Below are 97,163 nucleotides of genomic sequence, written 5' to 3' on the forward strand. Positions count from 1 at the left end.
CCTGATGGGCCATTTCGCGACCCTTGAAGCGCAGCGAAACCTTGACCTTGTCGCCTTCAGCCAGGAAGGAATTCATGGCGCGCAGCTTCACCTGGTAGTCATTTTCATTGGTGCTGGGGCGCACCTTGACTTCCTTGATCTCGATGACCTTCTGCTTTTTGCGCGCTTCGTTCTTCTTCTTCTGCTGTTCGTATTTGAACTTGCCGTAGTCGAGAATCTTGACGACCGGCGGTTCAGCCGTCGGGCTGATTTCCAGAAGGTCGAGTCCGACCGAATAGGCGCGTGCAAGAGCATCGCGCGTTGTCATGACGCCAGCCATTTCGCCGTCGGCGTCAATCAAGCGCACCTGAGGAACACGGATTTCCTCGTTAACTCGGGGCCCTTCACGGGTGGGTGCGGCCTGCATCGGTGGTCTAGCTATGGTCGTCTCCTGTCGACGTTTTCAGATCTTGTGCGTGTCGGCACTTCAATACGCGCAACCCGGCCAAAAATTTCATCACCTTAGCGTGACGAAATTAACGGCTTGTTTGCGGGAAGGCCGGTGCCCCGACATAGTCACGAAGCACCGGGATTGCAAGGTTTTCGCGCCTGTCTGCTGCGTTTCAGCCCTGCAGACGTTGCATATCGGGTGCCTTGGCTTCCTCGCCCAGGAGTGTGACCACTTCCTCAAGGCCCAGAATTTCCTGTGCTGCGCCACCCAGACGACGCATGGCCACCTTGCCTTCTTCCGCCTCGCGGCGTCCCACGACGAGGATGACAGGAACACGGGCAAGCGAATGCTCACGGATCTTCGCGTTGATCTTCTCGTTGCGCCCGTCCACCTCAACCTGAAGCCCGGCGCGGCGCAGCTTTGCAGCCACTTCCTGCGCGTAAGGCTCGGCATCCGTCACGATGCTTGCCACCACAACCTGCGTCGGGGCCAGCCAGAGCGGGAACTTGCCCGCAAACTGCTCGATCAGGATGCCGATGAAGCGCTCGAAGCTACCGAGAATGGCACGATGCAGCATCACCGGGCGATGGCGCGCGCTGTCCTCACCGATATAGGAAGCATCCAGACGCTCGGGCAGGATGAAATCGACCTGCAATGTGCCGCACTGCCAGTCGCGACCGATCGCATCCGTCAGCACGAATTCGAGCTTCGGGCCATAGAAGGCGCCTTCGCCCGGGTTGGTCTCGAATGTCACACCCGCCAATGCACAGGCTTCCTTGAGCGCCTTTTCCGACTTGTCCCAGGTCGCATCGTCACCCGCACGCGCGTCGGGACGGTCGGAGAACTTCACGCGGAAATTCTCGAAGCCCAGATCGCGATAGACCTCATCGAGCATGGCAACGAACGTCGCCGTCTCGGCTGCAATCTGTTCCTCGGTGCAGAAGATATGTGCATCGTCCTGCGTGAAGCCACGGACACGCATGATGCCATGCAGCGCCCCCGAGGGCTCGTAACGATGACACGCGCCGAACTCCGCCATACGCAGCGGCAGCTCGCGATAGGAGCGCAGCCCATGGCGGAAGATCTGCACATGGCAGGGGCAGTTCATGGGCTTGAGGGCGAGGGTCTTTTCCTCGTCCTCAACCGTCGCGATGAACATGTGCTCGCGATATTTGTCCCAATGGCCCGAGGCTTCCCACAGGGCACGGTCCACCAGCTGGGGCGTACGCACTTCCTCATAGCCATAGCGCGTCTGGATACGGCGCATATAGTCCTGAAGCACGGTGTACAGACGCCAGCCCTTGGCGTGCCAGAAAATCTGGCCTACCGCCTCTTCCTGGATATGGAACAGATCCATCTCGCGGCCGATACGGCGATGGTCGCGCTTTTCTGCCTCTTCCAGCTGGTGCAGATAGGCGTCGAGTTCCTTCTGATCGCGCCAGGCCGTGCCATAGATACGCGTCAGCATGGGGTTACGATGGTCGCCGCGCCAATACGCGCCTGCCACCTTCATGAGCTTGAACGCCGTGCCGATATCGCCGGTGCCGCGCATATGCGGCCCACGGCACAGATCGAGCCAGGCCCCCTGACGATAGATCGAGATGGTCTCGCTCTCGGGCAGATCGCGGATCAGTTCCGCCTTGAAGCGCTCACCCTTCTCCTCGAAGAAGGCAATGGCCGCGTCACGATCCCATTCTTCACGCTCGAACGGCGCATTGGCCGCGATAATCTCACGCATCTTCGCCTCGATCGCCTCGAAATCCTCGGGCGTGAAAGGCTGATTGCGGAAGAAATCGTAATAGAACCCGTCCTTGATGGAGGGGCCAATCGTTACCTGCGTGCCGGGCCAGAGCGCCTGCACGGCTTCGGCCAGCACATGGGCGGTATCATGGCGGATCATCTCCAGAACGATATCGTCCTTGCGCGTGATGAAGCGCAGCTCTGAATCCTCGGCAATGGCCGTCGAGAGATCGACCAGCTTGCCATTCAGGCTCATCGCAACGGCAGCACGCGCCAGACCGGGACCGATCGAAGCCGCAACTGCCGTGCCAGTCGTGGCACCGTCGAACGTGCGAACGGAACCATCGGGCAGGGTAATGGCAGGCATGGAGATGCGCTCCTGGCGTAAGAGATAAGTTGAGCTGTTCTAATGGCCCCAGTTAAGGCAGGCCGCAACCCTGGAAACGTCAAGCCTGCGCAGATCATCGACGGCCAGAATACGCACCTGACCTGGCGCGCGCCCGACCGGCGCCGTCAGACGCGGGTTACTTTCACCGGAAAACAGAACGAGAGACCGGCAACCCATCGCAGCCGCCAGATGCATCGGGCCTGTATCATTGCCAACCGCCAGAGCGGCGCGCGCAAAGATCCCCCCCAGCGACAGCAGATCCGTCTGTCCTGTCAGGTCGAGCATGGCGGGCACCTGAGCCTTGATCGTTTTGGCCAGACCGGATTCGCTGGCCGCGCCGATCATGACGACATGCAGGCACGATGCGAGCAGCTCATGCGCCAGAGCCGCATAATGGCTGGCCGGCCAGCGTTTGGCGGGTCGATGAGGGGCCGCCCCCGGTACGATGACCGCATAGGGGGCAGGCAGATCGGGCCCACCACGCCCCAGCCACTCCAGATCCGTGCCGGACAATTCAGGCACACCCAGCCGCGCCAGCTGATCACGCTGTCGCGCCACGCTGTGCATGGCATCACGATAGGGGTTGTCGTGAAAGAATGTCCCATCCGGCGCAATCCCGCACCAGCGTTTCTGCCCGGCCAGACGCTGATACCGGGTGCTTCGCCCTGATGTCTGCAGATCAATCACCAGATCATGTCCGCGCAGGGTGCGACGCAGGGCCATCACGCCACGCAGGTCCGACCAGCGCGGTCGCGCATCGACGGTCACGTGATCGAACCACGGGCTGGCCTTGGCCAGCGGTGCAAACGGCGTGGTGGTCAGCAGGGTGATCTCTGCCTCGGGCCAATGCGCCCTGATGGCGGCAAAAGGGGCGAAGGCCTGCACGAAATCACCCAGCGCGCCGAGCTTGATCACGAGTATACGAAACATCCGGCCATCCTAGCCGAGGGCGCGTTGCGATGATACGCCATCTGTCTGCTCTCCCGGCGTCAGGCCATGTCCGGACCCGTGTCGCCCCGCAAGCAGGACCAGAATCCGGTGCAGGAACCCCCCATGTCCGACAATCCTTCCCACATCCTTTCCTTCGGCAGCGTCAATATCGACATCACCGCCCGCGCCGAGCGCATCCCCCATCCGGGCGAAACGGTCCATGCCGCAAGCTATGCCATTGGGCTTGGTGGCAAGGGGGCCAATCAGGCCGCTGCCGCAGCACGTCTCGGACAGGGCTGTGGGCTGAACGTTTTCATGGCGGGCCGCACCGGCACCGATAATTTCGGTGCCATGGCGCGCAAGCTTCTCACCCCTTTTGGCGTCGATCTCAAAGCCCTGCGAGAGGACCCCGCTCACCCGACAGGCGTTGCGCTGATCACGGTTGATGAAAAGGCCGAGAACATCATTACCGTCGCAGGCGGTGCCAATATGGCGCTCGACAGCAGTGATGTCGCCGCCCATCGATCCCTGATCGAACAGGCATCGGTGCTGCTTCTACAGCTCGAAATTCCTCTCGCCCTCACGATCGAAATCGCCGAGACCGCCAAAAACGCAGGAACGCTCGTGATTGTCGACCCGGCCCCCGCCCCGGTCGATGGCCTGCCTGAGGCCCTGTGGCGCGCCCTCGATATCGTCACCCCCAACGAAACCGAAACGCGCCTTCTGACTGGCATCTACCCTGAAACGCAGGAAGACGCAGCGCGGGCTGCGCGCAAATTGCAGTCCCTCGGTGCCACCCATGCACTGGTCAAGATGGGGGCAAGAGGGGTGTATTATCTCAGCGGTGATCGGGAGGGCTTTGTCCCCCCTTATCCGGTCAAGGCTATCGACACCGTTGCAGCGGGCGATTGCTTCAACGCCGGTCTCGCCGCGGCCCTGACGCTGGGCAAGCCGTTCGACGAAGCGGTGCATTTTGCTGCAGCCTGCGGTGCGCTCGCGACCACGCGGCTTGGCGCTGCCGAATCAGCGCCCCACTGGCACGATGTTACAGCGATGGTTGAGAACAGACCGGCTACCTGACCAAAAGACAGGTCGAAGATCCGGGGCGACGGACCACGCGGTCCGTCTCCTGGTTTATGGGCCTTGAACCCGGGCTGACGCCAGGTCAGTCCTGATCGGGGTCGGCGTCGAGAACGGCCTCGTCCTGTCTTGCCAGATAGGCTTCGTGGCCGTCCGGGGCGAGGGTAATCACGCGGTCCCAGTCCTGACGCGCCTGCCCGTATTGCCGCAGGCGCACATTCAGGATCCCGCGCTCCAGCAGGGCCTCGACATCATCGGGCGACAGGGCCAGCGCCCTATTGGCATCTGCCATCGCTTTGGCGCTCTGCCCAAGATAGCGATAAGCGGTAGCGCGGACCACGAAAGCACCGACCAGATAGGGGTCTGGCACAGCGTCAGGTTTTACCAACGCCGGTGCCGCGGGTGATACAGCCGGATCGTCACCCGGCAGGGCGCCGAGAGCGGCGATCGTTTCTGCAAAATGCCCCTGCATCGACAGGCTGCGGGCCAGAAGCACCCTGCGCCCAAGCGACGCGGAGTCATGCGACAATGCCTGCCGCGCCGCACGTTCCGCTGCTTTTCCGTCCCCTGCCAGCAACCAGGCTGCGGCCGCCTGCTCGGCAAAAACGGCACGCTCACCAGCGTTTCCATCATGCCCGTCCTGCGCGGTAGCGGCATGGGAAGGCAATGCAGGCCCTTCCGGCCCCGACGCGCCATGCCCTTGCTGGCCTCTTCCACCCTGAATGGCGGTGGGGGCCTCCGGCGCTGCCAGACCCTCGAACTCCGTCGCAGCATCCCTATAGGCGCCAAGTGCCAGATCAGCCTGCGCCAGACACTCATGGGCGCTGCGCCCCCCGCCATGATGCAGCCAGTCCTGCGCCGTTTCCTGCACCAGATCGGGGGTATCGGGTAACGGTGCCAGGCAATGCGCAAGGGTTTGCGGCGGGGAATAGGCCAGCGCGCCCCCTGCCCAAAGGCTACTCCCTATCGCCAAGGCACCAAAAGCATGTTTCATACCTTGTGAATTGGCGCGGCATCGCGCCAGCGGTCAAGCGCGAATGGGAGCTTTCATGCCACCTCACCTCGTTATTCTGGGTCAGGGCTATTCTGCCAGTGCCGTTGTCGCGCCCGCCGAAGCCAAAGGCTGGCAGGTGACCGGTACGAAACGCGCGCCCGAGCCGGACTCGACTCTGCTCGCTTTCGATGCCGCCGGAGAGGCTTTGCATCAGGCCACTCATGTGCTGATCAGCGCGCCACCCTCCGAGGCGAGCGACCCAGCGCTTCTTCGCTATGGGGACGTGCTGCGCGAGGCACCCCATCTGCGCTGGATCGGCTATTACTCGACCACCGGCGTTTATGGTGACCGTCAGGGTGGCAGCGTTGATGAAACCACGCCTGTCGCTCCCGGTCAGTCGCGCAGCCGTGCCCGCGTGCAGGCCGAGCACGACTGGCAGGCGCTTGCACGCGACCGCCAGATTGCCTGCGATATCATGCGGCTTGGCGGCATATATGGCCCCGGGCGCTCGGCTTTCGACACGCTTCGCTCAGGCAAGGCCAGGCTGGTCGATGCACCCGGTCACCTGTTCAGCCGTATCCACCGCGATGATATCGCTGGTGCCACACTTGCAGCGATAGCCACCGCCTCTCCTGCCTCATCCCGCATCCTGAATTTCGTCGATGACTGTCCCAGCCCTCAGGCCGATGTATTCGAGGAAGCCGCACGACTCAGCCATCATCCCCTCCCCCCCAGAGTAAGCCTTGAGGCCGCATGGGCAGAACTGAGCCCGATGGCCCGCAGCTTCTGGTCAGAAAGGCGCGTGGTTCAGAGCAGACTGACACAGCGTCATCTTGGGCGGTCCTGGCTCTACCCCAGCTATCGCGAGGGACTGGCTGCCATTTACGCCTCTGAAACACCCTGAGTGGCAAAAAGCTCTGCAGGTGATACGCCCTGCAGGCCCCGTGATACACACTCCCTCCAGAGATGAGAGGCTTGAAGCGTCGATGAGACTGCCGCTTTGAAACACATGTTTTCAGCGAGAAAAACATTCCGGACTGGCAACCCTGTTCACGGATACGCTAAGCCGGAAGCGCCCATGATCATGCTCCGTTTTCTCCGCCCGCTTCTGCCTGCGCTTTGCGCCATCATGCTGCCTTGCCTGCTGACGGGCTGCATCACCATTGGGCCTACACGTCTGTCGCATGACCAGCTTGATTACTCGCGCGCCTTGGGCGAGGCCGAGAAGCATGCGATGCTTCTTAACATCATACGCATACGCTATGCCGACCCGCCGACCTTTCTCGACACCACACAGGTCATTGCAGGCTATCAGCTCAACCGCTCGGTCAATGGAGGGTTCAACGCCTTCCCCTCCGGCGTGGGAAGCTATCTGTTCGGCAGTGGCACCGCCACGCTGCAGGAAAGCCCGACCTTTACCTACCAGCCCGAAACCGGGCAGCAATATGCGGAAAATGTTATCCGGCCCATCTCGCCGGTGGTCATTATGCCGCTCAGCCTTGGCGGCCTGCCCATAGACACGCTTTTGCGCCTGACGGCCCAGTCGATCGATGGATTGTCCAATGTTCGCGCCCTTGGCGCAGGCCCGACGGGCGGTGGTTCCGTGCGGTTCTACCTGCTGCTGCATGATCTGCGCCAGCTGCAGATCCAGGGTGCCATGACCATACGCATCTCGACCGATGCCCCCAAACCCTCAGGCGACCAGCCCCCCTCGGGCTCCGCCAACAAACCAGCGGGGACACAGCCTGAACACGCCTATCTGGTCCTGACGGCCACCTCGGACCCGGCCCTGACCACCATTCAGGCCGAAGTACGCCGCCTGCTGCATCTCGACCCCCACGCTGAAGAGGCCGAAATCGTTTACGGCCCCTATCCCAAGGTGCCAGGACAGATCGCTATCCTCACACGCTCCATGTTCGCCATGCTGTCGCAGATCGCCTATGAGATGGAGGTGCCCGAGGAGGATGTGAAAGCCACGCGCACGCTGCCCACCATCAGCCCGGTCGGTATCGAGACACGACCCGATGTAGTGATCCATTCCGGCAAATCCGCGCCTGAGCATAACTATGACGAGGTGCGTTACCGGGGCCGCTGGTACTGGATCAGCGATGACGATTTCCGCAGCAAGCTGAGCTTCACCATGATGCAGATTCTCGCAGCCCTCGCCGCCACCAGTCATTCGCCCGGTGCCGTCATCACGATCCCGGCCGGATAAAACCCTGCTTGTCTGGTCTGATGCCAGACAGATCCCGGCCCCGGCGTTGCCAGCGCGCCACACTGACATTGGCAAAGCCACGGGCGGGCAGATCGCTCACGTTTCGGCTTGCGGTCTCCTCCCTTTGCCTTGCCCGGGCGTTCGGGGACCGAAAGAGCACAGTAGGCGCAGGAAAGCGCACGACATGACGCCATCCTAAAACCGTATTGCACAACCGGCGTATCATAATTTTCACCGATATGTGTTGCCCTGTTCTGTTTGCCTTCAGGATAGTCTCCGCAGTTCGTCTCAAGGAGGTTTCATGACGTCTCGTACCAGACCCAGACGCATTAGCGACTGGGGGACATTGGCGCTTTCCATACTCATTGTCCTGTTCGGACTGATCTTTGTCGGCGGTGGCGGCTATCTGCTCAGCCTCGGCGGCTCAGCCTATTATCTGATCTGCGGCATCGTGCTGCTGGCCTCAGGCCTTTTCATGGCCATGGGCCGCCTTCTGGGTGGCTATCTGTTCCTTCTCGCCTGGGCTGGTACGCTGGTCTGGACCATTGCCGAATGTGGCTTTGACTGGTGGGGCTGGCTGCCGCGCCTGTTCGGCCCGACGCTGATTGCCATTCTCGTCGTGCTCAGCCTGCCTGTCCTGCGTCGTCAGGATACGGTTCGTCCAGTTTCCCGCGGAGCCGTCTGATGCGTAAACCAGCCCTTATGACCGCCACCATCCTTGGTGGCCTCATTTCCGCAACCGTGGCTTTCGCACAGATCCCGCCGTCGAACTCGACACCCGGTGAAGATCACACGGCGCCTGAAGAAGCCCACAAGCAGGGTCCTGGCCGCTTTGGTGGTCCCGCTCCCTCCGCGCCGCAGGCTCCTGGCGTAAACGCCGCCAATCTGCCCGATATTTCCGAGATCGGCATTGCCGATGTTCCGGCTGCCGTACCGCAGATCGACAGCACCCCCGCCCGTGAGGACTGGCCCGCTTATGGCCGTGACTCCAACCAGTCGCGCTTTTCGCCGCTGGATCAGCTGACGCCGGAAAATGTCGGCAAGCTCAAGCGCGCCTTCGTCTATCACACCGGCAGCAAGCCCGGTCCAGGACAAGCCAATAAATGGGCGGCCGAAACCACCCCCATCAAGGTTGGCAACTCGCTCTACATGTGTTCAGCCATGAACGACATGATGCGTATCGATGCCGCCACCGGCAAGGAAATCTGGCGCCATGATGCCGGGGTGAAGTACCAGTCCATTCCCTACACCGCTGCGTGCAAGGGCGTGACCTACTACACCTCCTCGACCATCCCTGAAGGCCAGCCCTGCCACAACCGCATCATGGAAGCCACGCTCGACATGCGCCTGATTCAGGTCGATGCCGAGACGGGCAAGCTGTGCGAGGGCTTCGGCTTTGGCGGTCAGGTCAACCTAATGCAGGGCATGGGTGAATCAGTGCCCGGTTTTGTGTCCATGACCACCCCGCCCCCGGTCATCAACGGGATCGCTGTCGTGAACCACGAGGTTCTCGATGGTCAGCGCCGCTGGGCCCCTTCGGGCGTGATCCGTGGCTACGACGCTGAAAGCGGCAAGTTTGTCTGGGCCTGGGACGTCAACAACCCCGACAACCATCACCAGCCCGAGCCCGGCAAGTTCTACAGCCGCGGCACGCCCAATTCATGGGCTGCCATGACGGGCGATAACGAACTTGGCCTGGTCTATGTCCCGACCGGCAACTCGGCCGCCGATTATTACAGCGCCATGCGTACCGACAAGGAGAACGCTGTCTCGTCCTCCATCGTCGCACTCGACGTCAAGACAGGCGAACCGCGCTGGGTCTTCCAGACGGCGCACAAGGATGTCTGGGACTACGACATCGGCTCACAGGCGACCAAGTTCGACTATCATCATGCCGATGGCTCGGTCACGCCCGCCCTGCTGGTACCCACCAAGCGTGGCCAGACCTTCGTGCTCGACCGTGCGACAGGCAAGCCGCTGCCGGAATTCCCGGTGGTTGAAAAGCCTGCGCCCGCCAGCACGATGTCGGATGATCCGCGCAGCCCGACGCAGCCCTGGTCGACCGCCTTCCCGCGCCTTGCTTTCCCTGACCTGAAGGAAAGCGACATGTGGGGCATGTCGCCCATCGACCAGCTTTATTGCCGCATCATGTTCCGCAAGGCACGTTATGTCGGTGAGTTCACCCCGCCTGCACTCGACAAGCCGAATATCGAATATCCCGGCTATAACGGTGGCAGCGACTGGGGCAGCATGGCCTATGATCCGCAATCGGGCATCGTCATTGCCAACTGGAACTCCACCCCGATGTACGATCAGCTCATCACCCGCAAGAAGGCTGATGCGCTGGGCTTGAAGCCGATCGACAACCCCACCTACAATCCTGCTGGCGGTGGTGCCGAAGGTAATGGCGCCCAGGCCGACACGCCTTACGGCATTGTCGTGACCCCGTTCTGGAACCACTACACGGGCATGATGTGCAACAAGCCGCCTTACGGCATGATCGAGGCCATCGACATCAAGACCAAGAAGGTCCTGTGGTCGCGCCCCCTCGGCACGGCTCGCGCCAATGGTCCGTGGAACATGCCGACCGGCCTGCCTCTGAATATCGGCACGCCGAATAACGGTGGCTCGGTCATCACCAAGGGCGGTCTCGTCTTTGTGGCAGCGGCAACCGACAACCAGATCCGCGCCATCGACATCAAGACCGGCAAGGATGTGTGGTCCGACGTGCTCCCCGGCGGCGGCCAGGCCAACCCGATGACCTATGAAGTCAACGGCAAGCAGTATGTCGCCATCATGGCCGGTGGTCATCACTTCATGATGACACCTGTCACTGACCAGCTCGTTGTCTATGCCCTGCCGGATGAGGCCGAGGCGAAGCACTGAGTTCTGCTTTTCAGACAGGGCTCAGGCGCGCCATCGCCTGATTCCTGACAGACTGAGAGAAAGGCCGGAGGTATTCCTCCGGCCTTTTCTTTTACCCGCGTTTGAGGTCGCGCATGTCGACCCGCGGCGTCTGAATCACCTGATCAAGGGCGCATCTCCCGCAACATATGGGTTTTTTGGTTGGTGCCGTGTCTTTCCCCTCCCTGCGACGCACGCTTCATGCTACCGGCAACCCATGTCACGCCTTCGTCCCCATATCCTTCAGGTTCTCCCGGCCCTCGGCACGGGGGGGATCGAGCAGGGGACTGTGGAAATGGCAGAGGCCATCATCGCCGCTGGTGGTCGTGCCGTTGTGGCGAGTGCGCGCGGAGCCCTCGTGCCACGCCTTCTCTCGATCGGCGCCCGCCATATCGAGCTGCCGCTTGGTCAGAAATCCCCTCTCGCCATTTTGCGTAATGCCCGCACCCTGTCACAGTTGATCCGTGATGAGGGGATCGACCTGGTTCATGCGCGTTCCAGAGCGCCCGCCTGGGCGGCGTGGCGCGCCACACGCCGCACCAACACGCCCTTCGTCACGACGTGGCATGGTGTGCACAAGGCCAGTTTTCCGGGCAAGAAACGCTATAATGCGGTGCTGGCGCGCGGGGCGCGCGTCATTGCCATCAGCACCTATATCGCCACCCGCCTGCGCGATGATTATCAGGTAGGCGAGGACCGGCTTCGCCTGATCCCACGCGGGGCCGACATGGCCCGCTTTGATCCCGACCTCGTCAACGGCGCCCGTATCCAGGCCCTTGCCGAAAGATGGCAGGTCCCTCCCGGTACGCCCGTCATCATGTTGCCGGGCCGTCTCACACGCTGGAAGGGACAGTTGTTTCTCCTGCGGGCGATGGCACGACTGCAACATCTGCTACCCGGTCCCTGGCTTGCCATGCTTGTCGGCCCTGCCGATCCGAAAGACAGTTATGTCCGGGAGATCGAGGCAACCGCCGCGCAGCTCGGTCTGCGCGAGCGCCTGCGTTTCGCCGGGCTCTGTCAGGACATGCCCGCAGCCTATGCGCTGGCCGATGTCGTGACCGTTCCCTCTCTTCGCCCCGAGCCTTTTGGCCGCGTGGTTATCGAGGCACAGGCAATGGGACGGCCCGTGGTCGTGACAGCGCAGGGTGGTGCCATGGAAACTGTCCTGCCTTATCAGACCGGGCTGCTCATCCCGCCCGACGATGCCCAGGCGCTGGCCGATGCGCTGTTTCAGATCCTCACCCTGTCCGAGGGCGCCCGCTCTCTGCTATCGGAAACGGCACGTCATCACATTGCGGAAAACTACACGACGCGGCAGATGCAATCGGCCACGCTCGCCGTCTATGATGAACTGCTCGGTAGCTGCCTGTCGGACAATTTTCGGGAATACTACCCATGACCACACCATCCCGCCCGACCCTGACCGAAAAGGCGCAGGCTGATCTCGACAAGCGTCTGGCGCGTGAGGCCGCAGCCCTGCGCGCCAACCTGCTGCGCCGCAAGGCACAGGTGCGCAACCGCGCTGTCAAGGCGCCTGAGGACCAGGACATGCCGGCACCCTCTACCGAGACTTCTTCTTCCTGAAAGGAACCATTCATGTCCAAGGCTCTCTACGCCACCATGCGCGCCCTGCCCGGCAAGCGCGAGGAAGTCGCCCGTCTGCTCACGGCCCTGGCCGATGACGTACGCGGCGAACCCGGCAATGAACGCTTCGTGGTCTACACCCTCGAATCCGACCCCGATTTCTTCCATGTCGAAGAAACCTATCGTGACGACGATGCCTTCAAGGCCCATATGGGCATGGAACATGGCAAGGTGTTCAACAACGCCATCAAGACCCTTGTCGAGGGTGGTGCGTCGCAGGTCGTATTCCTGACCCATATCGCCTGATTTCGGGCGTCCGGGTTCCTCGCCCGTCCTCCCCGGTTTGCAGGACCACCGCTGCGCGGCTAGACCTGCAAACCCGTTCATTTCCCACAGATCGAGAGATTCACGATGCCCATCATGCCAGATAGCTGGATCCGCCAGATGGCCCAGGAAAAGGGCATGATCGAGCCCTTCGTCGAAGCCCAGAAGCGCGAGGGCGTCATTTCTTACGGCCTCTCCTCCTATGGATACGACGCCCGCGTTGGCGAGGATTTCAAGATCTTCACCGATGTCGACAACGCTGTGGTGGACCCCAAGAAGTTCGCGGCAAACAGCTTCGTCACGCGCACGGGCGATATCACCATCCCGCCTAACAGCTTCGCCCTCGCCCACACGGTCGAATATTTCCGCATCCCGCGCGATGTGCTCGTCGTCTGCCTCGGCAAATCCACCTATGCCCGCTGCGGCATCATCGTGAACGTGACCCCGCTCGAACCCGAATGGGAAGGTCAGGTTACTATCGAGATCAGCAACACGACCAAGCTGCCCGCACGTATCTATGCCAATGAGGGTATCTGCCAGTTCCTATTCTTCCAGGGCGCCTCGCCCTGCGAAACGAGCTATGCTGATCGCGCTGGCAAGTACATGAAGCAGCTTGGCGTCACGACCCCACGTCTCTGATACCCTGCCCCTCATAAGGGGCCCTGCCTCAGGCCTTGCCCGCACCGGACCGTTCCTGCGTGTCCTGTCCGGCCAAGGCATCAAGAGAGCACACGTCCCTCCTGCGGGGCGCCAGACATCGCCCCCTCGATACGCCTGCCGATCACCCTTCACTCCGCTCAACTGCGACTCGGGCTAGAGCTATAAAAACCTTTTTGCGAAGCGTTCTCAATAACTTGGCACAGCCATTGCTTGGCAACTTTCGACACTGCGGGCATGTTAGAGGCGTCATCACGGTTTTGGGAACGCACCATGAGCCAGACATCTCTCCCCCCCGCTATCGACCCAGATTATCTGGCTCTGCTGGATTCCGATCGCATCTCGGGCCGTACGCGTCAGATCATGGAGGAGCGGGCCCAGACCAGCGATGCCAATTACGTACCGCGTCATTTGTCGGCCGGTGCGTATGAGACGCTCGTTGCACTAACGGCCCGCGTACTTCCCCAGCAATCCGTCCTGAGTGATGCCAGCATCAATCTGGCGGCCCGGATCGACGCACGCCTTGGAACACCGGGCGATGGCTGGCGCTTTGCGACCTTGCCGCCCGATCAGGAGGCCTATGAACAGGCCCTGAGCGGGCTGGACGTCCATGCACGCTCCAGCAAGGGCAAGGCCTTTGCAGCACTCAGTGCAGCCGAGCAGGATCAGATCATTCACGTCATGGCCGAGGGCGCGCTCGAAACAGCGCAACTGGATGCCACACAGATGCGCGCCTGGTTTGCAGATCTGCGCGCCGATTGCGTGCAGATCTTCATTTCGCACCCGGCGGTCCAGGCTCAGCTTGGCATCGACGCGATCTTCAACGGCGGCGACGGTTTTTTCCAGGGTTTCTCTGAAATGGGAGAAGGTGTGGAAGAAGCGTGGGAGCCAGCTCAGAAAGGCGCAGGATCATGAAGTCACGCCGTTTTGCAGATAACGACATTGTCGATGTGGTCGTCGTTGGCACGGGGGCCGGTGGTGCTCCTCTGCTGGCCGAACTGGCACGCGCAGGCATGAAGGTGGTGGCACTCGAAGCCGGACCGCGCTTCGACCCCAAGCAACATACGCCGGACGAAGCAACGGCTTCCGAGATCTACTGGCTTGAGGAGCGCCTCTCGGGTGGTGCCAACCCGATGGCCTTCGGCGGCAACAACAGTGGCACGGGCGTAGGCGGCTCCATGCTGCATTTCGGCGCTTTCATGCCGCGCATCGATCCGCGCGACATGAAACTGCACAGCGAAACCGGCAAGGGCGTCGACTGGCCGTTCGATTTCGGGACCATGCTGCCCTATATCGAGCGGGTCGAACGCGAGATCGGCGTTTCAGGGCCAGAGAATTATCCCTGGGAGCCGGGTCGGCGTTATGCCTACCCACCGCCGCAGCGCAATGGGGCCGCACAGGCCATGGCGCGTGGATGCGATGCTCTGGGCATACGCAATGCCGATGGCCCTACGGCGCTGATCACGCGTGACTGGGGTGACAGAAAAGCCTGTACTGGCTGTGGCGCCTGCCATCAGGGATGCCGTAACGGCGCCAAATCAGGCACCGATGTCACGTATCTTCCTCTTGCCGTTTCGGCGGGCGCCGAAATCAGGCCGAATTGCTTCGTGCACGGCATCGAACGCGATACGGCAGGGCGCGTCACTGGCGTCGTGTATCGCGAGGAGGGGAAGGACCGGGTGCAGAAATGCGCCAATCTCGTGCTCGCGGCAGGGGCCGTGGAAACCGCCAGATTGCTGCTTCACACCGGGCTCGCCAATCGCAGTGGTCAGGTCGGGCGCAACTACATGGCTCACATATCCACACAGGTGTGGGGCACGTTCGACGAGATCATACGTCCTAACAAGGGCTATCCGTCTCTCACCATCACTGAAGACATGATGCGCCCCAAGGACGCCGATTTCGCCGGCGGATACCTGATCCAGTCGCTTGGCATGATGCCCCTTACCTGGGCAACAGGCGTGGCCCGTGGGCGCGGCCTGTGGGGCGATGACCTTACGCGTTATCTGCGCGGCTATAACCACATGGCCGGGCTGGGCGCGCATGGCGACTGCCTGCCCAGCGACGATAACCGCGTGACCTTGTCCGATGAGACCGGGCGGGCCGGTGTGCCCAAGCCGAAGATCACCTTCAGCTATGGCCCGAACGAGCAGGCCATGCATGAGCACATGGCGCGCACCATGACATCGATCTGGGAAGCCGCGGGGGCTCGGGATATCTGGTCGATGGACCGCGCTGCGCACATGATAGGCACATGTCGTATGGGGACCGATCCGGATGATTCCGTCGTGGATCCGTTCGGTCGCAGCCATGACATCGACAATCTCTGGATCAGCGATCACTCGATTTTCCCGAGCGCCACGGCAGCCAATCCGGCTCTTGCCATCATGGCTCTGAGCCTGCGGACTGCGGCAGCGATCAAGGAAGGGCGCTAAGAAGCGCTCTGACGGAAAGATCACCCCTGCCAGAAGGGTGAACCATCTGGCGGGGCACGGGGCAGCGCCCCCCAATCGCGCGTTCGCCCCCCTGAAAGACAGGGGGCGTAGCTTCAGTTATTCACGGATACGTTCAATATCGGCACCAACTGCAGAGAGCTTGCGATCGACTGCCTCGTACCCGCGATCCAGATGATAGATGCGGCTGAGTGAGGTCTCACCACGTGCGCCCAGACCCGCAAGAATCAGGGAGAACGAAGCACGCAGGTCGGTCGCCATAACGGGCGCGCCCGAGAGGTGATCGACCCCGCGGATAATCGCAGAAGAACCGTGAACGTTGATACGAGCGCCCATGCGGTTAAGCTCGGGCACGTGCATGAAACGGTTCTCGAAGATCGTTTCCGTCACCATTGACGCGCCTTCAGCAACCGCCAGCATGGCCATGAACTGGGCCTGCATGTCGGTCGGGAAACCCGGATAGGGCTCGGTCATGATGTCGACGCCCTTGAGTGCCCCGGTACGACGCACACGGATGGCGTTTTCCTCTTCCAGCACCTCAACGCCCGCCTCTTCCAGCGTACGCACGACCGCCCCGAGATCGCGAACGCGACCACCGATCAGACGCAGATCACCCCCGGTAATGCCAGCCGCACAGGCATAGGTGCCACATTCGATACGATCGGCCATGATCGCGTGCTCTGCCCCGGTCAGCGCCTCGACACCATCGATGACGAGGGTGCCGGTGCCGGCCCCGCTGATCCGCGCGCCCATGCGGTTGAGGCACTCGACCAGATCGCTGATTTCCGGCTCGCGCGCCGCATTGACGATCTCGGTGCGGCCCTTGGCAAGGGTCGCCGCCATCAGCAGGTTTTCGGTCGCACCCACAGAAGCGAAAGGCAGCAGGATGCGATCGCCGACCAGACCGCCGGGTGCACTGGCGTTGATATAGCCGTTTTCAAGGCGGATGGTCGCACCGAGCGTTTCCAGACCCTTGAGATGCAGATCGACAGGGCGCGTACCTATGGCGCAACCACCCGGCAACGAGACACGGGCCTCATGAGCGCGGGCCAGCAATGGCCCCAGCACCAGAATGGAGGCGCGCATTTTGGAGACGATATCGTACGGTGCCTCGACGGATGTGATCGGGCCACCAATCGACAGTGTACGCCCTTCCGCGTCGACCGGCTCGACGGCAATGCCATGCTGGCGCAGCAACACCTGCATGGTCTCGATATCGGCGATTTTCGGTACGTTTGAGAGGATGAGTCGCTCAGACGTCAGAAGTCCCGCGACCATGAGCTTGAGACCGGCATTCTTGGCGCCGCCAATCACGATCTCGCCTTCAAGACGTCTACCGCCACGTATGATGAAACGGTCCATGATCTGTCGCTCCTGAAGGATGAGGCTCACGCGGGAAAGGGTTCTCTCTCCCGCGTCATCATGGCTTCGTCAAGGCATCAATTGGGCAATCCTGCCCCCTGCCTGCAATGAGGCGCCTATCCCCCTCTGGCAAGGTGTTCCAGCGCGGGAAGATTGAGCAGGGTGATCTGCGTGACCTGGGCGATGGTGATCATCATTTCACGTTGCAGGGCATTGAGGGTGCGGCTGACTGTCTCGATGGTAAGACCAAGATAATCGGCAATCCCGGTACGGCTCATTGGCAGGTGAATGACGATCTCTCTCGTAGGGGAGCGATGATGCTGCTCCAGAAGGAAGCTGGCCAGACGCTCGCGCGCCGTCTTGCGGCCCAGCAGCAGCATACGGCGCTGCGCCTGAACCAGCTCGCGCGAGGCTTCTTCCATCAGGCGCAATTCAAGCTCCGGGAATTCACGGCGCAACAGGCCGAGCCCGGTGCGGGAGAAGCGGCAGAGTGACAACGGGCCGAGGGCTTCAGCACTGAAGGCATAGGTGGCACCGCTGGCGAGCCCAAGAAAATCACCTGATTGCCCGAAGCCCGTGATCTGACGCCTTCCATCAGGCATGAGGGTAAAGAGCTTAACATGGCCCGCGGTCACGATGTAGAAATCGGTTGCTGCCTCACCCTCCTGGATGAATGTCTTGCCAGGCGGGACCGACAGGCGATGAGAATACTGCGCAAGTCGCGCCATGTTATCCGGATCGATAACGGAACAAATACTCCGCGTGCGAGCCTCGCAGTGAAGGCATTGCCCGCAACTGCCGCAAGGTCCGAGCGCACTGATACTGTCCCTCGTCTGCGCATCCATGGCGTCAACGACCCTCATCTTTTTTGTTTTTGTTCTTGTTCGGTTAACATTACGTCATATACTGTTGCCAATTCCCCACGGTCGTTAACAACGTTGTTGTCTCTTTGATATGGATCAAGGCACGGCATCATAGCGCATGGTGAGAGAACGTCACTGTTTAATCACGGATGACGTCGATGAAGACCTCTTTCAAAGTTTCTACTGCGCTTCTGACCGGTTTCGTCGCTGCAGCTGTCGCAGCACCCGCCGCTCAGGCCCAGACGACCCCTGTCGTCAACACGCCGGTCACCACCAACATGGTGCTCGCGCCGCAGGCTCAGGCTATGGCTGCACCACCCCATTCGTCCCTCAGCGACAAATGTGGCCTGTTCAAGACCTGCGCCAGCACCAAGATCGGTCTCGGCAAGGGTGACTTCATCATCCGCCTGTCGGCTCTGGGCATCATTCCGGAAGACCGTGACAGCAAGGTGTGGCTCAATGGGGCCGCCATCCCGGGCCGCGTCAAGACGACCAGCCAGGTCATGCCGGAGCTGACGTTCGAGTACTTCTTCACGGATAACGTCTCGATCGACCTGATTGCCGCCAGCACCCGTCATGAAGTGGCCGCCAATGGCACGCCGCTGGGCAACATCGATGTCGGTAGCGCCTGGGTTCTGCCCCCCACCATCACGCTGGCCTGGCATTTCCGCCCCCACAAGCGCTTCAACCCCTATGTGGGCGTCGGTGCAACACTGGCATGGTTCCACAACGTATCCCCCGCCGGTGGCCTGGTGCAGAAGCTCAATGTCGGCGTGACGGGTGGCCCGTCGGTCAATGTCGGCTTTGACTATCAGCTGGTCGGTAACTGGTTCTTCAACGTCGATGCCAAGCAGATGTTCATGCGTATGCATGCCTGGGCCAATGACCGTGGGTCGGGCGCCTTCATCAAGGCTCATGACTCGCTTGACCCGACAGTTGTCGGCGCCGGTATCGAATACCGCTTCTGATATTCCCCTCCCCGGGAACATCCGAATGAAAGAGGCCACCCTGCACAGGGGTGGCCTTTTTTCGTTCCGGGCCTGGCCCTTACCGTGTCACGGCCCTGTCATATCCAAATCACCGAAGCTTCACACACCGTAACGAACTCTCCGAATAGGGTGCGCCGCGTTCGAGCCCGTCTTAAAGGAAAGTTTACTGATGAAGCTTCGCAAGCAGCGCCATGCCCTTACGCTGTCTCTCTTCTGCTCTCCCCTCGCCCTGCTAAGCGCCACCGCTCACGCCGCAGATGCGAAGCTTCCCGTCCACCAGAATACGGCACCTGTCTCGCAGCTGCATGCCCAGAACGCTTCGCGCAAGGCGAAGGCCCTGACCTCCACCGCGCCAGCGGAAGAAGTCATTGCAACCGCGCGTCGTACGCGGTCAGAGCAGAGTGTGGGCCATACGCAGCTGCAACGCATCCTGCCCGGTCTGAGCCCGCTCAAGGCGTTGCAGATCCTGCCGGGCGTGGTGTTCAACAATGCCGACCCCTGGGGCAATAATGAACAGAATTCGTCGCTGTTTATTCACGGCTTCAACCAGAACCAGCTTGGCTATACGCTCGATGGTATTCCGCTGGGTGATCAGGCCTATGGCAACTATAACGGCCTGTCGCCACAGCGCGCCGTGATCAGCGAGAACGTGGGCAACGCCACGGTCGCAACCGGCTCTGGCGCCCTTGGCACGGCCTCGACCTCCAATCTGGGCGGGACGCTGCTGTTCTCCTCGCTCGACCCCAAGCAGAAAATGGGTGGGCAGCTCGATCAGACCTTCGGCAGCTTCTCGACCTTCCGCACCTTTGCCCGGTTCGATACCGGCAATTTCGGTAACGGTAATTCGGCCTATATCTCATGGGCGCGGCAGGATGCCCGCGCCTGGGACTTTGCCGGCCATCAGGGCGGCAATCAGGTCAATGCGAAGTTCGTGCACAAGGGCAGCAAGGACAAGATCACCTATTTCTTCGACTGGTCTGACAAGGTCGAACCCAATGAAGACGGCATCGTGCTGCCCAACGGCTATGGCACCTATGTGCGCCCCTTCACCTATCCGGATTTCAACTACGCCAAATCCTATCTGAACTCTGCGGCCTACAAGAATGCCGGACTGAACTACCGCAACTATTATTCCGCCGCCCAGCGCGAGGATTTTCTGACCTATCTGGGCTGGCAGCACGACTTCAATGCCAACCTGCATTGGGACAACAAGCTCTATTACCATCACAATCTGGGTGAGGGCGTTGTGGCAGGGCCGATCACGGCGGCAGGTCTGCCCACGCTGTTCAGCGCCTATTTCCCGAACCAGAGCGCCAGCCAGCTCAGCAACGTGTTCGGCGGCTCAGGCTATGCCACACGCACGACCGAATACTGGGATAATCGCGGCGGCCTGATCACCACGCTGCGCTACAAGCTGGGCCATCACGACCTTGAGGTCGGGGGCTGGTACGAGCGCAACAACAACACGCAGGCCCGTCGCTGGTATCCGCTGGACGCAAACAACCCGACCACACCTTATGACCGCCAGCAGGATGCCCTGATCAAGCAGTATACCAACTATTTCTATACCAACACCTTCACCACCCACCTGCAGGACAGCTGGAAGGTGACGAAAAACTTTACCCTCTCGGCAGGCTTCAAATCCGAGCTGGTCTACACAAACGGCACCCTGCCCGTAGCTGGCAAGCCAGGATCGCTCTCACCGGCAACAGCCGTGACCGTACCGGGCGGCACGATCGCCGCGGTCAAGCCGTTCCTGCCGTCTTTCGGTGCGCTGTGGAACATCACGCCCAACGAGCAGTGGTTCGCCAATATTCAGGAAAATATGCGTTCCTATCAGAGCGCCGGTTACGGCAATGCCACCCCCTGGGGTGCCACAAGCCAGGCCGCTTTCGAGGATTTCAAGAAGAACGGCAAGGTCGAGACCTCATGGACCTATGAGACCGGCCTGCGTACCCATCACCATGTCAATCTCGGCCCGCTGACCGATATCTCGGCACAGGCTGAATATTATCATGTGCATTTCTCGAACCGTCTGGTCGCCATTGCCACCACGCAATCGCTGTCCTCCATCATCGGTTCGGCCACCACGCTCGCCAATGTGGGTTCGGTCACAACAGACGGTATGGATTTCTCCTTCACCGCGCAGTTCGGCCCGCATTTCTCGATCTATAACGGGCTGAGCTATAACAAGTCGGTCTATAACGACAATTACAACTCCGGCACGTCCACCATCCGCATTGCCGGGCGCAATGTGGCCGGTCAGCCGGACTGGACCGAGAAATTTGTCGCCACCACAAACTGGGGGAATTTCTACGGCCAGTTCATCGGTGACGTCATGGGTAAGCGCTACACCACCTATACCAATGACCTCTGGGCCTCGCCCACCGCACAGTTCAGCATGAATGCGGGCTACACCATTCACGGTATCCCCCATATTCCTGCCTTGCGCGTTCAGGGAAACATCACCAACCTGACCAATACGCGTGGCTGGTCCACGGTCAGCACAACGCAGACTTCAGGTCAGTTCACGGCCTATCCCATCGCACCGCGCATGTATTTCCTGACGCTGAGCGCCAACTGGTAACATAGCCCGACACAGGAACGACGCTGCCCGATCAAGAGGGCCGCGTCGTCCTTCTTTCACAATGCCTCCTCCCGCGCCTGTCTTTTGCGGGAGCGGGCCTGAGGAGGTTCGATTTGCTGTCACGTCGTCACGCTCTCACTCTTGGCGCTGCCGGATTCTGTGCGCCGGCCTTTGCCTCGCGCTCCTTCGCGGCCCCGTCTCTGGCGCCAAAACCACTCGTCTTTTCCCATCGCGGGGCTTCTGCCTTGCGGCCCGAGCACACGCTGGCCTCTTACGCGAAAGCAATGGAAGACGGTGCCGACTATATCGAACCCGATCTGGTCATGACGAAAGACGGCGTGCTGATCGTGCGCCATGAGAGCAATATTGCCGATACCACCGATGTTGGCTCGCGCCCCGAATTTGCTGCCCGCAAGCGCAGCCTGACCATTGACGGACAGAAAGAGACCGGTTGGTTCACCACCGATTTCACCCTCGCCGAACTCAAGACCCTGCGGGCAAAGGAGCGCCTGCCGCAGCTTCGCCCGCATAACACGCGCTATGACGGGCATTTCGATGTGCCGACCTTTGAAGAGGTGATCGATTTTGTCGCCGGTGAGTCCGCAGCGCGTGGCAAGGTGTTCGGGCTCATTCCCGAAATCAAGAACTCCACCCATTTCCACAGCCTCGGTCTGGACCCGGAAACCACATTCCTGCGCACCATCGCAGCGCATGAATATACCCGCCAGGCCCCTCTGGAACTCCAGTCTTTCGAGACCACCAATCTGCGAGCGATCGGTGACAAGACGCGCGCCATCAACCCCCAGGCACGGGTCATGTTCCTGATGGGTGGCCCTGACCAGACACCGCCCGATCTGCTGGGCAAAAGCGATGCAAGGCGCTTCGGCGATTTCATGAAGCCGGAAGGCCTGCGCGAGATACGCCGCTTTGCCGATGTGATCGGCCCGTCCAATACCGATCTGATCCCGCGCAAACCGGACGGCTCGTGGGGTACGCCCACCTCGTTGATCACCGACGCTCATGAAGCCGGGCTGCTGGTTCATTCCTACACGGCGCGCCCTGAGAACTATTTCCTGCCGAAGGAACTGCGCGATGGGGGCGCGCTGAACGCCCGCAACCCGCAAGGCATGATTGCCGAGGTGAAGCGCTATCTCGATATGGGACTGGACGGCTTCTTCACCGATGACCCGGCCCTTGGCCGACTGGCCGCCGATACGGCGGGATGAGCCCATAAGTTGATCCAGCGCAAACTTGCCTGCGTTGGACAGGTCATGCAGGGTTTGCGCCCTGTATATCCTGCCCTCATGATGGAGAACTCCCTTGGCCGCGCACGATCTTTTTCCCGGTAAAGCCTTCGACGCCTTCCTGTTCGACATGGATGGCACAATCCTGACCTCCATCATCGCAGCAGAGCGCGTATGGACCCTCTGGGCCCAGAAGCACGGTCTGGATGTCGAGAAATTCCTCCCCACCATTCATGGCGTTCAGACCGTCGAAACCATACGCCGTCAGAAACTGCCGGGCGTTGATCCGGTCGCCGAAGCGCACTGGATTACCAGCCGTGAACTGGAAGATACGCATGGCATCGACCCCATTCCGGGTGCCACGGCATTTCTGAACAGCCTGCCTGCCGATCGCTGGGCCATCGTCACCTCAGCCTCGCGTGAGCTTGCGCTCAAACGCATCGAGATTGCCGGACTGCCCTTGCCGAAAATCCTGATCACGGCGGAAGACGCCCCCAATGGCAAACCGGCCCCTGACTGCTTCCTGCTCGGCGCGCAACGTCTTGGTTTCGATGCCAAAGACTGCGCTGTATTCGAGGATGCCCCTGCCGGGATCAAGGCGGGCGAGGCCGCAGGCGCCAGTGTGGTGGTGATCACAGCCACCCATACCCATGAGGTGGATGTGCCCCATCCCACTGTGCCGGGCTACGAGGCGCTCAAGGCCCATCGTCTGCCCGATGGCCGCCTGTCCATTTTGGGCGCCAACGCCGGCTGAGGCAGTCGGGAAACAACTATGTCTGTCATCACCATCGCCGCCGCCCTGTTGCATGACGGGGCGGGCCGTCTTCTGCTGGTACGTAAACGGGGTACGCAGGCCTTCATGCAGCCAGGCGGCAAGATCGAGCCTGGCGAAACCCCGTTGGCGGCGCTTTTGCGCGAAATCGACGAGGAGTTGGGCATCCAGCCAGAGGCGCGTTCGTGCCACTTCATCAGGCAGATCGAAGCCCCGGCGGCCAACGAGCCAGGCCATGTCGTACGCGCCGATCTGTTCGCCCTGCCCTGGTCCGGCCCCATCATCATCGCCGCCGAGATCGAGGAGGCGTGCTGGGTCACCCCCGAGGACGCACAAGGCCTGATTCTGGCGCCCCTCACGCGTGAATACGTCCTGCCTCTCCATGCCAGCCTCTCTTGAAAAAAGACGGCAGCATTTCTACTTCTCCCTGCAAATCGGTGCCCTTGCGGCACCATCACAGTCTTGAGGGATCTCCATGACCGAAAACACCGAAAAAGATCAGGTCCAGGGCGCCGAAAAGCATGAATTCAGCGCAGAAGTCGGGCGTCTGCTCGATCTCGTGGTTCATGCCCTTTACTCCGAGCGCGAGATCTTTTTGCGTGAGCTGGTGGCCAACGCCGCCGATGCTTCCGACAAGCGTCGTTTCGAGGCGCTGACTGATGCCGCCAAGGCCCTTCCGGCCGACGCTGCCATTCGCATCCACCCCGACAAGGATGCCCGCCTGCTGACCATCAGCGATAATGGCGCAGGTATGAGCCGCGAGGATCTGGCGAGCAATCTCGGCACGATCGCACGCTCCGGCACACGCGCTTTCGGCGAGAAGCTGAACAGCGCAAAGCCGGAAGACCGCCCCAGCCTGATCGGCCAGTTCGGCGTCGGCTTCTATGCCGCCTTCATGGTGGCCGACAAGGTGGACGTGATTTCGCGCCAGCCCGGTTCCGATCAGGCGTGGCAGTGGTCGTCTGATGGCAAGGGTGCCTACACCATTGCGCCTGCCACGCGCGAGCAGCCCGGCACAGACATCATCCTGCACGTCAAAACCGATGCCGATGAATTCCTCGACGCCTGGCGCCTGCGCTCGATCATCCGCAAATGGGCCGACCATATTTCATGGCCGATCACGCTGCGTGAGGGTGAGGAAGACAAATCGGCCAATGAAGGCACGGCCCTGTGGCGCAAGTCGAAATCCGACATCACACCCGAGCAGTATACCGAGTTCTACCGCCACGTTGCCCACCAGTTCGACGAGCCCTACGCAACCCTGCACTGGAGCGCGGAAGGCACGACCGAATTTACGGCGCTGCTGTTCATTCCCGGTGCGCGCCCGTTCGACTTCATGGAGCAGTCGCGTGAGAGCAAGGTGCATCTCCATGTGCGCCGCATGTTCATCACCGACGAGGCCGAGCTCCTGCCGGCATGGCTGCGTTTCGTGAAGGGCGTTGTCGACACCGAAGACCTGCCGCTGAACGTCTCGCGTGAAATGCTGCAATCGACCCCCGTGTTGCAGCGCATCCGCAAGGCCGTGACCAAGCGCGTGATGACCGAAATCAAGAACCGCGCCAAGGATACGGAAAATGCCGAAGCGTTCGGCACGTTCTGGGAAAATTTCGGCCCGATCATCAAGGAAGGCATCTGGGAGGATTCCGAGCATCGTCAGGAACTCGCTGCCCTGTCGCGCTTCCGTTCCACGGCGTCTGACGATCCGACCACGCTCGATGCCTATCTGACGCGCATGAAGCCGGGTCAGGAATCGATCTATTACCTGACGGGTGAAAACGCCGAGGCGCTGGCTGCCTCGCCGCAGCTCGAAGGGTTCCGTGCCCGTGGCATCGAGGTGCTGCTGCTCTCCGATCAGGTGGATGGTTTCTGGCCCGATCGTCTGTCTTCCTATGAAGACAAGACCCTGAAATCCATCAATCAGGCTCACGGCGATCTTGAGAAGTTCGAAGCCCCGACGCCGGAAGGCGAGGCTGCGGATCTCGAGAAGCTGATCCCGGCGCTCAAGGAAGCCCTCGGCGAGGACGTGAAGGACGTGCGCGGCACGGTGCGTCTGGTAGGCAGCGCCGTGGTGATCACGAGCGAAGGTGGTCCCGATCTGATGATGCAGCGTCTGATGCGTCGCTCGGGTCAGGGCATGCCCCCCGCAGCGCCCATCATGGAGATCAACCCGCATCACCCGCTCATCCGTGATCTCGCAGCACGGGTGGAGAAAGGTGAGAGCGTGGCCGATTTCGCCCGCGTTCTGCTGGATGTCGCCCGTATTCAGGATGGCGAGACCCTGCCCGATGCCGCCGGTTTTGCGCAGCGCCTGACCGCCATGCTGACGAGCGCTGCCACAGCCTGAATCGTCACCGCCGATCACGAGGCGCCGAACCCTTGATACCGGCGGTCGGCGCCAGTCATCAGTGCAGGCATGACATCACGTTGAAAAAGGCCCGGACCCAAAATCCGGGCCTTTTTTCGTAGTCGCTCGTAAAAAAACCATTCGAAACGGCAAAAGCGCCGAGGCTGAGCCCTGCACGTTCCGCATCGGGCCGGACCACGCAAGGGCGCAACTTCCTCCCTGCCGGACGAGTTCTCTCTTGCCAGCGGGCAGGCGTTTCGCCCGTCCGGCAGGAGGGATCTTGATCATGACGCAGAACAGTTTTCATCCGACCAAGGAAATGGCCTCGGCGGCACGCCACGGTCTCAAATTGCGCGAGAAATTCAATCGCGGCGGGACTGAAGCCGGTGTCAAACGCGCCGAGCAACTGGCTGAACAGAAGGATCTGGATGAGAGCGACCTCAAATCCATGCACAGCTTCTTCGCTCGCCATAAATCGGACCAGAAAACCAAGACCCATGAATGGGGATCGGATAGCGACCCCTCTGCCGGCTATATCGCGTGGCTCCTCTGGGGCGGGGATCCTGCGCGTGACTGGGTTGAACGCAAGATCGCCTCACTCGACAAATAAACCCTGTAACAGGACGCCGCGAGCCCAAGGGGCGCTACCCCTGTCAGGCAGGGCGCACCGCGCTCCCCTGGCGGGCCAGCCGCATCAACACGATTGTCAGGCCGAGCGCTACAAGAGCAACGCCCCAGTTGAGGGCATCGGTCTGTCCGCCCCTGAACAGAACGATGGCTATGAGCGCAGCATGAGCGAGCGTTGCCAGCCAGAGCATGAGGGCCTCCCCCCATGCGAAGGGCAACGCACCCAGCATCATCACCCAGAACACACCGTGATAAAGCCGGAATGCTCCGCCCTCACTCAAGGGGTGGGGAAGCACCAGCGAGACACAAAGCAGAAGGGCAATGGCTGTCATGCAGCCTGTGCAGCAACCGGTCGTTAGACGGGACAGAAAGCGGGTTCCGCGCGTGTCTGTCAGGCACCCCGTCGCCTTCTCCTTGCGTCGGCGAACCGCAATCCAGAGCTTGCTGCCCGTATAGAACAGAAACGCCCCGGCAAAACCGAGAACGAGATAGGTCCAGCGTATCGGGGCACCCCCGTAGCTGCCAAAATGCAGGGCAAAGAAACTGGTCAGCGCTGCAAACCCTGCCGACTGGTACCCCGGCAGATAAGCGCTCCACAGGATTTGGCCCGTATAGGGGTCGAGTGTTGCAAACCCGCTGGTGGGACCCCGCATGACATGGGCGGGATCATGCCCCGAAACGCGCAAGACCGGGCCTGAACCGGGCGGCCCACCAGGGCGCGTGGAATAATCGAGCGTGTCAGGCACAAAACCCGGTGCGGTCTGGGCCAGACGCGCCAATATCTCCGCCGGAGCCAGCAACACGGCCCCCTCTCCCGCATGAGGCGGTGCAACCATGCCCCCCATGCCTCGACCACCGCCATGCCCCGCACCATGACGACCATGCGCGCTCGAACTCTGGGCATGGGAGAGAAACTCACCCTGCACCGTAAAAATCACGTCGTGGAAAGCAAAGACAACCGACGTCAGGGCCATGACGATATGGAACGGCAAGGAGCAGAACCCGAGCAGATTATGCAGGTCCAGCCATTTGCGTCTGACGCTCCCCACCAGCCGCACGGCAAAAAGCGCCCGTGCCAGGGCCGGGATGAAAACGATGGTGCCCGACACCAGAGCCAGCGCATAGGCCAGCGCAATGAACCCCATCACGATCATGGCGGCCTCATGCGGCAAGGGTAGCCCCATGCGCTGATGCACCGTGTCAATCAGCTGGGCAACGGGCGAGGGTTTATGCGTTGTGGTTACAAGACCGCCCTGCGCATCGAGCGCCGCCAGCATCATGGCCGATGACCCGTGGCCATGACGCCCTTGGCCCAGTGGCCATACCAGACGCGCCGGATGGGTGGCATCGGGGCTGACGACAATGCTGTATTGGCGCTGTGCCTCGGGATAGACGGCAAAAGCCCTGTCGAGCAGATCCGGCACGTGGTCGATGGAAACGGCGGCGGGCAGGTCGGGCCGGGGTGTCAGCCAGGATTCGAGCGCTGGCTCGAACATGCTGATGGCGCCCGCGTAAAAGGCGATGAACAGGAAGAGTCCTGCCACCACACCGACCCAGCTATGAACCTCACGATAAACCGCCACGATATCAGTGCGCAGTTTCATGGCTGCTCACCCCCGAAAAACCCGGCAAGCAGCGTATTGGCCAGCCATAGCAGACAGGCAATCCAGCCAAGGCCAAACCATGCCCCCAGGCCTGAGCGAAACAGGAAGCACAGGCTGAGACAGATCACCCAGAGCAGCGCCGCCCCCCACATGAGAAACTGCGATGAGAGCATCATCGGATTGCCTGTGGCACCACAGAGATGCCCGGCCAGAACCATTGCCCCCAGTGCCAGTGCAGCACCGGGAATCAAACCGGCCAGCGTCTTGGCGAGCCAGCGGCGATTATCGAGTTTCGCCCCTTTCATAGGCGCACGCCCTTTCGCGCATGAAGCGCAACCGCAAGAGGGAGCAGGCTGAGCACAAGCATCAGCAGCGCCACTGTCATGAAAACCCCGACAAGCCAGTCAGTCGCTGCCACAAACCCGACCAGCGAGAGTAGCGAGAACAATGCGCCCGCCCCAAGGCAGGGCCGCGCTGGGGGGCGCACCCGACACCATTGCTGTTGCCCGCTCGCGAGGTAGAAAGCAGCGCCAGCGGCCACGGCCAGACAAAACCCGGCCAGGACCAGGCAGGCCGGGTAAAATCCTGCAAGGCCCGACAGGCTTGCCCCGCTCACCAGCGATATTCCAGACGCATGGTCAGGCTTCTGCCCTGACCATAATAGCAGGCAGAGACCGCCGTGCAGGTCGCCACGAAGCGCTTATTGGCGATATTGCGCATGTTGAGCGAGAAAGAGAGGCCATTATAGCGTGGCCGCGCCACGCCGAAATCATAGCGCAGGAACATGTCATAGAGCGTGTAGCCGGGTATGGAGAGCGTATTGGCCGTATCGCCATAGGAATGGCCCGTATAGCGCACGCCGCCGCCAAAACCGGCACCGCGCATCGGTCCATGCAGCAGGCGCTGATCGACAAAAAGCGAGGCCATCCATTTCGGGGCCTGAGGCATATAATTGCCGATCTGCGAAGCCGTGTTCGATTCCGTAATTTTGGCAGCGCTGCGCGTGCCGGTGAAAATAACCGCCATATCCCAGGGCAGGGTCGCACGGCCTTCAAGTTCAAGACCACGCACACGCATCTCACCCGTCTGCACAAGGCATGTGGCCGTGCCGCAAAGCTGGCCGTTCGGCGCAGGGGTCGTCACATTCTGCTGCGTGATCTGATACCCGCCGAAAGTAACGTAAATGCTCTTTCCATACTGGTAACGCAGCCCGGCCTCATACTGGTCGCCTGTCGTCGGCTTGAAAGGCTTGTTGTCGAGCGCTGTCGAAGGATCTGACACCTGCGGCTGGAAGGACGTGGCATAGCTGAAATAGGGCGCCAGACCGATTTTGGTGCGGTAAACAGCCCCTGCACGCCATGTAAAGCGGTCATTATCGTTCAGATAGCGCTTTTTGGTCAGAATATTGAGGGTATTGTCACGCGCCCAGTCCTGACGACCGCCGACCGTAATGTAGAGATTTTCGATCTTCATCTGGTCCTGGAAATACAGACCGTTCTGCTGCGATTCCGTGGCGCCATAGACCTGTGGCGCCAGACCGGCCGAGTAACCGGTCGTGCCACGCGCCACAGGGTCGAAGATATTCAGCAGGGGCAGCACAAGCGCCGAGTTAACCAGATCGCGCGAGCTTTCCCAGTTTGTATAGAAATAATCCGTGCCGAACAGCAGCGTATGACGCACCATGCCTGTTCTGGCCCTGACCTCAAGCTGGGTATCTGTCGCCACGCCCTGCGAGCGCCCGCGTCCTTCGACAGCCCGTCGATTGACGGTCTGATAGGGCACGCATCCCTTGATGCTGGCGGTGCATTTCGTCAGCGTATCGCCCGAAAGTACCGTCGAGCGGTAAAGGTTATCCAGATAGGTGTAGCGCGTGTTGTTGCGCAGCGTGACGATATTGTTGAAGCGATGCTCGAGGAATGACCCCGTCAGCACCTGTGTGCGATCGAAGGTATTCCAGTCGGGCTCGCCTATGTTTTCGTCATTGCGGATATAGCGCCCCTTGGATGGCACAAGCGTGCCGGTCATGGGTAGGAATTGGAAGGTCGAGCCGCCGGTGTCGCGCTGATACTGCGCCAGCAGCGTCCAGCTCGACCCCGGCGCATAGGCCCATGTCAGGCTGGGTGAGACATAATACCGCCCGCTATTCACATCATTGACCTGTGTGCCGCCATAACGGGCCACTGCAACGATCCGTCCTCGCACCGTACCGGATTTGTTGAGTTTGCCGGAAACGTCACCCGAGGCCTGACCCTGCCAGTTGCCGAGCTTGGTGTAACCGATGGTCTGAAGGAAAAACTCACCATGCGATTTTTCGGTCGGACGCTTGGTGGTGAGATTGACGATACCACCGGGCGCGGTCTGGCCATAAAGCGCCCCAGACGGCCCTTTCAGCACCTCGATCTGCTGAAGGGCAAACGGATCGAACGATGTACGCGTCCATTGCCCGCCGGAAGGCAGACGCAGCCCATCGACAAAATTGTTGTTGGACGAAAAGCCGCCTGCCCCGAAGCCGCGCACTGAAACCTCATCCACACGATTATCCACGCCCGAGGGCTCAGCCTGCACACCCGCCATATAGGACAGCGCATCGGCAATGGTGGGGGAAGCGCGCAGCTCGATTTCCTCACGCGTGACGATCGAGATGGTCTGCGGTGACTCGATAATGGGGGTGCGTGTCTTGGTGGTTGCCCCTGCCTGAGACAGGCCCGTGGCCGAGACGACAATGATCTCGTCAGGTTTTTTCTTTTGAGCAGCTGTCGGTTTTTTCCGCAGGATCGATTGCGGCTGTGTGTCTGCTGCCTGTGCGGTGGTGAGAGAGGTCGCGCCTGCGAGAGCCAGGGCGACAAGACCGGTGATCCTGCGCATCGTTTCAAATTCAACATCATAATGGTGGGCCGAAAACGTGCGCTGAATTTGTGCAATTGCGAATCATTGTCAATTGATTAATGTCTCGTGAGTCAGGTTTCGCGGGTCAGGTGACACCAACAAGCCACACTGCTCTGTATCAGCCAAACGACACGCGCGGTGGAGGCTGCGCCTCATGGGCGCAGGATGGCTCACGCGATACTGACGCCATCCGGCATAGCCTTTGCTGATATTGGCCTCCCGGATGGTGGCCTGTACGGATAGGATCATCGGCAAGGCTGTGCGGACCGGGAAATCGTAAGGGGCGCAGGCGAGGTTCAGGTTACTTTGGTTTCAGGCAGACATCATGGATCACGCAATCGAGGCCGTCCGGCGTTTCAACCGCTTTTATGTCCAGCATGTCGGTGCGCTGGATGCGCATTTTGCAGGGTCGGACATCTCCCTCACCGAAGCCCGTCTGATTTTCGAGATTGCCTGTCTGGAACACATACAGGGCACGCCCGTAACCGCCGCCGCATTGCAGCACTCCCTGCAGATCGACCGGGGGCAACTCAGCCGCATGATCGGCCGCCTGACCCGCCGTAACCTGATCCATCGCGATTGCCCTGAGCATGACAGGCGTCTACGCCCGATCACACTTACCCCAGGCGGGCGTGAGATGCTCTCTGGTCTTGAGAAGCGCGTTCAGGGAGCTATTCGGACCACGCTGGCGGCCCTAGACCCCCTTTCGCGCGACGACCTCGTGACATCGCTCACCCATGCACGTTTTCTGCTGGCACCATCAGCCGACGCATCTTTGACCCTGCGTGCCCCCCGCCCCGGGGAAGTCAGCCTTATCGCTTCTCGTCAATCAGCGCTGTATGCACAAAGCCACGGCTGGGGACACAAGCTTGAATGTCTGATTGCCGAGACGGCATCACGCTTTCTGAGCGGGTTCGACCCGGCACGTGAAGCCTGCTGGGTTGCCGATCTCGATCAGGTCATGGCCGGTGCCGTTTTCCTGACCGATGAAGGTGATGGTGTTGCCCGGTTGCGATTGCTGCATGTCGAGCCGTTTGCCCGCAGGCGAGGCATTGGCGATGCACTTGTGCAGCAATGTCTCGCTTTCGCTCGTGAAAAGCACTACCGGCGCGTTATCCTGTGGACCCATACTGTGCTTGAAAATGCCCGTCGTCTTTACGCAAGAAACGGTTTTTCCTGCGTTGCGACCGCACCGCATGATCTGTTTGGCGTCCCCCTGCAAGGCGAGGACTGGATTTGCGAACTGATCACGCCTGACGCGCAGACAAACCAGAAGCCCTGACGGTCTTGCAAGACAAGATATCAGGCTTCCTGGCCCTAGCCCTTGTGGGCGATATGACGCCCGTTATTCTGCTTCGGGCATACGCAGAACGAGAAAACCCGGCTTGCCCTTCAGATAGGTTTGCAGCGGCGTATCCACGACTTTCATATTGGCCTTGAGCGATGAGGCATTACGGAACCAGAGCGTCCCGTCTTTCCAGATAGCAAGGCCGGTATGGGTTACGTCCAGACCAGGCAGGGCGGTATAAATACCGATCACATCGCCTGTATGGATTTTTCTGGTAATTTGCGGGGTCAGGGCCTCAGGCGGCAGCCATGCAATATCGCGCGGGTGAATGGCGAGGCCCTTGATATAGACCCCGCCATCAGCACGCTGATTCAGGTTTTTACGCGTGACCTGCGCCTGCGATGACAAATCGCGCGTCATGTCACGGGCATTATGCGGTGCAAGCGCCACCCAGTCCGTCAGGAAATGCCGCCGGTTCAGATAGGCAACCTTGCCATCGCGATAACGGGTCTTTTCAAGCGCTGCGACAAACCCGGCCTCGTTGCTGGAAAGCGAAAGTGCGCGCACAAGATCGATGAACGTATAGCAATCGACCCCGTCAAAACGAATGACCAAACGCTCCGGTGTGTCGGCACCACCGATCAGCGTATTGGCGATATAGGGCGTCCCGAGAAACAGCGCCGAAACCGTCGAGATACGATGCGTGAAACCTGCCGGGTCGACAGGCCGCGCCGGAACCTCAGCGCCTATCTGCGCTTCAATCTGACCCAGTCTGGCCTGATCGGCAGGCGCGAAAGCTGTGTCGGCCGCCTGTGCGCTCAAGGGCAGAGAGGCCGCCATGCAGAGTCCCGCACATATCCTGACAGCCCGTCCTGTTTGCGCCGATAAACTCATTACAGCCCCCAACTCTCTGCACGATAATCCAGTGCGACAAGCTACCAGACAAATTTCACCTTTATGAAATCGGACCGGTTCTCAAGCCCTGCCGCTTGCAATCGTTGATCCCTGCGGGCCAGAGGCAGCAATAGCCTTGTCGATCCTGCGGATCCTGCCCGGGCTGAAACTGCCCGCCCGCAGATTGCCCTCGATATCCTCCAGCGACAAACCAGCCGTTTCCGGCACAAGGCGATAGACGAAAACAAAGGACAGGAAATTGATTCCGGCATAGATCCACATCGTTGCGCCAATGCCAACTTCTTGCACCAGAGTGAGTGCCGTTCCGGTCACGAGCAGATTACTGCCCCAGAGCATCGCCGCATGCAGCGCCGTCGCCGGGCCGCGCATACCAAGCGGAAACAGCTCTGCCCCCAGCAGCCAGCCACAGATCTGGATACCGCCCGAATTAAACATCATGAAAAGCAGGAGGAAAGCCACAGTGGCGAGCGCGCCAAAACCCTGATGACTGCCCGACATGAAAGAAATGCCAAGCCCGATCAGACTGATGACCGAGCCCGGAATCATGATCAGCATCAGACGACGACGCCCGACGCGATCGACCAGAAAACACCCAGCCAGGGTGACAATGGCATAAACGAAAGCCACCCCGACGCTGGCCAGAAGGGCCGCATTTTTTCCAAATCCGGCATCCGACAGGAAGGTAGGAGAATAGTAGATCATCATCTCCAGCCCGCCACATTGCGTGAAGAAAGCCACCCCAAGAGCAGCGATCAGCGCGGGGCGTGCCCAAGGCTGCGCCAACCCGGCCCAGCCGGAATTCTCGGGGTTGATCGACTGGCGGATACGCTCGATCTGGGTAAGCTCCTGATGGATATCGAGCTTCGTATGTCGCACCCGTTCAAGAATGCGCGCTGCCGCCGTCAGGCCCCGCTTTTCGGCAATCCAGCGCGGGCTGGCCGGCATGAACAGCATGACCATGAAAACCAGACCTGCCGGGATGGAAGCGACCGACACCATGCGACGCCATGACCAGACATCGTGGTAATAATATCCAACGATATTCGCCAGAACGATCCCGACCCCGATCGCCACATTGAAGGTGGTGACCAGCGTGCCACGGTACCGGCTTGGCGATAGCTCGGAGATATACATGGGCACAACCTGCGTAGAGCCACCTACCGCGATGCCCAGCAGGAAACGTGCAGCGACAAGGGTACCGATGCTCGGGGCCATCGAGCACAAAATCGCCCCCAAGGCGAACAGGAACAACACGACAAGGACGGTTTTCTTGCGGCCCAGATGCTCCGATGACCAGCTCGTGACAAGCGCCCCCACGACTGCGCCGGCCAGTATGGAGGCCGTCACGATTTCCTGCTGCGTGTGCGACAGCCCGAACTCACGTGTCATGAGCAAAAGCGCGCCGGAAATCACGCCGGTATCATAGCCGTAAAGCCCACCGCATACTGCGGCGGCAAAAGAGGCCACCGCGAGAATGAGCCATGCGGACCGCCCCGGTGAGGTCTGCTCGACAATCGCCTCGATGCCAGCACGATCGGTATCACCCATGCCGGGTTGCCTCTGCTTTTTCATTCTTGTTTCCCCTTCTTCAGGGCGCGCGCCATCCTTCACACCCAAGCCTGGCAACGATCGGGGTCGTTACCGGCTCGACAGCATGGGCGCAGCCCGCCGCATGGCGCAGGCCTTGTCGGCCCGCACACACGAAGCATGTCGTTTCAGTGTTCCGGAAAAATCAGACCGGGCTGAACGCTGACAGGGGGGCACACAAGGCCCCCCATGCGCTCAGGAAAGCGCGATGAACGATCGCGCCTCAGCTCATCCAGTTGCCGCCATCAATATTATAGGTTTGCGAGACGATATAATCGGCATCCTTCGAGGCCAGAAAAACCGCAAGCCCCCCGATCTCGTCAGGACGCGCCATACGTCCGAACGGTACCGATGCGCCGACGATCCGCTTCTTTTCACCAAGAGGCAGGTTCTCGTACTGGGCAAAGCGGCGGTCCACGTCATCCCAGTGCTCGTTATCGACCACGCCCGGTGCAATGGCATTGACGTTGATGCCGTATTTGATGAGATCGAGCCCGGTGCTCTGGGTAAGAGAAATCACGGCTGCCTTCGAGGCGCAGTAGATGGCCACCAATGGCTCGCCACGGCGACCGGCCTGCGAGGCAAAATTGATGATCTTGCCGCCATGACCCTGCGCGATCATCTGGCGTGCGACCGCCTGAAGCGTGAAAAGCAGCCCTTCGACATTAACGGCAAACACGCGATGGTAGCTTTCGCGCGTGATCTCGACCGTCGGAGCGAGATCGAACAGACCGGCATTATTGACCAGAATATCGATACGGCCATAACGCGCGATAATGGCCGCCAGCGCGGCATCGATGGACTCCTGTCGGGTTACATCGAGTGCAACGCCAAGATGATCGGCACCGAGTTCGGCAGCGGCGCTGATCGCACCTGCCTCGTTCAGGTCACCGATAACAACGTGCGCACCTTCGCGTGCATAGCGCTCGGCAAGAGCGCGGCCGATACCGCGTGCGGCACCTGTAATGAGCGCAACACGATCCTGCAATGGCTTGCCCTGAGGGGCGGTGGTGTCATTCATGTCGTGATTCCTATGGTCATCAGATAATGACGGATGGGTCAGTTGATTCAGGTAAAGTCAGACAGGCCGAACGGGTCTTGCGGGATCCTTGTCTCTCCAGGCCCCCGCACCAGGCACACGATTCAAAGCGTCTCGTAACGTTCGAGCACGTCGCGAACCGACTGGATCAGAAGAGCCCGAGGCTCGGCGGCAAGCGCACCCGATTTCACGCGCTCGAAAAGCCGGGGCAGATACTGGCTGATCATGGTTTCAGGAATGGACACCTGTTCCAGCGACTGGATCAGCGCTGTCACGGCCTGTTCGGCGGCCGGTTCGGGCCAGTAATAGCGAATACGGTCGCTATAGCTGAAATGGCGCAGGATACGCTGCTCCATCGCATCGCCATGATAATGGCTCTGCCAGTTGGCGGGCGCATCGAGCATGGTCTTTTCCATCGTCCCGACCAGCGACACTGCCTGAGGGTCGATGAAGCCGCGTATGGCATCCAGCCCGTAAAGCGTTTCACGCAGGGCAAAGCTCAGCTCCGGCCCGACCTTCAGGATACAGAACCCGTCCTGCTTCAGTCGTGCCAGCGCCGTGCCCGGCTGATAATCGGTCGAATGTGCCTCGAAAACCAGACCCGGCAGACGGGCCAATGTGGCAACGAGCGCGCTGGCCTGCTCGGGCTGGTAAATGACCACATCCTCATGGCCAAACTCCACACCGGGCTGCACCACGATGCCAATCACGCGCGACCAGGCCTCGGGCACCGCCTCGCGGAAGGCGTTTTCATGTACCTGATAGGTCGCACGAACTGCGTCCGGTGTGGTGGGCGTAACGTGATCGAGGGCTTCGGTCGCCCCGCCCGGTGTGGGAATTTCCGTACCGATCACATAGACGGGCCGCCCCAGTGCGACGGATTCGGCTCGCTTGGCCAGCATCACGGCCCGCTCTGCCACAATGGCATCATGCAGATGCTCGGCCTCACCCTCGCAACCCATGCTGGCGTCGAGATGCAGCTTGGTAAATCCCGCCTCGGCAAAAGCGGCAATCATGTCGGAGGCTTTTTGCAGGGCCTGTGCTGCCGGAAGCGACTTCCACGGATTCGGACCGAGATGATCCCCGCCCAGAATGATCTGCTCACGCGCAAAGCCCAGCCGATCGGCGATACCGTATACGTAATCGCGAAAATCGGCAGGCGTCATGCCGGTATAACCGCCCTCCTGATTGACCTGATTGCAGGTCGCCTCAATCAGTACAGCCTTGCCATGCGATGCCGCATGGAGGAGGGCGGCCTCAATGACAAGGGGATGGGCCGAGCATACCGAGGTGACAGCTGTCTTGTCGCCCTGGTCGAAACGCGCCCGCAATGTCGAGATGAGCGAACCGGTCATGCTTTTTCTCCCGTGTTCTGGCCTGCAATAAGCTGATCGAGCGCCGCGAAATCGGACGTACCTTCCATCGGGCCGAAAAACGAAACAGCCCTTGCCCCGGAGGCACAGGCATAGCGCAGCGAGTCTTCGCGCGTCTTGCCGAGCAGGCGGCATGTGACATAGGTCGCGCCAAAGCAGTCGCCCGCGCCTGTCGGGTCGATTTCCTGCGCCGGGAACGGCGCACCGTGGACGGTCTTGTCGGCACAAAAGCAGGTCGCGCCCTCACTGCCCTGTTTGAGCACGATTTCAGAAACGCCCATGTCGAGGATCTCGGCAATGGCGGCCTCTTGCGTCGTGCCACTGCTGAACAGGAGCAGTTCGGGACCGCTTGGCAGGAAGATGTCGCATTCCTGAAGCATCAATTGCAGGGCTGCCCGCATATCGGGGATGTCGAGCATCTCCTTGCGGATATTCGGGTCGAATGAAACGGTTCCACCCTGCGCCTTGACCTGATGCACAGCGGTCGTCACGGCATCGATGATCGGAAAGGAAAACAGTGAGGACCCCATGACATGGACATGGGTCGCGCGCTTGAGCAGTCCACGCGCCGCCTCGTGAAGGCCCGTTTGCGAGCAGGCAGACTGGCGGATGTTATAGACGAAATCGCGACTGCCATCGGGCCGGTAGCGCACGAACGCACTGCCTGTTGCAAAACTGTCCACGCTGAGTATGGCAGAAACATCGACACCATCACGCCTCAGCCGCTCGATATTGAGCGTGCCGAAATCATCACGCCCGACCGCCGAGACGATACCGCACTCCACACCCAGACGAGCGACCTGATCAATGAAGATCGCCGGTGCGCCCGAAGGGTAAGGCCCCTTGAGGGCCATCGGTTCGAGAAAACCCGTCCCCTGGGTCTCGGCCATGATCTCGACCACAATCTCACCGATTGTGATGATGCAACGCGGCGCGTCCGGGGACTGGTCCATCAGAAAACTGGATGCCATGATCGGTTATCCATCGAAGGGGAAAACAGAAGAAAAGGAAAAGGCTCCGGCAGGGCGCTCAGCCGGAGGGTGCGGTGTCATCTGCAAAAACAGACCAGTCCTCGCACAGCACCGCGCCATCGGGCGGTGTGCCCCCATGCAGAACCGACATGGTTTTGCGCCAGACCAGAACATGACCATCCTCATCATCCCGATCGAGGCGGTCAGTCAGCAGAAAGACCTGCCGCGCCCGGATGATGGCACTCTCCAGACAGCTGCCTGTCTGATCGAGACAGGTGAAACCCCGCTTGCTGATCTGGGCTGCCGAAATGACTGCGAGATCCAGATCATAGAAAGACAGGGCATGATCGGCAGCGGGGCTGATCAGCGGGTATCCCAGCCGGTCATACTCGCCACCAAGCAACGAGACCGCCGCATCGCTGGTCCGGCTCGCCATATGGTAGGTTTCGAAGCTGTTGACGACGAAACGCAGGTTTTCGGCTGTCGCATAGACCGGCACGAAAGAAGCGGCCTGCGTGTTGTCCAGAAAAACGCACTGCCCTGGCTTGAGCCTGAAGGCGACAGCACGCGCCAGGGCCCGGGCCTCATACAGGGTGGGCCCCTCATCCAGAGGCGCATCGACAGCATAATCGTGAGCCGGCTGGGCACCGCCATTTGTTCTGATGACGAGATTCTGACTTTGCAGATAGGCAAGGTCTGACCTTATCGTCACCATGGAGACGTCGAACTGACTCGCCAGCGCCTCGGTCCGTATGAATCCGGCGCGCCTTACGGCATCGACAATCCCCAGACGGCGTTTGAGAGTCGCGCTGTTCACGCCCATCGACATGGTCAAGAATCTTTCAAAACGAAAACCTATCTTTCGTTTTGTAAGTCATCGTCTTTTGCTTGTCAGCAGTTAAGACAGGCCATCACAGGGTTGTGTCAGGATATGCACATTGGTCCGTTATCATCGGGTCAGCCGCCGAGCCGGAAACCACCCTATCGCCCTGCGCCTCGAACCCTCAGAAGACCCTTGATTGCCGCATGCTGTAAAAGCAGGATCGTCTTGGCATCCAGAATACGTCCGTCATCGATCATGCGCAGGGCTTCAGGGAACGCGACTTCCATCACGTCGATTTCCTCGCCCTCCCCCTCCAGGCCGCCGCCCGGCCCGATCCGCATCGCGGGCCTGTAAGCCCCGGTGAAGAAATGGATGCGCTCGGTCACCGATCCGGGGCTCATATAATAGCACCCTATGGGGGTTATCTCACCAATCTCGACCCCCATTTCCTCACCAACCTCACGGCGCATGGCGGTGGCCGGGTCATCGTGATCGAGCAGGCCGCCGCAAACCTCAATCAGATCCTCACAATGCCCTGTGACATACGCTGGAAATCGGAACTGTCGGGTAAGCAGGACCACCTGCCTCTCCTCATCGTAAAGCAGGATCGCGGCCCCATCGCCACGATCATACGTCTCTCGCGTAAAGACCTGAGTCGTGCCGCTCCTGCGCCGATAGCTCAGCGTGTAACGTGTCAAAACGCCCCAGTCATTGGCCAGAAGCCGGGTCGAGAGGATCGTGATACGGTCATCGGGAGATTTGCCGGGCGCAGCCTCCTCACCAGAGCGATCAGGCTTGTCAGAAGGCGTTCCTGTCATGGCGATCAATCCCTCTGCCCGACTCTGCGTGTCACGGCCTGCGCCCGCAAGCTCACATCCCCTACCCTGCCCGGATCGGACATCCGGGTGAGAACAACCTTCGCACACCCTGCCTCGCATAGGGAACTCGGGGCTGCATGGCATGGATGGGAAGCAGGTCTGACGCGGCATATCAAGGGCCGGATGGCCGCATCGCGGCGATGGAAAGGCTCAGACTGTCTCGTGCGTCGAGCCGGGATGACCGGCCCCCGGTGGCATAACGGTCGCGACAGCACCGGGAAGCATGACGCCGGGTGCCGCACTATCGGCAACAGGTTTGCGGCTGCGTACCAGCCAGTAGCAGATACCGAGAGACAAAACCGAGGCCGACAGCGCCAGAACCCCCATGACATCCACTGCGCTCAGGTCGAGAACAATGAATTTGCGCACTGTCGCCATCATGCCGATCAGCAGTACGGAACGCATCCTGACCAGGCTGTGAGACGGTGTATCCGGTGCAACGAGAATGGAATGTTTGAACTCCAGCGCAATCAGCACTGTAAAGCAAAGGCCGAACAGCGATTGCAGGACAGCGGGGTTGGATGGAACCAGAGTTGCCGAGCGCACCATTTCGAAAACAGCATAGACGACATGCACAAGCCCAAGCGTCGCCACGGCCATGACGCAGAGCGTGAGAATTAGCATGGCGCATTCCTCGAACAGATCGAAGAGCGTTGAGACCTTGAAGAAACCGGGGATACTTTTGATCATGGGCTGTCGATAATATCTTAGTGAGGAGTAAGCCCTCACTCTTACCAGAGCCGCAAAGACACATCACCCGCAGAATGGTTGTCTTTTCGTAATATCGCCCACGCGATACGCAAATGATATTCAAAATATAAACATGATAAATTTTATGTTTTACTATCATAATATAGATAATATGTATTTATACATCAAAATCATAATAATGTCCCTTTCCCGTCTTTGAACAAACCTTACAGAGCCGTCATTCTCGAGGCCTCCAGCCTTACGCGTTGCACGGTTCCGGCTTGGGACAATCGCTTCGGAGGAGGGCATCCGGTGCCACTCTGAAGCATAACAGGCACAACCTGCATTTCCCTTCAGATGTCCGGGGCGTTTTCTCCCTCTTGCCAAAGACAGGTGTTGCGGTGGAAATCGCTCACCATGCGCAAACTCGACCCCTTTCTGCTCAGTCTGATCGCCGCCATCGTGCTGGCCACCTTCCTCCCCTGCTCGGGGCCTGTGGCGGTCATCCTGTCGAAACTGACCACATTGCTTATCGCCCTGATGTTCTTTCTGCAGGGCGCAAGGCTCAAGCCCGAGGCCGTGCTGGAAAGCGTACGTGACTGGCGGCTTCAGGGCAGCGTGCTGTCCTGCACGTTTCTGCTCTTTCCCGTGCTGGGTCTTGTGCTTCATGCCCTCATGCCGGGTCTGCTCAAGCCCGATATGTGGCATGGGGTGCTTTTTCTGTGCTGCCTGCCCTCAACCGTGCAAAGCTCGATTGCGCTGACCTCTATCGCGAGAGGCAATGTGCCTGCCTCGATCTGTGCAGCCACGCTGTCGAACCTGCTCGGTATCGTAGCCACGCCTGTTCTGGTTGGGCTTATCGTGCAGAAAGGCAATATCTGGTCGGCCCATGCCATCGTGGATATCGCAACCCAGCTTCTGCTGCCCTTCGGCATCGGGCAGTTGCTGCACAAGCGCCTCGGGGCCTGGGCGCACCGCAACAAGAAACTGCTCTCGCTCAGCGATCGCGGCTCCATCGTGCTGGTGGTCTATACGGCGTTCAGCCATGCCGTGGTGGAAGGGATCTGGCATCGCGTATCGCTTCCTGACCTTGCCCTGACCGCCGGGCTCGATATCGTGCTTCTGGGGCTGGTTCTGCTCCTGTCGCGCCTGATGGGTCGCGCACTTGGCTTTTCGGAAGAAAGCAGCATCTCGCTCATGCTCTGCGGCTCGAAGAAGTCGCTCGCCACCGGTGTGCCGATGGCCAATATCCTGTTTCCGATGTCCGTGGTCGGCACGGTCGTGCTGCCACTCATGATGTATCACCAGATCCAGCTTTTCGTGTGCACGTTGCTGGCTCGACGCCTCGCCTCACGTCCGGAGGCTTAACGCACAGACACCAGGCGCGAGGCTGGAGCGGCGCTTTCCATCCGGGCGCCGTCGTCACCTGTACGCCTTTCCTTACCGCTCTTTCATGGGAAACGCTGGCGACATAAGGGGTTAACCCTCTCATGCGCCGGTTTTGCGACATCACGGTAACGTGATAGCAAAACACTCCGTCGTCCCGAGTGAAGAAGGAAAGCCTGTGATCAAGCAAGACTATGTGCACTCCATGTCGAGACTTCTCGCATGGTTCGACTGGCTCCCGCCATCAGTGGCGTCAACACTCCTGCTGGTTGCCGCCGCGCTCATTGCCCTGCTTTTCAGTCGCCTGATTACCGAGGCGCTGCCGCGTCTGCCGGGTTTGCGTCGCATCGCCTTCATTCACGAGACAATCGCCAGGCTGCAAAACCATGTGCGCCTGCTGCTGATGATCGTGGCGGCCTCTGCGGCCCTGCCGGCCACGACGGGATTTGCCCCCACCACCATCCAGTTTCTGGCGCATTTCTTCGCTTTTGCCGTGATCATCACCATCGGTTTCGGGCTGATCAAGGCGTTCCGCTTCGGCACTGACAAATATCTCGATCGCATCGCCAACCGCGAGCATGTGGATGATATCACGGTTCGCTCGCACCAGACCCAGATCCGCATCCTGCGCCGCCTGATCGAGATTACCTGCGGGGTGATCACCGTGGGTGCCGCGCTCATGGTGTTTGAATCCGTGCGTCAGTATGGCGTGTCGCTGTTCGCCTCGGCGGGTGCCGCCTCGCTGGTCGTCGGTCTCTCGGCCCGTCCTGCCCTGTCCAACCTCATTGCAGGCATCCAGATTGCCATCACCCAGCCCATACGCATGGAGGATATGCTTATCCTCAATGGTGACTGGGCCTATGTGGAAGAGATCAACGCGACCTATGTGGTGCTGCGCACATGGGATCGCCGACGCTATATTGTCCCTATTGCCTATTTCCTTGAGAACCCGTTCCAGAACTGGACGCACAGCTCTCCCTCGCTCATCGGCTCGCTGTTTCTGTGGCTCGATTATCAGACGCCGGTCGATGAGGTCCGTCGCCTCTTTCACGAAGAGCTTGAGAAATCACCCGACTGGGACCGCGACATGAGTTCGGTTGGCTGTCAGGTGGCTGACAGCAATGCGCAGGTGATCTCCATCCGCCTCATTGCGGGAGCTGTTGACGCCAATGGCATGTGGAATCTCTGCTGCGACCTGCGCGAGCGCATGCTCAAGCGCCTGCGTGAGGAACTCCCGCAAGCCCTGCCACGTGGCCGGACGGCTATCGTGCCCGGCGCACCCGCTGAACCTGCCTGGCCTGACTCGCTGGTATCACCTCCGGTCAACCGGCCCGGTCCGGGCGGCGTCATGGGCAGTGGCCAGTATAACGGGCCCGATATCCAGACACGCCGCTGACCCTGACCGCTGCGACACCGGTTGACGTCGAACAGGATCAGACACGCGTTCCACAAGGATCAGCGCTTCATCAGCGGCGCTGATCATCACGCCACAAGCCCCGACAAAGGCTCGTCAGGGCGCCCTTGGGATAAATCCTTCGTGAGGCCAACATGCCTCACCGGCGGTTTCCCAGCATAACACGCCCCCCTCACGGGGACCGGCGTGAAAAATGATGGTTTTCGATCAGTTTTTCACCCTGCCGCGACAGACGTTCTGCCTAGGGTCTCGCAGTCGAACCCGACGCTGACACAAGCCTCTCGCCTGCGTATGCAAGGGAGCAAGCAGCCAGAGCGGGTTTGTCCTGAAGGAGGAGCCCAAAGGTGAAACTGGTTCTTGACCCCTATATGCAGCGCCATCTCTCTTTGCCCGATATCGCCCGTGCGACGGCGGGATACGGATTTGATGGCATCGAGCTCTCGCCCCGTGCCGATTTTCTGGACTGGTGGGTGATGCCGCGCGCCACGTCCCAACGCATACGCGACTTCAGGAAAGCGCTGCGCGATAACGGAACCGAGCTCACCACGCTTCAGCCCATGTATCGCTGGTCCAGTCCGATCGAGGAAGAACGTCAGGCCGCCATGCGCTACTGGCGCCGCGCCATCGAGATTGCCTCGGAGATGGAATGCAGGATCATGGTGTCCGAATTCGGTCGCGGCACCTCGCCCGAACGCGCAGCCGGCCTGCCGCCCGGTATCGCCACGCCCGAAACCTGCGAGGCCGCTTTCTGGCGCTCGATGGATGATCTGGTGCCTCTGCTGGAGCGCTCGGGCATCACGCTCTCTCTCGAACCGCATCCGGAAGACTGGGTCGAAACCTTCCATCCGGCCATCGATATCATCCGCAATATCGGCTCGGACGCGGTCAGGATGTCCTACATCGTGCCGCACACCTTTTTCTACGGTGAGGATATGGCGGCCATGCTGCGTGAGGCAGCAGATATTCTGGTGCATATCCGGGTGGCTGATACATTCGACCACCGCAAGTCGTCAGAGCTGCGCTACATCGTCAACCCGCCGGGCGCAAAGGTGCGGGTGCACCAGCATCTCGATATCGGGCAGGGCGAAATTGACTGGGCCACGTTCTTCGACACGCTGGCCGAGATCCGTTTTGACGGGGTTCTCTCCTCCTGTGTGTTTGCCTGGGAAGACAGGGCAGAGGACTCCACGCGCTTCATGCTCAGCACCATGCGCAAGGAACTGACTCAACGCGGTATGATGTGACGATGCACACCCCCGGCGCGGCTTACCCCAGTACCGCGCCTGATGTCAGATGTCTTTCGGCAGGCGCTGTACGCGCGAGCGCAGAAGCTGTTCCTCGAAATCGAGCTCCTGCTGCAGTTCCCATTCTGTCTGATCGTTGATTCCCCGCTCCACAAACAGCCGGTGCAGGGTCTGGCGCTGGGCCCGCAGCAGCAGCAGGCGGGTCGCGAGCTCCAGCCTCTCCCGGCGCAATGACAGGCTGCGGCTCATGAGCGAAGCCTGTGGCGCCTCATCGATCTGGCTCAGGCGGTTCTGATAATTCTGCTCCAGCCGGTCCAGCACATCAATCCTGAGCGCATTATCGGCTGGCTCCGCCTGGCTGTCCTGTGTGCAACGCGTCTTTTCATCATGCAGAAGGGTGACGGCCGTATGGAGCAGGGCCTGACGGGCCGCGTTCTCCTCTGCCGCATGGCGCTCCATGCCGCGCTTGGGCAGAAACAGGATGCAAAGCGGCATGAGCAGCCCGGCACCGACCAGCGAGATTACAATGACCCCTGCCGCAATGGTGATCAGCAGGTCACGTGAGGGAAACGCCCCCATGTCACTCCCAAGCGCAGGCAATGACAATACGGCCGCCAGTGTCACGGCCCCGCGTACCCCTGCAAAGGTGAGCAGTACGGAACCCAGAAAATCGGGCCAGACAAACGGCGTATGGCTCCATCGGGCCACGAGCCAACGGCGCAGGATGGAGCACCAGATACCGATAAAGCGCAGCAGGGTCATGATCAGATAGATCGCGCCGATCAGGGCCAGCAATTGCAGGATGGAAACCTGCCGCTCATGCGCCATCTGCACCCCACCCCGCATCAGCGCCGGCAATTGCAGCCCGAGCAGCAGGAAGATGAGCGCATTGAAAATGTAATTGACCATACCCCAGACCGTGGTGGCCTGAAGCCGCGTGGCGGTATTGGTCTCCTCGATCATGCCCATCATCTTGATGACCATGCAGGCCGCAACAGAAGCCAGAATACCCGAGCAATGCACCCGCTCGGCCACGATATAGGTCACGAAAGGCAGCAGGATCATGAGCGTGATCTGCAAGGGCGGGTCATCGAAACCACGTCGTAGCAGAATCCGGTTGAGGCGCGCCGAGACATAGGCAATGACCGCCCCGATCGCGAGGCCACCAAACGCCACGAGCAGAAATGAATCGAAGGCCTGACGATAGGAGAACTCCCCCGTCATGGCGGCCGCCGTGGCGAAGCGGAAACAGACCAGCCCGGAAGCATCATTGAACAGCGCCTCACCCGAAAGCACATGGATCATGCGCTCAGGCACATGCTTTCCCGCCAGCAGGCTCGACACCGCCACTGTGTCGGTAGGTGAGAGCGCGGCGGCGAGCGCAAAACAGCAGGGCAGATCGAGCGTCGGGATCAGCCAGTGAATGGCGTAGCCACAGCAGATGGTGCTGAACACGACCAGCCCGAAGGCCAGAAAGAAGATCGTGCCGCGCAATTCATGGAATTCGCGCAACGGCATACGAAACGCGTCGGCAAAAAGCAGTGGCGGCAGAAAGACCAGCATGAAAAGGTCAGGACGCAGGCCTATCCTGACGCCCAGAAGGGCTGCCGCCACACCCAGAACGATCTGGATGAGCGGCAGGGGAATGCGGTTTTTCAGTGCTTTGGCCAGCAGACTGCTTGCCGCAGCGAACAGGAGAAGAAGCAGGATATTATCGGCAGGAATCATGACTGAGGCGATGTCCGGGTGTCCCGCCGCACGGCATGCAGCGCTTCCTTCTTTCCGACGGCGCGCAACGCACATGAATGCGCTACAATGCGGTCATGAGCTCGTTCCGCTTTCTGCACGCCGCCGATCTTCATCTCGATAGCCCACTTCGCGGGCTTGAACGTCATGACGGTTTGTCCATGGAGCGCATACGCGATGCCTCGCGACGAGCACTCGACAATATGGTGGAGATCGCCATCTCTCATAATGTGGCGTTCGTCGTCATCGCAGGGGACCTGTATGACGGCAACTGGAAAACGATCAGCACAGGACGCTACATGGCCCAGGCGCTGGGTCGGCTCATCCGGCACGGCATCCGCGTCTTTCTGCTTCAGGGCAATCATGATGCCGCCTCGATCCTGACGCGCGACCTGCCACTGCAGCAGGGGATCGACCGTTTTCCCTCGCGCAAACCGGGCAGTTTTCTCATCGATTCCCTTGGCGTTGCCCTGCATGGCCAGAGCTTTGCCGATCGCCATGTCCCGCATGATATGACCCCTGCCTATCCCGCACCGGTGGAGGGATATTTCAATATCGGGGTTCTGCACACGTCACTTTCAGGTCATGGCGAGCACGAGACCTATGCCCCCTGCACGCCAGACGGGCTGCGTGCCAAAGCCTATGATTACTGGGCGCTGGGCCACGTCCATGAGCGCATGATTCTCGATAACGGCACGCCGATCGTCTATCCCGGCGTGCTTCAGGGGCGTCACATACGCGAAACAGGCGAGAAAGGCGTCGTGCTCGTCACGGTCGAGGACCATCGTGTGACCTCGATCGATCCAGTCCCCTGCGATGTGGTGCGCTGGGTCGAAACGCGTTTCGACTGCGCCAATTTCATCCACGAGCCCGATCTGCATCAGCATGTCGGGGCCCTGTTTCAGGATATCGCCCGCGCTCATCCCGATCATCTTTGCGTGCTGCGTCTCGTTCTATGTGGCCAGACCGCCCTGCATGACACGCTCAGGCGTCAGGGGGCGTCGCTGCGCGAAACAATTCAGCATCTCGCGGCCATGAGTGGCGGCGAAATTGAGCTGGAAAAACTCGTTCTCGACACAGCCCCGCTCATGGCATCGGGTTCAGGTGCCTCCGATGGCGTCCTGCCGGATGACAGCGCCCTTTCCGCCCTGATCCATCGTGCCACGCAGGATGCTGCGCTTCTGGACGATATCGGCCGCGATCTTGATCTGTGCCTCAAGACGCTGAACCTCGGTGAAATCGCGCCCAACTCCCTGCTCGATCATATCGAGCGGCGCGACTGGGCCGCGATTCTGCCGGGGCTGGAAAATGCGCTCTGTGAGAAGCTCTCCGGCCATTCGGAGAACGAGGCCTCCCATGATGCGGGATACGATCCCAAGGGCCTTTCCAGCTTGCGTGACGCCACGCAGGGAGAGACGCCATGAGAATCGCGCAGCTTGATCTGATCCGCTATGGCCGCTTTGCCGACCGCCACTACGATTTCACGGCGTCTCAAACCGATCTGCACGTGCTGTACGGGGCGAATGAGGCAGGAAAATCCATGACGCTTCAGGCGATAGGCGATCTGCTTTTCGGCTTTCCGCACAACAAGGCGCAGGACTGGCGTTTTGATGCCGCCCAGCTGCGCATCGGCGGTGTGATGGAGCATGACGGGCACTCTTTCGGCGCGATCCGCAAGCGCGGCACCAAGCAGACCCTTCTGGCACCCGATGGCACGACACCGCTTGATGAAAACGGGCTTATCCGTTGTCTGGGCGGTGTGGACCGTGCGGCGTTCGAGCGCCAGTGGAGCCTCGATCATCAGCGCCTGCGCCTTGGTGGCGATGCCATGGCACGTTTTGAGGATGATCTGGGCCAGCAGCTTCTGGCCGCGGGGTTCGGGCTTGAGAACGTTCAGTCTGTGCTTGACCAGCTTGACTCTGAATCAGGTGCTCTGTGGAAGAAGAACGGACGCGGCACGCGGCTTAATGCCCTGCGTACGCGCCTGACCGATGCCCGCACACGCCTGACTGCCGCAGAAAAGGACAGCCAGCGCTGGACTGCGCTCAACCGCGAATCTGATGAGGTGACGGCGTCACTTGGCCAGATCCAGGGCCTGCTGCGCGAGACCCTGGCCGAGCGCAGCGGGCTCGAGCGCCTGACCCGGCTGCGAGGCGACCTTGAACGACATGCTGCACTGACAGCCTCGCTGGAAGCTGAACCACCCCCGGTTTTCTCGCCAGACGATCACACCCTGTTTGACGAACAACTGGGGCGTCTTGTCGCTGCGCAGCAGAAAGCCGACCGGCTGGCGGAGCTGCGCGAAAGCCTTATCTCCATGCGGGCAGCCTGCACCCCCGATCTCGCCCTTCTATCCCATGAAGCGACAATCGACGCGCTGGAAAGGCAGGAGCACGACCTTGCCCCGGCAAGACGTCGCTGGCCCGAGCAGGAGCAGAAACTGGCCGATCTCGATTTCTCACTGCGCCGCGAAGGGCTGCGCGGAGAATACGAGGAAATTCTTTCGGCCCTTCCCACACCTGAATCCCTCGCAAGGCTGCGCCCCCTCGCCCTGCGTCACGATATGCTGATCCAGCGCGAGGCCGAATCCCGTACGGCGCGTCTCGCCGCCGAGGAACGCCTCGCTTTGGCAAAATCGCGCGCCGGCGCTGAGGAAACACGCCCTCTTTCCTCGCTGCAGATCGCCTTGCAGCAGGCTGAAAGACGCGATGGCATCGATGCCGAACTGGCCAGCCTTGATCGCGAGAAACAGGCTGCAGAGACCTCCCTCGCCCAGTCATGGCGCGACCTCGCCCCCTGGCAGGGTACGATCGACGCGCTGCAGGGTATGGCTATCCCCGATGCCCCCTCACTGGAAGCCCAGAGCCGCCTGTGGCGTGATTTGCAGAGCCGCGACGCTGCACTGAATGAAGCGCTCGACACTGTCGGTCATGCTCTGGCGCGACAAAATCTCGCCAGAACCCATCTGGAGCAACGGCAGATCGTCTCGCTCGGCGCTCTGAAAGAAGCCAGAGCCCAGCGCGACACCCTGTTCGAGGCCTTCGCCCATGATTCCCGTGACAGATCAGCACGCAGCGCCTTCATCGAGGCACGCGACCATGCCGATCATCTGGCCGACAAACGCTTCGACGAGGCCGAGGAATCGGCCAAACTTACCCAGATCGAACAGGAAATCGAACGCCTTTCCCTCGATCGTGCGCATCTCGTCACACAGCGCGATGCCCTTGGGGCAGAAACCGAAAAGACGACCGCATCCTGGCATGAGGAATGCGCGAATCGCGCCCTGCCGGTGCTTGAGCCGGAACGGTTGCGCGGCTGGCTGGCCCTGCGTGCCACGGCACTCAGGAACCATGACGCCGTGCAGCAGGTGATCATGCGCCGGACCGAACGTGCCGCCCAACACAGCGCTGCGCTCGACATCCTGCGCAATGTCCTGCCTGACATGCCGGACTTCACCCTTGTCAGCGATGCGCTGGTCTGGGCTCAGGCGCGCCGCCAGACATGGCAGCAGGAAGCCGATCGTCTGGCCCGCATCCGGGCCGATATCGAGCAGGAGCAGCGCAGTCTGGAGAGCGAACTCAGAAAAGCCCAATCCCTGCACGACGAACAGGCCGCGCTTAAAGCGGAATGGTCATTGCAGGCCGGTACCGACAGCAGCACAACGGCAATCATCCCGCTGCAATCGGCAGAAGCCATCGACCGTCTTTCGGCCCTGCACGGTGCTGCAAGCGAAGCCGCCCGACTGCATCAGACCCTTGAAGCCCAGAAACAGGCTGATAACGCGCTCGGCCGTGCCATTGCCGCTTTCGCAAAAAACCTGCCGGGGCATGAGGCCCTCAGCCATCTCGATAGCGCAGCCTGTCTCGACCGTCTTGCCACCCTGCTGCGCACCGCCCGGACGGATCGTGACAAGGCTGCTGCTCATGATGCCGATCTGGCACGAAACCTTGCAGCCCTTAAGGAGGCACAGAACGCCTGCGAGGTGCTGCGACAGGCCTTCCTCGCTTTCGCGCGCAGGATGCCGGATCACGAACCCGCAACAGGGAGCGTGGATGCGGCCATGATCGAAAAGCTTCGCGTGCGGATCGAGCATGAAAAGGTCCGACAGGCAGCGCTGGATGAAAAAACAGCCCTTGAGCGTCGTATCGCTCTGGAGCGCGATGCCCCTGAACTCGATCAGCTTCAGGAACAGGCCAGAACCCTGCCGCCCGATCTCGTAAGCCTTCGCCTCTCTGAACTCACGAGTGACTATGAAGCCGCCGAGCGCCGCCGTGAGGAGAACCTCAAACGTCAGGGTGAAATCGCCAATGACATGCGCCAGATCGAACAGGCTCATAATGCCCGTGATGCCGCCCTGGATATCGAGACCTGCCGCACCGAGATGGCCAATGCCGCCGAGGCCTGGGCCAGTGCGCGTATCCAGTCGATGATCCTGAGCCATGTGGCGCGCCTTCAGCGCGACGAGAACACCAACCCCCTGTTGAAATCGGCCGAGTCCCTGTTTGCTGCGCTGACCTGCGGGCGATATCGCAGGCTTACCATCGCCGAGGATGGCAGGGCGCCTGAACTGGCTGCGATGCTGGAAGATGAAAAACTGATCCGCCCCGGTGCCATGAGCGAAGGCACACGCGACCAGCTCTTTCTGAGCCTGCGCCTTGCGGCCCTCAATCAGGCGCAAGCGCGCGGCATCACCCTGCCTTTCATTGCCGATGACCTGTTCATCACTTTCGATGAGGCCCGTGCCGAGGCCGGTTTCAGAACGCTCGCCGCGCAATCGCAGCGCAACCAGATCCTGTTTCTGACCCATCACGCCCATCTGGCCGACATGGCCGCCTCATTTGGCGCAACACGACACAGCGTATAGTCTTGCCTGCATGGATTATCGTACGATCTTCATTACCGGCGCGGCTTCGGGTATCGGCCGTGCCCTTGCCCTTGCGCTCTCTGCGCCCGATTGCGTCCTCTACCTTGCCGATTGCAATGCCACGGGGCTGCAAGCCACCCGGCAGGGCTGCATGGAGAAAGGGGCAACCGCCCACATCACCTGTCTTGACGTCACGGATCGTGAGGCGATGACGCGATGGTGTTCGCAGGGTGCAGAACACGACGTCGATCTGGTTCTGGTCTGCGCCGGGGTTACTGGCGGCGTGAGCGCGGTGGACCAGGACGGCGCGGCCTTTGAGACAGGCGACCAGATCAGGCGCATGATGGCGGTCAATATGGATGGCGCACTCAATGCCATCCTGCCCATGATGGCGCGGATGCGCGACCAGCCTCTGCGCAAAATGGGGCAGTTTCGCAAACAACGGGGTCAGATCTGTGCCATTGCCTCGGTGGCCGGCCTGGTCTCCTATCCCGGCACCCCTTCCTACTCAGCCTCGAAAGCCGCGCTCGACCGTTTCCTTGTGGCCAGCGGGGCCTATAGCCGCCGTGCCGGTATCTATCTGTCGAGCGTGTGCTGCAGCTTTGTCGCGACTCCCATGGTCGCGCAGAACCACTTTCCCATGCCGGGCCTGATGCGTGTCGAAAACGCAACGGCCCATATCCTGCATGGCCTCGCCCGACGAAAGAGACGTATCATCTTCCCTTCCTGGCTGGTGCTTGGGTCACGCTTCATGGACATCCTGCCCGTGCGTCTGGCCGAACTTTACTATCAGCATCAGCCGACAGGCCGACCGGGTTCCATGCCGGGCATCGATAATCCGGCCTGCAAGGATATGCCCCCTCCGACCCCCACAACGCCTTCCAACCCCGCATCCCCCCCCCCCCCCGGGAACGCCCGATTGACCGTCAGGATGAGGCCACCTGAAGACGGGGCGGGCGCCGACACGCCCCCTTGAAGAGGGTCATTGTGACAAGATGACGAAAAGATAACCGGGTTACACGCTGATACGAAGTATTCCTCCGAATTTTTTGCTATGGAGGCGAAATGAATTTGTGTCGTCTCTTCATCATGCGCCCCGTGGCGACGATTCTGCTCGCCCTGTCTCTGCTCGCAGCCGGAGCCATCTGCTATCCGCTGATGCCGGTTGCCAACCTGCCCGACATCGGCTCCTCGACGATCAATATCGAGATCGAGCAGCCCGGCGCCAGCCCGGAGCAGATGGTCAGCTCTGTCACGACCCCGCTCGAGCGCTATCTAGGCCAGATTGCCGGGGTGAAGCAGATCGAGTCCGACAGCGAAAACAGCTTTGCCTATATCCGGGTCGATTTTGTGGGATCACGCAATATCGATGGTGCCCTGCGTGACGTGCAGGCCGCCCTGCGTGCCGCGCGGGCCGACCTGCCGCAGGGCACGCTCGACCGTGACCCCTTTGCCTACAAGGAAGATCCGACCTCACAGCCGGTCTATCTGCTTTCCCTGACATCTGACGTGATGACGCTGCCGAAGCTGTATGATCTCGCGCAGATACGCGTCAAACCCCTGCTGGCGCAGATCAAGGGCGTGGGCCATGTGCAGGCCGTGGGCTCCGCCGACCCCGCCGTACGCGTCGATGTGAACCCATATGCCCTCTACAAATGGGGTATCGGTTTCGAGGACGTGCGTCAGGCGCTTGCATCGGCCAACGCCAATACGCCCAAGGGATTTCTTGATTCGGGCGGCCAGCGCATGATGCTGGAGACGAATGACCAGGCCGAGCACGCGGCTCAGTACCGTGACCTGATCATCGGCTACCGCAACAATCTCAATCCCATCAAGCTGTCCTCCGTCGCCGAGGTGACCGACAGCGTTCAGGACCTCTATCAGGCCGGGTATTTCAACAACAAGCGCGCCATCACGCTTATCGTGCGCGGGCAGCCCAAGGCCAATACGGTCAAGATTGTCGATGCCGTGAAGGAACGCATGACCGTGCTGCGTTCGGTTCTGCCTCCCGGTGTCCAGATGGATACGGCCATTGACCTCTCATCGAGCATACGCGCCTCGATGGACGACACACAGCTGACGCTTGGCGTGTCCATCATTCTCGTGATCGGGGTGATTCTGGTCTTTCTGCGCCGTCTGCGCTCGACCATCATCCCTGCCGTGACCGTGCCGATTGCCCTTGTCGGCACGATTGCCGTCATGAAGTGGGAGCACTTCACTCTCGATATCATGTCGCTCATGGCGCTTACCATTGCGGTCGGTTTCGTGGTGGATGACGCTATCGTGGTGCTGGAAAACATCGCCCGCCATATGGAGGCGGGCATGGATCGCATGAGCGCCAGCCTGCGCGGTTCGTCCGAAATCGGCTTTACGGTCCTGTCGATCACGGCCTCGCTCATTGCGGTGTTCATCCCGCTCCTGTTCATCCCTGGTCAGGTCGGCGCGATCTTTTTCGAGTTCGCCATGACCATCGTCTCGGCGCTTCTCATCTCCCTCATCTTGTCCCTCACTCTCACGCCCATGATGTGCGCCTACTGGCTGGACGTGGAGCATGAAGAACCTACCGGAAAAACCCTGCGAGACCGGGTGTTGCGGGCGATCGACTGGGCGCTGGAGGGAATTATCGGCCTCTATGGCCGAACGCTGCGTGTCGCCCTGCGCCATCACGTCCTGACCTTTCTCACCCTGCCGCTGAGCTTTATCGCGCTGGTGGCCTCCATCGTTCTCATGCCCAAGACAGGCATTCCTGCGCAGGATATCGCGCTGGTGGGTGGGTCGATCAGCGGTGACGACACCATGTCGTTCAGCGAGATCACCAAGCGCATCAAGTATGTCGGTGCGGTGATGAAGGATGACCCCGATGTGCTGTCTGTCACGAGCTGGAACAACAGCAGCAGTGACGGACAGCTTTTCGCCCGGCTGAGCGACAAGCGCACCCGCACGCGTACCGATACGCAGATTGTGGAGAGCATACGCAAGAAGCTTGGTGACATGCCGGGCCTGCGCACCTCGTTCTTCTCGGCAGGCGACCCGAATGGCGGCGGCGGTCAGCACCGCAGCGGTGCCTTCCGCTATGTGCTGCGCGATCAGGATGTGGCCGAGTTGAAGCTTTGGGTGCCGCGCCTGGTGGCCCGACTGCGCAAGGAGAAGATGATGTCTTCCGTCATGACCAATATCGAGGGTCATGGCGCGTCGGTCCATGTCAAACTCCGGCGCGATACCGAATCGCGTTATCTGGTGACACCGCAGCTTGTGGGCAATGTGCTCTATGATGCCTATGGCCAGACTGTGGCGTCACGCATCCATACCGAACTCACCACCCATTCCGTGGTGATGGAGGTGGCACGCGCCTATCGTGAATCACCCGAGCAGCTTCGCAGTACGTGGATCTCCACCGCCTCCGGCACGCCGGCAGGTGCTGTGCGCTCCAACCAGATCCGTGTGCGCACAGCGGGCGGCAGCACGGCCTCGACCGCCACACAACTCAGCCAGGCCTCACTGCGCAACGCGATTGCCAACCAGATTACCGGTAACAACTCCAACGGTTCGGCCGTTGCCTCATCGGTCGAGACCATGATCCCGCTCATCAACGTGGCGGATCTGGTCATGGAGCCGACACCGATGGAAATCGATCATCAGGATGGCATGACCTCAACCGCCATCAGCTTCGACCTGATCGATGGCAAGACCTATGAGGATGCCCGCAAGCTGATCGAGGATACACTCAAGAATATGGGTGCTCCTGCGGGTCTGACAGGCGAGTTCTCAGGGCTTGCCGGTGAGACCAAGGACATGCTGATCAACGAGTTGCTCGCCTTCGTGGCAGCGCTCTTTGCCATGTATATCGTGCTCGGGATTCTCTACGAGAGCCTGATCCATCCCTTTACCATTCTCTCCACGCTGCCTTCGGCCGGTATCGGGGCCATTCTGGGGCTCTGGTTTGGAGGAGAGTCGTTCAGTCTCATCGCCATGATCGGCATGATCCTGCTGACCGGCATCGTGAAAAAGAACGCGATCCTGATGATCGATTTCGCGCTCTATGCCGAGAAGGAACTGGGGCACACCCCGCGCGAAGCCATCTATGAAGCCTGCCTTACGCGTTTCAGGCCCATTCTCATGACCACCCTTGCTGCCGCGCTGGGCGCGGTGCCGCTGATGACAGGTCACGGCTATGGGTCGGAAATGCGCCGCCCGCTGGGGATCGCGATTGTGGGCGGCATGCTCATCAGCCAGCTGCTCACGCTTTACACCACCCCGGTCGTCTATCTTTACATGGATGCCATCGGCCGCTTCGGCACGAGAACATGGCATCGCATTTTCCCGTCCCGCCCGGCAGGGCGCCCTGTTTCCACCCCCCTCTCATCCGAAAGCTGACGCCGATCATGTCGCTCCTTTCCTTGTCGCGGGTCCGCCTGCTCGGCACATCTCTGCTCTCTCTCGGGATGGGGAGCGCGACCCTCGGCGGCGTAACCCTGGCAAGCGCACAGGCACAGGCGGCACCGCTGCATTTCTACGCTGCGCCAGCGCTTTCGCCCGATGGCCATTCTCTGGCCTCACTCGACAACATAGAGGCCGTGGGAACTGCCGAGGCGGCACCGGCCAGCCTTGTGATCCGCACCCTGCCCGATGGTCACGTCACAACCGTTGCGCTACCCTGCAAGGATTGTGCGCCCTCCAGCCCCAGCTGGAGCCCCGATGGAACCCGTCTGGCTTTCATCATCCGCCACAAGAACACCCAGAACCGTGAAATCCTGAGCGTTACTGCCGATGGCAAGACCGTAACCAGCCTGATGAAATTCACGGGCTCGCTTCAGGATCTGCGCTACGGCCCCAAGGGGGGCCTTGCCGTTCTCGCCATTGCCAATGCCCGTCGTGACCCCGGTGCCCTGCAGGCTGGTGCGCCCGAGACGGGTGAGATCGACGCAACGGAAGACGAGCAGCGCATCGCAACCATCGAGAAGGACGGTCTTCACTGGCAGTCGCCTGATGGTTTGTATGTCTACGAATATGACTGGCTACCCGACAGCACCCCCGCCTTCATCGGCACGGCAGCACCGGGCAATGGTGATGCCCATTGGTGGTCGGCGCATCTGTCGCGCTTCGCCGATTCAAAAGAACAGGTGCTGTACACCCACCCGCTCTCGCAGCAGATCGGCCTGCCGCTCGTCTCACCCGATGGCCGGAGTGTCAGCTTCGTCGCAGGACTGATGAGCGATTTCGGGTTCTTTGGCGGTGATGCCTTGCAGCTCGATCTGTCACGACCCAAGGCCGCGCCGGTCAATCTGACGCGCACCCTCAAGGCTACGGTAACCGGGCTGAGCTGGTGTCAGGGGCGCCTGATCGCCTCGACCATTGCAGGCCCCATGACCGTCATGCGGTCCATCGATGACAAGCCTCCCCTCATGGCAAGCGCAGATGGCCTGCTCTCCGATGGGGGTGGCGAACCCCGTCTGACCTGCGCAGGCGACCAGAGTGTCGTGATACGCCAGAGCTTCACGAGCCCGCCTGAAATCTGGACCGGTCGCCTTGGGGCATGGCAGCAACTCACGCACTCCAATGACGGCCAGACCGTACCCTACACTGCCTCCAGCGTCAGCTGGGTGAGTGACGGATTCAAGGTACAGGGCTGGCACCTTGCACCCCGGTCACGCCCCGCCGCCATGACCCGCAACGGCAAGGTGCCGATGATCACCATCATTCATGGTGGCCCTTCATCGGCCGTCACACCCCGCTTCCTGCGTCCCACCGGCGATGCGGCCGTGCTGCTCGATGCTGGCTACGATCTGTTCCTGCCCAACCCGCGCGGCAGTTATGGCCAGGGCGAAGCCTTCACCATGGCCAACCGCCGCGATTTCGGTCACGGCGATCTGCGCGACATCCAGCGCGGCATCGATGCGCTGGAAAAGACCGCCCCCATCGACGAAAACCGTCTGGGCGTGACCGGCTATTCCTATGGCGGTTACATGACCATGTGGATCGTGACACAGACAAACCGCTTCAAGGCCGCGGCAGCGGGTGGCGGCATCGCCAACTGGCAGTCCTATTATGGCCAGAATGGTATCGATGCCTGGATGCCGCCCTTTTTCGGGGCCACGGTCTATGATGACCCGGCCATTTATGCCCATTCCTCGCCCATGACTTTCATCAAGCAAGTCAGGACGCCGACCTTTATTTACGTCGGAGCCAATGATGTGGAATGTCCGCCTGCACAAAGTCTCGAGTTCTACCATGCCTTGCGCGCGCTCGGGATTCCGACCAGCCTTGTGATCTATCCCGGTGAAGGGCACGGGATGCGCGGTCACGACCATGCGAGCGATGCACAAAAACGTATGCTGGCATGGTTCAGCCGCTATCTGAATGGAAGCGCTTCCGGCAAGAACGGAGCAAACTGAGCGCAGCCCTGAACGTTGCAGCCGTGAAGCTTTGGAGTTGAGATGCAGACGAGAAACAGGACGGTGATGCCGGGCTTTCTGACCCAGTCAAGGCGGGCCCTGCCAGGCCTGTTTCTGGGGTGCATTCTCTCTGCCAGCGCTCTCTCAGGCTGTGCCCAGGCCCAGACGAAAAACACAACTGCGGCTCTGGCTGCCCCGGCGGCCCAGCCACCACTCCCCGCCCAGGCGGGAGCAGTCTCTTCCGTGCCGGATCATGCGACGACACCGCCCATCGTCATTCCGCCGCTGCCTGTCCTGTCCGAGCACGATGCCCGTCTGGAAGCCAGCCGTCTGACGCTGAGCATGAAGAAATCGGTTTCGCGCTTTACAACCTATACCCCTGAGCAGCGCCAGCGCTTTATCCGCCTTGCCCGTGCCGCCATTGCCAGCACGAATACGCCCATCGACCGCCCCCAGATCCTGATGGTGGTCGATCGCAACCCCAAGGTACAGCGCCTGTGCTTTGTGCTGGCCATGCCGGGCAATGCAGACTGGGAGACTCTGGGGGGGACCCCCGTCTCGACCGGTCGCGCAGGCCGCAAGTTCTATTACATCACCCCCACAGGCGTATTCATCAATTCCCCGGACCGTCTCGGTTACCGTGCCTTGGGCACGAAAAACGAGAACGGCATACGTGGCATTGGTGCCAAAGGCATGCGCGTCTGGGATATGGGCTGGCACAACGCCGTCAAAGGCTGGCTGCCCACCCATGAAACAGGCGATATCAGGCTCGAAATCCACGCGACCGACCCTGACTTCCTGGAACAGCGCCTCGGTCATCCTGCCTCCGAGGGCTGCATACGCATCCCCGCCACCATGAACGTGTTCATGGACAAGAATGGCCTGCTGGATGTGCAATATGAGCAGGCCGCCAGCTACGATACGCGTTTTCGCGCCCTGCTGCCCAAGGATCGCACGCCTACGCCGATCGCGGGCGATGCACTGGTTGTCGTCGATTCAGCCGATGCCGTTCAGGCCATTTCCTCGGCCAGCGTCGGCCATCAGCCTCTGGTCAATCACCACGAAGGCTGAGACCTGACCGCTCAGACAGCCGGAGCGGAATAGGCCAGTCCCGGCAGGCCCTGCTCGAGCGCCTGCGCCACGAGCCGCGCTGCGACAGGCAAGGATCGGGCCTGATCGACGCAGAATCCGAGCGTCAGAGGGCGTATCCGGCTGTGCTCGAGCGGCACAAAGGCGAGTGTCCCGGCCTCGATCTCTGGCAGGACATCGATATAGCTGAGCAGGCTGACCCCGACCCCATGACGGACCAGCGCCCTGATCGCCTCGATATCATCCGAGTCACAGACCGGATTCAGTGCCAATCCAGTTTCCTCGGCCAGCCAGGCAATTTTCTGGCCCAGTGCCAGCGGCGGTCGTGGCGCGATCACAGGGTAGAGGCTGCACTGGCTGAACCGTGCCGTCTGTCCTCTGGTCAGCGGATGGCCGGGTGTCGTGACAAACCCGACGGGAAAGGCAACCGAGGCCCGCACCGCGAGGCGATGCGACACTACAGGATCGAAAACCAGCGCCAGATCTCCCTGCCCTTCGAGCAGGGCCGGCGAAATTTCGTGATTGGTCATGACACGGACGCCCAGCGTCACCCCGGGATGATGCTCGCGTATGGAGGCCACGATACGCGGAACCAGCCCCCTTGCCATTGCCTCCGGAATAAGCAGCGTCACATGGCCGCGCTTGAGCCCCTTGAGATCCTCCATGCGCGTCCGGCAATCCTCGAATTCCCGCTCCCAGCGTCTGACCTGAACCAGCAGCATCTCGCCTGCTGCCGTCAGCCGAAGGCCTGACGGCAGACGTTCGAACAAGGCAGCACCCAGACGGGCCTCACCCTGCAGGATCTGCCGGTCGATGGATGAGGCCGAAATTCCGGTTGCCTCGGCCGCACGCCGGATCGACCCATGCTGCGCCACGGCCAGAAAATAACGCGAGAAACGGGAGAATACCGGCATGGTCGAATGCTCTCTTTTTTGAAACGCCCTGTCAGGAATTTGGATATATCCTCGAACGGGGTGCGCGTGACATGTCTTTGTGACGATCCACTCCTTCTGCGGGGGCTTTCATGTCCGAAACACTCGACCGCCCGGTACAGCTTCCGCGCCAGTGCAGCTTTGATGCGGCCGACTGGGCCATTCTCTCGCGCTTCTGGTATCCCGTCGCGCTGAGCCGCGACATCGGCACCGCTCCTGTCGCAGCCACATTGCTGGATGAAACGCTGGTCATCTATCGTGCGGGTGACGATATCGTGGTGGCACAGGATATCTGCCCGCATCGCGGTGTGCCGCTCAGCCTCGGCACGGGTGATGGCGAGACCATTGCCTGCGCCTATCACGGTTTTCGCTTTGGCGGGTCAGGGCGCTGCGTGCGTGTTCCTGCCCATCCCAGCTCTGCCATACCGGGCAAGCTGCACCTGAAAACCTTCCCTGTGCGTGAGTGCTATGGTCTAGTCTGGACGTGTCTCGCTGGCGAGACGCCCCATGACGTGCCGACCATGCCCCACTGGCATGACCCGGCCTATCAGCAGATCACCTGTCCCTCGATCGACATCGCCGGGTTTGCCGGTCGGCAGGTCGAGGGGTTTCTGGATGTCGCACATTTTGCCTTCGTGCATGCCGACACCTTTGCCGACCCTGATAACCCGGTCGTTCCCCCCTATATGCCGCGGCGGACAGAGGAGGGTTTCGAGGTCGAATATCGCAGTTCGGTCGGCAATTATCCCATTGGCGTAGAAGGGCGTGCCCCTGCGGGTTTTGAATGGCTGCGACACTTCCGGACCTCCCTGCCCTTCACGGCAACGCTGGAGATCCACTTTCCGGAAGATGGCCGTCTGGTGATCATGAATGCCGCCTCACCCGTCTCTGCCCGCAAGACACGCATGTTCGCACCGATCTGCCGCAACTTTGATACCGATATCCCTGTCGAAGCCGTCTATGACTTCAATCGCCGCGTCTTTGAGGAGGATCGTTTGCTCGTGGAGGCCCAAAAGCCCGAATGTCTGCCCCTCGACCCGACGCTCGAGGCCCATGTCATGGCCGATCGCAGCTCGATCGCCTATCGCAAGGGGCTGCGTGATCTGGGGTTGAGCCGGTTCTTTACAGCCTGACGCCATCGCCTCCGCGGTGCATCCGCCTGCATTTCCAGAGGCACGGAGAGCGCACATCGCGAGGCTGCGCAACATCCCCTGCAATGATCGCATGGCTCATGCCCCTAATGGACATGCTTCGAGCCCCCCGTCTGGCTTGTCATGCACGGCATGATCATTTCCTCTGGTGACAGGACTTAGGAGACGATCATGCCAGCTACCAGAACGGAACACGACCTGCTCGGTACACGCGAGGTGCCGGCAGAGGCGTATTACGGTATCCACACGCTGCGCGCTGTCGAGAACTTTCCCATTACCGGACGACAGATCAGCGCCTATCCCGAGCTGATCAATGCCCTCGCCGCCATCAAGCAGGCGGCTGCCCAGAGCAATCATGACCTTGGCCTGCTTGATGCCTCTCGCACCCGCGCCATTATCGCTGCCTGCGAGGATGTGCGCGCTGGCATGCTGCACGACCAGTTCGTGGTCGATGTCATACAGGGCGGGGCGGGCACCTCGACCAACATGAATGCCAACGAGGTCGTCGCCAATCGTGCCCTCGATCATCTGGGACGGGCAAAAGGGGATTACGCAGCGCTTCACCCCATCGATCACGTCAATATGGGCCAGAGCACCAATGACGTTTATCCCACGGCCCTGCGTATTGCCGCCATTCATGGCGTGAACCATCTGACCGATGCCATGAACGTGCTCCGCAAGGCCTTCATGGCCAAGGCGACGGAATTTCATGACATTCTAAAAATGGGCCGTACCCAGCTTCAGGATGCCGTTCCCATGACGCTCGGGCAGGAATTTCACACCTATGCCGTCATGCTGGACGAGGATCAGAAGCGCCTGAAGGAGGCTATTCTCCTGATCAGCGAGATCAATCTGGGCGGTACAGCCATCGGCACCGGCATTGCGGGCCATCCCGCCTTTGCCAGAACCGTCTGCGGCCATCTGAACATGATCACCAACCTGCATCTGCTGACGGCCTCGGATCTGATCGAGGCGACACAGGATTGCGGTGCTTTCGTTCAGGTGTCGGGCGTTCTCAAGCGTTTTGCGGTCAAGATTTCCAAGATCTGCAACGATCTGCGGCTGCTATCTTCTGGCCCTCGCGCCGGGCTGAACGAGATCAACCTGCCGCCCATGCAATCGGGCTCGTCGATCATGCCGGGCAAGATCAATCCCGTCATTCCGGAGGTGGTCAATCAGGTGGCCTTCGAGGTCATCGGCAATGACCTGACCGTCACCATGGCCGCCGAGGCCGGACAGCTACAGCTCAATGCCTTCGAGCCCATCATTGCCCATAGTCTGTTCAAGAGCCTGACCCATCTGCACGCCGCCTGTCTAACACTCGAATCGCGCTGCATCCGTGGCATCACCGCCAATGCCGCCCAGCTTGAGGCGATGGTCACCCATTCGATCGGGCTGGTTACGGTGCTCAACCCCTATATCGGCTACGAAACCGCCACTGCCATCGCGCTCGAAGCCCATCGTACCGGACGCGGCGTGATCGAAATTGTCCGTGAGCGCCAGCTCGTTCCCGAGGAAACCCTGACCCGTATTCTCTCTCCGGAAGGGCTTTGCCATCTGCACAGCTTCTAGGCAGTGCTTCCGCAGACAATTCTCTCAGGGCTCTGCCCTGAAACCCGCCAAAGGGCAGTCGCCCTTTGGATGCCCCTGATCTGGCGTCTGGAAGAAGCCTTGATTTCCCAGGGTGGGATTGACCTCTTCTGACCTGCGCAGGCGCTCCTTAAACGCGTCGGGAGCTTTCCAGAGCGCTGCCGCAACGCCCTCGATCAACGCAATAAAGTCATGTCTGTTGGGCGTACGAGGCGAACCCCGCAGCCATTCGCGATGACGGACGCCTAGTCCGGGGTCTCATCCTGCTTTTCGCTCCAGACCGCCTGCACACCGGGGAGGTGCATCAAGGCTGTCACGACATCATCCGGGGCTTTGAGACCATGTACATGCACCGTCATGATCAGCCGGTCGCTCTCATCGTGACGTTCCTGCGCCATATGGCCCAGCGTGAAGCCAAGTTTCCGGAGCGCAGCACAGACAGGATCGACAAAATCGATATCGGCGGCACCGCGCACGCCAACCTTGAACCCGTGACGTGGCGCGCGTGGGAAATGCAGGAGCCAGCCGGGTGTCAGGAACATGATCAGCAGGTAGCCGATTGTCGTCAGCACCGCGACGATCGTCATTCCCGCGCCGCACGCCATGCCGATAGCCGCTGTCAGCCAGACTGAAGCGGCAGTGGTCAGGCCACGCACCGTATCGCGCCGCATGAAAATGACGCCGCCACCGATAAAGCCGAGGCCCGACACGATCTGGGCCGCAACACGCGACGGATCGACCACCACACGGTCCGGGGTGAGCACATCATCGAAACCGTATTTGGAGATGAGCATGAACAGCGCGGCGGAGACCCCAACCAGCGTATAGGTACGAAACCCCGCTGCCTTCTGGCGATACTCACGCTCAAGCCCGATCAGCGCCGAGAGCAGAAAGGCCAGACCGAGTTCCTGCACCTGCAACAACCCCTCTCCGGGGATATGAGCAAAAAGGGCGGGATGGGTCATGGCTTGGTCTCACAAAACGATGATGCCAGAGGGAGGCAACCCCAAGGCCCGGTGCCCGACCGGCAAGGCCAGAGACAGATACCGGCGGGCAAGGGCCGCGAACGAACCCCATACAGCCGCCTCCCCCCAATCCGGCAGGGCATTGGTGGGAGAATCGACTTATTGCCCCTGGGTGGCAACACCCCATCCTCTTAACTTGATCGAATCGCCATCGAGCGTGGTAGAGGGGCGCTGTGACCATGACCGATACCCCTGTCCGAGCTATGGCCGATGACGGCCTGACTGCGCTGCTTCGGCGCACCCCTCCTGCCAATCCGGAGGCAGAGCGCGCCCTGCTGGGTGCGTTACTGACCAATAACAAGGCCTATGAGCGCGTCTCGGATTTCCTTGAAGCGGCCCATTTCGCCGACCCTCTGCATGGGCGGATTTTCGAGGCCATCGCCCGACGCATTGATCGCGGCATGCTGGCCGATCCGATCACCATGCGCGCCGAATTCGAACATTCGGGCCTGCTGGATGAGGTAGGCGGACCGCAATATCTGGGCCAGTTGCTGATGGCGATGGTCGGTATCGTGAACGCCGGTGATTACGGACGCGCCATTCACGATGCCTGGATACGCCGTCAGCTGATCGATATTGGCGAGACGGTCGTCAACAACGCCTATGGGGCGCGTGCCGATCTTGAGGGCGGCGACCAGATCGCGGCGGCGGAAGAAACTCTGTTCAAGCTTGCCACCGACAAGGGGCAGGATGGCGGTTTCGTCACCTTCGAGCGGGCCCTGACCGGCGCATTGCAGGTCGCGGAGCAGGCCTTTCAGCGCACAGGCGATGTGAGTGGCCTGACATCGGGGCTGCGCGATTTTGACAAGAAAACCGGCGGCCTGCACCCGTCGGATCTGCTCATTCTGGCCGGGCGGCCGGCCATGGGCAAAACCGCCCTGGCCACCAAGATCGCGTTCTCGGCTGCACAGGCGCTTCTGCGCGAGGCTGAAGACAAGGGCATCAAGCCGCGGGGCGCTGTCGCCATTTTCTCGCTCGAAATGTCATCGGAACAGCTGGCGACACGTATTCTCTCCGAGCAGTCCGAAGTGTCGGGTGAGAAAATTCGTCGTGGCGATATCGGCCAGCGCGAGTTCGATCGCTTCGTGCGTGTCTCGCGCGAATTGTCGGAACTGCCCCTGCATATTGACGATACTCCAGCCATTTCGCTTTCCGCCATGCGGACACGGTGCCGCCGTCTGGCACGCACCAAGGGGCTCAGCCTTGTGGTGGTTGACTACCTTCAGCTCATGCGCCCTGCCATCGGGACCAAACCCGAGAGCCGCGTGCTCGAAATCTCGATGATTACCCAGGGACTCAAGGCCATCGCCAAGGAACTCTCGGTGCCGGTCATCGCCTTGTCGCAGCTTTCGCGTCAGGTAGAATCGCGAGAAGACAAGCGCCCGATGCTTTCGGATCTGCGCGAATCAGGCTCGATCGAGCAGGACGCCGACGCCGTGATGTTCGTTTATCGCGATGAATATTACCTCCAGCAGCGCATGCCCAAAGACAGCGCTTATGAGAGCATGGACAAATATCAGGTCGCGATGGAGGAATGGCAGCGCAAGATGGCGCTCGTGCATAACAAGGCCGAACTGATTCTGGAAAAACAGCGTCACGGACCAACCGGCACCATCCCGCTGTATTTCGAGGGCGAATTCACACGGTTTGGCGATCTGGATACGGTACACGACGTCTGAGGGAGTACGCAGGACGCGACAGGCGGCCACGCTCCATCAGCGGAGCCCAGCCCCAATTGTATTGGCCGCGTGACCGAACGACCTAACGAGACAGGTCACGGGATGTCTGCCTGAAAAGCGCTTCGTTAGCCCCATCCCCGTCACTACCCGAACTCGCTCGCCTGTCGCCTTAGGCTCTGTCCCGGCAAACGGGCCGCTTTTTACTCGACGGATATCGAGCCCGAATGGAGTGCATTGCGTCAGGGCTCAGGATGCCGGGCGGCACCAAGTCCTCTGCACCAGAACCCGGACGCTTATGGTGCACCGGCGAAGACGAACTGCCACCAGAGAGGCGTTACGTCAGGTCGCAACGCCTTTCGGAGGCGGACACATGATCCCCTAACCCAGATAGAGCGAACCCAGCAAAGGCTCGCGGGGCACTCGAACCCCGTACTGTCAAAGAAGCCGTCTGCCTTGACCGAAAGCAGCTGCTCGCCCTCTCAATACGAGGCCCGCATTTTCGCCCCTATGTGACGCAAGCACCCCGTCATGCGAGCGCCCGTCAGACAAGGCCAGTTTCAGAAATCTGCTGTGAACGGGTTCGGGCCGGTGCGCCCATCCTCCCGGTCGAGAGTGGCGATGCGGCTGATATCGTCCTCATCGAGGCAGAAATCGAACACGTCGAAATTCTCATCAATGCGCTTCTGATGCGCTGATTTGGGAATGACGACATTGCCCTGATCGAGATGCCAGCGGATCGTCACCTGACCCGGCGTCTTGCCGTGCTTCTTCGCAATGCTGGTGATGATCTCGCCATCCAGCCCCGTACCGCGCCCCAGCGGGCTCCAGGCCTCGGTGCGGATATCGAGCGACTCATTGAAAGCACGCAGTTTCTTCTGCTGGAAAGCCGGGTGCAGTTCGATCTGGTTGAGCACGGGCTTGACCCCGGTTTCCTCGATCAGACGCGTCAGATGTTCAGGCTCGAAATTGCAGACACCAATCGACCGGATACGCCCCTGCTTCTTGAGTTCGATGAGCGCTTTCCAGCTCTCGACGTACAGATCCTTCTTCGGCATGGGCCAGTGGATCAGATAGAGGTCGACCACATCGCGACGCAGCTTTTTCGCGCTGGCATCAAAAGCACGCAGGGCGGCATCGTAACCCATGTCGCTGGCCCAGAGCTTGGTCGAGACATACAGATCCGGATAATCCTGCAGCGCATCGCCAACGCCGCTCTCATTGCCGTAAAACGCCGCCGTATCGACCATGCGGTACCCTGCCTTGGCGGCATAGCGCACGATTTCAGCTGTTTCGTCAGCCGGGGTCTTGTAAACACCAAGGCCGAATTGCGGGATGCGTGCCCCGTCATTGAGTTGCAGATGGACCTGTTCTTCATCGGCACGTGGTGTGGCGGTGGCGAGGTCAGGGGTAAATTCGCTGCGAGACATTCATGGCTCCTGTCATTCCCGAAAAGACGGTTCTTGCCCAATCTAGCGGATTGCGACGCTCTGGGTTGCAGGCCCGCCCGTCTTCCTGGCCATCGAGATGGTCATCACTGCGTGAGCCATACCTCCTGTCGCCAGCGCGCAAGGCCCTGCGGCCCGAGGGCTGACGGCCAGTATCCCGGACAAAAACCTTGCGCCCGCCCGGTTCTTGACTGAGCAAGATTGTGCTACAGGAATGTCGTGATGAATGCCGTATCCGAACCCGCCTCCGAATCCCGTGACAATGCCCAGCACGCGCCTCTGAACGATGCGCCGCTCGTTCTGGCACTGCCAAAGGGGCGTATCCTCAAGGCGCTGGGCCCCGTGCTTGAACGCACAGGGCTTTTTCAGGATGGCAGCGCCATTGGCGAAGGAACACGCAGCCTGCGTTTTCCAACGCTCGACCCCAAGGTCGATGTGGTGCGCGTGCGCTCTTTCGATGTCGCGACTTTTGTGGCGCATGGTGGCGCGCAGATCGGCGTTTGCGGTGCCGATGTGCTGATGGAATTCGACTATCCGGATATCTATGCGCCGCTCGATCTCGGCATCGGCGGCTGCCGCATTTCCATCGCCCGCCCGGTCGGGATGGCCGGTCAGAACGGCGATCATGACAAGACCGCAGCCAGTTCGCATCTGCGCGTTGCGACCAAATATCCGACCATCACGCGGCGTCATTTCGCGGCCAAAGGCATCAATGCCGAAATCGTGCATCTGCACGGCGCCATGGAACTCGCCCCCACACTCGACATGGCCAGCGTGATTGTCGATCTGGTGGATACCGGCTCGACCCTCAAGGCCAATGGCCTGCGCGAGACTGATGTCATCGCGCATGTCACGAGCCGCCTCATCGTCAATCGCGTTGCCCTGAAAACCCGACCCGACGCCATTCGTGCCCTGATCGAACGCTTTCGCGACGCCCTTCAGGAGAAAACAGCATGAAATGGCTGCAAAGCACCGATACGGATTTCGAATCCCGTCTCGCAACGCTGCTCTCTGACCGGAGCGCAGTTGAAACCAGTGTGAGCACGCCGGTGCGCGATATCATCGCCACCATTCGTGAGCAGGGTGACACGGCTCTGTGCGACTACACGGCGCGTTTCGACCGGTTGAGCCTCGCCCCGGAAGGGCTGGCCATCACCGCAGACGAAATTGCACGTGAGGCCGACAAGGTCGATGCCGATCTGATGGAAGCGCTCAATCTCGCTGCCTCACGCATCGAATCCTTTCATCGGGCACAGATGCCTTCGAACCTCGCCTATCAGGATGAGGCCGGGCTGACCCTGGGCATGCGCTGGACGCCGCTCGATGCCGTTGGGCTCTATGTGCCGGGTGGCAAGGCCGCATATCCGTCCTCTGTGCTCATGAACGCCCTGCCAGCCCGTGTGGCAGGCGTTGGCCGCATCGCCATGTGTGTGCCCTGCCCCGATGGCGTACTGAACCCGCTCGTTCTGGCGGCTGCGCGTGTCTGCGGCGTGAGCGAGATCTATCGGGTTGGCGGTGCGCAGGCTGTGGCCGCGCTCGCCTATGGCACGAACAGCATTCGCCCTGTCGATCGCATTGTCGGTCCGGGCAATGCCTATGTCGCCGAGGCCAAGCGTCAGGTGTTCGGTCACGTAGGGATCGACTCGATTGCCGGTCCGTCCGAAGTCGTGATTGTGGCCGATAACCGCAACAACCCGCGCTTCGTGGCGCTCGATCTGCTGGCCCAGGCAGAACATGACGAACTGGCCCAGGCTGTACTCATCACAGACGATGCCGGCTTTGCCCGATCTGTGGTGGAGGCCGTGGAGACCGAACTCAAGACCCTCCCCCGTGCTGCCATTGCCGGGAAGTCCTGGGCCGATCATGGCGCGGTGGTGATTGTGCGCGACTGGAATGAGGCCGCTGAAATTGCCAACCGCTTTGCCTCTGAGCATCTCGAAGTCATGCTGGATGATGCCGAGCAGTTCTCCACCCTGATCCGTCATGCCGGTGCCATGTTCCTTGGTCGCAACTGCCCAGAGGCTGTCGGCGATTATGTCGGCGGGCCAAACCACGTTCTGCCCACAAGCCGCACGGCACGTTTTGCCTCGGGCCTGTCGGTGTTTGATTTTCTCAAGCGCACCACCACGATCTCAGCCGGGGCCGATGGTCTGCGCGCTGTCGGTCCTGCAGGCGTCAGGCTGGCCAAAGCCGAGGGGCTTGATGCCCATGCGCTGAGCCTGTCGGCACGACTCGACGCTCTGGGCTAAAATCTGCCGACGGCACCGCCCCCGATCATGGAGGCTGTTCCTGCCATTCGTTACGGCAGGGCAAAAAGTCCTTAACCCGGGGTGACGAGGCTAGCGCGCAGAGGCCAAAACGCCTCTTTTCGGGGCCAGAATCACCAAGAAACTTGACGTAACGACGTCGAGCCAGCACATACGCGGCATAATTTCATCCTGCCGGGGATTTTCCGGCCTGTATCAGAGCACAGTTTCAAGGACTCAGATGTCAAAAGAAGACATGATCGAATTCAGCGGCACGGTGACCGAGCTGCTGCCAAATGCCATGTTCCGCGTCACACTCGACAACGAGCACACCATTCTGGCCCATACCAGCGGCAAGATGCGCAAGAACCGTATCCGCGTTCTGGCCGGTGACCGCGTCAATGTTGAAATGACCCCCTACGACCTGTCCAAGGGCCGCATCACCTTCCGCTTCAAGTAAGAGCGTTCGCGTGACAGACGGCACAAGGCCGGAGCTGGTTCTCGCCTCTGCATCACCGCGACGGGTGGACCTGCTGCGACAGATCGGGCTGACCCCGGACCGCATCGACGCGGCCGATCTTGACGAATCGCCACGACAGAACGAGACGCCCCGCGCCTGCGTGGCGCGTCTGGCCCGCATGAAGGCAGAACTTGTCGCCACGCGCTGCCAGCAGGAAGCCCTTGTTCTGGCTGCTGACACGCTGGTCGCCGTCGGGCGTCGCATCCTGCCCAAGGCCGAAGACCGCGCAACGGCAGAACGCTGCCTTCGCCTGCTTTCCGGTCGTCGTCATACAGTCCTGACTGCCGTCTGCGTGCTACCTGCCGGTGGCTGGGCTGCCGGACGTGTGGTCGAACGTCTGGTCGAGACCGATGTGACGTTCTCCCGCCTGACAGAGGCGCAGATAGCGGCGCTGCTCGATCAGGGAGACTGGCAGGGCAAGGCTGGCGGCTATGCGCTTCAGGGTGCCGCAGCCTCTGTCATACGCTATGTGGGCGGTAGTCCCTCAGCCGTGATTGGCCTCCCCCTTTTCGAGACGGCCCAGATGCTGCGCGGCCAGCCCTGTCGCTTCATCGCATGATGGAATGTCGCATCGCCTGGTCACCGGGCGAGGCACGCATTGCCGTTTGCGATGAGGATAGATTTGTCGATTTTGCCCTGTGGCGACCGGGCATGCCCGATGGCTATGGGGACATCCACGCCGTACGCGTGCAAAAATCCGCGCCCGCCCTGGGCGGCGCTTTCGTGCTCCTTGGTGATAACAGCTCCGGCTTTCTCACCGGCACCCATGCCGAAGGAACTCTGGTCGCCGCACGCGTGACGCGCAGTGCCCAGAATGGCAAGGGGCTACGCCTCAAGCCCGTCGGCCACACACTCACGGCGACTGACCACCCCGGCCTTGTCGCACGAGGCCCCTCACCGCTTGAGGACATCGCAGCGCGTTACCCGGACGCCGCATTGCTGTGTGACTCCCCAACCCTCATGGCCCTGATCCCTGCTGCCCTCAGGCCACGCATCACCCGTGTCAGCCGCACCTTCGACGCTGTGCTCGATGCTGAATGCGATGACCTGATGACGTCGCAGGCAGCATTGCCTCATGGCATCAGGGCGAGCTTCAGCCCAACCCCGGCACTGACCGCCATCGATCTGGATGACCCCCATCCCGACCAGCGTCGACAGATGGACGGATTCACGGCCAATCGTCACGCCTTCGCGGCTTTGGCGCAGCAAATACGCATGCGCAATCTCAGCGGGGCGATCCTGATTGATCCGGCGGGAGTCCCCCTGCGCAAGCGTCCGGCGCTGGGCAGGTTTCTGGCCGAGGCGCTCGAAGGCGATCCGATGCAACCGCGCATGCTGGGCGCGACTGCGCTGGGTCTGCTGGAGATCGTTCGTACCAGGGGGCGTGCACCCTTGCATGAGTGCCTTTCCAGCCCCGGTGGTCGTGGCCTGCAGGCGCTGAGGCAAATCCTGCGCGACCGGCCAGCCAGGCCGACGGAACTGAGGGCCAACCCAACGCCGGTCCTGCAGGCATCGCTGGCTGTCACACGCGCATTGGAGGCGGACAATCAGGCCGTGGCACAGTTCTCGCTTGAATGGGGGGCACCGCTCACCCTGCACATGATGCCTGATTACCCTGACAGCTACTGGAGTTTTACCCCATGAGCCTGTGTCCCATCTGCCAGAAACCGACGCTCCACGCTTACAGGCCATTTTGCAGCAAACGCTGTGCCGATGTGGATCTGGGGCGCTGGTTCAATGAAAGCTACAGCGTTCCGGCCATGGATGAGGATGAAGCCGAAAAAAACGGCTTTCCCCCGCTTGATCACCGTGACGGCTTGGAGTAAACCCCCTCTCACACCGTCAGGTGACGGTGCCCAAGTAGCTCAGTTGGTAGAGCATGCGACTGAAAATCGCAGTGTCACTGGTTCGATCCCGGTCTTGGGCACCATTTTTCCAAAAAATTTGCCTGTATCTCGCTTGAGCGAATAGCGCAGATTATTCCGGTTGTGCCTGTGCCAGCCGAACAGCTCCATGAAAACGCGCCAAAGCCCTGCTTGTCCAAGCCTTCCCGGTCGGCAAAGTCTGCAGCAAGCGACGTTACCGTCTCCTGCGATGAGCTGAGGCGTTTCCAGCCTGGCATGCCGTCGATATCAGCCTGCCACGTTCAAAACCTGATTTCCCACCCCGTCACCGGTGGCGCAGATCTGCCTCGATACTTCCATAAGCCTCAAAGCTCTGATTCTTCGCAAAAATCAGTCAATTTGAACAATTCGATATCATGCAGGTAATGTTTCTGAAGGAATAATGCATGATTTGTCATATAAATATCGAGAAAACAAAGTTTTTCATCTCGCTCAGTTGTCTGGCAATTTCAATTCAGACCGAATAGGTAGTTCAGTCAAGAATTTGTGGAGCTCGACCCTGGCTATGAAGCGTCTCGTTATTGATCTCGACGACACCCTCACCATCAGCAACCCTGATCTGTCATATAGCGAGAAGGAACCGAACCTTCCGCTTATTGCCAAGCTGCGCGAATACAAGGCGCAAGGGTTTGAAATCCTGATCCAGACAGCGCGCAATATGCGCACCTATCAGGGTGCTGTTGGCAAGATCAACGCGAATACACTTCCCGTCATTCTGGAATGGCTGAAGAAACACGACGTCCCCTATGACGAGATCTATGTCGGCAAGCCGTGGTGCGGCACCGAAGGATTCTATGTCGATGACCGTGCCATTCGCCCCCGGGAATTCGTCACGCTCTCGCTCGCTGAAATCAATGCATTGATCGAATCAGGCAAATGAATCCGTCTTCCTCTATCGCCCTGATCATGTCCGGGGCCTATGTCACGCAGGAACTTGTTGCAGAGTTCGGGCAGCTGCCACCATCCTTTCTGCCGCTTGGCGTAGGACGTCTCTATGACATTCAGGCGGACAGCCTGAAGGCGCAGGATCTCAATATCAGCCATATCTATCTGGCTGTTCCCGAGAGCTATGAAGTTCCGGCCTATGATCTGCACCGGCTGGAACAGAAGGGGGTATCGTTGCTCCCCCTGCCTGACGGCATGTCCCTGGGTGAAGCTGTTGTCTATGCGATCAACGTTCTGAATGCCTATTCGGTCGGCATCCAGATCCTTCACGGCGACACGGTGCTCGGCACGATTCCAACCGGCCTCAATGTTGTCGCAAGCCACCGGGAGGGTGATGACTACTCCTGGGCGGTGATCAATCACGATGACGGCGCGATCAGCAGCCTCGAGACGATCGAGGCCACCAGCGAGGAAGACCTCGAGCGCCCGATTGCGTGCGGGTTCTTCTCGTTTTCGAACGGAGTCGAACTTGTACGTGCCATCAGCCAGGCGCGTGGCAATTTCATCACGGGCCTCAATCTCTATATCAAGCGCCGCCCTCTGACCCTCAAGCAGGTCGATGGCTGGTATGATTTTGGCCATATCCAGACCTATTTCCGGTCGCGCCGCCTCGTTACCACCGCCCGCGCCTTCAATTCGCTGCAAATCACGCAAAGCACGGTTCGCAAGCTCTCTGAAGACCGCTTCAAGATGAAGGGCGAGGCCAACTGGTTCGAGTCCATCCCCGCAGCGGTGCAGCCCTATGCGGCCCGTCTGCTTGACAAGGGCGAGAATGACAGCCAGGCATTCTACACCACGGAATACCAGTACGCGCCCAACCTCTCCGAGCTCTACGTGTTTTCCTCCATCGGCCGCGTCACCTGGAAGAAGATCCTGACAAGCTGCTCGGAATTCCTTGAGCTCTGCGCCACCACCCACAGCGATGCACCGCGTGAGGCCTATTCGCGTCAGCTCATGGGTGGCAAGACTGTCGAACGCCTTGAGCGCTATGCCAGAGAGACAGGGTTCGATGTCACGCGCCCGCTGACATTCAAGGGTCGTGCCATGCCGTCGCTCATGACCATTGCCCAGGAGATCGAGGCCCTCATCACGCATGACCCGTCGGCGCGCGCAACGCTGATGCATGGTGATTTCTGCTTCAGCAATATTCTCTATAATTCGCGCAACAGCCGTATTTCGGCCATCGATCCGCGTGGTTACGTGTTTGCGGACAAGCTCGAAATCTGGGGCGATTTCCGCTATGACATCGCGAAATTCTCCCATTCCGTCGATGGGCTTTATGATTTCATTCTGGCGGGTCGTTACACCCTGACGCAGCAATCAGAGTACGATTTCAATCTGGAGTTCGATGCCTCGCCCCAGCGCGACTGGCTGCAGAAATCCTTCGCCGAAATGAAGATTGCAGGTCTGTCTACGGCAAGCCGGGAAACGCGCGCCATCATGACATCGCTTTTCGTTTCCATGTTGCCGCTCCATTCCGACCGGCCGGACAGGCAAAAGGCATTCATCGCCAATGCCCTTCGTCTGTATTCCACGCTCGAAGGACTTGCGTGATGATCGTCATCCCCATGGCTGGCCTCTCCAGCCGCTTCACCAAAGCCGGCTATCCGGTGCCCAAATACATGCTTCCCCTGCATGGCAAGAGCGTGTTCGCCCATTCGATCGAGAGCTTTTCAGCCTATTTCGAAAGCCATCCTTTCGTGTTCATCGCCCGTACGGTGGCCGACACGGAAGCCTTCATCCGTCGCGAAATCGAGGCGCTTGGCATTCGTGATGCACGCGTTGTCATTCTCGACCATGAAACTGCAGGCCAGGCCGAGACGGTGGAATTTGGCGTCAAGCAGGCTGGCATGTCTGCCGAGTCGCCATTGACCATTTTCAATATCGACACCTTCCGCCCCAATTTCCGCTTTCCCCAAGGGGCATGGTTCGGGAAGTCGGATGGCTATCTCGAAGTGTTCCGTGGGTCGGGTGCCAACTGGTCCTATGTCGGCGCAGCGGAAAACAGCGATGAGCCGCTGGCCATTCGCACAACCGAAAAACAGCCGATTTCCGATCTGTGCTGTGACGGACTCTACCATTTCGCCCGCAGCGGTGACTTCCTGAAGGCACTCGAACAGGAGCGTCTCACCCCGTCATCTCCTGAGCTTTACGTGGCACCGCTTTATAACCACCTGATCAGGGACGGGATGAAAATCCATTATGAAGTGATCCCGCCTGAGGCGATCACCTTCTGTGGGGTCCCTGCCGAGTACGAGGCCCTTCTGGCCGAGGCCGGATAACAGGCTGTCGCGTTGCCTTCTGCTCCAAAAAGGGCAGAAGGCAACGCCTCTGGTCAGGCGAGCAACCCGCCATCGACCGCCAGAGACGATCCGGTGATGTAGCTCGAACGCTCATTGACCAGAAATGACACGACATGAGCGATATCCTCGATCGCGCCATAGGCTCCGGTCGCCACGAAGCGGGCCAGGATTTTCGCCGCCTCGGTGTCTGACGGGTTCATAGCTGTATTCACCGGCCCCGGTTCCACCACATTGATCGTGATCCCCCGATCACCCAGATCGCGCGCCACACCCTGGGCAAAACCGCGCAGGGCGGCCTTGGTGCCGGAATAGAGCGACAGACCCGGCAGCGGCGCACGACCGCCAAAAGCCGATCCCATCAACACGATACGACCGCCGGGCTGCATATGACGCACCGCGCACATGGTTTCGATCATCGGGCCACGGACATTGAGGTTGAGCACCTTCTCGATATCGCCGGTCATGATCTCGTCAATCGTCCCTTTGGGGTACATGCCTGCATTGCACACCAGCACATCCAGGCGGCCGAAAACACGCACAGCTTCAGCCACGACTTTTTCATTGCCAGCAACGGTGCTGCCATCGGCCTGAATAGCCAGCGCCCTGCGACCCAGTGCCTCAACCTGCCTGATTGTCTCCTGCGCCCCGGCCGCTTCGCCGGGATAGGAAAAGGCGATGTCATAGCCTTCTCTGGCAAGCTGGCAGGCAATTCCGGCACCAATTCCACGGCTTGCGCCTGTCACCAAAGCAAGTTTTGCCGTCATTGATCAGTTCTCCCATTTTGAAAAAAGGCCAGATAGACATTCAGGCCGACATATCTGAGGGCGTCCGCAACGAAGATGAGATCCATCATCTTTCAGGCCTGAAGCAATCGGCAGGAGCGTTCGAGCGTCCTGTAATGCTGGCACAGGTCACGCAGAATAAGGCGTTTCTGCCCAGCCGAGAGACAGATCCTGCGTCGCTCGAGCTTTCTGATCTGCTCCCGCCAGACACGATATAATTGCCTCATCTGCTGTGACTGGGCGCGGGTGGTCATGAGCCCCTTTGCGGATGACATGGCGTGATCTGGCATGGCAGGCTCCTGATGCAGTGAAACTCCCGTCCTTGCGGAACAGGCAGACCATGCGCGTCCACACCGCAGAACCGTTATCTCTCGAATCCGCAAAACTTGCCTTATCGTCTCGCAGTCTCATACTGACGTGATGAGTCAACAAGCTGACGCAACCATGCTGGGCGACGTGCAGTCCCTCGTGCGAGCCCATTGCCCGCGCAAAAGCACCCGCACGGCTGTCGATTTCCTGACGTTGTATCGCTCGGAAACCACGACCGACCCGCTGCTGGTCGTCTATGAGCCGCGCCTGTACATCATCATTCAGGGGGCGAAGAGGATCAGGATTCACAAGAGCAGCTTCGACTACGACCAGAACCATTATCTCGTTGCGACGGTGGATCTTCCTCTTTCAGGGCACATCACACGCGCTACGCCCGAGGCGCCTTATCTCGCTGCCTGTATCGCCTTCACGCCTGAGGAAATCGCCAATGTGATTGCCGAAACACGGGCTGACCCGGGCCTCAGATCCCCCCTGCATACCAGTCTTGGCCTGAGTGCCGTGACCCCCGATCTGCTCGACGCCCTGCGCCGTCTGCTCATCACCCTCGGCAATGATGACGACCGGGCCTTTCTGGCGCCCATGCTCAAGCGGGAAATCATCTATCGTGCCCTGCAGGGTGATCAACGCCACGTTCTGCACGAGATTGCCGACCAGAAAAGCGATGCATCACGCATCAACCGGGCGCTCGCCCATATGCGCGCCCATTTCATGGAAGAGACCGATGCCTCGACCCTTCCCGGTCTTGCAGGGATGGGGCGATCAACGTTCTATCGCAAGCTTCAGGAGGTCACGGGGCTATCGCCCGTGCAATATCGCAAGCGCCTGCGCCTTCAGGAAGCACGACGCCTGATGCTGTATGAAAACCGCCTTGCCGCCGATGCCGGTTTTGCTGTGGGTTATGAAAGCCCCTCGCAGTTCACCCGCGAATACAGGTCGATTTTCGGTATGCCACCCCATCAGGATGTGTCGCGCATACGCGCCATCGGCATCGAGCGATATCGGGAGCTGAATGAGGCTGTCTGGGTGTGATCCGCTTGCGGGCTTGCCGTTATCGGCTCAGCCCCTAGAATCGGAAAGATCGCGCAGGGGCCCTGACAAGTCCCACGGCGCGACACGAGAACAGCCAAGGTGTCTCATGAGAATTCTTCCCCTGCTCGCTGCCATGCTGCTGCTGGCTTGCTGCACCCATCCCCACCCACCAGAGGACGACACCCGCGCCGGGCTCCTGCGTCCAGTAACAGGGACGGGTACCGGGTCAGGCGGTACATCCGTCAGCATGAAGGGACCATCCGGCCATGGTCCGCATGGTCACATGTATATGGGCTCGGGCTTTGGCGCCTCCACGCCCTAACGCATGGATGACCGGGGCTGGCGATCCTATTTGAGAACGTCCAGCACCTCGGAAACAGTCAGGATCTGCGGCAGGATCACGCCCTCCTTTTGGGGGGCATAATAGACATAGAGCGGCACGCCATCGCGCTCATGCGCACGAAGATAGGCGCTGATGGTCTCGTCACGATTGGTCCAGTCCCCCTTCATGTATGTCACGCCCCGCGCAGCGAAGGCCTTCTGCACGGGCGCTGCCTGCAGGGCAACGCGCTCATTGACCATGCAGGTGATGCACCACGCCGCCGTCATGTCGATAAAGACAGGCTTGCCAGCATCGCGCAGCGAGGCGAGCCGATCGGGTGAATAGGCCACGACGCCATTTTCACTATGGGCGACAAAGCTGGGCGAAGCTGCCTCGCTATCGGCAACGCGCACAAGACTGGCCCCTGCCAGAAGCACGACAATAACGGCCACAGCCCGACCGATAACGACCCAAGGGGTTGCGCCCCTGATCATCGCCTCGCGTTGCGTCAGGCCGAACAGCCAGGCTGCCAGCCCCAGCGCAACCGCGCCGCCCAGCCCGACTGGCAGGATCATGGCGCCACGCTGCACACAGGCAACCCAGAAAAGCCAGACTGCCGTTCCCAGAAGCGGGAAGGCAAGAACCTGCTTGAGAATGGCCATCCAGGCACCGGGCTTTGGCATATGCCGGGCCAGGAACGGAATGGTGGCAATCGCGACATAAGGCGATGCCAGACCGAACCCCATGGCGAGGAACAGCATGAGTCCTGCCCATGCCGGTCCACCCAGAGCCGCCGCAATGGCAGCCCCCATGAACGGCGCCGTGCAGGGCGTGGCCACGACCACAGCCAGCAGCCCCGTCAGCATGTCGCCCCATATGCCGTGGCGTGGCGTGACATCCTGACCGAGACGTCCTGCCGTTACCTCGAAAACACCCAGCAGATTCAGGGCCATCATGACAAGCAGCCAGGCCACACCGAGCACGAAAACGGGCGACTGGAACTGAAAGCCCCACCCCGCCGCCGAGCCCACGCTGCGCAGCACGATCATGGCGACACCCAGCGTGGCAAAACTGCCCATCACGCCGGTCATATATGCAAGCGCACTGCTGATCTGCTCATGGCGATGCGACCCGCCCAGACGGGCAAGCGAGAACGCCTTCATGGCCAGAACCGGGAATACGCACGGCATCAGATTGAGAATCAGCCCACCCAGAAAGGCAAAGATCACCAGTTGCCAAAGCGCCGTATGCGAGGGAGCCGCCGCAGACGAGGCCACTCCCGCGACGGGAAGAGACACGCCCGCACCCGCACGTTGTCCGGCCGCCTCCGTACCGGGGCTGGTGCTGACCCATAAAGCGGTCTGCTGCCCCGCCTGATCCTGAAGCACCACGATACCATCAAGCGTCGCGGGTTTATGCGCTGCATCGATCCAGTGAAGGCCAAGCGACACCTTGCCCTGACTGACTTCCAGCTTCTGCGGGGCAACCTGATCGATCACGCCGGTTACGGAGGGCATGAACCAGGCCCGGCTGACGCTCTCACCCGACAGCCCCTGACCACTCAGGGTCAGCGTGGCGTCTGATGTCGTTGTCGCGGCAAAAGGTGACGGCATGGGGTTTGCCTGCGCCGCCTTGACGAATAGCGGCCCCTCGGCGGCACTGTTGGGCGCCGCATTGCCTGAAGGCAGGGTCAGGCTGAAGTCACCCGATTCAGGCACGCAGGTTGCTGCGCATACCAGCCATTCCGCATGGGCCTTGAGTGTCACCTCACCCGCCTTGCCCTCCAGTTTCAGGGTCTGGGGCAAAAGCACGTCACCCGTATAGGCGTAGGACATCAGCCCCCCTTCGCTGATGCGTACAGGGGTGGGAAAGCTGATCGACTCGCTCTGGCCGGTCATGGCTCCGCTGGCCGTGGTTTTCAGCGTCGGGGGTTCGCCCGCATCACCGGCATTGAGCCAGTAGGTATGCCATCCCGGCTTGAGCTGAAGACGCAGCCCGACATGCAGATCCCCCCCGGCCGTGACGCTGTCGCGGTCAGTCACCAGGGTGGCGGTGTCATGGGCCGAGGTGACGGGGGCACTCTCGGCGGCAAAGGCAGGAGCAGAACCGAAAGCGAGCAGGGTGAGGACAACAGGAGACAGCTTGCGCAGCATGAGACCAATCGCTGTGAAGGAAGAGAATTGCCGACCGCCCCGCGGACGCGCCATAGAAGTCATTATGACCGGTCCCCTATTGCCCGCCAATCTCATTTCGCTTCCCGTTCTTCCTGTCTGTGCAGCCCTGCCCGAGCTTCAGGCCGTGCTCGAGGCCGGACGCAATGCCGTACTGGTTGCGCCGCCCGGCGCAGGCAAGACCACTTTGGTGCCGCTTCATCTTTTACAAGCCCCCTGGCGCAAGGAAGGACGCCTGATCGTCGTCGAGCCGCGGCGTGTTGCCGTGCGTGGGGCGGCCCATCGCATGGCCGCCCTGCTGGGCGAAGCCACAGGCCAGACAGTCGGTTATCGCACGCGTACGGATTCGGCTGTGAGCGCGGCCACCAGAATCGAGGTGGTGACAGAAGGGCTGCTGCTGCGACGCCTGCTGACCGACCCGCTGCTTGAGGGCGTGTCGGCCATTCTGTTCGACGAGGTGCATGAACGCTCGCTCGATCTCGATACAGCGCTTGGTTTCGCACTCGATCTGCAACGCACCATGCGCCCCGAACTCCGTCTTGTTGCCATGTCGGCCACAACGGATGGGCGAGCCTTTACCTCTTTGCTCGATGGCGTCCTGGTCGAGAGCGAAGGCCGCGCCTTTCCGCTGGACATACGTCACGCCAGACGGGACATCGCAGCCCTGCGCGAACTGCCCGATGTCATGGCGCGCACCATACGCAGCCTGCTGGCTGAGGAGGAAGGCGATATTCTGGCCTTTCTGCCCGGTGTCGGCGAAATCAGGCGCTGTGCGGCAGCGCTGGCTGATGCTCCGGCACTGATCGTCCCCCTCTATGGTGAACTCGATACCCGTGAGCAGGATCTGGCCCTCAAACCTGCCGAGAGGCGCAAGGTGGTGCTGTCCACCTCGATTGCAGAAACCTCGCTCACCGTACCCGGCGTCCGTATCGTGGTGGATGGCGGATTTGCCCGTGCGCCGCGTCTCGATGCGGGGTCCGGCCTGTCACGGCTCGAGACCATGCGCATCTCGCGGGCCACGGCGACACAGCGTGCCGGGCGCGCTGGACGCGAGGCACCAGGCATTGCCGTACGTCTGTGGACGGAAGCCACTGGCCGCGCCCTGATTGCCCATGATCTGCCCGAAATCCAGACCAGCGACCTGACCGGCCATTGCCTTGACCTTGCTGCATGGCACGAAGTCATGGGCACACCCCCTGCAGCCGTGCCTTTGCTCGATACACCGCCCGCCGGTGCCTTTCAGGCCGGCTGCGCCCTGCTTACGGCGCTCGGGGCACTGGATGAGGCAGAAAAGATCACGCCGCTGGGCGCTGCCATGGCACGGCTCGGCGCACAGCCCCGTCTGGCTGCGATGATGTGCGCAGCCCGCACCCCACCCGAAAAGGCCACCGCCGCCGCCCTCGCCGCCCTTCTGGAGGAACGCGACCCGCTACGCCCACGCATCGTCCCCGGTCAGCGCAGCCCCTCGGTACCCGCCGATATCCAGACGCGTCTCAGCCTGATCGAGGGTGCCGAGCATCACTCCCATGCCGACCGGGCGAGCCTTGCCCGCATCCGGCAATCCGCCCAGCGCTATCAGAAGCGCCTCGGGCTCAACCAGCGTCTTGCGCCCGACCCCGGCAGCGCGGCGGCCCTGCTTGCCGCCGGCTTTCCCGATCGCGTGGCCATGGCCGCGGGCGAAACGGGACGATATCGCCTGTCGGGGGGAGGATCGGCCCGGCTGAGCGCCATCGACCCATTGGCGCGCGAAACCCTGATCGTCGCCCCTGCCCTTCATGTGCGTACGGCAACCGAAATCTGCCTCGCCGCCCCGCTCGATCTCGATAACCTGCCTGCAACCTTGCTGGCCCGTACGGAAGAACAGGTCGAGACCGCGCTTGATACGACAACCGGCAATGTCATTGCCCGCAGAAGGCTTCGCCTTGGCAATCTGGTGCTGCGCGACCGTTCTGCCCCGGCAAAGCCGGAGGAGGTGCAGGCGCTGCTACTGTCACGCATACGCGCCGATCTGGCTGGCAGCCTCACCTGGTCCGACTCATGCCTGCAATTTCGTGCCCGGCTCGCCCTGGCAAGGGCCCATCTCGATGAGACCCTGCCTGCCGCCGACGACGAAACCCTTGCCGCCACTCTCGATGAATGGCTGCTCCCCTATATCGATGGCATGACGAAGCTCAGCCAGATACAGGCGCTGGATTTGCTGCCCCTCCTGCGGCAACGCCTCGACTATGCCCAGCTCAAACAGCTCAATCAGGCTTTGCCGACGAGCCTCACCCTGCCCGGGGCGCAACCCGCCATCGATTATCGCGATGCAACACCCACAATCTCGGCCCGTGCTCAGGCTTTCTATGGGCTGAAGGAGACACCACGCATCGCCAATGGGCGCATCAAGCTGCAATTTGCCCTGTTGTCACCTGCCGGTCGCCCGCAGGCCATCACTGCCGATATCGCCGCCTTCTGGACCACGGGCTGGGCTGACATGAGACGCGACATGCGTGGTCGTTACCCGAAACACGACTGGCCGGAAAATCCCGCGACAGCCAGCCCGCCCCCGCCCAGACGTCCACGCGACACCTGAGCGCCAGACAGCCTCGCGCGATTCGTCACACAGAACGTGACTATCGAACCACGAAAATGTTACACATGACGCTGTGATACGCGATCCACCTGACGAATCCTGTGATTTGTCCGCACTGGGCTGGTTGAAATCACACGTCGAGACTCTTTCGTAACGAAATCTTGTCTTTCGTATCGAAAATATCTCTCACACCACTTGGGCACGGATCGCCTGGATGATCCGCGTCTGAGAGGCCATCATGCGTTCGACTCACCCGGCAGGCACGTCCGGCACAGCCCTTGAAAACAACACCCACTCAGGGCAGGCGGGGCACCGACGCGTGTTCATCGCGTCCTGCGTGGCAGGTCTGGCGGGTATTCTCTTCGGCTATGATCAGGGCATCATTTCCGCAGCACTGCTGACACTGGGTGACAGCTTCACTCTTGGCACGCTGGGCAAACAGGCTATTGCCGCAGGCATGGTTGCCGGTGCCTTGCTGGGATGCATGGCCGCAGGGCCTCTATCGGACCGACTGGGACGTCGCATGGTGGTCGGGCTGTCGGGGGCGCTGTTCCTGCTTGGCTCTATCGGCTCGGCAATGGCCATGTCCCCTACGGAACTGACGCTGATGCGGCTGCTGCTTGGTCTGGCCGTCGGTGCCGCCAGCCAGATCGTGCCCGTCTATATTGCTGAACTGGCGCCTGCTTCACGACGGGGACGGCTCGTCCTGCTGTTTCAGCTGGCCATCGTTAGCGGCGTCCTTATCAGTTCGCTGATCGGCTGGTGGCTGAGCGGCAGCCCCTTGCTCATCCGACTGCTCGACCGGGGAGGAGACTGGCGCATGATGGTGCTCATCGGTGCCATTCCCGCGCTGATGCTGCTGGTCGGCCTCATTTTCCTGCCCGAAAGCCCGCGCTTTCTGGCCGCAAAGGGCCGACGGGACGAGGCCATCGCGATTTTGCGCAGCCTCCGGGGCCCCGGTGAGGACCCCGAGGCCGAAATGCGCGACATAGAGGGCGCCGCGCAGGAACAGGGGAGCTGGCGCCTGCTTTTCTCACCCCGGCTCCGCCCGGCCCTGATTGCCGGGACCGGCCTTGCCATGTTCAGTCAGGTAACCGGCACAAATGCCGTCCTGACCTATGCCCCGACCATCCTCTCCGGCGCGGGGTTCGACCGTAATTCTGCCCTGCTTATTTCGTTGGCCATCGGCGTGGCCATCACCGTTGCGACGGTATTCGGGTTCTGGGCCGTGGATCACTGGGGGCGTCGTCGCCTCATGCTGCGCGTGCTGCCCGGGTCAATCCTTGCCCTGATCGTTCTGGCTGTCGTGTTCTTCGGCGGCGACCCGCAGGGTATGGGGCGCTTTTTCGCGGTGGCTGGCCTGATTCTGTATGTGCTTTGCACGCTGGGGAGCATCAATGCCTCGCTCTGGCTGGTAGGTGCCGAGGTCTTTCCACTCGCCGTACGCGGCAAGGGCATGGGCCTTGTCACCGTCTCGCACTGGTCTTTCGATCTGCTGATCTCGATGGTGACCCTGTCGATCATCTCGATGATCAGCGTATCGGGCACCTTCCTTCTCTTTGCAGCCCTGACCACTCTGGCCTGGATCTTCATCGAGCGCCGTATTCCCGAAACAAAGGGCCGCTCGCTGGAAGCCATTGAACGCAGTCTGAATGAGGGTGACTTCCTCTCACGGAAGACGACCCACTGAGCGAGAGGCATGAAGGCGACCCGACGGGATGTTACCGTCGCGTTGCCTTACCAGCGCTGCGACAGGGTCACGAATACCGCGCGCCCGGGCGCCCAGGCGCAGGCGACATCGCGGGTACACATGGCCACATATTTGCGATTGGCGATATTGGTGCCGTTGAACTGCACCCGCGTGCGCCCCCGGTCGATATGGGCCTGCAAATCCCATACGAGTTGCGAAGGCACGGAAAACGTGAGGGGAATGGAGCCCGCGGTATTACCCGTGTAGCGCATGCCCGCCCCGAGACCGGCCTGCCAGAGCGCCGAAAAGGCAACATCACGTTTGAGGAACAGCGACGCCATATGGGAGGGAATTGCCACAGGCCGCTGCCCAACCTGCGCTGCCACTGTCGAGCGCATCACACGCGGATCCTGATAGGTAAAGCTTGCGATGAAATCGATCCTGTAGGGCAGACGGCCCACGCCCTCGAACTCGAAGCCGCGTGTTCTCTGCCGTCCGGTCTGCACGCTGAAAGACGAATTGGCCGGATCGGCTGTAAGAACATTATCCTGCACCAGATTGAAGAAATCAGCGGTGAGCATGAAATTGTCCACACCACGCAGGGGTTTGACCGGCTTGTATTTGACACCCGCCTCGATCTGCTTGCCTGTGGTCGGCACGAAGGCCGAACCAGCGAATGTCGTCCCGACCTGGGGCTGGAATGACGTCGCGTAGGAAACATAGGGGTTGAGCCCTATGGAAGACTGATAGACCAGCCCGACCCGCCCCGTGAAAGCGTTGTTGTTTTGCGGTGTCCGCCCGCCGTTGAGATTATTGACCGTCATGCTCTGGGTGAAATCACCGCGGCCTGACAGGGTAAGATACCAGCGCTGCCAGTTGGCCTGTTCCTGCGCATAGATCCCGGTATCTGTTTCCGTCTCGTTTGTGCTCGTGGTGGTGCCATAGCCTGGCCAGGTGATGGCACGATAAACCGGCTTGTAGAGATTAAGCGCGGGGGCTGCGCGCTGGCCGCGGCGATTGGCCAGAAAATCACTACGGAAATCAACGCCTGTCAGGATTTCATGATGAATGCCCCCCGTATGGAAGGTCACTGCCGACCGCGTATCGAGGGTGACGTTGTTGTAATTGCCCTGCTGGTTGAGCGCTGTGCGATTGATGCTCTGTTTATCCGCTGAAAGTGACGAGGTGGTCACGAAACGGTAGAGCACGTCGAGATGCGCGTAACGCATGTTTTGCGTGATGGTCCAGTTGGGCAGGATGTGCCGGACAAAATTATAGCCAACCGCCACCTGACGCTTTGAGTAGACATCATAGTCCGCATCGCTGCTCAGGAAGTTGCGGGCGATCTGGCCCCAGCGCGAGGGCAGAACGGTCCCGACAGCCGGCAGGAATTGCGCCGTCGACCCGGCATCGAGCTGTTCGAAACTGGTGAGCAGGGTGAGCGTGGTTTTCTCATCAGGGCGCCAGCTCAGTGAGGGCGCCACATATATCTCGTTGTTCTTGATATTGCGCGCGTAGGTGTCCGACTTACGTATCAGCCCGTTGAATCGCCAGAGCAGGGTCTTGCGGGCATTGAGCGCGCCGCCGACATCGACCGCACCCTGAACACGCCCGTAGGAACCGGTCTGGAAGTCGATCTCATTGACCTGATCCGGATGCGGACGCTTGCTGACAGCATTGATGATACCCCCAAGCTGCCCCGACCCGTAGAGGGCCGAAGATGCCCCGCGCAAGACATCCATCTCCTCAAGCCCCCAGGGCTCGATGCTGAAACTCTGCGATGTGCTGGCATCAGGGGCACGTGTGCCATCGAGATAGATATCGGGCGTGAACCCGCGGATCGTGCCAAAATAGCCGCGCGGGTCGTCCTTCGACCCGTAATCCGAAACGCCTGCTGCGTAGCGCACAGCCTCGGACAGGCTGCGGGCGTTGAGCACGCTCATACGTTCCTGTGTGATGACCGTGATATTCTGTGGCGTCAGCTCCAGCGGCGTTGAAGTCTTTGTGGCGCTGCTTGCGGCAGCGGGAAGAAAGCCCCCGCGCGTGCCCGCCACACGAATGGTCTCGTGAACGCCCTGATGATCTCCCTCATGAGCTCCTTTAGCGGACTGAGCTTTTCCTGCCCGAGATGGCGCGGCTGGCTGTGCAAGTGTGATCCTGTTCTGCCCCGCCCCTTCATGAAGGGGCGACGCCTTCTCCGGCAGGGTTTGGCGTTCCTGAGCGAGCGCACCCGGCACCATTGCCGCCGAAAGGAGTGAGGACAGACACAAGGCGGCACGCAGGGAAACGGACATCAATCTACCGAAACAGACAAACAGGGAAACAAATGAGAACGTTTCTCATTTGCATTGAGGTTTCCTTAGAAACCGCCAGCCTGCCTGTCAATCAAGGCGATCCGGATCCAACCGCCCTTGTGGCGGCGACGACACGTTTCGATCTCAGACCGTGTCATATCTACGCATCGGGCTCACGCCCCGGGGGGACTGAGCGACGAAGTGGCTGCCTTTGACTAAGCGGCATTGCCTGTCGCATCCGTCATGGCAAAGCCTGACGCATCTCGCCATGAGACGATCGAATGATCCGGCTCCCTGATGACGACGCGTTTTACATACCGGCAGCGCACGCAATCAGACCGGACGCGTGGACTCCGGTGCAATGTCACGCAGACGATCCAGCAGGGCTACGAGCGGATGATCGAGCTGTGCCCCGCGGAAGCGCTTGACCTGACTACGGCACGAATAACCACTGGCCAACACACGTTTTCCACCCTGTCTGTCCAGATGCGGCCCCCAGGACTGCTCGAAAATCACGCGGGACGTTTCCACATTGCGCGCTTCGTGACCGAAGGTGCCGGACATGCCGCAGCACCCTGTCTTTTCCAGCTGCAAACCAAGGCCCAGCCGCGCAAACAGGGCCTGCCAGTCTGCACCCGAACCCGTCAGGGCTGTCTTTTCCGTGCAGTGGCCAAGGAACACGAAACCGGCCGCTGCTTGTGGAGCGTCCTGTATCCGGGGCAAGGCATGCAACAGAAACTCCTGAGGCAGTTGCACCTCAGGCAGAGCCTCAAGCCCGGCAATCTTGCGGTATTCCTGACGGTAGATCAGCGTCATGGCAGGATCGAGCCCGACAATCGGCACCCCGAACGAGGCCAGTACGCGCAGCCATGCGGTATTGCGACGCGCCTGTCGGGCAAACAACCCCAGAAAGCCATGCACATGCAGCGGCTTGCCGCAGGCCAGACTCTCGGCAAGATAGACCCTGTAACCGCAGCGCGCCGCCAGCTCGATAAACGCCTCGACAAGGTGCGCCTCGAAATGACGGGTGAACAGGTCCGGCATCAGAATGACAGACCGTGCCCTCTCTGCCTCGGTCAGGGCCACCAGACGCTCTGGTGTGGCAGGCTGCACATGCCAGCGACGGCAGGTTTCTGCCAGTCCGCTGCGTGAGAGGGGCGGCATATCGACAAGACCAAGCAGGGTTTTGCCCAGCGCGGCCATCGGCTTCAGGCCGACCACGGCATTATAGAGACGCCTCATACGCGCCATGAGTGGCAGGGTATATTCGATCAACCCCACGACATAATCGCGCAGCGGGCGGGCATAGCGCTGGTGGTACAGATTGAGAAAGCGGGAGCGGAAATCAGGCACGTCGACCTTGACCGGGCATTGGCTGGTGCAGGATTTGCAGGCCAGACAGGTGGCGAGGCTGTCATAGAGCTGATGCGAAAAATCGACCGGCGTATTCTGCCGGCTTCGAAACTGCGCCGAGACGCGACTGAGCAGGCTTGGCGCGTGCGCTTCCAGCGCCGCCGTATCCACACCCGCGCCAGCCTGCAGGCGCAGCCACTCGCGCATGAGCGAGGCGCGCCCCTTGGGAGAGAAACGCCGGTCACGCGTTGCCTTCCAGGACGGGCACATCGGATCGTCCTGATCGTAATTGAAGCATGCGCCATTGCCGTTGCAATGCAGCGCCGTGCCGTAACCCTGCCAGACCGGATCGGGAATCTGTCGATCCTGCGCCCCGCGCATCGGCACGTCATCAACACGCAAAAGCGGTGCTGAAGCGCCCGGAGGGGCCGCGATCTTGCCGGGATTGAGCTGGTTATGCGGGTCGAACACTCCCTTGATCTGTTCAAGGCAGGGATAAAGCGGGCCGAACACATCCGGCACATATTCCGACCGCACCCCCTTGCCATGCTCTCCCCACAGCAACCCGCCATAACGGCGTGTCAGACGATGCACGGCGTCACTCAGGGGGCGAATCAGCGCAGCATCATCGGGGTTGCGCATGTCGAGCAGGGGGCGGACATGCAGCACGCCGGCATCCACATGGCCGAACATGCCGTAATCCAGCCCATGCCCATCGAGAAGCGCCCGGAACTCGGCAATGAAATCCGCCAGTTTTTCCGGCGGCACAGCGGTATCCTCAACGAAGGGCTGGGGCCGCGCCTCCCCCTGCACATTGCCGAGCAAACCCACAGCGCGCTTGCGCATGGCATAGACCTGCGAAACTGCCGCGCGGCCTACAGCCAGCGTATGGCCACGGCGACGTACCGTCTGATCCTGCCGCAGATGCTCCAGGAAGCCCTGGGCCTGTCTTCCGAGTTCAGCCTCATCATGACCGGCAAACTCGACCAGATTGAGCCCCTTCGCAGGGCCGGCCTCATCCTGCGGGAAATAGCTCTCGACCGAGCTCCAGACAAAATCCTGCATGGCAAGGCCAAGCACTTTTGAATCGATGGTCTCGATGGAAAGCGGCTTGAGCCCGATCAGCGCCCGCGCGTCGCGCAGTGCATCCATGAAGCTGTCGTAGCGGATATTGACCAGGATACTATACGGCGGAATGGCCAGCAGATTGAGTTTCGCTTCGGCCAGAAATCCGAGTGTCCCTTCCGATCCACAGAGCAGGCAGGTCAGATCGAACTGTCCGGCCTCGTTGCGCAGATGACGCAGATCATAGCCGGTCAGACAGCGGTTGAGTTTGGGGAACACCTTCTCGATCGTGTCGCGCTCACGATCATGGATCGACGCCACGCAATCATGAATCTGCGCCACGCGGGAATGACCCTGACGGCGCACCGCCAGCTCGCTTTCATCGAGCGGTGACGTGTCGAGCACGTCGCCCCCCACAAGCACGGCCGTAACACCGAGCACATGGTCGCGTGTCTTGCCATAGGTGCAGCTTCCCTGCCCACTGGCATCGGTGCTGATCATGCCGCCGATCGTGGCACGGTTGGATGTCGAGAGTTCGGGGGCGAAGAACAGCCCATGACGGGCAATGGCCGCATTGAGCTGGTCCTTCACCACGCCGGGCTGAACCCTCACCCATTTCTCCTCGACATTGATTTCGAGGATAGCGTTCATGTGTCGGGACAGGTCGACCACGATACCATCGGTGAGGGACTGGCCATTCGTGCCCGTTCCGCCGCCACGCGGTGCAATGGTGATACCGCGCCAGACGGGCTCGCCCGCAAGCCGGGCCAGCACGACCAGATCCTGCCTGTGCCGAGGAAAGACCACCGCCTCGGGGTGACGTTGATAGATGGAATTATCGGTCGCATGGACCAGACGCGTGTCATGCGTCGTGCCGATCTCGCCCTCGAACCCCTGCTGACGCAGTGCCGTGAGGAAAGCGGCATGATCTGCCGCATTGCCTGGGGTCTTGTCGAGAACAGCAATCATGGTCATGGCCGGTCATCCATCACGAGGGCACGCGCTGGCACTGGATTAGCCTGAACCACCTTGAAACGATAGTGACGCCACCTTCATCACCGATGGCTGCCAGAATGGACCGCCACCGATGATGCCCTGCTCAGGAGCGTGTCAGAACCACCAGCGCCCGCCTTTCCTGCGCGATCCCTGAGCGCAGATGCCCGTGAGCACAGAGCGCCTCGCCTTCATGCTCCAGATACATCGCCTGATTGATGATCGGCGCCGAAGCCGCCGCAGTCTGACGCAGCGTGCGATGCACCTTGCGCGCCAGGGTACGGCAATAGTCCAGCGTATCGCTGGTGACAGCCATAGGCACGGCCTCATGCACGGGCGCCGTGCTGGCGCCCGGTATGGCATCGGCTCTGGCAGCGCCAGGCAACCCGACCGCGCAGGTCAGGCAAAAAAGCGCAAAGGCTGTATGGGTCATATAACCCGTACTAATTCAGTCCGTATTGCGCTCTCATGGGCTGCGAATGAAGACTTGTTTATGTAGTCAGTTTTTGGACCGGGCGTGTCAAAACAGCCCACAACGCCCGCTCTGTCGGCCTTTCAGCCCAGCCCGTTTTCCTCTACCGGCAGGCTGAGCACGACACGAAGCCCCCGCTGCAGGGGCTCGAGCGCCAATGCGCCGCCGTGTAGCTGCGCGACAGCCTGCACCAGCGACAGACCCAGACCGGCACCCGGTGTATTGCGCGCCTGATCGGCACGAAAGAACCGCTCGGAGGCGCGCAGCAGATCTTCTGCAGACATGCCCGGGCCTTCATCAGTCACGCTGATACGGACCAGATTACCGGAGACGCTGGCCCGTAGCGTAACCGTCGTTTCCGCAGGCGAAAACTTTATGGCATTGTCGATCATATTGGCCACGGCCTGCTGGATCAGGCGGGCGTCACCATGAAAGAGCAGGCGCGGCGGCAGATCGCACGCAATCTGCAGCCCGGCATCCTCGGCTGTCGCCTCATAGAGCTCGGCAATATCCTGCAACGGCCTGATGAGATCGGTCGTCTCGAAAGCCGCGCGGCGGGCACCAGCCTCGATCTGGGCAATGCGCATCAGCGCATCGAAGACCGCCGTGACATGATCCAGATCGGCCACGGCGCGATAGATGGCGTCATGCATCTCTTCGGTCGAGCGCGCATGAAGAGCGGCGTCTTCCAGACGATTACGCGCACGCGTGATCGGTGTGCGCAGATCATGGGCGATGGAGTTGGAAACCTGCTTCACGCCTTCCATGAGCTTGGAAATGCGATCGAGCATACGGTTGATTGAATGGGCAACGAGATCGACATCGTTACCCACCAGAGGCATGCGCTGACGCATGTCACCATTGGCCAGCGCCGTGGTGGTACGGGCTATGGAGCTCAGGATACGACTGAAGATACCGCGCACAACCCATGCCCCACCAATGGCGAGCGCAGTCACCATGAGCCATGACCACAGGAAGGTTTCAGTCAGCACGCGGCGAAGGATATCCCGCCCCCTGATATCGCGGCCCACCAGCAATTGCAGGCCACCCGGCAGGACATAGGCATGCATGGCGGCTGAGGTCGTATTGCCGGCCCGACTGATCTTGAGGGTGTAAAAGCGATCGGCCCGTTGTACCGCTTCGGGCCATGAGGGCATATTGCCAGCCAGCCTCTGGCCGCCCGGTGTGATCAGCAGATAGAGATCCTGATCCTCGACATCCTGATCGAGCCTGTCCTGAATGGCCCGTTGCAGGCTGGAAAGACCACCCTGCATCCAGCGTTCTGCCAGACCATGCGCGTCGGCATCGACAGCCTGCCCCACCTCGCGCTCGAGCGCGCCGATGGTGTGCCACCACAGAAAGGTCAGGAAAAGTGTAGCGGAAAGGGCAAAAACCAGCCCATAGCCCAATGAGAAGCCCAGCCCGGCTGAACGAAACCGCCAGGCGCGCTTCCACCAGACGCGAAGCAGGGGAAAGCGCGACAGGCTGAACCTCATGGAGCTATATCATCCTGCTTAATTGGCGCGCAGGATGTAACCTGCATTGCGGATCGTATGGATCAGCGCGGTTTCAAAAGGCTTGTCAACTTTCTGGCGCAGGCGTGACACATGCACATCGATCACGTTCGTCTGCGGGTCGAAGTGATAGTCCCACACGCGCTCGAGCAGCATGGTGCGTGTTACGACCTGACCGGCGTGACGCATCAAGAATTCGAGCAGACGGAATTCGCGCGGCTGCAGATCGATCTTCTCTTCACCGCGCTTAACGGTGCGCGAAAGAAGATCCATTTCCAGATCGGCTACGACAAGCTTGGTCTGCGGCGCCTGTTCGGCACTTCCGCGACGGGCCAGGGCCTCGACACGAGCCAGAAGCTCAGAAAAGGCGAACGGCTTGGTCATGTAGTCGTCGCCACCAGCCTTCAGGCCGGCGACGCGCTCATCCACATCGGCGAGCGCCGAGAGAAGCAGCACGGGCGTAGCGTTGTTCTGGGCACGAAGCGTTTCCAGAATACGCAGACCATCGATGCCTCCGGGCAGCATCCGGTCGAGAATAACGATATCGAAATTCTCGCTGACCGCCAGAAAGAGACCGTCCTTGCCGTTATCGGCCTCCTCGACGAGATGCCCGGTTTCCTTCAGTCCCTTCACGATGAAGCTCCTGACGGTAGGATCATCCTCGACAAGCAGAATACGCATGATCAGTCCTTGGCTTTGGCGGGGGCCATGACGGGCAGGATCGCCCGCCCCTCACTTTGCAGTGACCTCATTATCTTTCAGTTACGCGCCAGAAGAAAGGGCGAAGAATACAATGTCCGCTCATTCATCGGCATCTGCCGGACGTTTCCCGATAGGAAGTGTCACTGTCACGGTCTTGCCCTTGCGTATTACCGTGAAAGTCACGGAATTGCCCGGTTTTCCCGCTGCGACAATACGCAGCAAGGCACGACCATTCTCGACTGGCGCGTTATTGATGGCAGTGATCTTGTCACCCTTCATCAGGCCGCCCTTTTGAGCCGGGCCATTACGATCGACATCCACGAGCACGACAGAGCCGTCACCGTCATCGAGCGTGACACCCAGCCAGCCATGATCGACGTGGCCTGTGCGGCGTATCTCTTCCACGATGGGGGCCACAATTTCCGATGGAATACCAAAGCCGATCCCGACCGAGCCCCCGGCAGGCGAAACCATGGCCGCATTCACCGCGACGACCTGGCCTCTCATGTTGAAGGCAGGACCGCCGGAATTGCCTGGATTGATGGGCGCATCCAGCTGCAGGAAATCATCGAGAGAACCCGCCCCCAGATCACGCCCGCGCGCCGAGACGATACCGGCGCTGACCGACGAGCCGAACCCGAACGGGTTGCCCGCAACCAGAATCCAGTCACCCACATTCACCTTATGGCTGTCTCCCCAGGTCACATAGGGCAGCGGCTTGGGTGATTCGACCTTGATGACTGCAATGTCGGTAAGAGCATCAACTCCCACAAGCTTTGCTGGGAGTTCCTGCCCGTTTGAAAGTGACACCGTGACGTTATCGGCATCACCAACCACGTGATCATTCGTCACGATGATACCGGACGGATCGATGATAAACCCTGAACCAGCGCCAAGAATCTCTTCCTGATGACGCTGCATTTTCTCACGATACCGCTTTTCGAGGGGGGTCCCCTTGATCTGGGCAGGCACCTTGCCCCCGCCTTCCGAGCTTATCTGTGTAATGGCAATGTTGACGACAGCCGGAATGACACGCTGCACCAGCGGTGCAAAAGAGAGTGGCCCCGACTGCACAAGCACGGGGGGTAAGGCGGGCGTGCCGTCCGGTACCGCCGCCTGGACCGGAATCTTCACCGCGCTGGCGGGTGGCACAGCGGGAATAGCCGGATGGCTCGGTTGCGGCGGCGGGTGCGGCAGGAATTTTTCCAGGAACGCCGGCAAGGCATAGGCCCTGTCAATGCCAAACCCGGCCAGAACGAGGAGGAGGAGAGCTTTGCGCATCAACAAACCACAGGCAGGGCAATATTCAGGGTCATGACAGCACGATAGCGCAGAAATGAAATGATTCCATCTCTCTTGCATCTTTACCCGCAACAACACGCCGCCATCCGGAAATGCCGATCCTGTGCATCAAGACCGGAGGACAGGATTGTCATTCTCCCGCGCCTTTGGCAGGACGAAAGGACGGCCATATTGTTGTGCCATGAGGCAGATTTTATCGGGGATCACAGATGATTAGCGACTTCATATTCGGGCGCGTCCTGATCATCGGAGACCTGCTGCTCGACTGCTATATTCATGGCTCGGTCGATCGTATCTCACCAGAGGCACCGGTACCGGTGCTCCTGAGGGCCAAACACAGCAGCGTACCGGGAGGGGCTGCCAATGTGGCCATGAATGCCGCAGCGCTCGGCTGCGCGGTCACGCTCGTCGGGCTTGTGGGGGAGGATGGTTCGGCAAGGGAATTCCGTCGGGCCGTGGGGCGCGAACCCGGCATCGATCTGGGTCATCTGGTTGAGGATCCCGACTGGGTCACCATCACCAAGACACGCGTGCTGAGTGGGCGCCAGCAGATCGTCCGGATCGATGAAGAACCTTCGGTGCTCGTTCCCCCGCCGGTTCAGGAACGTCTGATCGCCGCATCGCTCGCTGCCATGGACCAGGCGGATGTCATGATCTGCTCCGACTACGCCAAAGGCGTGCTGAGCAACGAGGTGCTTCAGGCCATCATTCAGGCAGCCAATCAGCGCGGCATCCCTGTTGTGGTCGACCCCAAGCGACGGGACCTTTCGGTTTACAAAGGCGCACAGCTTATCACGCCCAATCGCAAGGAGCTGGCAGCAGCCACAGGGCTACCGGTCAACAGCGACACCGAAATCCATTTTGCGGCCCTTGCCGCGCAGGAGCAGTTCGGCGGCGATGTTCTTGTGACACGCTCGGAAGAGGGTATGACCCTTCTTGAGCGCAACGGGCGCATGACCCACGCGCATGTTCCGCAATCCGAGGTGTTCGATGTCTCGGGGGCTGGAGACACTGTTGTTGCGACAGTAGCGGCCATGATGTCGGCCGGGGCCGATCTGCGCACGGCCATGGTGATTGCCACCAATGCGGCGGCGATCGTGGTAGGCAAGCTGGGCACTGCGACCGTTTCACGCGCCGAACTCAGCGCTGCCCTCAAATCCAAGATCGACCGTGATGGTGTCATCGCCACTTTGCCCGAGGCTCAGGGCATTATTGAAGCCTGGCGTCGGCATGGTGCGCGCGTGGTCTTTACCAATGGCTGTTTCGATCTGCTCCACCCCGGGCATATCGCGCTGATTCATGCCGCGGCCAGGGAGGGCGACAAGCTGATCGTCGCGCTGAACAGTGATGCTTCGGTACGTCGTCTCAAGGGGGCAGAGCGCCCGTTGCAGGACGAGCGGGCACGCGCAACGGTCATGGGCGCACTGCGCGATGTCGATCTGGTCGTCATTTTCGACGAGGACACGCCCCTTGAAACGATCTGCGCCCTTAGGCCGGATGTCGTGGTCAAAGGTGCTGATTACACCGAAGATCAGGTTGTGGGCGGCGAAGAAGTGAAATCCTGGGGCGGTCGCGTCGTACTGGCCGATCTGGTATCAGGGCGTTCGACAACATCGATCGTTCGCAAGATGAAGGCTGGTCCTCCAGCGACGACGAGCCCGGAACCAGTGAGTTTGAAACCTGAGTGACATGACCCGCGCCAAGCAAGAAACGGCCCCCGCCATTCGGGATCAGTGGCGCGACTGGCTTGTCGGGCAAGCCCTCCCCCTGTGGAGCGAGGCCGGGTTCGATCCGTCACGCGTGCTGTATCACGAACGTCTCGACTGGCAGGCGCGCCCCATCCGGCTCGATGCGTCAAGACTCATGGTTCAGGCGCGGCAGATTGCGACCTATTGCCGCGCTGCCCTGGATGGCGTGTATGCCGCGGGGGATCAGGCGCTCGATTGCCTGGACCGGGTTGAACGGCTCTATCACCGCACCGATGCCCAGCCGGGCTGGGTGTTCTCGATCGACCCGGATGATCGCCCTGCCAGCACGAAACGCGATCTCTACGCCCATGCCTTCATTCTTTTTGCCTGCGGCTGGGCCATACATTATGCGAACCGCCCAAATGACCGGGCTTTGGCGCGCTCCATCGCCGATGAGATTGACCTGATCTTTACGGCAGACAACGGTGGCTTTCTCGACGCAATACCTGATGACGGGACACGACGCAGCCAGAACCCGCACATGCATCTGCTTGAGGCCTATTTGGTCGTCTTTGAGGCAACGGGCGATTCGTTCTACCTTGACAAGGCACGCAACCTTGTCGAACTGGCCCGCGCCCATCTGATCGACACACGGTCGGGGCTGCTCCTCGAATTCTTCGCCCCGGACTGGTCACCCCTTGCCCCGTATGGTGCCAATCAGGTGCAGGCAGGACATCTGTTTGAATGGTCCTGGCTGTTGCGCGATTTCGGTCGTCTGGCAACTGACGCTGAAAACGGGGCTGAGTGGCGCAAACAGACAGCCGCTTCACTTTTCGAGGCCGGCTTCACGCATGGCTGTGATCATCAACGCCGCGTCGTGCTGGACAGCATGAGCGACAGGTATGTGGTCCAGGAGCACTCGGCTCGGATCTGGGCGCAGACCGAGCTGTTGAGACTGCTCTACACCCCGGGACTGACATCCAGGACCGACGAAGCAGAGCCATATGCTGCTGCCTTCCTGCATATTTTTGCCCCTTCGCAGCTTGGCGGAGGTTGGGTCGACCACATCGACGCGCAGAATGGCGCGCTGGTTGACTACATGCCGGCAAGCTCGCTCTATCACATCTATGGCGCAGGGCGCGAAATCATCTCTCGCTGAGTGAGCAGGGGCTTTTCGCCGTCGTGACAGGCTGGCTTCTCGTGAACCAGCCAGCGATCGGAGCCCTGACGCTGCCATCTGCTGGCCGATCTGTCGGCTCACGCAAGAGCTTATTAACCACGCGGATCATCCGAGGCATCCTGGTGAACAAGTTGGATGTCGTTGGCTCTGTTCCTTCAGACTTGAGGCTCGCACGGTCCGTCATTGTGCCCTAGTAGCCTGATATCCATGCGTATCGGCATTTGCCTTCTGACAGGCCAAACTCAAGTGACATCTGCGGTCAATCAGGAATGAGACGAACCGATAAGTTTCTTATGCGCTTTGATCGTTCACCGGGCTGACCCGGCGATCATGCGCACGGCGCTGTCGCCTCTCGGGCCAAACGACACAGGATACGCGTCCTGTCCGACACACCCCAAGGAGAGGACGCATCATGGTCATCCCAGCTTTTCCACCCCCAGAGGCCGAAGAGGTCATTGCCCACGGCAAACCGACCGACAATGAACTGCTCGCCTATTATCGCTCCGAAATCCGGTTCGAGACAGAGACGGTCAATGGCCGCCTGCAGGCGCTGTTAAGTTCGCAAGCCTTTCTGGTCATCGCCTATGCCACGGCGATGACAGGTTCAACAACGCGTTGGGGCGATCGCATGGCGATCCTTATCCCGCCTTTGCTCTCGCTCCTCGGATTCATGCTGACTTTGATGGCTTTGCCGGGTATTCGCGCTGGCTATGCGGCAATCAGCAAATGGAACGAAAAGGAGCAGCACCTGCACAAGCAATGCCCCAACCTTTCGGAGTTCACTCTGGCTAGAAGCGACGAGGATGCTCGCGCGATGAATCACCGTGCGCGTCGTGGTCGCATGTTCGCCCATCAGGCGCCACTGGTCTTTCTCATCGCCTGGTTTATCTTCGCCCTGATCCCGTTCTATCTCTATGGCGGCTTCTGAGGCCCTGCCTGCAAATCTCGATATCGAACGAGGGTATGGGGTTCCAGCTGGAGTTTATGAATTCCAGTAGAACTTATCTCAGATCTCGCACATGTTCTGCGAATGGTTCGTACAGCCCTTGCTCGGGAGAAGGTCTGCCGTAGAGCCCCCTGATGTCTACAAGCAAGAACGATCCTCCTTCATGACGCCGCAATGCCTAGAGGATTTATGACGACCATAGGTCATCTGTACCGAGGATTTGATTATCCTGTGTTTGGGTTGCGCTGATGGCAGTGTTCGTGCCTGTTATGAGGCGGTGGGCGTTTTTGACGCGGGATCAGGGGTTTTGCGTGGCTGCGAACGGAGCGAGCCCTACGC

78 protein-coding genes and 1 tRNA gene (1 of these 79 only partly in view) are annotated in these 97,163 nt (G+C 60.6%); 48 read left to right on the forward strand and 31 right to left on the reverse strand.

What is annotated here, in order from left to right; genetic code table 11:
- From infC to F3J08_RS11595, 3 genes are all read right to left on the reverse strand, one after another.
- Nucleotides 1–406 carry the 5' portion of a translation initiation factor IF-3 gene (gene infC, locus F3J08_RS11585; RefSeq protein WP_023979861.1) on the reverse strand. Its footprint begins 116 nt before the window's first position, so only the first 406 of its 522 coding nucleotides appear in the window; its start codon is at nt 404–406; the stop codon falls past the left edge of the window.
- 196 nt (nt 407–602) lie between these two features.
- Nucleotides 603–2,537, reverse strand: a complete 1,935-nt coding sequence (thrS, locus tag F3J08_RS11590; RefSeq protein WP_062165451.1) for a threonine--tRNA ligase — start codon at nt 2,535–2,537, stop codon at nt 603–605.
- 39 nt (nt 2,538–2,576) lie between these two features.
- Nucleotides 2,577–3,488, reverse strand: coding sequence for a glycosyltransferase family 9 protein (locus F3J08_RS11595; protein ID WP_166930101.1), 912 nt, complete (start codon nt 3,486–3,488; stop codon nt 2,577–2,579).
- A gap of 123 nt (nt 3,489–3,611) precedes the next feature.
- On the opposite strand from F3J08_RS11595, the gene rbsK reads away from it, so the two are divergent.
- Entirely contained in the window at nt 3,612–4,568 is a 957-nt protein-coding gene (gene rbsK / locus F3J08_RS11600) for a ribokinase (protein WP_166930197.1), read from the forward strand.
- Nucleotides 4,569–4,653: 85 nt separating this feature from the next.
- Here rbsK and F3J08_RS11605 read toward each other — a convergent pair whose 3' ends face one another.
- Complete coding sequence (locus F3J08_RS11605; RefSeq protein WP_166930103.1) at nt 4,654–5,562, reverse strand: tetratricopeptide repeat protein; 909 nt, start codon at nt 5,560–5,562, stop codon at nt 4,654–4,656.
- 55 nt (nt 5,563–5,617) lie between these two features.
- On the opposite strand from F3J08_RS11605, the gene F3J08_RS11610 reads away from it, so the two are divergent.
- The 10 genes from F3J08_RS11610 (at nt 5,618) to F3J08_RS11655 (ending at nt 15,681) form a co-directional block, all read left to right on the forward strand.
- Nucleotides 5,618–6,466, forward strand: coding sequence for an SDR family oxidoreductase (locus F3J08_RS11610; protein ID WP_166930105.1), 849 nt, complete (start codon nt 5,618–5,620; stop codon nt 6,464–6,466).
- A gap of 180 nt (nt 6,467–6,646) precedes the next feature.
- The gene (locus tag F3J08_RS11615; protein ID WP_370458721.1) at nt 6,647–7,777 is read left to right on the forward strand and encodes a hypothetical protein; all 1,131 of its coding nucleotides are present in this window, start codon (nt 6,647–6,649) and stop codon (nt 7,775–7,777) included.
- Nucleotides 7,778–8,078: 301 nt separating this feature from the next.
- Nucleotides 8,079–8,462, forward strand: a complete 384-nt coding sequence (locus F3J08_RS11620) for a glycerol dehydrogenase (protein ID WP_166930107.1) — start codon at nt 8,079–8,081, stop codon at nt 8,460–8,462.
- A complete protein-coding gene (locus F3J08_RS11625; RefSeq protein WP_122040515.1) occupies nt 8,462–10,663 on the forward strand; it encodes a pyrroloquinoline quinone-dependent dehydrogenase in 2,202 nt (733 codons plus the stop codon). Before F3J08_RS11620 ends, F3J08_RS11625 begins: the two co-directional genes overlap by 1 nt.
- A 235-nt stretch (nt 10,664–10,898) precedes the next feature.
- Nucleotides 10,899–12,080, forward strand: coding sequence for a glycosyltransferase family 4 protein (locus F3J08_RS11630; RefSeq protein WP_166930109.1), 1,182 nt, complete (start codon nt 10,899–10,901; stop codon nt 12,078–12,080).
- Nucleotides 12,077–12,265 carry a hypothetical protein gene (locus F3J08_RS11635; RefSeq protein WP_122040517.1) on the forward strand — a complete coding sequence of 63 codons (189 nt, stop codon included), beginning with the start codon at nt 12,077–12,079 and terminating at the stop codon, nt 12,263–12,265. The genes F3J08_RS11630 and F3J08_RS11635 overlap by 4 nt, the downstream gene beginning before the upstream one ends.
- A 12-nt stretch (nt 12,266–12,277) precedes the next feature.
- On the forward strand, nt 12,278–12,571 hold the full coding sequence (locus F3J08_RS11640) for a putative quinol monooxygenase (protein WP_062165463.1): 294 nt from the start codon (nt 12,278–12,280) through the stop codon (nt 12,569–12,571).
- Between the two features lie 105 nt (nt 12,572–12,676).
- On the forward strand, nt 12,677–13,228 hold the full coding sequence (dcd, locus tag F3J08_RS11645; RefSeq protein ID WP_023979878.1) for a dCTP deaminase: 552 nt from the start codon (nt 12,677–12,679) through the stop codon (nt 13,226–13,228).
- Nucleotides 13,229–13,519: 291 nt separating this feature from the next.
- A complete protein-coding gene (locus tag F3J08_RS11650; protein WP_166930111.1) occupies nt 13,520–14,161 on the forward strand; it encodes a gluconate 2-dehydrogenase subunit 3 family protein in 642 nt (213 codons plus the stop codon).
- Nucleotides 14,158–15,681 (forward strand): GMC family oxidoreductase, encoded by a 1,524-nt coding sequence (locus F3J08_RS11655; RefSeq protein ID WP_166930113.1) that lies wholly within the window; start codon nt 14,158–14,160, stop codon nt 15,679–15,681. The genes F3J08_RS11650 and F3J08_RS11655 overlap by 4 nt, the downstream gene beginning before the upstream one ends.
- A 117-nt stretch (nt 15,682–15,798) precedes the next feature.
- On the opposite strand, the gene murA is transcribed toward F3J08_RS11655, so the two are convergent.
- Nucleotides 15,799–17,061 carry a UDP-N-acetylglucosamine 1-carboxyvinyltransferase gene (gene murA / locus F3J08_RS11660; RefSeq protein ID WP_122040520.1) on the reverse strand — a complete coding sequence of 421 codons (1,263 nt, stop codon included), beginning with the start codon at nt 17,059–17,061 and terminating at the stop codon, nt 15,799–15,801.
- A gap of 116 nt (nt 17,062–17,177) precedes the next feature.
- On the reverse strand, nt 17,178–17,789 hold the full coding sequence (locus F3J08_RS11665; RefSeq protein ID WP_240149311.1) for a Crp/Fnr family transcriptional regulator: 612 nt from the start codon (nt 17,787–17,789) through the stop codon (nt 17,178–17,180).
- Nucleotides 17,790–18,082: 293 nt separating this feature from the next.
- Here F3J08_RS11665 and F3J08_RS11670 point away from each other — a divergent pair, with 293 nt between their 5' ends.
- The 7 genes from F3J08_RS11670 (at nt 18,083) to F3J08_RS11700 (ending at nt 26,470) form a co-directional block, all read left to right on the forward strand.
- Nucleotides 18,083–18,892, forward strand: coding sequence for an OmpW family protein (locus F3J08_RS11670; RefSeq protein WP_240149312.1), 810 nt, complete (start codon nt 18,083–18,085; stop codon nt 18,890–18,892).
- Between the two features lie 190 nt (nt 18,893–19,082).
- Complete coding sequence (locus F3J08_RS11675; protein ID WP_166930115.1) at nt 19,083–21,500, forward strand: TonB-dependent receptor; 2,418 nt, start codon at nt 19,083–19,085, stop codon at nt 21,498–21,500.
- 113 nt (nt 21,501–21,613) lie between these two features.
- Nucleotides 21,614–22,726 (forward strand): glycerophosphodiester phosphodiesterase family protein, encoded by a 1,113-nt coding sequence (locus F3J08_RS11680; protein ID WP_166930117.1) that lies wholly within the window; start codon nt 21,614–21,616, stop codon nt 22,724–22,726.
- 94 nt (nt 22,727–22,820) lie between these two features.
- Complete coding sequence (locus F3J08_RS11685) at nt 22,821–23,498, forward strand: HAD family hydrolase (RefSeq protein WP_205206959.1); 678 nt, start codon at nt 22,821–22,823, stop codon at nt 23,496–23,498.
- Nucleotides 23,499–23,516: 18 nt separating this feature from the next.
- The gene (locus F3J08_RS11690; RefSeq protein ID WP_062165471.1) at nt 23,517–23,915 is read left to right on the forward strand and encodes an NUDIX domain-containing protein; all 399 of its coding nucleotides are present in this window, start codon (nt 23,517–23,519) and stop codon (nt 23,913–23,915) included.
- Between the two features lie 76 nt (nt 23,916–23,991).
- The gene (htpG, locus tag F3J08_RS11695; RefSeq protein ID WP_166930119.1) at nt 23,992–25,860 is read left to right on the forward strand and encodes a molecular chaperone HtpG; all 1,869 of its coding nucleotides are present in this window, start codon (nt 23,992–23,994) and stop codon (nt 25,858–25,860) included.
- Nucleotides 25,861–26,146: 286 nt separating this feature from the next.
- The gene (locus tag F3J08_RS11700; RefSeq protein WP_166930121.1) at nt 26,147–26,470 is read left to right on the forward strand and encodes a hypothetical protein; all 324 of its coding nucleotides are present in this window, start codon (nt 26,147–26,149) and stop codon (nt 26,468–26,470) included.
- Between the two features lie 43 nt (nt 26,471–26,513).
- Here F3J08_RS11700 and F3J08_RS11705 read toward each other — a convergent pair whose 3' ends face one another.
- From F3J08_RS11705 to F3J08_RS11720, 4 genes are read right to left on the reverse strand one after another with little or no spacing between them, the layout of a single operon-like run.
- Nucleotides 26,514–28,091, reverse strand: a complete 1,578-nt coding sequence (locus F3J08_RS11705; RefSeq protein WP_166930123.1) for a PepSY domain-containing protein — start codon at nt 28,089–28,091, stop codon at nt 26,514–26,516.
- Nucleotides 28,088–28,396, reverse strand: coding sequence for a hypothetical protein (locus tag F3J08_RS11710; RefSeq protein WP_023979895.1), 309 nt, complete (start codon nt 28,394–28,396; stop codon nt 28,088–28,090). The genes F3J08_RS11705 and F3J08_RS11710 overlap by 4 nt, the downstream gene beginning before the upstream one ends.
- A complete protein-coding gene (locus F3J08_RS11715) occupies nt 28,393–28,707 on the reverse strand; it encodes a hypothetical protein (RefSeq protein ID WP_166930125.1) in 315 nt (104 codons plus the stop codon). Before F3J08_RS11715 ends, F3J08_RS11710 begins: the two co-directional genes overlap by 4 nt.
- Nucleotides 28,704–30,956 carry a TonB-dependent siderophore receptor gene (locus tag F3J08_RS11720; protein WP_166930127.1) on the reverse strand — a complete coding sequence of 751 codons (2,253 nt, stop codon included), beginning with the start codon at nt 30,954–30,956 and terminating at the stop codon, nt 28,704–28,706. The genes F3J08_RS11715 and F3J08_RS11720 overlap by 4 nt, the downstream gene beginning before the upstream one ends.
- A 346-nt stretch (nt 30,957–31,302) precedes the next feature.
- Between F3J08_RS11720 and F3J08_RS11725 the strand changes: the two genes are divergently transcribed.
- Nucleotides 31,303–32,259: a bifunctional helix-turn-helix transcriptional regulator/GNAT family N-acetyltransferase gene (locus F3J08_RS11725; RefSeq protein WP_166930129.1), complete on the forward strand. Its 957-nt coding sequence runs from the start codon at nt 31,303–31,305 to the stop codon at nt 32,257–32,259.
- A gap of 63 nt (nt 32,260–32,322) precedes the next feature.
- Here the strand turns inward: F3J08_RS11725 and F3J08_RS11730 are convergent, their stop codons facing one another.
- From F3J08_RS11730 to F3J08_RS11765, 8 genes are all read right to left on the reverse strand, one after another.
- Complete coding sequence (locus tag F3J08_RS11730) at nt 32,323–33,105, reverse strand: DUF1460 domain-containing protein (RefSeq protein WP_166930131.1); 783 nt, start codon at nt 33,103–33,105, stop codon at nt 32,323–32,325.
- 135 nt (nt 33,106–33,240) lie between these two features.
- Nucleotides 33,241–34,752, reverse strand: coding sequence for a sugar porter family MFS transporter (locus tag F3J08_RS11735; protein WP_240149313.1), 1,512 nt, complete (start codon nt 34,750–34,752; stop codon nt 33,241–33,243).
- Nucleotides 34,753–34,990: 238 nt separating this feature from the next.
- Nucleotides 34,991–35,788 (reverse strand): L-iditol 2-dehydrogenase, encoded by a 798-nt coding sequence (locus tag F3J08_RS11740; RefSeq protein WP_166930133.1) that lies wholly within the window; start codon nt 35,786–35,788, stop codon nt 34,991–34,993.
- A gap of 122 nt (nt 35,789–35,910) precedes the next feature.
- Nucleotides 35,911–37,161 (reverse strand): D-tagatose-bisphosphate aldolase, class II, non-catalytic subunit, encoded by a 1,251-nt coding sequence (locus F3J08_RS11745; RefSeq protein ID WP_166930135.1) that lies wholly within the window; start codon nt 37,159–37,161, stop codon nt 35,911–35,913.
- Nucleotides 37,158–38,150 (reverse strand): sugar kinase, encoded by a 993-nt coding sequence (locus F3J08_RS11750; protein WP_081866880.1) that lies wholly within the window; start codon nt 38,148–38,150, stop codon nt 37,158–37,160. The genes F3J08_RS11745 and F3J08_RS11750 overlap by 4 nt, the downstream gene beginning before the upstream one ends.
- A 58-nt stretch (nt 38,151–38,208) precedes the next feature.
- The gene (locus F3J08_RS11755) at nt 38,209–38,979 is read right to left on the reverse strand and encodes a DeoR/GlpR family DNA-binding transcription regulator (protein WP_166930137.1); all 771 of its coding nucleotides are present in this window, start codon (nt 38,977–38,979) and stop codon (nt 38,209–38,211) included.
- Between the two features lie 152 nt (nt 38,980–39,131).
- Nucleotides 39,132–39,791 carry an NUDIX domain-containing protein gene (locus F3J08_RS11760; protein ID WP_166930139.1) on the reverse strand — a complete coding sequence of 220 codons (660 nt, stop codon included), beginning with the start codon at nt 39,789–39,791 and terminating at the stop codon, nt 39,132–39,134.
- Between the two features lie 210 nt (nt 39,792–40,001).
- Nucleotides 40,002–40,541 (reverse strand): phosphate-starvation-inducible PsiE family protein, encoded by a 540-nt coding sequence (locus F3J08_RS11765; protein ID WP_023979910.1) that lies wholly within the window; start codon nt 40,539–40,541, stop codon nt 40,002–40,004.
- A 417-nt stretch (nt 40,542–40,958) separates the two neighbouring features.
- Between F3J08_RS11765 and F3J08_RS11770 the strand changes: the two genes are divergently transcribed.
- The 3 genes from F3J08_RS11770 to F3J08_RS11780 all read left to right on the forward strand — a co-directional run bounded on the left by F3J08_RS11770 (nt 40,959) and on the right by F3J08_RS11780 (nt 44,585).
- Nucleotides 40,959–41,909 (forward strand): bile acid:sodium symporter family protein, encoded by a 951-nt coding sequence (locus F3J08_RS11770; protein WP_023979911.1) that lies wholly within the window; start codon nt 40,959–40,961, stop codon nt 41,907–41,909.
- Between the two features lie 223 nt (nt 41,910–42,132).
- Complete coding sequence (locus F3J08_RS11775; protein WP_122040536.1) at nt 42,133–43,323, forward strand: mechanosensitive ion channel family protein; 1,191 nt, start codon at nt 42,133–42,135, stop codon at nt 43,321–43,323.
- 362 nt (nt 43,324–43,685) lie between these two features.
- Complete coding sequence (locus F3J08_RS11780; protein ID WP_166930141.1) at nt 43,686–44,585, forward strand: sugar phosphate isomerase/epimerase; 900 nt, start codon at nt 43,686–43,688, stop codon at nt 44,583–44,585.
- A gap of 45 nt (nt 44,586–44,630) precedes the next feature.
- Here F3J08_RS11780 and F3J08_RS11785 read toward each other — a convergent pair whose 3' ends face one another.
- A complete protein-coding gene (locus F3J08_RS11785; protein ID WP_166930142.1) occupies nt 44,631–46,313 on the reverse strand; it encodes a Na+/H+ antiporter in 1,683 nt (560 codons plus the stop codon).
- A 77-nt stretch (nt 46,314–46,390) separates the two neighbouring features.
- On the opposite strand from F3J08_RS11785, the gene F3J08_RS11790 reads away from it, so the two are divergent.
- From F3J08_RS11790 to F3J08_RS11815, 6 genes are all read left to right on the forward strand, one after another.
- A complete protein-coding gene (locus tag F3J08_RS11790) occupies nt 46,391–47,755 on the forward strand; it encodes a DNA repair exonuclease (RefSeq protein WP_205206961.1) in 1,365 nt (454 codons plus the stop codon).
- Nucleotides 47,752–51,195, forward strand: coding sequence for a YhaN family protein (locus tag F3J08_RS11795; protein WP_166930146.1), 3,444 nt, complete (start codon nt 47,752–47,754; stop codon nt 51,193–51,195). The genes F3J08_RS11790 and F3J08_RS11795 overlap by 4 nt, the downstream gene beginning before the upstream one ends.
- A gap of 10 nt (nt 51,196–51,205) precedes the next feature.
- Nucleotides 51,206–52,171 carry an SDR family oxidoreductase gene (locus F3J08_RS11800; RefSeq protein ID WP_166930148.1) on the forward strand — a complete coding sequence of 322 codons (966 nt, stop codon included), beginning with the start codon at nt 51,206–51,208 and terminating at the stop codon, nt 52,169–52,171.
- An 89-nt stretch (nt 52,172–52,260) separates the two neighbouring features.
- Entirely contained in the window at nt 52,261–55,569 is a 3,309-nt protein-coding gene (locus F3J08_RS11805) for an efflux RND transporter permease subunit (protein WP_166930150.1), read from the forward strand.
- Between the two features lie 8 nt (nt 55,570–55,577).
- Entirely contained in the window at nt 55,578–57,587 is a 2,010-nt protein-coding gene (locus F3J08_RS11810) for a S9 family peptidase (RefSeq protein ID WP_166930152.1), read from the forward strand.
- A gap of 66 nt (nt 57,588–57,653) precedes the next feature.
- Complete coding sequence (locus F3J08_RS11815; protein ID WP_370458722.1) at nt 57,654–58,658, forward strand: L,D-transpeptidase; 1,005 nt, start codon at nt 57,654–57,656, stop codon at nt 58,656–58,658.
- A gap of 11 nt (nt 58,659–58,669) precedes the next feature.
- On the opposite strand, the gene F3J08_RS11820 is transcribed toward F3J08_RS11815, so the two are convergent.
- The gene (locus F3J08_RS11820) at nt 58,670–59,590 is read right to left on the reverse strand and encodes a LysR family transcriptional regulator (RefSeq protein WP_166930154.1); all 921 of its coding nucleotides are present in this window, start codon (nt 59,588–59,590) and stop codon (nt 58,670–58,672) included.
- Nucleotides 59,591–59,700: 110 nt separating this feature from the next.
- On the opposite strand from F3J08_RS11820, the gene F3J08_RS11825 reads away from it, so the two are divergent.
- Nucleotides 59,701–60,741 (forward strand): aromatic ring-hydroxylating dioxygenase subunit alpha, encoded by a 1,041-nt coding sequence (locus F3J08_RS11825; RefSeq protein ID WP_166930156.1) that lies wholly within the window; start codon nt 59,701–59,703, stop codon nt 60,739–60,741.
- 186 nt (nt 60,742–60,927) lie between these two features.
- Nucleotides 60,928–62,331 (forward strand): aspartate ammonia-lyase, encoded by a 1,404-nt coding sequence (locus F3J08_RS11830; RefSeq protein ID WP_370458723.1) that lies wholly within the window; start codon nt 60,928–60,930, stop codon nt 62,329–62,331.
- A gap of 263 nt (nt 62,332–62,594) precedes the next feature.
- Here F3J08_RS11830 and F3J08_RS11835 read toward each other — a convergent pair whose 3' ends face one another.
- Complete coding sequence (locus F3J08_RS11835) at nt 62,595–63,314, reverse strand: MgtC/SapB family protein (RefSeq protein WP_166930160.1); 720 nt, start codon at nt 63,312–63,314, stop codon at nt 62,595–62,597.
- A 239-nt stretch (nt 63,315–63,553) separates the two neighbouring features.
- Here F3J08_RS11835 and F3J08_RS11840 point away from each other — a divergent pair, with 239 nt between their 5' ends.
- The gene (locus F3J08_RS11840; RefSeq protein WP_031241669.1) at nt 63,554–65,053 is read left to right on the forward strand and encodes a replicative DNA helicase; all 1,500 of its coding nucleotides are present in this window, start codon (nt 63,554–63,556) and stop codon (nt 65,051–65,053) included.
- Between the two features lie 557 nt (nt 65,054–65,610).
- On the opposite strand, the gene F3J08_RS11845 is transcribed toward F3J08_RS11840, so the two are convergent.
- Complete coding sequence (locus F3J08_RS11845) at nt 65,611–66,480, reverse strand: aldo/keto reductase (protein WP_166930162.1); 870 nt, start codon at nt 66,478–66,480, stop codon at nt 65,611–65,613.
- 240 nt (nt 66,481–66,720) lie between these two features.
- Between F3J08_RS11845 and hisG the strand changes: the two genes are divergently transcribed.
- The 10 genes from hisG (at nt 66,721) to F3J08_RS11895 (ending at nt 74,395) form a co-directional block, all read left to right on the forward strand.
- Nucleotides 66,721–67,455 carry an ATP phosphoribosyltransferase gene (gene hisG, locus F3J08_RS11850; RefSeq protein ID WP_166930164.1) on the forward strand — a complete coding sequence of 245 codons (735 nt, stop codon included), beginning with the start codon at nt 66,721–66,723 and terminating at the stop codon, nt 67,453–67,455.
- Nucleotides 67,452–68,747, forward strand: a complete 1,296-nt coding sequence (hisD, locus tag F3J08_RS11855) for a histidinol dehydrogenase (RefSeq protein WP_166930166.1) — start codon at nt 67,452–67,454, stop codon at nt 68,745–68,747. The genes hisG and hisD overlap by 4 nt, the downstream gene beginning before the upstream one ends.
- Nucleotides 68,748–68,985: 238 nt before the next feature.
- The gene (gene infA, locus F3J08_RS11860) at nt 68,986–69,204 is read left to right on the forward strand and encodes a translation initiation factor IF-1 (RefSeq protein WP_023979930.1); all 219 of its coding nucleotides are present in this window, start codon (nt 68,986–68,988) and stop codon (nt 69,202–69,204) included.
- A gap of 10 nt (nt 69,205–69,214) precedes the next feature.
- On the forward strand, nt 69,215–69,823 hold the full coding sequence (locus tag F3J08_RS11865) for a Maf family protein (protein WP_166930168.1): 609 nt from the start codon (nt 69,215–69,217) through the stop codon (nt 69,821–69,823).
- A complete protein-coding gene (locus F3J08_RS11870) occupies nt 69,820–70,908 on the forward strand; it encodes a ribonuclease E/G (protein ID WP_166930170.1) in 1,089 nt (362 codons plus the stop codon). The genes F3J08_RS11865 and F3J08_RS11870 overlap by 4 nt, the downstream gene beginning before the upstream one ends.
- Complete coding sequence (locus F3J08_RS11875) at nt 70,905–71,090, forward strand: DNA gyrase inhibitor YacG (RefSeq protein WP_122040568.1); 186 nt, start codon at nt 70,905–70,907, stop codon at nt 71,088–71,090. Before F3J08_RS11870 ends, F3J08_RS11875 begins: the two co-directional genes overlap by 4 nt.
- A gap of 28 nt (nt 71,091–71,118) precedes the next feature.
- A tRNA-Phe gene (locus tag F3J08_RS11880) sits at nt 71,119–71,194 on the forward strand.
- A gap of 479 nt (nt 71,195–71,673) precedes the next feature.
- Entirely contained in the window at nt 71,674–72,048 is a 375-nt protein-coding gene (locus tag F3J08_RS11885; protein WP_062165498.1) for a capsular biosynthesis protein, read from the forward strand.
- Complete coding sequence (locus tag F3J08_RS11890) at nt 72,045–73,667, forward strand: capsular biosynthesis protein (RefSeq protein ID WP_166930172.1); 1,623 nt, start codon at nt 72,045–72,047, stop codon at nt 73,665–73,667. Before F3J08_RS11885 ends, F3J08_RS11890 begins: the two co-directional genes overlap by 4 nt.
- Nucleotides 73,667–74,395: a glycosyltransferase family 2 protein gene (locus F3J08_RS11895; protein WP_166930173.1), complete on the forward strand. Its 729-nt coding sequence runs from the start codon at nt 73,667–73,669 to the stop codon at nt 74,393–74,395. The genes F3J08_RS11890 and F3J08_RS11895 overlap by 1 nt, the downstream gene beginning before the upstream one ends.
- A 53-nt stretch (nt 74,396–74,448) precedes the next feature.
- On the opposite strand, the gene F3J08_RS11900 is transcribed toward F3J08_RS11895, so the two are convergent.
- Entirely contained in the window at nt 74,449–75,180 is a 732-nt protein-coding gene (locus F3J08_RS11900) for an SDR family NAD(P)-dependent oxidoreductase (RefSeq protein WP_166930174.1), read from the reverse strand.
- Nucleotides 75,181–75,272: 92 nt separating this feature from the next.
- Nucleotides 75,273–75,488 carry a hypothetical protein gene (locus F3J08_RS11905; RefSeq protein ID WP_166930176.1) on the reverse strand — a complete coding sequence of 72 codons (216 nt, stop codon included), beginning with the start codon at nt 75,486–75,488 and terminating at the stop codon, nt 75,273–75,275.
- Between the two features lie 130 nt (nt 75,489–75,618).
- On the opposite strand from F3J08_RS11905, the gene F3J08_RS11910 reads away from it, so the two are divergent.
- Together F3J08_RS11910 and F3J08_RS11915 are read left to right on the forward strand one after the other, a co-directional pair.
- Nucleotides 75,619–76,557 carry an AraC family transcriptional regulator gene (locus F3J08_RS11910; protein WP_240149315.1) on the forward strand — a complete coding sequence of 313 codons (939 nt, stop codon included), beginning with the start codon at nt 75,619–75,621 and terminating at the stop codon, nt 76,555–76,557.
- A gap of 106 nt (nt 76,558–76,663) precedes the next feature.
- Nucleotides 76,664–76,879: a hypothetical protein gene (locus F3J08_RS11915; protein ID WP_146926687.1), complete on the forward strand. Its 216-nt coding sequence runs from the start codon at nt 76,664–76,666 to the stop codon at nt 76,877–76,879.
- A 26-nt stretch (nt 76,880–76,905) separates the two neighbouring features.
- Here F3J08_RS11915 and F3J08_RS11920 read toward each other — a convergent pair whose 3' ends face one another.
- Complete coding sequence (locus F3J08_RS11920; RefSeq protein WP_240149316.1) at nt 76,906–79,086, reverse strand: protein-disulfide reductase DsbD; 2,181 nt, start codon at nt 79,084–79,086, stop codon at nt 76,906–76,908.
- Nucleotides 79,087–79,096: 10 nt separating this feature from the next.
- Here F3J08_RS11920 and hrpB point away from each other — a divergent pair, with 10 nt between their 5' ends.
- Together hrpB and F3J08_RS11930 are read left to right on the forward strand one after the other, a co-directional pair.
- On the forward strand, nt 79,097–81,625 hold the full coding sequence (gene hrpB, locus F3J08_RS11925; protein ID WP_166930178.1) for an ATP-dependent helicase HrpB: 2,529 nt from the start codon (nt 79,097–79,099) through the stop codon (nt 81,623–81,625).
- A gap of 238 nt (nt 81,626–81,863) precedes the next feature.
- Entirely contained in the window at nt 81,864–83,315 is a 1,452-nt protein-coding gene (locus F3J08_RS11930) for a sugar porter family MFS transporter (protein WP_166930180.1), read from the forward strand.
- Between the two features lie 47 nt (nt 83,316–83,362).
- On the opposite strand, the gene F3J08_RS11935 is transcribed toward F3J08_RS11930, so the two are convergent.
- The 6 genes from F3J08_RS11935 to F3J08_RS11960 form a co-directional block, all read right to left on the reverse strand.
- A complete protein-coding gene (locus F3J08_RS11935) occupies nt 83,363–85,609 on the reverse strand; it encodes a TonB-dependent siderophore receptor (protein ID WP_240149317.1) in 2,247 nt (748 codons plus the stop codon).
- A 333-nt stretch (nt 85,610–85,942) separates the two neighbouring features.
- On the reverse strand, nt 85,943–89,002 hold the full coding sequence (locus F3J08_RS11940) for an FAD-binding and (Fe-S)-binding domain-containing protein (RefSeq protein WP_240149318.1): 3,060 nt from the start codon (nt 89,000–89,002) through the stop codon (nt 85,943–85,945).
- Nucleotides 89,003–89,126: 124 nt separating this feature from the next.
- On the reverse strand, nt 89,127–89,453 hold the full coding sequence (locus tag F3J08_RS11945; RefSeq protein ID WP_031241686.1) for a hypothetical protein: 327 nt from the start codon (nt 89,451–89,453) through the stop codon (nt 89,127–89,129).
- 122 nt (nt 89,454–89,575) lie between these two features.
- Nucleotides 89,576–90,988 (reverse strand): ATP-binding protein, encoded by a 1,413-nt coding sequence (locus F3J08_RS11950; RefSeq protein ID WP_062165505.1) that lies wholly within the window; start codon nt 90,986–90,988, stop codon nt 89,576–89,578.
- Nucleotides 90,989–91,006: 18 nt separating this feature from the next.
- On the reverse strand, nt 91,007–91,687 hold the full coding sequence (locus F3J08_RS11955) for a response regulator transcription factor (RefSeq protein ID WP_023979948.1): 681 nt from the start codon (nt 91,685–91,687) through the stop codon (nt 91,007–91,009).
- Nucleotides 91,688–91,807: 120 nt separating this feature from the next.
- Nucleotides 91,808–92,989 carry a S1C family serine protease gene (locus F3J08_RS11960; RefSeq protein WP_166930182.1) on the reverse strand — a complete coding sequence of 394 codons (1,182 nt, stop codon included), beginning with the start codon at nt 92,987–92,989 and terminating at the stop codon, nt 91,808–91,810.
- Nucleotides 92,990–93,219: 230 nt separating this feature from the next.
- Between F3J08_RS11960 and rfaE1 the strand changes: the two genes are divergently transcribed.
- The 3 genes from rfaE1 to F3J08_RS11975 all read left to right on the forward strand — a co-directional run bounded on the left by rfaE1 (nt 93,220) and on the right by F3J08_RS11975 (nt 96,806).
- The gene (rfaE1, locus tag F3J08_RS11965) at nt 93,220–94,698 is read left to right on the forward strand and encodes a D-glycero-beta-D-manno-heptose-7-phosphate kinase (protein WP_166930184.1); all 1,479 of its coding nucleotides are present in this window, start codon (nt 93,220–93,222) and stop codon (nt 94,696–94,698) included.
- A gap of 1 nt (nt 94,699) precedes the next feature.
- The gene (locus F3J08_RS11970) at nt 94,700–95,857 is read left to right on the forward strand and encodes an AGE family epimerase/isomerase (protein ID WP_166930187.1); all 1,158 of its coding nucleotides are present in this window, start codon (nt 94,700–94,702) and stop codon (nt 95,855–95,857) included.
- 433 nt (nt 95,858–96,290) lie between these two features.
- The gene (locus tag F3J08_RS11975) at nt 96,291–96,806 is read left to right on the forward strand and encodes a hypothetical protein (RefSeq protein WP_023979952.1); all 516 of its coding nucleotides are present in this window, start codon (nt 96,291–96,293) and stop codon (nt 96,804–96,806) included.
- Nucleotides 96,807–97,163 lie beyond the last annotated feature (357 nt).

Origin of the sequence: Asaia sp. As-1742, assembly GCF_011753235.1 — a bacterium.
Lineage (GTDB): Bacteria > Pseudomonadota > Alphaproteobacteria > Acetobacterales > Acetobacteraceae > Asaia > Asaia bogorensis_B.

What these genes read in the sequence shown, in the direction of transcription:
- thrS (WP_062165451.1), bottom strand. Translation starts at nt 2,537, where the DNA reads ATGCCTGCCATTACCCTGCCCGATGGTTCCGTTCGCACGTTCGACGGT.
- F3J08_RS11595 (WP_166930101.1), bottom strand. Translation starts at nt 3,488, where the DNA reads ATGTTTCGTATACTCGTGATCAAGCTCGGCGCGCTGGGTGATTTCGTG.
- rbsK (WP_166930197.1), top strand. Translation starts at nt 3,612, where the DNA reads ATGTCCGACAATCCTTCCCACATCCTTTCCTTCGGCAGCGTCAATATC.
- F3J08_RS11605 (WP_166930103.1), bottom strand. Translation starts at nt 5,562, where the DNA reads ATGAAACATGCTTTTGGTGCCTTGGCGATAGGGAGTAGCCTTTGGGCA.
- F3J08_RS11610 (WP_166930105.1), top strand. Translation starts at nt 5,618, where the DNA reads ATGCCACCTCACCTCGTTATTCTGGGTCAGGGCTATTCTGCCAGTGCC.
- F3J08_RS11615 (WP_370458721.1), top strand. Translation starts at nt 6,647, where the DNA reads ATGCTCCGTTTTCTCCGCCCGCTTCTGCCTGCGCTTTGCGCCATCATG.
- F3J08_RS11620 (WP_166930107.1), top strand. Translation starts at nt 8,079, where the DNA reads ATGACGTCTCGTACCAGACCCAGACGCATTAGCGACTGGGGGACATTG.
- F3J08_RS11625 (WP_122040515.1), top strand. Translation starts at nt 8,462, where the DNA reads ATGCGTAAACCAGCCCTTATGACCGCCACCATCCTTGGTGGCCTCATT.
- F3J08_RS11630 (WP_166930109.1), top strand. Translation starts at nt 10,899, where the DNA reads ATGTCACGCCTTCGTCCCCATATCCTTCAGGTTCTCCCGGCCCTCGGC.
- F3J08_RS11635 (WP_122040517.1), top strand. Translation starts at nt 12,077, where the DNA reads ATGACCACACCATCCCGCCCGACCCTGACCGAAAAGGCGCAGGCTGAT.
- F3J08_RS11640 (WP_062165463.1), top strand. Translation starts at nt 12,278, where the DNA reads ATGTCCAAGGCTCTCTACGCCACCATGCGCGCCCTGCCCGGCAAGCGC.
- dcd (WP_023979878.1), top strand. Translation starts at nt 12,677, where the DNA reads ATGCCCATCATGCCAGATAGCTGGATCCGCCAGATGGCCCAGGAAAAG.
- F3J08_RS11650 (WP_166930111.1), top strand. Translation starts at nt 13,520, where the DNA reads ATGAGCCAGACATCTCTCCCCCCCGCTATCGACCCAGATTATCTGGCT.
- F3J08_RS11655 (WP_166930113.1), top strand. Translation starts at nt 14,158, where the DNA reads ATGAAGTCACGCCGTTTTGCAGATAACGACATTGTCGATGTGGTCGTC.
- murA (WP_122040520.1), bottom strand. Translation starts at nt 17,061, where the DNA reads ATGGACCGTTTCATCATACGTGGCGGTAGACGTCTTGAAGGCGAGATC.
- F3J08_RS11665 (WP_240149311.1), bottom strand. Translation starts at nt 17,789, where the DNA reads ATGGCGCGACTTGCGCAGTATTCTCATCGCCTGTCGGTCCCGCCTGGC.
- F3J08_RS11670 (WP_240149312.1), top strand. Translation starts at nt 18,083, where the DNA reads ATGAAGACCTCTTTCAAAGTTTCTACTGCGCTTCTGACCGGTTTCGTC.
- F3J08_RS11675 (WP_166930115.1), top strand. Translation starts at nt 19,083, where the DNA reads ATGAAGCTTCGCAAGCAGCGCCATGCCCTTACGCTGTCTCTCTTCTGC.
- F3J08_RS11690 (WP_062165471.1), top strand. Translation starts at nt 23,517, where the DNA reads ATGTCTGTCATCACCATCGCCGCCGCCCTGTTGCATGACGGGGCGGGC.
- htpG (WP_166930119.1), top strand. Translation starts at nt 23,992, where the DNA reads ATGACCGAAAACACCGAAAAAGATCAGGTCCAGGGCGCCGAAAAGCAT.
- F3J08_RS11700 (WP_166930121.1), top strand. Translation starts at nt 26,147, where the DNA reads ATGACGCAGAACAGTTTTCATCCGACCAAGGAAATGGCCTCGGCGGCA.
- F3J08_RS11705 (WP_166930123.1), bottom strand. Translation starts at nt 28,091, where the DNA reads ATGAAACTGCGCACTGATATCGTGGCGGTTTATCGTGAGGTTCATAGC.
- F3J08_RS11710 (WP_023979895.1), bottom strand. Translation starts at nt 28,396, where the DNA reads ATGAAAGGGGCGAAACTCGATAATCGCCGCTGGCTCGCCAAGACGCTG.
- F3J08_RS11720 (WP_166930127.1), bottom strand. Translation starts at nt 30,956, where the DNA reads ATGCGCAGGATCACCGGTCTTGTCGCCCTGGCTCTCGCAGGCGCGACC.
- F3J08_RS11725 (WP_166930129.1), top strand. Translation starts at nt 31,303, where the DNA reads ATGGATCACGCAATCGAGGCCGTCCGGCGTTTCAACCGCTTTTATGTC.
- F3J08_RS11730 (WP_166930131.1), bottom strand. Translation starts at nt 33,105, where the DNA reads ATGGCGGCCTCTCTGCCCTTGAGCGCACAGGCGGCCGACACAGCTTTC.
- F3J08_RS11735 (WP_240149313.1), bottom strand. Translation starts at nt 34,752, where the DNA reads ATGAAAAAGCAGAGGCAACCCGGCATGGGTGATACCGATCGTGCTGGC.
- F3J08_RS11740 (WP_166930133.1), bottom strand. Translation starts at nt 35,788, where the DNA reads ATGAATGACACCACCGCCCCTCAGGGCAAGCCATTGCAGGATCGTGTT.
- F3J08_RS11745 (WP_166930135.1), bottom strand. Translation starts at nt 37,161, where the DNA reads ATGACCGGTTCGCTCATCTCGACATTGCGGGCGCGTTTCGACCAGGGC.
- F3J08_RS11750 (WP_081866880.1), bottom strand. Translation starts at nt 38,150, where the DNA reads ATGGCATCCAGTTTTCTGATGGACCAGTCCCCGGACGCGCCGCGTTGC.
- F3J08_RS11755 (WP_166930137.1), bottom strand. Translation starts at nt 38,979, where the DNA reads ATGTCGATGGGCGTGAACAGCGCGACTCTCAAACGCCGTCTGGGGATT.
- F3J08_RS11760 (WP_166930139.1), bottom strand. Translation starts at nt 39,791, where the DNA reads ATGACAGGAACGCCTTCTGACAAGCCTGATCGCTCTGGTGAGGAGGCT.
- F3J08_RS11765 (WP_023979910.1), bottom strand. Translation starts at nt 40,541, where the DNA reads ATGATCAAAAGTATCCCCGGTTTCTTCAAGGTCTCAACGCTCTTCGAT.
- F3J08_RS11770 (WP_023979911.1), top strand. Translation starts at nt 40,959, where the DNA reads ATGCGCAAACTCGACCCCTTTCTGCTCAGTCTGATCGCCGCCATCGTG.
- F3J08_RS11775 (WP_122040536.1), top strand. Translation starts at nt 42,133, where the DNA reads ATGTCGAGACTTCTCGCATGGTTCGACTGGCTCCCGCCATCAGTGGCG.
- F3J08_RS11785 (WP_166930142.1), bottom strand. Translation starts at nt 46,313, where the DNA reads ATGATTCCTGCCGATAATATCCTGCTTCTTCTCCTGTTCGCTGCGGCA.
- F3J08_RS11790 (WP_205206961.1), top strand. Translation starts at nt 46,391, where the DNA reads ATGCGCTACAATGCGGTCATGAGCTCGTTCCGCTTTCTGCACGCCGCC.
- F3J08_RS11795 (WP_166930146.1), top strand. Translation starts at nt 47,752, where the DNA reads ATGAGAATCGCGCAGCTTGATCTGATCCGCTATGGCCGCTTTGCCGAC.
- F3J08_RS11800 (WP_166930148.1), top strand. Translation starts at nt 51,206, where the DNA reads ATGGATTATCGTACGATCTTCATTACCGGCGCGGCTTCGGGTATCGGC.
- F3J08_RS11805 (WP_166930150.1), top strand. Translation starts at nt 52,261, where the DNA reads ATGAATTTGTGTCGTCTCTTCATCATGCGCCCCGTGGCGACGATTCTG.
- F3J08_RS11810 (WP_166930152.1), top strand. Translation starts at nt 55,578, where the DNA reads ATGTCGCTCCTTTCCTTGTCGCGGGTCCGCCTGCTCGGCACATCTCTG.
- F3J08_RS11815 (WP_370458722.1), top strand. Translation starts at nt 57,654, where the DNA reads ATGCCGGGCTTTCTGACCCAGTCAAGGCGGGCCCTGCCAGGCCTGTTT.
- F3J08_RS11820 (WP_166930154.1), bottom strand. Translation starts at nt 59,590, where the DNA reads ATGCCGGTATTCTCCCGTTTCTCGCGTTATTTTCTGGCCGTGGCGCAG.
- F3J08_RS11825 (WP_166930156.1), top strand. Translation starts at nt 59,701, where the DNA reads ATGTCCGAAACACTCGACCGCCCGGTACAGCTTCCGCGCCAGTGCAGC.
- F3J08_RS11835 (WP_166930160.1), bottom strand. Translation starts at nt 63,314, where the DNA reads ATGACCCATCCCGCCCTTTTTGCTCATATCCCCGGAGAGGGGTTGTTG.
- F3J08_RS11840 (WP_031241669.1), top strand. Translation starts at nt 63,554, where the DNA reads ATGACCGATACCCCTGTCCGAGCTATGGCCGATGACGGCCTGACTGCG.
- F3J08_RS11845 (WP_166930162.1), bottom strand. Translation starts at nt 66,480, where the DNA reads ATGTCTCGCAGCGAATTTACCCCTGACCTCGCCACCGCCACACCACGT.
- hisG (WP_166930164.1), top strand. Translation starts at nt 66,721, where the DNA reads ATGAATGCCGTATCCGAACCCGCCTCCGAATCCCGTGACAATGCCCAG.
- hisD (WP_166930166.1), top strand. Translation starts at nt 67,452, where the DNA reads ATGAAATGGCTGCAAAGCACCGATACGGATTTCGAATCCCGTCTCGCA.
- infA (WP_023979930.1), top strand. Translation starts at nt 68,986, where the DNA reads ATGTCAAAAGAAGACATGATCGAATTCAGCGGCACGGTGACCGAGCTG.
- F3J08_RS11870 (WP_166930170.1), top strand. Translation starts at nt 69,820, where the DNA reads ATGATGGAATGTCGCATCGCCTGGTCACCGGGCGAGGCACGCATTGCC.
- F3J08_RS11875 (WP_122040568.1), top strand. Translation starts at nt 70,905, where the DNA reads ATGAGCCTGTGTCCCATCTGCCAGAAACCGACGCTCCACGCTTACAGG.
- F3J08_RS11885 (WP_062165498.1), top strand. Translation starts at nt 71,674, where the DNA reads ATGAAGCGTCTCGTTATTGATCTCGACGACACCCTCACCATCAGCAAC.
- F3J08_RS11890 (WP_166930172.1), top strand. Translation starts at nt 72,045, where the DNA reads ATGAATCCGTCTTCCTCTATCGCCCTGATCATGTCCGGGGCCTATGTC.
- F3J08_RS11895 (WP_166930173.1), top strand. Translation starts at nt 73,667, where the DNA reads ATGATCGTCATCCCCATGGCTGGCCTCTCCAGCCGCTTCACCAAAGCC.
- F3J08_RS11900 (WP_166930174.1), bottom strand. Translation starts at nt 75,180, where the DNA reads ATGACGGCAAAACTTGCTTTGGTGACAGGCGCAAGCCGTGGAATTGGT.
- F3J08_RS11905 (WP_166930176.1), bottom strand. Translation starts at nt 75,488, where the DNA reads ATGCCAGATCACGCCATGTCATCCGCAAAGGGGCTCATGACCACCCGC.
- F3J08_RS11910 (WP_240149315.1), top strand. Translation starts at nt 75,619, where the DNA reads ATGAGTCAACAAGCTGACGCAACCATGCTGGGCGACGTGCAGTCCCTC.
- F3J08_RS11915 (WP_146926687.1), top strand. Translation starts at nt 76,664, where the DNA reads ATGAGAATTCTTCCCCTGCTCGCTGCCATGCTGCTGCTGGCTTGCTGC.
- F3J08_RS11920 (WP_240149316.1), bottom strand. Translation starts at nt 79,086, where the DNA reads ATGGCGCGTCCGCGGGGCGGTCGGCAATTCTCTTCCTTCACAGCGATT.
- hrpB (WP_166930178.1), top strand. Translation starts at nt 79,097, where the DNA reads ATGACCGGTCCCCTATTGCCCGCCAATCTCATTTCGCTTCCCGTTCTT.
- F3J08_RS11930 (WP_166930180.1), top strand. Translation starts at nt 81,864, where the DNA reads ATGCGTTCGACTCACCCGGCAGGCACGTCCGGCACAGCCCTTGAAAAC.
- F3J08_RS11935 (WP_240149317.1), bottom strand. Translation starts at nt 85,609, where the DNA reads ATGTCCGTTTCCCTGCGTGCCGCCTTGTGTCTGTCCTCACTCCTTTCG.
- F3J08_RS11940 (WP_240149318.1), bottom strand. Translation starts at nt 89,002, where the DNA reads ATGACCATGATTGCTGTTCTCGACAAGACCCCAGGCAATGCGGCAGAT.
- F3J08_RS11945 (WP_031241686.1), bottom strand. Translation starts at nt 89,453, where the DNA reads ATGACCCATACAGCCTTTGCGCTTTTTTGCCTGACCTGCGCGGTCGGG.
- F3J08_RS11950 (WP_062165505.1), bottom strand. Translation starts at nt 90,988, where the DNA reads ATGAGGTTCAGCCTGTCGCGCTTTCCCCTGCTTCGCGTCTGGTGGAAG.
- F3J08_RS11955 (WP_023979948.1), bottom strand. Translation starts at nt 91,687, where the DNA reads ATGCGTATTCTGCTTGTCGAGGATGATCCTACCGTCAGGAGCTTCATC.
- F3J08_RS11960 (WP_166930182.1), bottom strand. Translation starts at nt 92,989, where the DNA reads ATGCGCAAAGCTCTCCTCCTCCTCGTTCTGGCCGGGTTTGGCATTGAC.
- rfaE1 (WP_166930184.1), top strand. Translation starts at nt 93,220, where the DNA reads ATGATTAGCGACTTCATATTCGGGCGCGTCCTGATCATCGGAGACCTG.
- F3J08_RS11970 (WP_166930187.1), top strand. Translation starts at nt 94,700, where the DNA reads ATGACCCGCGCCAAGCAAGAAACGGCCCCCGCCATTCGGGATCAGTGG.
- F3J08_RS11975 (WP_023979952.1), top strand. Translation starts at nt 96,291, where the DNA reads ATGGTCATCCCAGCTTTTCCACCCCCAGAGGCCGAAGAGGTCATTGCC.